The sequence below is a fragment of the Mesorhizobium sp. 113-3-9 genome (assembly GCF_016756515.1).
Classification (GTDB): domain Bacteria; phylum Pseudomonadota; class Alphaproteobacteria; order Rhizobiales; family Rhizobiaceae; genus Mesorhizobium.
Window position 1 is genome coordinate 5041673 of sequence record NZ_AP023246.1, and the last position, 111339, is coordinate 5153011.

Consider the following 111339-nt stretch of genomic DNA (forward strand, 5'->3'; position numbering starts at 1 on the left):
GCCCTTGCCGTGGCGTGGAAAGGCATAGGTCGGACCCCATGAGCGCTCGCCGAGCGGCGGATACTTCATCGCCGCGGCGAACAGCCTTGCATCGGCCACCGAATTCACCATCGGAGCGATGACCGCCTCGGCGCCGAAATCGAGCGCCCTGCTGGCCATGTCGAAACGGCCGACGGGAATACGCACCAGCCCGGGCTTGCCGGTGGCGAGCACCGGCGCCAGACCGCGCAGCACGCTGTCTTCATGATGGCCGCCATGCTGCATGTCGAGCGTGACGGCGTCGAAGCCCTGTTTGGCGAGGATCTCGACGGTCAGGGCATCCGGCACACCCGACCAGGCGGTGATCAGCGTTTCATCGGCGGCAAGGCGGGACTTAAGCGACATCTAATCTCTTTCCTCGTTAACGTCGCATCGGCCCGAAAATCGGTTCGATTTCGGAAAGCACGATGCGACAACGCTATCTGCGTCAGAGCGGACCTTGTGCGTCCAACAGGACGCACGTCGCTCTAATGCAGTTTCAGCCGGAAACTTCGGCAAAGGCAAAGAAAAACCGCCCGGTTTGGCCGGGCGGTCGATTGGTCCAGTCATTCTTGTTTTGTCGCAGGTTCGGTCGCAAAACCGTGGGACACTTTTGCGGAACCTGCTCAGCCCGGATCAGGTGTTTTTGATCTGCTCGATTGCCTGCGCCATCAGTTCGTCCATGGTGCGGCGGATCTGATGGTCCGATTGATCGACGCCGGCGGCATCGAAATCCTTGCGGATCTTGCGGAACACGTCGTGGTCGCCGGCTTCCTCGATATCGGAAACAACCACTTCCTTGGCGTAGGCGTCGGCGTCGGCACCCGACTTTCCGAGCTTTTCGGCGGCCCACAGGCCGAGCGCCTTGTTGCGGCGCGCCGAGGCCTTGAATCGAAGCTCCTCGTCGAATGCAAACTTGCGTTCGAAGCCCTCTTCGCGGTCTTTCATGCTGCTCATGGCGTCCCTCCGGGTTAAATCCGATTCGTTGGCAGGCGATATGTGTGTTGCCAAAGCACAAACCAAAAGGTCGCGAGCCGGTCAATACGCTTCGTCATATGCTGCGCTGCGGCATTTCAGTCCCGAAAGCGGTTGATTGGAAGGATTTGCCGATTGAGCAAACGATGTGATTGGGATAGACCCGGCATTGAACCCAACCGTCGCCGCACTAATTTAGGCAGACGGACAGGAACTGGTCGCTTGCCGCCTGCCCGCAAATCCAGAGAAAAATTCAGATGAAAAATCGCCGCCGCATTTATGAAGGCAAGGCCAAGATCCTCTATGAGGGACCCGAACCGGGCACGCTCATCCAGTTCTTCAAGGACGATGCAACCGCGTTCAACAAGAAGAAACACGAGGTCATCGACGGCAAGGGCGTGCTCAACAACCGCATTTCCGAATATATCTTCAACCACTTGAACCGCATGGGCATTCCGACCCACTTCATCCGCCGGCTCAACATGCGCGAGCAGTTGATCAAGGAAGTCGAGATCATTCCGCTCGAAGTGGTGGTGCGCAATGTCGCCGCCGGCTCGCTGTCGAAGCGCCTCGGCATCGAGGAAGGCACGGTCCTGCCGCGCTCGATCATCGAATTCTATTACAAGGCCGACGCGCTCGATGATCCGATGGTGTCGGAAGAGCATATCACCGCCTTCGGCTGGGCCAGCCCGCAGGAGATCGACGACGTCATGGCACTCGCCATCCGCGTCAATGACTTCCTCTCTGGTCTGTTCATGGGCGTAGGGATCCAGCTCGTCGACTTCAAGATCGAGTGCGGCCGCCTGTTCGAAGGCGACATGATGCGCATTGTCGTCGCCGACGAGATTTCGCCGGATTCGTGCCGCCTGTGGGACGTGGCGACGCAGGACAAGCTCGACAAGGATCGTTTCCGCCGCGACATGGGCGGCCTTGTAGAGGCCTATCAGGAAGTCGCCCGCCGCCTCGGCATCATGAACGAGAACGAGCCACCCCGCCCCACCGGTCCGGTGCTTGTCGCCTCGACCGACGGCCTCAAGGGCAAGCCGCACTGAGAGCGGCTTGCGACCCAATACTCAGAACAGGAGCATGTCCAGCGTGATCAAGGCCCGCATTACCGTCACTCTCAAGAACGGCGTTCTCGACCCGCAAGGCAAGGCGATCGAACACGCGCTGTCGGGGCTTGGCTTTGATGGCGTCGGCGCGGTGCGACAGGGCAAGGTGTTCGACGTCGAACTGGCGGAAAGCGACAAGGCCAAGGCCGAGGCCGATCTCAAGGCCATGTGCGACAAGCTGCTGGCGAACACGGTGATCGAGAATTACGCAGTGGAGATCGCCTAACGTGAAATCTGCCGTTGTCCTCCTGCCTGGCCTCAATCGCGACCGCGACATGATCGCGGCGCTGACCAAGATTTCCGGCAAGGCGCCAGCCACCGTCTGGCAGACCGACACCGAGATCCCCGATGTCGACCTGATCGCCATTCCTGGCGGCTTTTCCTTCGGCGACTACCTGCGCTGTGGCGCCATTGCCGCACGCATGCCGGTCATGCGGGCTGTCGCTGAAAAGGCGGCCAAGGGCGTGATGGTCATCGGCGTCTGCAACGGTTTTCAGATCTTGGTCGAGGCCGGCCTGCTGCCGGGCGCCTTGATGCGCAACAGTTCGCTGAAATTCGTTTGCCGGCAGGTAAAACTGCAGATCACCAACGCCAACACCATGTTCACCCGCCGCTATCAGCCGGGCCAGATCATCCGCTCGCCGGTGGCGCACCATGACGGCAACTATTTTGCCGACACCGAGACGCTCGCCCGCGTCGAAGGCGAAGGCCAGGTAGTGTTCCGCTATGCGGAAGGCACCAATCCCAACGGTTCGATCAACGACATTGCCGGCATCATCAACGAGCAAGGCAATGTGCTCGGCCTGATGCCTCATCCCGAAAACCTGATCGAAGCCGCCCATGGCGGCAGCGACGGCCGTGCACTCTTCGAAGGTGCGCTCGGTATCGCCGCTTGACGCGTTCAGCCGCGAATGCGGTAAGAATTACAAGGACATCAAGTCCATTGCTCTGGGGAGAGAGACGGTCATGAAACTCTATTCGCGGCCGTTGTCGCCCTACTCATCTATCGTGCGCGCGCTGGCCTATATCAAGGACGTACCGCTCAAGATCATCGCGCCGCCGCCGGGTTTTCCGATCCCCGAAGAGTTTCGCGCCATCTCGCCGATGAACCGGATTCCGGTGCTGATCACCGGCTCGGGCGAAACCATCGTCGAATCGGTGGTCATCGCCGAATACCTGGAGGAACGGTTTCCGGAACCGGCGCTGCTGCCGCCCGATTCCAAGGACCGCGCGCTGGTGCGCATGTTCGCCCGCATCACCGATCTCGACGTGCTGACGCCGACAATGAAGCTTTTCGAGCTGCATTCCGTGCCGAAGCGCAACAATGCCGAGATCGACGCCCAATTCGCGCGCCTGCACCACGGATTGGCGGCGATCGAGGCGCGCATGGCGCAAGGCCCCTTCGCCCTCGGCAACGACATCAGCTTCGCCGATGCCTGGCTGACGCCGACCCGGTTCATCTTCAACAATTTCCGCGCCATGACGGGCCACCACGACCTGCTCGACGCCTATCCCAAATTCGATGCCTATGAGCAGATCGCCTCGCAGCATCCGGCCTTGTCGCGCGTATGGGGCGAGATGACCGACGGCCTGAAAATCTTTCTGTCCGAACTCGAGATGGGTGCCGCTTGATCAAGAGCAAGACGATCGTCCTCGTCGCTGCCGCAGGCCTTGCCCTGGCATCGTGCCAATCGACCCCGAAAAGCACGCCTGTGCCCTCGGGCAAGAGTGCGTCGCTGTTGGCCATGGAACAGGTCGCAATCGCAGCCCACAAATGCTGGATCGCCAGCAAGGACCCGGCCTTCAAGCAATATCAGATGGCCAATGAGTTGAATTCCTTCAGCGGCACGCCGCGTTTCCTTTTGGTGCCGGCCAAGCACTATGGCGGAAAGCCATTGCTGGTCGTGCAGGCGCAAGGCAATTCGAGCCGCGTCGACGTGTTCGGACCGTTGATGAACGACCCGCTTGGCGCGCGCATCGGTTCGGATATTGCGCGCTGGCAAGCCGGTAATCCGGCCTGCGCCGCGACCGCCTGACGATGGGCCGCTTCCTGCAGGTAGCGGGTCTGGCCGTCGGTCTGGCCGGCCTTGTCCTGCAATTCTGCATCACCATTCCAGCGTCGATGGAAGCCGGCCGCAGCCTGCTCGGCTCGATCGTGTTCTATTTCAGTTTCTTCACCATCCTGACCAATATCGGCGCCGTGCTGGTCTACACCTCGCTGCTGTCATCCAGCGGCTACGCGTGGCTGCCCGCTTTCGCCGGGCCCCGGATGCGCGCGGGAGTCGCCGTGTCGATCGCCCTGGTCTTCATCGTCTATGCCACCGTTCTGGCGCGTCTGTGGCAGCCGCAGGGCCTGTTCCTGCTCTGCGATGTGCTGCTGCACTACGTGACGCCGGTTGTGTTCGTGCTGTGGTGGCTGATATCAGGCGCCGACGGCAGAACGAGATGGAGCGACATTTCCTGGTGGGTGCTCTATCCCATCGCCTACCTGGCCTATGCGCTGGCGAGGGCGCCGTTCGCCGGCGAGGTGCCTTACCCCTTCCTCGATGTCGCCAAGAACGGCGCAACCAGTGTCGCCATAGCGGCACTGGCCATCACCGCGCTGTTTCTGGTGATATGCTTCGTTGCCGTTCTGGCCGATCACGGCGTCGCGCGTCTCAGGACCAACAGCGTCCGGTAGGACCGGAGCTATTCCCAGAAACGCCTGATACCTTCACGGTGGGCGTCGCAGCGCGAGATGCCGATATCCTTGAGCTGATCATCGGTCATTTCCAGCAATGCCAGCCGGGTGCGCCGGCGTTCCAGCAAATGGTCTATCCATGTCGCCAGCGAGCCGACCACCCGCACCAGGCGGTTGACAAAGCCGCGACGACCCGACGGGCGGAGCGCCTGGCCTGGAAATACGGCTCTTGAAGGACGGACTGTCGCGATTGTATCCATTTTCTTTCTGCCAAAATTATCAATTGCACCCCTTTTGGTGCGCGATTGATATGTATTGACTCACATTTCGGTGCAATATAGAAAATTGTCACCATGACAAATTGGCTTCCAGATCTCACCGCCAGCACCGGGCCGCTCTATCAACGCCTTGCGGACTCCATCGAAGCGGGCATCGACCAGGGCGTGATCGGTGCCGGAACAAAACTGCCGCCACAGCGCGACCTCGCCTACGACATCGGCGCCACCGTCGGCACGGTCGGCCGGGCCTACCAATTGCTGCGCGAGCGCGGGCTGGTGAGCGGCGAAGTGGGCCGTGGCACCTATGTGCTTGGCCAGCACGCCGACGGCGTGAAGCCGGATGCGCCCGACGTCAGCGTGGAAGGCACCCGCTACGTCGATGCGCCACAGGACAAGCTGCGTTTCGACAGCACGGCGGCACCCGATGTCGGCCAGGGCATCATCGTTGCCGATGTGCTGTCGCGCACCGCGCAAGATCATCCTCACGAGATTTCAAGCTATACGCGCGATTTTCCAACCCGCTGGCACGAAGCCGGCGCCCGCTGGCTGTCGCGCAACTCCTTGCGCCCAGCCGTCGACAGCATCGTTCCGACGCTCGGCACTCACGCCGCGGTGATGGCGGCGATCGCCGCACTTACCACGCCCGGCGACTACGTCGCCTTCGAACACCTCACCTATTCGCAGATATCCCGCAGTGCCGGGTTGATCGGCCGGCGCACCGCGCTGGTGGCGTCGGACGACGAAGGTCTCGATCCCGAGGATTTCGAGCGCGTCTGCGCGCAAAAACATCCCAGGATGATCTTCCTGATGCCGACTGCCAAGAATCCGACGCTGGTGACACTGTCGGCGGCGCGCCGCGAGGCAATTGCGGGGATAGCGCGCGAATACAATGTCGTCCTCGTCGAGGACGACCTCTACGGCAACCTCACCGACGACACGACACCGCTGCTTGCCGAATTCGCACCCGAACGCACCATCGTCGCCAGCGGCCTGTCGAAATCGGTGGCGGCCGGCGTGCGCGGCGGCTGGCTCTCCTGCCCCCCCGCCTATCGCCACCGTATCCGTGTCGCCCACAAGATGATGACCGGCGGCATGCCCTTCCTGCTGGCGGAGGTGAATGCCCGTCTGGTGCTCTCAGGTCAGGCCAGCGAAATCCGCAAGCGCAGCATCGCCGAAATCGGCGCCCGCATCGCGATCGTGCGCGAGACGCTGGCCGGCTTCGCGTTCAAGTCACACGACAAGGTGCCCTTTGTCTGGCTGACTTTGCCCGATCCGTGGCTTTCCGGCACCTTCAAGAATGCCTGCCTCGAACATGGCGTGCTGATCGACGACGAGGACGAGTTCAAGGCAGGCCGCTCCGAACAGGTCTTTCACGGCGTCCGCTTCGGCGTTTCGCAGCCGAGACAGCGCGGTGATGTCGCCAACGGCGTTGCGGTCCTCCGTCGGCTTCTCGATGAGGGCCGTGCCGGCTACGACAGCTTCTCCTGAGAGCGCTGGGCCCGGATCAGCCTTCGGCCTTGAAGTTGCTGGCTTCCTTCCTGGCCTTGTCCTTGCCGTGCTTTTCGGCCAGTTCCTTGGCCTGCCCGGGCGAAACGTCAGTGGTCTCCGCGATATGCATGGCCTCCTTGTCCGAGAGGCGGTTGTCTTTCTTGCCTTGCTTGGTAGCCATGGTCCGATCTCCTGAATGGTTGGAGACGTAACGGCCGGGACATCATAGCGTTCCGCATTCGGCGGTCTCGCCACGACCGATGGTCCGAGGCGCCCGGAAAGACCTTGGGCGGTCCTGCCCTGGTCCTCACCTTGTTGCTTTCTGTCTTTTTCCTCGATCGACGGGTGTATCGGCCGCAAAGCTTGCGATAAGAGGAGACTCAAAATCCCCGCTTCCATGGACATTAATCGCCGCCCATGACCATTTCCAATTCCGTGCCGATCACCCCCGAGCTCATCGCCGCCCACGGGCTGAAGCCCGACGAGTATCAGCGCATCCTCGATCTCGTCGGACGCGAACCGAGCTTCACCGAACTCGGTATCTTCTCGGCGATGTGGAATGAGCACTGCTCCTACAAATCCTCGAAGAAGTGGCTGCGCACGCTGCCGACCACCGGCCCGCAGGTTATCCAAGGGCCGGGCGAGAATGCCGGCGTCGTCGATATCGGCGATGGCGACTGCGTCGTCTTCAAGATGGAGAGCCACAACCACCCTTCCTTCATCGAGCCCTACCAGGGCGCGGCGACCGGCGTCGGCGGCATTTTGCGCGACGTCTTCACCATGGGTGCGCGGCCGATCGCGGCGATGAACGCGCTGCGCTTTGGCGCCCCCGACCACCCCAAGACCAGGCATCTTGTCGCCGGCGTGGTGTCGGGCGTCGGCGGCTACGGCAATTCCTTCGGCGTGCCGACGGTCGGCGGCGAGGTCAATTTCGACGCCCGCTACAACGGCAACATCCTGGTCAACGCCTTTGCCGCCGGTCTCGCCAAGACCAACGCCATCTTCCTTTCGGAAGCCAAGGGCGTCGGCCTGCCGGTCGTCTATCTCGGCGCCAAGACCGGCCGCGACGGCGTCGGCGGCGCCACCATGGCGTCAGCCGAATTCGACGACAAGATCGACGAGAAGCGCCCGACCGTGCAGGTCGGCGATCCCTTCACCGAAAAATGCCTGCTGGAGGCCTGCCTCGAACTGATGGCATCGGGTGCCGTCATCGCCATCCAGGACATGGGCGCTGCCGGCCTCACCTGCTCGGCGGTCGAGATGGGCGCCAAGGGCGACCTGGGCATCGAGCTCGACCTCGACAAGGTGCCGGTGCGCGAAGAACGCATGAGCGCCTATGAGATGATGCTGTCGGAAAGCCAGGAGCGCATGCTGATGGTGCTGCGCCCCGAGAAGGAAAAGGAAGCCGAGGCAATCTTCCACAAATGGGGCCTCGACTTCGCCATCGTCGGCAAGACCACCGACGACCTGCGCTTCCGCGTTCTGCATCAAGGCGACCAGGTCGCCGACCTGCCGATCAAGGATCTCGGCGACAAGGCGCCAGAATATGACCGGCCATGGATAGAGCCGAAGAAGCCGGCGCCGCTTGCCGCCAGTGACGTTCCGCAGGCCGATGTCGCGGACGCGTTGCTGAAGCTGCTCGGCGGGCCGGACCTGTCCTCGCGCCGCTGGGTGTGGGAGCAGTACGACACGCTGATCCAGGGCAATTCGCTGCAGCTTCCGGGCGGCGATGCCGGCGTGGTGCGGGTGGAAGGCCATGCAACCAAGGCGCTTGCCTTCTCGTCCGACGTGACGCCGCGCTATTGCGAAGCCGATCCCTATGAGGGCGGCAAGCAGGCGGTGGCCGAATGCTGGCGAAACCTGACCGCCACCGGCGCGCTGCCACTGGCGGCCACCGACAACCTCAATTTCGGCAACCCGGAGCGACCCGAGATCATGGGCCAGTTGGTCGGCGCGGTGAAGGGCATCGGCGATGCCTGCCGCGCGCTCGGCTTTCCGATCGTGTCCGGCAATGTCTCGCTCTACAACGAGACCAACGGCCAAGGCATCCTGCCGACACCGACCATTGGCGGCGTCGGGCTGATATCAGACTGGTCGAAGATGGTGCGGATCGGCTTTGCCGCGCAAGGCCAGATGATCCTGCTGGTCGGCGCCCCCGCCGCCTGGGGAACGCATCTTGGCCAGTCGGCCTATCTCAGGGACATCCATGGCCGCACGGACGGTCCGCCGCCGCCGGTCGACCTCGCTCATGAGAAGCGTGTCGGCGACCATGTGCGTTCGTTGATCGCGTCCGGCATCGTCACGGCGGCGCATGACGTTTCCGATGGCGGCATCGCCGTGGCGCTAGCCGAAATGGCGATGGCGTCTGGCATCGGCGCGACCGTTCCCGGCCTTGTCGGAACGGATCCGATCCCGGTCTGGTTCGGCGAGGACCAGGGCCGCTATCTCCTGACGCTGTCGATCGACCCGCATGGCAAGGAATGGGACGCCATCCGCAAGCAGCAGGGCGAACTCGGCATCTTCGCGCCGTGGATCGGCTCGACCGGCGGCGATGCGCTGAAGCTTGGCGATGCCAGGGCAATCCCTGTCAGCGACCTGACCGCCGCCCACGAAGGCTGGTTCCCGCGCTTCATGGACCAGGCCAGTTGAGCAGAGCATGATCCCGAAAAGTGGAACCCGGTTTTCGGAAAAAGATCATGCTCAATCAGAGGAAACTGGCTGGCCGGGCGCTGCTCGCAGTCGTTTTCTGGCCGTCGCTGTTCTTCTTCTGGTTTCTCGGGCCGTTCGTCTTCTTCCTGCTGTCGACGACTTCGAGCGAAGTTTGCCCCAGGCTGGAAACGCGCGCCGAGTTCCTTGGCGCGGCCAACGGCACGCTTCCGATGCTGGCCCTGCAGACCCTGCTCTATGCGGTTCCGATCGCCTGCCTGATGCTCTGGAGCCGGCTCTTGCCGGATCCAGCCCGGACGAGGCACATTGTCACCTGCATCAAGCTTTTCGCCGTCGCGGCCGTCCTGGGAGCCCTGTGGGAGTATGGCTCTTCGCTGGTCTGCGATGGTTACGGCCAACCGTTCTTCTCGCCCGCCTGGCAAATGACCAGCTATCTGCCGATCGCCAATCTGGCGGTCAACCTCCCCCTCTACGTGCTGGTCTTCAGCCTCGGCCGCGCCTTCTCGATGCGCGAAGACGACCCTGCGGCCGACCCGAACCGTCCGGACGAGAATGCGACCTAGGCGACAATCGCGCCAGTGCCGGATGGAACGGCTTCAATCCCGGCAGGAAAGGCTTTAGGTTTACCCCGACTCTCATCGCACGGGCGCGTTGCCGCCCGCCCGAAACAGGAATTCTGCAATGGCAATGGACGCCCGCGACATCGAAAAACTGATCAAGGACGGCATACCGGATGCCCGCGTGACGATCCGCGACCTCGCCGGTGATGGCGACCACTACGCGGCGGAAGTCGTGGCTGAGAGCTTTCGGGGAAAAAGCCGCGTCCAGCAGCACCAGATGGTCTATGACGCGCTGAAGGGCAATATGGGCGGCGTGCTGCACGCGCTTGCCCTGCAGACCAGCGTCCCCGACTGAGGCAGTTCCAGCCCATACCCGCTTGGCCCAATACGGCCCATCCTTTGCGCCATTTCGGCCATGGCACGGCTAATGTCTTGTTTCGGGCAACCTATGGGTTTATTTGAAAGGCATGCTTCGAGCCTGACTCCCACAGGCGTGAAAGGATGTTCCATGAGCGGTATCAACGACTACATCGACAATGAAGTGAAGGGCAACGACGTCGTCCTTTTCATGAAGGGCACGCCCGGGTTTCCGCAATGCGGTTTCTCCGGCCAGGTTGTCCAGATCCTCGACTATATCGGCGCCGACTACAAAGGCGTGAATGTCCTGGACTCGGCTGAACTGCGCCAGGGCATCAAGGACTACTCCAACTGGCCGACGATCCCGCAGCTCTACGTCAAGGGCGAATTCGTCGGCGGCTGCGACATTATCCGCGAGATGTTCCAGGCCGGCGAGTTGCAGACCTTCCTGGTCGAAAAGGGCGTGAGCGTCAAAGGCGCCGCCTGATTTCGGTTTCAGGCCGGTCATAGCGACCGCGCTGAGTACCGGGGCAGCCCCACCTCGGCAATTTTATGTCCCGGTATCGGGACCAAGACGAGCCAATGCGCCGGCCCGCCGGCGCATTTTTGCTTTGGAGCGTTTCACCGTTTCATGGAAACGGCGAACCGCTCCGACTTCTGTTTTGACGCAATTCCCAAGGGGAAAGCGCTACGCGCTTTTCCCGGGAAGACCGCCCATACTTTTCCTGGAATTGCTCTAGAAGATCGGACTTGCCGTGGATCAGCAATCATCAGCGCCGCAATCGGCAAGCAAACTGCCTATTCCGCGCTGGGAGTTCATTGCGCTGTGCGCAGCGCTGATGGCGCTGAATTCCCTGGCCATCGACATCATGCTGCCGGCGCTGCAGCAGATCGGCGCCTCACTCGGCGTCGAGAATGAAAACCACCGGCAATATGTGGTCACCGCCTATATTCTGGGTTTTGGTGGCGGCCAGCTGTTCTTCGGACCGATATCGGATCGTTTCGGCCGCCGCTCACCGCTTGTCGCGGGCCTGATCATCTATGTGGCGGCAGCTGCGGCGGCAGCCATCGCGCCGAGCTTTGAAACCTTGCTGATATGTCGCGCCGTGCAAGGCATTGGCGCGGCCGCAACGCGCGTCATCGCGGTCTCGATCGTGCGCGATACATTCGACGGCCGGCGCATGGCCGAAGTCATGTCGCTGATCTTCATGGTGTTCATGGCGATACCGGTCATTGCGCCCGGCATCGGCCAGTTCATCATGCTGTTCGCGACCTGGCACTACATCTTTGTCACCATGGCCGTCGGCGCGCTGATCGTGTCGGCGTGGTCGCTGCTGCGCCTGCCGGAAACGCTGCACCCCGAATATCGCCGGTCCCTGACGGTCTCCTCCGTCGTCGGAGGATTCCGCATCGTGCTCACCAATCGCATCGCGCTCTGCTACGCCTTTGCCAGCACCTTCGTCTTCGCCGCCATGTTCGGCTTCATCGCCTCGGCGCAGCAGATCTATGTCGACATCTTCCATGTCGGCGAGATGTTCCCGGTCATCTTCGCCGGGGTCGCGGGCGTGCTCGCCTTCTCCAATTTTCTGAACTCACGCCTTGTCGGCCGTATCGGCATGCGCCGGCTGTCGCAGAGCGCTCTGCTTTTGTTTCTGGTCATCAGCCTGGCCTGGTTGGTCGTTTCGCTGGAAATCAAGATGCCGCTCTGGCTGTTCGTCGCCTTCTTTGCCAGCGCCATGCTTCCCTTCGGCGCACTTGGCGCCAATTTCAACGCATTGGCCATGGAGCCGCTCGGACAACTGGCCGGCACGGCGTCGTCCATCCTCGGCTTCATGCAAACGTTTCTCGGCGGCATTCTCGGCACGCTGATCGGCCAGGCGTTCAACGGCACGGTGACGCCGCTTGCCGCCGGCTTCTGCAGCGTCTCGGTCGCGGCGCTGCTGATGATCCTCATTGCCGAGCGCGGCAAGATGTTCCAGCCGCACAACCCACCCGTTTCAGGGCATATCACCGACCTGCACTAGATCTTGCCGTCTGCCGCAGGAATTAGTCCTACTCAGCCCACAGCTCCCGGCGCAGCTCCAGCCAGCTCTCCTTGTCGGGAGCGACCAGCAGGCCGCCTCCGACATGCGACGGCAGGTAAGGGCTGCCGTCGAAGCGCGCGGCATGGCCGCCGGCTTCGGCATGGATCAGCGCACCGGCGAGATGATCCCAGGGCATCAGCTTGTTGTAGACGACGAAATGGCCGTGGCCGCTGGCCAGCAAGCGGTATTCGTGGGCGGCGCAGCGGTAGTTGAACTGTGACAGCGTCTTGGTCTGGTTGCAGGCCAGCCGCGTGCGGTCCGGCTCGGCCATGTATTGCCACGAGACCGCGCCGGTCATCTCAGAGATCGGCACACTTGCGGCAACCCGCACCTGCTCCAGCGTGCGATGGGCATGGCGGATATGGCTGCCTGCTCCCTTGGCGCCGATCAGCCAATCCTTGCCGACCGGATCGTGGATGATGCCGGCGACCGTTTCACCCTTGACCACGACGGCAAGCATGACGCCAAACAGCGGAACACCGGAGGCGAAATTGAAGGTGCCGTCGACCGGGTCGATGACGAAGGCCAGATCGGCGTCACCCAAACCGTCGAGCAGTGCCGGGTCGTCGGAACAGGCTTCCTCGCCGACAACCATGGCCGAGGGATAGCGCTGGCGCAGCTTGGCGGTGATCAGCAGCTCGGCGTTGACGTCGGCTTCCGTCACCAGATCGGCGGCGGAGGTCTTCTGTCTGATGTCGCCATCGCCCAGCCGGCGAAAGCGGGGCATGATTTCGGTGTCGGCCGCCTCGGCCAGCAGGCTGGCCAACCAGTCGATCGCGTTGTCGTCAAATGTCATCGGAAGCGTCTTGTCCTGTGATGAGGGTCTGGTTCAGGGCGGCGAAGTCGAACAGTTTCCTATCGAGCAGATGTGACGGCCTGGTGTTGGACAGCGCACGGATCATCGTGTCCTTGCGGCCGGGCATGCGCTTTTCGATGTCTTCCAGCATCGCCTTCATGGCGTTGCGCTGGAGGCCTTCCTGGCTGCCGCACAGGTCGCAAGGGATGATCGGGAACCGCATCGCCGCGGCGAATTTTTCGAGATCGATTTCGGCGTTGTAGCTCAGCGGCCGCAGCACCATGACGTCGCCTTCGTCGTTGAGCAGTTTTGGCGGCATGGCGGCGAGACGGCCGCCATGGAACAGGTTCATGAAGAAGGTCTCGAGAATGTCCTCGCGATGATGGCCGAGAACCAGCGCCGAACAGCCCTCCTCCCGCGCGATGCGGTAGAGATGACCACGCCGCAGCCGCGAGCAGAGCGAGCAATAGGTGCTGCCCTGCGGCAGCTTGTCGGTGACGACCGAATAGGTGTCCTGGTACTCGATGCGGTGCGCAATGCCATTGGCGTTGAGGTAGTCCGGCAGGATGTGCTTGGGAAAATTCGGCTGGCCCTGGTCGAGATTACAGGCCAGCAACTCGACCGGCAGCAGCCCGCGCCATTTGAGATCGAGCAAGATGGCGAGCAGGCCGTAGGAATCCTTGCCGCCCGACAGCGCGACCAGCCAGCGCTGGCCCGGCTCCACCATCGAGAAATCCTCGATCGCCTGGCGGGTCAGACGCAGCAGCCGCTTGCGCAGTTTGTTGAACTCGACCGAGGACGGCACATCGGCGAACAGCGGATGGGAGCCGCCTTCGGCGACCGGTTCAAGCGCTTCGATGTCTGGCAGCATATTCATGGCGCAGCGGCCCCGGAGATGTGACGTCCGCCCGGATTAGCGCATCGGCCGGAAAATCGAAACGGCAAAGCGGGATGCCAGAAACAAAAAGGCCGCCTCGAGGGCGGCCCTTCCGATATCGCAGAAAAGCGTTCGCTTAGCGCGAATAGAATTCGACGACCAGGTTCGGCTCCATCTGGACGGCGAACGGAACGTCCGCCAAGCCGGGAATACGCGAGAAGGTCGCGACCATCTTGTTGTGATCGGCTTCGATGTAGTCCGGAACGTCGCGCTCGGCGAGGCCGACCGACTCCAGGACGATGACCAGCTGCTTCGACTTCTCGCGCACTTCGACGACGTCGCCCGGCTTGCAGCGGTACGAACCGATGTTGACGCGCTTGCCGTTGACGTTGATGTGGCCGTGGTTGACGAACTGACGGGCAGCAAAAATGGTCGGCACGAACTTGGCACGGTAAACGACCGCGTCGAGACGCGATTCGAGCAGGCCGATCAGGTTCTCCGAGGTGTCGCCCTTGCGGCGGTCGGCCTCTTCATAGACCTTGCGGAACTGCTTTTCCGAAACGTCGCCATAGTGACCCTTCAGCTTCTGCTTGGCGCGCAGCTGCAGGCCGAAGTCGGAAAGCTTGCCCTTGCGGCGCTGGCCATGCTGGCCGGGGCCGTATTCACGCTTGTTGACCGGGGACTTCGGGCGGCCCCAGATGTTTTCGCCAAGACGGCGGTCGATCTTGTATTTCGCGGATTCGCGCTTGCTCATCGCATTCCCTTTTCAAAACAACACACCCGGCACCTCATGGTCCGGGTGAAGGAAACGCGCCCTCCTCTGGCCTCCGTTTTCGAGACCTGACAGGGTTTTCCCACGCAACGCGGCGGAAAACCCACGGGACACGTCAGTTCAAACAAAACCAGAGACAACCAAGGCAACTGGTCTTGCGCATATAAAACAAACACCGGACATCGCTGCCCGGCGTTGGCGGCTGGTTAAACCGAGATTTAACCGGTGTCAAGCTTCCGTCTAGCTTGTCATTGGCGCAACCATACAACGTTGACGACGTTGAGCAATGCCGGATGTGGCGGGAGGTTTTACGCCAACGGCACCAGGAAGGGACTGGACCTAGAGGAGTTCAATTAGCATGAAGAAGTTCTTCCTTACCCTGGCCGGCGCCGCGGTACTGGCCGGATCAATGGCGGTTGCGCCGGAGCCGGCGATGGCCCGTCATTGGCACGGCCACAAACAGGTCTGCCGCGTCATCGTCAAGAAGAGGGTGGTGTGGCGGCACGGCCATCGCAAGGTAATCGTGCAGAAGGTGCGGCGTTGCCACCGCTGGTAAGGCGGACAAAGCAGCAATCCGAGAGGGCCAGCGAACTGTCGCTGGCCCTTTTCATTCAATGAGTGCCGGAGCCTGGCTTCAAGCCCTCAATCCTTGGATTTTTTCTCCGGCAGCCCTTTGCGCTTCGTCTCGGCGAATTCCTCGAGCTGTTGTTCGCTCATAGATTCGTACATTTCGCGAGAGGCGCCTTTGAGTTCGCTCTTCCTGGTCTCGCCGCGCTTGGCGGAGAGCGCGGCGCCGGCGGCTTTCTGCTGGGCTTTCGAGGTGGCAGGCATGACGGTTTCTCCTTTTCTGTCAGGACAAACGCCGTGCTTCGGCGGCAGTTCCAGCGCCGATGGCCCAGTTCCTCGTCCGGATCAGGCGACCGGCTTTGGCGATTTCGTTCGCAGCCTTCCCGTGTCCGGAACTCCAGTGTAGGACGGCTGAATGAAGTCTCTGACGGACCCCTCACAAGCTCTCTCCTCCGGCCTGACGAAAATCCGCACCGAATTCCACGTGCCGGATGGATTTCCGGCTGACGTAATGGCCGCGGCGGACGCAGCCGCCAGAAATGTGCCGAACCAGCATGCCGATCGGACTGACATGCCCTTCGTCACGCTCGATCCAGCAGCCTCCACCGATCTTGACCAGGCGTTCTCGATCGAGGCGAGCGGCAGCGATCTTCTGCTGCATTATGCCATTGCCGACGTGGCCTGGTTCGTCGAGGACGGTGACGCGATCGATCTCGAAGCCTGGACGCGGGGCGAGACGTTTTACTTGCCGGACGGCAAGGCCGGGCTCTACCCGCCGGCCCTTGCCGAGGGTGCGGCGAGCCTGTTGCCGGATGGACCGCGTCCTGCTGTCATCTTCACCGTCCGGGTCGCCGAAGACGGCGCGACGAAATTGGACGGCGCGGAGCGGGCAATCATTCGAAGCCGCGCGAAGCTCGCCTATGACAGCGTGAAGGCTTCCGACGTTCCGGCCGGCTTCGCTGAAATGGCGCGGCGCATGGCGATGAACGAAAAACGTCGTGGCGCGTCACGCGTCGACCCACCCGAGCAGGAGGTTGAAAGGCTCGCCGATGGCACATTCCGGCTGTCGTTCAGACCGCTCCTGCAATCCGAACAGGACAATGCCGCGCTTTCGCTGGCCGCCAACATAGCGATCGCCGACGCCATGCTTGCGCACAAGACCGGGCTGTTCCGCGTGATGTCCGGGCCGGACGCCTCCAAGGTGCAGAGACTTCGCAACGCGGCACAGGCGCTCGGCCTGTCCTGGCCGGCCTCAACCAGCCTGCGCGACTACCAGCGCACGCTCGATCCAGCTGACCCGAAACAGGCGGCGTTGATGCTGGAAATCCGCCGCGCAGGCAACGGCGCCTCCTACCAGCCCTACCAGGAAGGTGTCGTTCCCTGGCACGAGGCGATGGCCGCGACCTATGCCCACGCCACCGCGCCACTCAGACGATTGGCCGATCGCTATGTCGTGCGCTGCGCGCTGGCAATCGCCAACGGCCAGCCCGTGCCGCAACCTGTCACCGACGCGTTCGCCAAATTACCGAAGGTAATGGGACGTGCGGATAGCCGTGCTTCCCAGATCAACCATGCGGCCATCGACCTTGCAGAGGCGGTCATGCTCAGGGGACGCGAAGGGGAAACGTTCAAAGCCGTAGTCACCGACTTCGTCGACCATGGCGTACGCGTTCAGCTTGCCGACATGCCAGTCGTTGCCACGGTGAAGGCCACCGGGTTCAGGCAGGGTGACAGTCTGACGCTAAGGCTGGCCTCGGCCGATCCGGATCAACGCAGCATCGTCTTCGAACCTGTTTAAGCGGCGGACGTTTCCACCACCAACCCAAAGCCCTGCATCAGCCGGCTGACGGCGAAATCCGCCTTGCCCGAGGTGAAGACCGCGATATCGGGTTCGCCTTGCGGCAGCGCCCCATCGACGAGCGGCAGCAGTGAAAGCGCTCGCCTGGCGATCGCTTCGGCCGGATCGATCCAGTCGACCGGCCAGGGCGCGGTCTTGCGCATGCGATTGACCAGGAACGGATAATGCGTGCAGGCGAGCACGACGATGTCGGTCCGCATACCGTCACGCTCGATGAAGCAGGGCGCGATCTCGGCTCGCACGGCCTCCTCGTCGACAAAGCCCTCGCGCATATAGACTTCGGCAAGACCCGCCAGCCTGTCGCTGCCAACCAGGCGGACATGGCATTTCTGCGCCCACTTGCTGATCAGGTCGCGTGTGTATTGCCGTTTCACCGTGCCCGGCGTCGCCAGCACCGAGACCAGGCCCGAGCGGGTGCGCTCCGCCGCCGGCTTGACCGCCGGCACGGTGCCGACGAACGGATGGCCGGGAAAGGCATCGCGCAACGCGTCGATCACCAGCGTCGAGGCGGTGTTGCAGGCGATGACGGAAATCGCCGGCGTGAACCTGTCGAGCAGTTTGGCGAAGAGATCGAGTATGTGGGTGCGCAACGCCGGTTCTTCCCAGGCGCCGAAGGGAAAGGCGGCGTCGTCCGCGACATAGATGAAGCGCCGGTCCGGCATCAGCACGCGTGCCTCGCGCAACACGGTCAGCCCGCCGACGCCGGAATCGAACATCAGGATCGGCAGATCAGTCATTGTCGGTTCCCTTGCCGCCCAGCGGCGGTGCGTCCTCATCGTCGCCGGCAGGCCGGTGCGCCGGGCGATCGGCTTCCGCCTTGCCGGCGCGCGCGGCGGCCGGAAGCCGCCTGGGATCATCGCCCGGCGAACCATCGCCGCGCGGCATCGCCGGCGAGAACCTGTCGAGGGACGAGATGATGCCGCGCAGCACCTTGAGCTCCGGCTCGGCAAAGCCGGCACGCGTCAGCACGGCACGCAGATTGTCGACCATTTTCGGCTTCTTCGGCGCTGGCCGGAAATAGCCGCGCGCTTCCAATGCGCCTTCGAGATAGGCGAACAGGCCGTGCAATTCTTCCTTGCTTGCCGGTTTCATTTCCGGCCCGGTGAAATTGGTCCTGGTCTCGTCCTCCAGGCCCGACTTCATCCACTCATAGGACATCAGCAAGGCCGCCTGGGCGATGTTGAGCGAGGAGAAATCGGGATCGACGGGAAAGGTGACGATCTCGTCGGCAAGCCCGACTTCGTCATTGTAGAGGCCGAAGCGCTCGCGGCCGAACAGGATGCCTGTGCGCTGCCCCGTGCTGTGACGGGCGCGGAGCACCCTGCCCGCTTCCACGGGGCCGCGCACGGCCTTGAAGCCGTCGCGCTGCCTGGCGGTGGTGGCGAAAACGAAGTTCAAGTCGGCAAGCGCCGAGGCCAGATCGTCGAACACGTTCACGGCGTCTATGACATGGTCGGCGCGGCTGGCGGCGGCGCGCGCCTTCTCGCTCGGCCAGCCGTCACGCGGATTGACCAGGCGCAGTTCGACCAGGCCGAAATTGGCCATGGCGCGGGCGACCATGCCAATGTTCTCGCCAAGCTGCGGCTCGACCAGGATGATCGCCGGGCCGGCGGGTGGGATGTTATCGGGATCTTGGGTGACGGGCATGATTGTCAAAGAACTGCTGTTTGCGGCATTTCAGCGTCCCCTGTCATATTCGGCCGCGAAAATGAAGCATTCGCAAATGACAGCGGCCATCGCCTCGCATTCGTGACCGATCGCCGTTTGCGCGGCCAAAAACCCTTTGATATACGGGCGGCATCTCCCGGCCGAACGCCACGCGGGCAAGGCCGTCCCATATCCCAGCAACGAGGCATTCTTTCCATGGCGAAGATCAAGGTGGCGAACCCGGTCGTCGAACTCGACGGCGACGAGATGACCCGCATCATCTGGCAGTTCATCAAGGACAAGCTGATCCACCCTTATCTCGACCTGAAGCTGGAATATTACGACCTCGGCATCGAGCACCGCGACGCCACCAACGACCAGGTAACGATCGATTCGGCCAACGCCATCAAGAAGTACGGCGTCGGCGTGAAATGCGCGACGATCACCCCCGACGAACAGCGCGTCGAGGAATTCAAGCTGAAGAAGATGTGGAAGTCGCCGAACGGCACGATCCGCAACATCCTCGGCGGCACCATCTTCCGCGAGCCGATCATCATGAAGAACGTGCCGCGCCTGGTGCCCGGCTGGACCAAGCCGATCATCGTCGGCCGTCACGCCTTCGGCGACCAGTACCGCGCCACCGATTTCCGCTTCCCCGGCAAGGGCAAGCTGACGATCAAGTTCGTCGGCGAGGACGGCCAGGTGATCGAGCACGACGTGTTCGATGCGCCCGGCGCCGGTGTCGCCATGGCCATGTACAATCTCGACGAGTCGATCCGCGAATTCGCCCGTGCCTCGCTGAATTACGGCCTGCTGCGCAACTATCCGGTCTACCTCTCGACCAAGAACACCATCCTCAAGGCCTATGACGGCCGCTTCAAGGACATCTTCCAGGAAGTCTACGAGGCTGAATTCGAGGCCGAGTTCAAGTCGAAGAAGCTGTGGTACGAGCACCGGCTGATCGACGACATGGTGGCCTCCAGCCTGAAATGGTCGGGCGGCTATGTCTGGGCCTGCAAGAACTATGACGGCGACGTGCAGTCCGACACGGTGGCGCAAGGTTTTGGCTCACTCGGCCTGATGACCTCGGTGCTGATGACGCCGGACGGCAAGACGGTGGAAGCGGAAGCCGCGCACGGCACCGTCACCCGCCACTATCGCCAGCACCAGAAGGGCGAGGAAACCTCGACCAATTCGATCGCCTCGATCTTCGCGTGGACGCGCGGCCTCGCGCACCGCGCCAAGCTCGACGACAATGCCGAGCTGAAGCGCTTTGCCGAGACGCTGGAAAAGGTCTGCATCCAGACCGTCGAGAGCGGCTTCATGACCAAGGACCTGTCGCTCTTGATCGGCCCGGACCAGCCCTGGCTCTCGACCACCGGCTTCCTCGACAAGATCGACGAGAATTTGCAGAAGGCGATGGCGTAAGTACTCGCAGCTCTACACCCCGAAGGCTCCGAAAGGAGCCTTCGTTTTTTGGGCCGATGAAAGCGACGAAGGGCCGGCAGCATGACCAAGCCAATCCTCTACGGCGCGGACTACAGTGTCTATGTGCGCATCGCGCGGATGACGCTGGAGGAAAAAGGCGTCGCCTACGAACTCGTCCCGCTCGACATCTTCGCAGCCGAAGGCATCCCAGCCTGGTATCTGGAGCATCACCCGTTCGGCCGCATCCCAGCCTTCGAGCATAACGGGTTTCGGCTCTTCGAGACGAATGCGATCGCGCGCTATGTCGACGAGGCTTTCGACGGCCCGGCACTGCAGCCCGCCGATCCGCGCGGCCGCGCCAGGATGGGCCAGATGACAGGCATGCTCGACGCCTATGGCTATCGCGCCATGGTCTGGGACGTCGCCGTCGAGCGGCTGGAAAAGACGGAGCCGGATGAGAGCCTGATCGCTGGTGGGGTGAGCCAGGCTGAGACGGTGCTGAACGTGTTGACCGCGCTGAAGGCACAAGGACCTTGGCTGCTCGGCGATCAGCTGACTTTGGCCGACCTGCACGCCGCACCGATCATTGCCTATTTCCTCAAGGTTGCCGAAGGCCAAAAGCTGCTGGCGCAGTTCTCCGACATCCAAGGCTGGTACATGCGCATTGCCGCTCGTCCGAGCTTTGCTCGCACCGAAAAAATCGGCTGATAAGTATTGAGACGTCCGCGGGACAGCGCCCCCTCTGTCCTGCCGGACAGAGGGGGCGCTGTCCCGCCAACCGTTGCGATAAATTCAGCCGCTCGCCTACGCCGCTTCGAGTGCCGCCCTGACCGCCGCAATCGCATCATTGGCCTTGGAGGCGTCAGGGCCACCGGCCTGGGCCATGTCGGGCCGCCCGCCACCGCCCTGCCCGCCCAAGGCGGCGGAGGCCACGCGCACCAGGTCCACGGCGCTGAAGCGACCGACGAGGTCATCGGTCACCGCGACCACGACGCTTGCCTTGTTGTCCTCGCCGGCGCCGACGAAGACGACGACGCCGGAGCCGAGCGAGGTCTTGCCGGCATCCGCCAGCGGCTTCAGGTCCTTCGGCGAGACGCCGGAGACGGCCTTGCCGAGGAAGCCGACGCCCGCGACCGTCTCGTTCTCCGAAGGCGCGCCGGCCGCTGCACCGCCGCCGAGCGCCAGCTTCTTGCGGGCTTCGGTGAGTTCCTTCTCGAGCTTCTTGCGCTCCTCAAGCAAAGCCTCGACGCGCGCCGGCACGTCGGCGGGCGAGATTTTCAGCACGGCTGCCGCCGTCTTCAGCCGCCGATCCTGCTCATCGAGATGTTTTCTGGCCGCCTCGCCGGTCAGCGCCTCGATGCGGCGCACGCCGGCGGCAACCGCGCTGTCGGAGACGACACGCACCAGGCCGATATCTCCGGTCGCCCTGACATGGGTGCCGCCGCAGAGTTCGACCGAATAGGGCCGGTTGGCCTTGGCGCCATGCAGCCCGGTGCCCATCGACACGACGCGCACTTCATCGCCATACTTCTCGCCGAACAGCGCCATGGCGCCCTCGGCGATGGCGTCGTCGACCGACATCAGGCGCGTGGTCACCGGGCCGTTCTGCACGACGATTTCGTTGGCCATGCGCTCGACCTCTTCGAGTTCCTCGGCCGAAATCGGCTTGTTGTGCGAGATGTCGAAGCGCAGGCGCTCCGGCGCGACGAGCGAGCCCTTCTGTGCGACATGAGTGCCCAGCACCTCGCGCAGCGCCTCATGGATCAGGTGGGTGGCGGAGTGGTTCGCACGCAGCCTGGAGCGCCTGTTATGGTCGACCTTGAGCTCAACGGCGGCGCCCGTCTTGACCGTGCCGCTCGCCACCTTGCCCAGATGCACGAACAGCCCATCCGCCTTCTTCTGCGTATCGGAGATTTCGATCGAGAAGCCTTCGCCTGAAATGACGCCGGTATCGCCCATCTGGCCGCCGGATTCGCCATAGAATGGCGTCTGGTTGACGACCACCGCAACCGCGTCACCCTTGCCGGCGCTGTCGACGGTCTTGCCGTCCCGCACCAACGCCTGGATGAGGCCTTCCGCAGCTTCAGTCTCGTAGCCGAGGAATTCGGTGGCGCCGGTCTGTTCGCGCACCGAGAACCACACCGTCTCGGTCGCGGCCTCGCCAGACCCCGTCCAGTGCTTGCGCGCCTCGGCCTTCTGCTGCTCCATCGCATTGGTGAAGCCGGCAAGATCGACCGAGATGCTGCGCTGGCGCAGCGCGTCCTGCGTCAGGTCGAGCGGGAAGCCGTAGGTGTCGTAGAGTTTGAAGGCCGTCTCGCCATCCAGCATGTCGCCGGCATGCAGCGTTTCCGTCGCCTCGGAGAGCAGGCCGAGGCCGCGCACCAGCGTCTTGCGGAAGCGCGTCTCCTCGAGCTTCAGCGTTTCCGTGATCAACTGTTCGCCGCGCAGCAATTCGGGATAGGCCTGGCCCATCTCGCGCACCAGAGCCGGCACCAGCTTCCACATCAGAGGCTCGCTCGCCCCGAGCAACTGCGCGTGGCGCATGGCGCGGCGCATGATGCGGCGCAGCACGTAACCGCGGCCTTCGTTCGACGGCAGCACGCCGTCGGCGACCAGGAAGGAGGACGAGCGCAAATGATCGGCAATGACACGGTAGGACGCCACCGTTTCGGCATCCGGAGCGCGCCCAAGCGCGGAAGACGCCGCATCGATGAGGTGACGGAACAGATCGGTCTCGAAAACGCTTTCCACGCCTTGCAGGATGGACGCCATGCGCTCCAGGCCCATGCCGGTGTCGATCGACGGACGCGGCAGGTCGATGCGCTCCTCCTTCGTCACCTGTTCATATTGCATGAACACCAGGTTCCAGAATTCGAGGAATCGGTCGCCATCCTCTTCCGGGCTGCCGGGAGGGCCACCCCAGATGTGCTCGCCACGATCGATGAAGATTTCCGAGCAAGGCCCGCAAGGACCGGTGTCGCCCATCGCCCAGAAATTGTCCGAGGTCGGGATGCGGATGATGCGATCGTCCGAGAAACCGGCGATCTTCTTCCAGAAGCCCGCCGCCTCATCGTCGGTGTGGTAGACGGTGACCAGCAGCTTGTCCCTCTTCAGCCCGAACTCTTTGGTGATCAGGTTCCAGGCAAGCTCGATGGCGCGCTCCTTGAAATAGTCGCCAAAGGAGAAGTTGCCGAGCATCTCGAAGAAGGTCAGGTGACGCGCGGTGTAGCCGACATTGTCGAGGTCGTTGTGCTTGCCGCCGGCGCGAACGCTCTTCTGGGCGGTGGTGGCGCGCGAATAGGACCGCTTCTCCAAACCGGTGAAGACGTTCTTGAACTGCACCATGCCGGCATTGGTGAACATCAATGTCGGATCGTTGCGCGGCACGAGCGGGCTCGAGGCCACGACCTCGTGGCCCTCCTTGCGGAAATAGTCGAGAAATGTCGACCGAATCTCGTTCACGCCACTCATGACTGCTGCCTTTTCGCGAAAACCGCCGGCGCGGCCGGCGGAAACTGGTCTCTGCTTTTTAGAAGATTGACTTGGCCTTTTAGCGGGCACACCGCACCCTGTCCAGAAACACGGAATTAGGCCAATCCAATGCACGTCGCCCAAAACGACCTCGGTTTTGGCAGAGCGACATGCATGAGAATAAAGACCTGAAGCGCGTCGCGTGAATCCACTCAGGCGCGAAGCGCTTCAGGAGCTTATCAGGCCGGCTCCACACCGCCCAAAAACAAAAACCGCCGGCTCGAAGGCCAGCGGTTTTGAACGCGGTACTAAAGAACTCGATTACTTAAGCATCAGGTCATAAGCCGACTTTATGGCCGAACTCTGGCCGTTGCCTTACATCGCGCCGGCTTCGTCCTCAAAACCGTCGTCGCCGTTGCCTTCGGAGCCACCATTCTCGAGGAATTTCTCGGCGATCAGACCGGCATTCTGTCTCAGTGCCAGTTCGATCTCGCGCGCGGTATCGGGATTGTCGCGCAGGAACAGTTTTGCATTTTCGCGGCCCTGGCCGAGACGCTGCGAATTGTAGGAGAACCAGGCACCCGACTTCTCGACCACGCCGGCCTTGACGCCGAGATCGACCAGTTCGCCGGTCTTGGAGACGCCCTCGCCATACATGATGTCGAACTCGACCACCTTGAAGGGCGGTGCCAGCTTGTTCTTGACGACCTTGACGCGGGTCTGGTTGCCGACGACCTCGTCGCGATCCTTGACCGAGCCGATGCGGCGGATGTCGAGGCGCACCGATGCATAGAATTTCAGCGCGTTGCCGCCGGTGGTGGTCTCGGGCGAACCGAACATGACGCCGATCTTCATGCGGATCTGGTTGATGAAGATGACCATGGTGTTGGAGCGCGAGATCGAGGCGGTCAGCTTGCGCAACGCCTGGCTCATCAGGCGGGCCTGCAGGCCGGGCAGCGAATCGCCCATCTCGCCCTCGATTTCGGCGCGCGGCGTCAGCGCCGCGACCGAATCGACCACCAGCACGTCGATGGCACCGGAACGCACCAGCGTGTCGCAGATCTCCAGCGCCTGCTCGCCGGTGTCGGGCTGCGAGATCAGCAGGTTTTCCAGATCGACACCGAGCTTGCGGGCATAGACCGGATCGAGCGCATGCTCGGCATCGACGAAGGCGCAGATGCCGCCCTTCTTCTGGGCTTCGGCCACAGTATGCAGCGCCAGCGTCGTCTTGCCCGAGCTTTCGGGCCCGTAGATCTCGATGATGCGGCCGCGCGGCAGGCCACCAACGCCGAGCGCGATGTCGAGGCCGAGCGAACCGGTCGGCACCGTTTCGATCTCGACGACCTGCTCGTTGGCGCCGAGCCGCATGATCGAGCCCTTGCCGAAAGCCCGCTCGATTTGCGACAGAGCCGCATCCAGAGCCTTTGATTTGTCCACTGCCTTATCCTCTACAAGCCGCAAAGAATTCTGAGCCATGATACATCACCCCTTGGTCGTCAATGAAGGCCGGACAATCCGTAATCCCTGGCATTTTGTACCTTTTTTGTTCTCATTTGGCAAGAGGAAACAAGCATTTGAAAAACAAGCGATATCCGGATTTGTTCTTTTTTCGTCCCAGAAACGCGGGCAGCAACCCACCTCGCATTAGGCCAGCCGGCACCGCTGTCCCGGCCTGCCGAATCGCTGCCTTGCATGCGAAGCTCTGTCGCGCAGCCTAGCGCTTGTGCGGCTGCAACAACAAAGGTCATATCGCCGCCATGGTGAAATCCGCAGAGATACTGGCCGTGGGCGGGGCCCATATCGACCGGCGCGGCCAGGTGTCCGGCCTCTACGTGCCGGCCGCGTCCAACCCCGGCACGATGCGCGAAGATGTCGGCGGCGGCGTCTTCAACGCGCTGCGCAGCACAGTGCTGCGCGGCGTCTCCGCTTCGCTGCTTTCGATGCGGGGCGGCGATGCGGCGGGCGACACCGTTTCCCGCGCCATAGCCAAGGCAGGGATCGCCGATCTGTCGGCGGTGTTCCTTGACCGCACGACACCGAGCTATACCGCGTTGATCGATCGCGAAGGCGAGTTGATCGTCGGCTTTGCCGACATGGCGCTGTACGATCTGGCGTTTCCCAAGCAGATCCGCCGATCCAAGGTGCGGGAGGCGATCTTGGCCGCCGACGCCATCCTGTGTGACGCCAATCTGCCATCGGCGGCACTGGAGCGGCTGGTTTCGCTTGCCGCCGGCAAGCCCGTATTCGCCATTGCCATTTCGCCGGCCAAGATCGTGCGCCTGAAGCCGGTGCTCAGCAATCTGGCCGTCGTCTTCATGAACCAGCGCGAGGCCCTCGCGCTGGCAGGCCTGGACGGCGCGGCTTCCCAGCGGGGCATCGTTGACGGTTTGAAGCGCGCCGGCCTCACCAGCGCGGTGGTGACGGCGGGCAGCGGCCCGGTGCTGGGTTTTGATCGCGACGGCATGTTTGCCATCATGCCGCCCGCCCCGAGGAAAGTTGTGGACGTCACCGGCGCGGGAGATGCGCTGGCGGGGGCAACGGTCGCCGCCTTGCTGCGCGGCATGCCCTTGCGGGCGGCGTTGCGGGAAGGCGTCGCCGCGGCAACGCTGGCCATCGAGAGCGCCGACGCCGTTCCCGATTTCACCGCGGCCGCCTTCATGGAAGCGCTGGCCCTTGTGCCCGATGTGCAGGAAGTGGCATGAGACCGGCAAATTCATAGTGCCGGAGTGCCGCCGCGCACCTTGATGGATGCATGCACACCGGATTGGAGACCTGAGATGACCCCGGAAACCGCCCGCCCCTTCATCGATATCCACGCGCCGGTGGCGCAAGCCCTGGCCGCCGGCCGGCCGGTGGTGGCACTGGAAAGCACCATCATCACCCATGGCATGCCCTACCCCGACAATGGCGCCATGGCGGCGGACGTCGAGAAGATCATCAGCGACGGTGGTGCCGTGCCGGCAACGATCGCCGTGGTCGGCGGACGCATCAAGATCGGCCTTTCCGACGGCGAGCGCGAATCGCTGGCCATGACCGGCGACGCCATGAAGCTGTCGCGCGCCGACCTCGGCTTCGCCGTCGCGCAAGGGCGCACCGGGGGCACCACGGTCGCCGCGACGATGATCGCCGCCCATATGGTCGGGATAAAAGTGTTCGCCACCGGCGGCATTGGCGGCGTGCACAAGGGGGCGGAAAAGAGTTTCGATATTTCGGCCGACCTCGATGAACTGGCGCGCACACCGGTCATCGTCGTCTCGGCCGGCGCCAAAGCCATCCTCGACATCGAAAAGACGCTGGAAGTGCTGGAGACGCGCGGCGTGCCTGTCATCGGCCATGGCTGCGAGACCATGCCCGCCTTCTGGTCGCGGCAGTCGCCGTTCCGCGCGCCTCTCACCTTGTACAAGCCTGAAGACATCGCGCATTTCTACCAGACCCGGGCTGCGCTGGGGCTCGGCGGCGGCATGCTGATCGCCAACCCGGTGCCGCAGAACCACGAAATCCCCGCCGAAGAGATGGCGGGCTACATCGAAGCAGCGCAAAAGGCCGCCGAGGCTCTGCACGTGACCGGCAAGGCGGTGACGCCGTTCCTGCTATCGAAAATCCTGGAGCTCACCGGCGGCCGCAGCCTGAAGACCAACATCGCGCTGGTCGAAAACAATGCGAGGCTGGCGGCCGAGATAGCAAAAGCGCTGTAGGTTCGCGCGGCTATTTGCCGGCGCGCCTTCCGGCCTCATAGGCGCGGCGTGCCCACACCGTCATCTCGTCCGGATCGTCAAAGGCACTGTCGGGGATGCTCCAATAGGGCATGGCGACCAGCTTGCCGTGACGCGAGCCGGTGTAGGTCCATTGCTTGCAGCCCTCGGCTTCGAAGTGGGGCGCGCTTTGCTCGTCGGCCTTCAGCAGCAATTCGCCGCGCAGCACGATGGCGACGATGACGCCGTCGAAATAGATGCCCTTGCCGCCGAACAGCCTGCGGACGCTGACCGGGCCGAGGCCGGCGAACAGTTCGGCGATGCGTTCATTGTCCATGCCGCGATCATGTCACCGGCATTTGACATTGTCATCGCGCAACCAAGATCATGCTGACAGGTTGAGATCATTCCGTCGGAGTTTTTTGTCATGCCACTTCTGCTCAAGGGATCCTGCCGCTGCAACGCCGTGCGTTTCGAGGTGGAAAGCCACACGCCGGTGCCATTCATGCTTTGCTACTGCTCGATCTGCCGCAAGCAGCAGGGCGGCGGCGGTTTCGCCATCAATCTCGGCGCCGACTACGAAACGCTGAACATCAGGGGCAAGAGGAGCCTTGGCGTCTACCGTGCCGAGATCGAGGACGACGAACATCCCCATTGCGAGGTCTCGACCGGCGAACGCAATTTCTGCCGCAAATGCGGGTCGGCGCTCTGGCTCTACGATCCGACCTGGCCGGAACTGGTGCATCCCTTCGCCTCGGCGATCGACAGCGACCTGCCGACACCACCGGAAAAGGTGCACCTGATGCTGAAATACAAGGCGAACTGGGTCGAACCCGAGATCGGCAAGCGCGACAAGGTGTTCGACGTCTATCCGGAAGAATCGATCGCCGACTGGCACAAGCGGACGGCTATGTGGGTGGAGTAGTGTTCTTCGCCCCGTAAGCAGGACGAAGGAAGGATCAGGCCGAGGCGCGCGCCTCTGCCAGTGCCTTGAGATCCGCCGGCTTCAGTTCGACGGATTCGCCGCAGCCGCAAGCAGAACTCTGGTTCGGGTTGTGGAAGGTGAAGCCGGTGCGCAGCGTCGTCTGCTCGAAATCCATCTCGGTACCGAACAGGAAGAGCGCCGCCTCCGGCGCGACATAGACATGGGCGCCATCGCGCTCGATATGGTCGTCCTTGGTGTTGGGTTCGGTCACCAGGTCGACCGTGTATTCCATGCCGGCGCAGCCGCCCTTCTTGATGCCGAGGCGAATGCCATGCGCATTGTCGCGGGTCGCGACGATCTCGCGCACCCGCTCGGCGGCCTTTTCGGTCATCGTGATGACGGCGAAGCGTCCCATTCTCTTTCCTTCTCCATTCCATGCAGGTTCAAGGCCTGCCGAATGATTCCTCACCTAAAATGGTGAAGTTTTACCACTGGCGCAAGTGTACCAACCTCGACTTGCCTAAAGCGTGACGCGCTTTAGGTTTTTGTTTTTGCATGTCGTTGCCCAAAAACTGAGGTCACTTTTGGGCGGCATGCCTTAGTACCAGCCCACCGCCACCTGTGCCTCTTCCGACATGCGGTCGGGCGACCAGGGCGGGTCGAAGGTCATGTTGACCTCGACGCCGGACACGCCTTCGACGGCGCCGACGGCGTTTTCCACCCAGCCAGGCATCTCCCCGGCCACCGGGCAGCCCGGTGCGGTCAGCGTCATGTCGATCTTGACCGAGCGGTCGTCCTCGATGTCGATCTTGTAGACGAGGCCAAGCTCGTAGATGTCGGCCGGGATTTCCGGGTCATAGACCGTCTTCAGCGCCGAGACGATATCGTCGGTCAGCCGCGCCAGTTCGTCGGCGGGGATGGCCGAGGCCGATACGATGCCATTTGCAGCCGTTTCCGGCGCGGTCTCTGCGGTTGTGCTCACATCGTCCATGGTCGTCATCACCCAAAGAACTTTCGCGCTTTTTCAAGCGCCTCGGCCAAAGCGTCGACTTCGGCCCTGGTATTATACATGCCGAACGATGCCCTGCATGTGGAGGTTACGCCAAAGCGTTTCAACAGCGGCTGGGCGCAATGGGTGCCGGCCCGCACTGCAACGCCCTGCCTGTCTATCACCATCGACACGTCATGGGCATGAATGCCCTGCAGTTCGAAGGAGATGATCGCGCCCTTGCCCGGCGCATCGCCGAAGATGCGCAACGAGTTTATGGACCGCAGCCGCTCATGGGCATAGGTCTTGAGGTCTTCCTCGTGGGCGGCGATGCGCTCGCGGCCGATCTTTTCCATGTAGTCGAGCGCGGCACCCAGCCCGATCGCCTGGACGATCGGCGGCGTGCCGGCCTCGAAGCGATGCGGCGGCTCGTTGTAGGTGACGATGTCTTCCGTCACCTCCTCGATCATCTCGCCGCCGCCCATGAAGGGGCGCATGGCCTGGAGAATGTCCTTCTTGCCGTAGAGCACGCCGATGCCCGAGGGGCCGTAGACCTTGTGGCCGGTGAAGACGAAGAAGTCACAGTCGAGGTCCTGCACGTCGATCGGCATGTGCACGGCGCTCTGGCTGCCGTCGACGAGTACGGGAATGCCGCGCGCATGCGCGATGCGCACGATCTCCTTGATCGGCGTCACCGTGCCCAGCGCATTCGACATCTGGGTGATGGCGACGAGCTTGGTGCGGTCGGTCAGCCGCTTCTCGAATTCCTCGATATGGAAGACGCCGAGATCGTCGACCGGCACCCAGACGAGTTTCGCGCCCTGCCGCTCGCGGATGAAATGCCAGGGCACGATGTTGGAGTGGTGCTCCATGATCGACAGCACGATCTCGTCGCCCTCGCCGATATTGGGCATGCCATAACCATAGGCGACCGTGTTGATCGCCGAGGTCGTGTTCGAGGTGAAGACGATGTTGTCCGTGCTCGGCGCGTTGAGGAAGCGGCGCACCGTCTCACGCGCCTTTTCATAGGCGTCGGTCGCGGCATTCGACAGGAAATGCAGGCCGCGATGGACGTTGGCGTATTCCTGTGAATAGGCATGCTGGATCGTATCCAGCACCACCTGCGGCTTCTGCGCCGAGGCACCATTGTCGAGATAGACGAGCTTCTTGCCGTAGACTTCCCGCGACAGGATCGGGAAGTCGCGACGGATCGCCTCGACGTCGTAGAAATCTCCGATCTTGCCTGGAGCGTTCATCATTTCACCCGTGTGTCAAAAACCAATCGTCCAGCCGTGCTTCCAGCGCCTCGACGATCGTCTCGTCATCCAGTTCCTCGATCACCTCGGCGACGAACGCCTTGACCAGCAGGCCACGGGCCGACTTCTCGTCGACGCCGCGCGCCATCAGGTAGAACAAATGGTCGTGGTCGATCTCGGTGACGGTCGCGCCATGGCCGCAGACGACGTCGTCGGCGAAGATTTCAAGTTCAGGCTTGGTCGAGAACTCGCCATCGTCCGACAGGAGCAGCGTGTTGCAGGCCATCTTGGCGTTGGTTTTCTGCGCATATTGGTGGACGTTGATACGGCCCTGGAAGACGCCGCGCGCCTTGCCGGTCACCACGTTGCGGATGATCTCGGTCGAGGTCGTGTGCGGCACAGCGTGGTCGAGCACCATCGTCACGTCGCTATGGGTATCGCCGGCCAGCAGGTTGATGCCGCGCAGCTTGAAGTCGGCGCCTTCGCCCGTCGTCCTGACCATGACCTCCTGGCGCACAAGCTTGCCGCCGGCGTTCATCACGAACAGGGTCAGTTTCGCATTCTTGCCGATATGGGCCTTGAACTGCGCCAGATGAGTCGCCGTCTCCGGCTGTTCCTGGACGATCAGCCACGTCACCTCGGCACCCTCACCCAGCACAAGCTGGCTGACCGAACTGACCAGGGCGGCCCCGTCTCCCGCCTGACGCTCGACAATGACGGTCTTGGCGCCAGCGCCGACGCGAACGGCCAAGCGCACATGGCTCTGGCCACCGGCCTGCACATTCTGCAATTCGATCGGCTTTTCGAGTTCCGTGCCATCGGCGATATCGACAAAGTAGCCATCGGCGACGAAGGCGGTGTTCAGCGCGCCGATCGCATCATCGCTGCCATAGGGATCGAGGCCCGGCGCGATGCTGCCGTCGATCAGTTTTTCCGACAGGCGCTGCACGGTGACGCCTTCAAGGACCGGCACCTTCGCGTCGGACTTGCCGTTCAGGACCGGCAGAACGGCGGAGCCTTCGACGATCGGCGCAACGGCCTTGGCCATGGCGGCCGGGTCGAAGTCCGGCACCACGTTCAACAGCCGGCGCAGATCCGTGTAGTGCCAGGATTCGACGCGCCGCGTCGGCAGGCCGTGCTTGATCGCCTCGATCGCGTCGTCGCGCTTCAGCATCACCGCGCCATCGCCCGGCAGCAGTGACAGCCGGTCGCCAAACGCGTCGATCAACGCGGTTTCGGCCGGTGTCCGCTGCGGTTGTGTGTGCATGTTCATCAGTTTGACCTTGCCTTCTGGCATCTCACGCGGCTTCGCCGATCACGCCGGCATAGCCATTGGCCTCGAGGTCGAGCGCCAGCGACTTGTCGCCGGACTTGATGACCTGGCCCTTGTACAGCACGTGCACGCTGTCGGGCACGATATGTTCGAGCAGGCGCTGGTAGTGGGTGATGACCAGGAAAGCCCGGTCCGGCGCGCGCAGCGCGTTCACGCCGTCGGAGACGATCTTCAGCGCATCGATATCGAGGCCGGAATCGGTTTCGTCGAGCACGCAGAGTTTTGGCTCCAGCAGCTTCATCTGCAGGATCTCGGCGCGCTTCTTCTCGCCGCCGGAGAAGCCGACATTGAGCGGCCGCTTCAGCATGGCCATGTCCATGCTGAGCGAGGCGGCGGCTTCCTTAACGCGCTTCAGGAATTCCGGGATCTTCAGCGGCTCCTCGCCGCGCGCCTTGCGCTGCTCGTTCATGGCCACTTTCAGGAATTCCATGGTCGCAACGCCCGGTATCTCCATCGGATACTGGAAAGCGAGGAAGATGCCAGACGTCGCGCGCTCGGCCGGATCCATTTCGAGGATCGACTGGCCATTGTACAGGATGTCGCCTTCGGTCACCTCATAATCCTCGCGGCCGGCGAGGATGTAGGACAATGTCGATTTGCCCGAGCCGTTCGGGCCCATGATCGCGGCGACCTCGCCGGCTTTCACCGTCAGGTTCAGGCCGCGGATGATTTCGGTGCCGTCATCGACGATGCGGGCGTGCAGGTTCTTGATCTCAAGCATTCTTTTGTTTCCTGAATATCTGTCCGGTCAGCCGACCGATCCCTCAAGCGAGATGCCGATCAGCTTCTGCGCTTCGACGGCGAACTCCATCGGCAGTTGCTGGATGACGTCCTTGACGAAGCCGTTGACGATCAACGCGATGGCTTCCTCCTCGGGAATGCCGCGCTGCATGACGTAGAACTTCTGGTCCTCGGAAATCTTGGACGTCGTTGCTTCGTGCTCGAATTGCGCCGTCGAATTCTTGGCTTCCATGTAGGGCACGGTGTGCGCGCCGCACTGGTCGCCGATCAGCAGGCTATCGCAATTGGTGAAGTTCCGGGCGTTGGTCGCCTTGCGGTGCGCGGAAACCTGGCCACGATAGGTGTTCTGCGAGAAGCCGGCGGCGATGCCCTTGGAGATGATGCGGCTCGATGTGTTCTTGCCGAGATGGATCATCTTGGTACCGCTGTCGACCTGCTGGTAGCCGTTCGACACGGCGATCGAATAGAACTCGCCGGAGGAATCGTCGCCGCGCAGGATGCAGCTCGGGTACTTCCAGGTGATCGCCGAACCGGTCTCGACCTGCGTCCAGGAGATCTTCGAACGGTCGCCACGGCAATCGCCGCGCTTGGTGACGAAATTGTAGATACCGCCCTTGCCCTCGGCGTCGCCGGGGTACCAGTTCTGCACCGTCGAATATTTGATCTCGGCGTCGTCGAGCGCCACCAATTCGACGACCGCGGCATGAAGCTGGTTCTCGTCGCGCTGCGGCGCCGTGCAGCCTTCGAGATAGGAGACGTAAGCCCCCTCCTCGGCGATGATCAGCGTGCGCTCGAACTGGCCGGTATTCTTCTCGTTCATGCGGAAATAGGTCGACAGTTCCATCGGGCAGCGCACGCCCTTGGGCACGAAGACGAAGGAACCGTCGGTGAAGACAGCCGAGTTCAGCGTGGCGTAGAAATTGTCGGAGGTCGGCACGACCGAGCCGAGATATTTCTGGACCAGTTCCGGATGCTCGCGGATGGCTTCCGAGATCGAGCAGAAGATCACGCCGGCCTGCGCCAATTCCTTCTTGAAGGTAGTGACGACGGAGACGGAATCGAACACCGCGTCGACAGCGACACGGCCCGATTTGTAGACATTGTCGCTAGGCTCCTCGAGATCGGAGGCATCCGTCTTCTGAACGCCGGCAAGGATTTCCTGCTCGCGCAGCGGAATGCCGAGCTTCTCGTAAACCTTCAAGAGCTCGGGATCGACGTCGCTGAGCGAGGACGGGCCGGGCGTGCTCTTCGGCGCCGCGTAGTAGTAGATGTCCTGGAAATCGATCTTCGGATAGTGGACGCGCGCCCAGGTCGGCTCTTCCAGCGTCAGCCAGCGCCGATAGGCTTCCAGGCGCCATTCCAGCATCCAGGACGGCTCGTCCTTCTTGGCCGAAATGAAACGGATGATGTCTTCGCTCAGGCCCTTGGGGGCCTTGTCGACAGCGATCTCGGTCTGGAATCCGTATTTGTATTGGTCGACGTCGATCTTTCGGACCCGATCGATCGTGTCCTGCACAGCAGGCATATGCGTTCTCCATCCACGCCGGGGTCAAGGCCCGACAGTTTTCAAACTATGGCACCGCCGAAATGAGCGCCGAAGAAGCGCTCGCGGCAGCGTAAGTTCCATATAGTGCGCCTCGACCGGAAATTCACCCGGCCAGCATGAAACGCACGGCTCTACCAGGCCGAAAGGCCCAAAATCGTCCAACCGCTACGCGGCCCTTTCCTTATCCGCCCGACGAGCGGCAATGCCCGCCAGCGCGGTGCGGAACAGTTCGATGTCCTCGGCACCCGTCGCCCGGCCAATCGACACACGCAAGGCGCCGAGACTGTCGCCGTAGCCCATAGCCTTCAGCACGTGGCTCGGCCCGACCTTGCCCGACGAACAGGCGGAGCCGGCCGACAGCGCAACACCGGCGAGATCAAAGGCGATCTGCGCGGTTTCGGCCTTGACGCCCGCAATAGCGAAGAATGTCGTGTTGGCAAGCCTTGGCGCGCCGGTTCCAAAGATTTCCGCGTCCGGGACCAGCATTTTCACGATTGCCTCGATCTCGTCGCGACGCACGCGCACCGCATCGATCGCCGGCAGTCCGGCCAGCGCTTCGCGCGCGGCGGCGCCAAAGCCTGATATGGCGGCGAGGTTTTCCGTGCCGCCGCGATAACCCTTTTCCTGGCCGCCGCCGTTTATCAGGGGCTTCGGCATCATCAGGTCGGCTGCAGCGACGATGGCGCCGACGCCCTTGGGGCCGCCGATCTTGTGCGAAGACAGAATCAGATAATCGGCGTAACCCGCTGACATATCGATCGAAACGCGGCCCGCGGCCTGAACCGCATCGACGACAAGAATACCGCCGGCGGCCTTGACGATTTCGGCGATACGATCGATCGGCTGGATAACGCCGGTCTCGTTGTTGGCTGCATGGATCGCCACCAGCGGCAGGCCATCGGCCTTGTCATGACCTGCAAGCGCCGCCGCCAGGGCTGCAAGATCGGCAATGCCGTCGGCATCGACGCCGATGCGCGTGACTTGCACGGCCGGAAAGCGGCCGCCATTCAACAGACAGGGATGATCGGCCTCGCAGACGTAGAGCCGGCTCATGCGCACGCTGCCGCGCCCCATCTGCCAATCGGGGGAGAGCAGCGTCGAGGCGGCTTCGGTCGCACCGGAGGTGAACACGACATGTTCGGGCCTGGCATTCACCAGTGCCGCGACCTCGCGCCTTGCCGTCTCGATCAGGCGCCGCGCGGCGCGGCCCTCGGCATGGACCGATGACGGGTTGGCCGCCATGTCAAGCGCCGCGACCATAGCCTCGCGCGCCGCTGCAAGCAGCGGCGCACTGGCATTGTAGTCGAGATAGGCACGTTTTGCGGCCATTTTCGTCCAGTTGATCCCGTCAGAAGCCATTCGGTCGTCGTATGGCGTTATTTCCTTGAAATTCCAAGGCGAGCCGTCCTATTTACGCGGCTTGCGGCGCGGGTGGCCGGGCTCGACGTCTGGCCACTCAGTTTTGAATAGTTCTAAACTAGCTTCTAAGAAGACGCTCGCCCTGCGTCAAGGCCAGAGGAAGACACGTTCCGGGCGCCGCGCATTCGTATACCAAGTGGAGTATTTCATGCCTGAGGTCATTTTCACCGGTCCGGCCGGTCGCCTGGAGGGACGCTACCAGCCCTCCAAGGAAAAGAGCGCGCCGATCGCCATCGTCTTGCATCCGCACCCGCAATTCGGCGGCACGATGAACAACAAGATCGTCTACGACCTCTTCTACATGTTCCAGAAGCGTGATTTCACCACGCTGCGCTTCAACTTCCGCGGCATCGGCCGCAGCCAGGGCGAGTTCGACCACGGCACCGGCGAATTGTCGGACGCGGCGGCCGCACTCGACTGGGTCCAGTCGCTGCACCCGGATTCCAAGAGCTGCTGGGTCGCCGGTTATTCCTTCGGCTCGTGGATCGGCATGCAGCTTTTGATGCGCCGGCCGGAGATCGAAGGCTTCATCTCGATCGCGCCGCAGCCCAACACCTATGATTTCTCGTTCCTGGCGCCCTGCCCGTCATCGGGCCTGATCATCCATGGCGATGCCGACAAGGTGGCGCCGCCGAAGGACGTGCAAGGCCTGGTCGACAAGCTGCACACGCAGAAGGGCATCACCATCACGCAGAAGACGTTGCCCGGCGCCAACCACTTTTTCGCCAACGACGCCGACCTGCTGATCGAGGAATGCGCCGACTATCTCGATCGCCGGCTGGCGGGCGAGTTGTCCGATCCGCGGCCGAAGCGGCTGAGATAAACAGGGGAAGGCGCCAACGCCGATGTACGAGCCTCCCCATTTCCAGGAAACGCGCCCCGATGTCCTGCATGGACTGATCAGGGCGCATCCGCTCGGCATGTTGATCTCGAACGGGCCTGACGGCCCGGTCGCCAACGCCATTCCCTTCCTGCTCGACGCCGAAGCGGCGCCGAACGGCAGGCTGCGGGCTCACCTGGCCAAGGCCAACCCGCAATGGCGCCTTATTGCCGACAATCCGACATCGCCCTTGCTGATCGTCTTCCAGGGCACCGACGCTTATGTGACGCCCTCCTGGTATGAGACCAAGCGCGAGACCGGCAAGGTGGTGCCGACCTGGAACTACGCCATCGTGCAAGTGCGCGGCACCGCCAAGGTGATCGACGACCAGGAATGGCTCGCGCGCCAGATCGCCGACCTGACCGCCTCCCAGGAAGATATGCGCGAGGCACCCTGGGCGGTGACCGATGCGCCGCCGCCCTTCATCCAGTCGCAGATCAAGGGCATCATCGGACTGGAGATCGAAATCAGCGAGATCCACGGCAAGTGGAAGGTCAGCCAGAACCGTCCCGTCGCCGATCGCGCGGGCGTCGCGCAAGGGCTGGAAAGCGAAACCGCCAATTCGTCCGACATGGCTCGCCTGGTGAGATCCTACGGCGGACTGGACAGCAATTAGACCAATCCGCCCGGCGTCCTATCTTTCCGGGGCAATCAGCCGGAACGATGCTTTGCGGACCGGCAATCCCGACTGCATCGGCCGGAAGATGAACCCGAGGCGGGCAAACACCACCCCGCAGGCGAGCGCGAAGGCGCAGCCAAGGCCGAAGCCGGCGACCGTGTCACTCGGATAGTGGGCACCAACGAAGACCCGGGTCGAGGCGATGCAGGCCGTCACCGCCAGCGCGATATACCAGCGTCGCGGAAACAAGAGCAGAAGAACGCCGAACACAGCGCCCATTGTCGTGGCATGGCCGGACGGAAAGCCGGCGAAGCGTGCATCGAAAGCAAAGGGATGCAGGGCCAAGACACCAAAATCCTGGAAGTAGAGCGGGCGGGCCCGGCCGATCGCGTATTTCAGGACATTGACCGTCAGACCGGACAGGCCGACGGCGCTCAGCACCAGGAAAGCCAGGCAAGTCCAGTTGTAGGCGAGCATCAATGATCGTCTCGAGAGACTTCGCCAATCGATCAGATTGGCCGCGACGAGCAACAGCGCGGGCGGAATGAGATACCAGCCGCCTAGGCCGAACTGCGTGAAAAAGTCGGCCAAACGGACAAATCCCGGCGACCATTGATCTCGAAGCATCCCCGCCGGGGTGTCGAGACGCACAAACGCCGCCGCGGTCAGCAGAACCCAGCCCACGCCCCAGACCGACCATACTATATTCGGGTACCTGGCGGGACGGGCAGCAAAGCGCCCTCTCACGATCCGCATCGTGTCGAGAAAATTGTCGACCGACCGGCGCCCTGTCCCCAGGAGCCTGCCAGAAACGGGTGGACGCGATTTCACGAGCATTGGGAAGTCGACCTCATCGCCGAAGTCATTGCGCGATACGATAAAGGCCGAGCGACAATTTGTCTCCCGACGAATAGTTGATGCCGTCGACTTCGGCGACGCGGTTCACCGATTTGCCTCGCACCGACAGCATGCCATTCAGTTTCTGCTCATCCTCGATCGGCGCCAGCCCCAACGCGCAGGCCGGATCGGCAAGCAGATGCTCCGCCACCCCGCCGATATCGGTCAGCACCGTCTTGGTGCCGACCAGGAATACCAGGCTCGGTTCCTGATAGCGCGCCGAGGCCAGCACCGTCGTGTCGCAAGCCTTGTTGGCAAGCACCGCTTGCTTGATCGCCGGGCTCAGCCAGATCGGCGTCAGGGATGGGGCGATGACACCGAACAGCAAGGCATAGGTGATGCCGGCGCCGGCGGCGGTGGCCCCGATACGGGGCAGCGGCACCTGCAACTGCCGCGAAAAACCCAGGTAGCCAGTGCCGAGCGCGGCTGCGGCGGCCGGAATGCTCCACCAGGAAAATGTGTGGGTGAGGTAGATCGGCGCTCCGATACAGACCGCCGCCAGACCAAGGCTGACCACGACCAGACCGAATGCAGTCGCCCACCACAGCCATTGTTGCCAGCGCCTGAGCGGTGCGTTGGCATCCTGCGGCTGCAGGGTCAGCAGCCAGCCGATCAGCAGCGCCATGCCGGGATAGGCCGGCAGAACATAGTGCGGCAGCTTCGTCGGAATGAGCTCGAATACGAGCCAGAAAGGGATGTACCAGGCGAGGCAGAAGCGCAGCCTGACATCGTCGCGCAGACGGTTGAGGGCCTGGAGGCCGGCGCCGACGGCGATCAGGCCGAAAGGCCACATGAACAGCGAATAGGTCAGCATGTAGAAGCCGGGCGGCAGGCCATGCGATTCCTCGCCCGACGCGACCTTGCCAAGCATGTCCTTGCCGACAGCCTGCTGCAGGAAAGCACCATGGCTTTTCCAGGTGATCGCGGCGAGCCAGGGCAGTGTGATCAGCACGACGAGCAACAGGCCGCGCCCGACCTTGAGTTTCGACAGCCAGCGCCCGTCACGCTCGAAGGCAAACAGCGCGGCGATTGTCAGCGCCGACAGCAGCGGCGCAATCGGCCCCTTTATGAGGATCGCTGCCCCTTGCGCGATCCAGAATATCCACCAGAGATGGCCGGCGACAGGTTCGTTGCGGCGCGCTGCCAGGTAGATCTGCGCCAGTGCGCCTTGCGCCGCCACGCAGCAGGCGAGCAGCATCGCATCGGTCTTGGCGTCGCGGCCCTCGAAGGCCGTGGCGAAGATCGCCGCCATCACCAGGCCGGCGGCGAGGCCGGCATTGGCGCCGAAAAGATTGGTCCCTGTCCAGGCGATCGCCAGCACCGCAATGGCAATGCCAAGCGCGGAGACCATGCGGTAGACCCAGATCGGCGCTTCGGCCCCCTTGCCGCTCAAGGTCACGGCGGCAGATTGCAGCCAATAGATACCGATCGGCTTCTGGTAGCGCGAGGCGTCCTGGAAGCGGATGTCGACATAGTCGCCGCTCTCCGCCATCTGCTTGGTGGCCTGGACGAAGCGCGACTCGTCCCGGTCGATCGGCGGCAGGGACGCCAGCCCCGAAACCGTCATCACCAGGCTGAACAGGAAGAGAAGGATGTAGTTCCTGTTCAACGCCATGCTCGAGTCTCTCTGGTCATTTCTTGATGTGACAGGCCGCTCAATCGACCTTGGTCATCGCCGCCTTGCGCTCATTGGCGATCAACCAGAGATTCCTGATGTAGATGAACATACCCATGGCCTGGCCGGCGATGAACACCGGGTCCTGGCGCTGTATGGCATAGATCAGAAGCAGGCCGCCGCCGAACAGGGAGAAGAACCAGAAGGCCACCGGGACCACGCTGCGCTTGGCCTTTTCCGAGGCGAGCCATTGCACGACGAAGCGCATGGTGAAGAAGAACTGGGCGATGAAGCCGAGCAGGACCCACGCATCGAATTGCTTGATGAAAACCTGGTGAAGCCACGTCGCCAGTTCCTGAAGCACGTTAAACACGCTTGATTTCCTCTACTTTTGGCATTCTGCGGCGCCTGCGGCGCAGCCACCAGACACCGCCGAGATCGAGCGCACCCTGCAGGCCACGGTCGAAAATGCCGTAGTTCGACTTGCCGTGCCGGCGCGAGCGGTCGACGACGTCGCAATGCACGACGCGATAGCCCTCCTGGATGACCAGGGCCGGGACGAAGCGATGAGTGCCGTCGAAGAAGGGCAGCTTGCGCAGGATATCGGTATGGACGGCCTTGAGGCCGCAGCCGGTATCGCGCGTCTCATCATGCAGGATGGCGTTTCTGAGCCAGTTGGCGAAGCGCGACGCCAGTTGCTTGACCTTGCTGTCGCGGCGCTTGAGGCGCTGCCCCTGGGCGGCGCCGAAATCAGGGCCGGCCTGCCGCAAGGCGTCCACCAGCACGGGGATGTATTGCGGATCGTTCTGGCCGTCACCGTCGATCGTGGCAATGATGCTGCCGCGCGCCGCCCAGGCGCCCGAACGCACCGAGAGGCTCTGGCCAGCGGATTTCTGGTGCCGCAATTCCCGCACAGGAAAGGAGCGAAGCATCGCCTGCTCGGTCAGGACGGCAGCCGTCTCGTCGGTCGAGCCATCATTGACGATGATCAGTTCGAAGTCGCGCCCGGCCATCGCCGTCTCGATCTCGTCGATCAGCAGCGGCAGGTTTGCCGCCTCGTTCCTGCAAGGAATGACGATGGATATCAATGCGTCCGGCATGTCGCGTCGGGGCTCTGTCGTCGGATATGGCATTCCTGGATGCCGTGCGGTGCCGCTCGAGGTCGTGGGCTGCAAGAACCTTTGGCGCGGCGCCTCATTACGCCAGCCGAAACGATGAAGCAAGCATACCGGATGTCATCCGCACGTGCCGCAAAACCGGATTCCACTTTTGCTGATCGCGCTTGGATGCTAAACGCGCCCGTTCACATACGCCCGCGCCAGACCGGGCCGACGCTTTCGGGAAAGAAACCATGCCTGCCTTCAAATCCGATTTCCTGCGCACGATGAGCGAGCGCGGCTTCATCCACCAGATTTCGGATGAGACCGGCCTCGACCAACTTTTCGCCAAGGAAACCGTGAGTGCCTATATCGGCTTCGATCCGACGGCATCGAGCCTGCATGCCGGCGGGCTCATCCAGATCATGATGCTTTACTGGATGCAGCAGACCGGCCACAGGCCTGTCGCGCTGATGGGCGGCGGCACGGGAATGGTTGGCGACCCCTCCTTCAAGGACGAGGCGCGCAAACTGATGACACCCGAGGTCATCCAGACGAACATCGAAGGGATCAAGAAGGTCTTCTCGAACTACCTCACCTTCGGCGAAGGTCCGCGCGACGCGCTGATGGTCAACAATGCCGAGTGGCTCCTGCCGCTCAACTATCTCGAATTCCTGCGTGACGTGGGCCAGCATTTCTCCGTCAACCGCATGCTTAGCTTCGATTCGGTCAAGCAGCGCCTGGATCGCGAGCAATCGCTTTCCTTCCTAGAATTCAATTACATGATACTCCAGGCCTACGACTTCGTGGAACTGAGCAAACGCTATGGCCTGCGCCTCCAGATGGGCGGCTCCGACCAATGGGGCAACATCATCAACGGTATCGACCTAGGACATCGCCTTGGCACGCCGCAACTCTACGCGCTGACCACGCCCCTGCTCACCACCTCGTCGGGCGCCAAGATGGGCAAGTCAATGAACGGGGCAGTATGGCTCAATGCCGACATGCTGAGCCCCTATGAGTTCTGGCAGTACTGGCGCAACACCGAGGATGCCGACGTTGCCCGCTTCCTGAAGCTCTACACGACGCTGCCGCTGGACGAGGTCGCGCGGCTGGAGCGACTCGGCGGGTCGGAGATCAACGAGGCGAAAAAGATCCTGGCCACCGAGATCACCGCATTACTGCACGGCCGCGAGGCGGCAGAGCAAGCCAGCGAGACGGCGCGAAAGACATTCGAAGAAGGCGCTCTGGCGGAGACATTGCCGACCGTCGAGGCCGACAAGGCAGCGCTGGAGGCCGGCGTCGGCATCCTGTCGCTGCTGGTCACGGCCGGGCTGGCGTCGTCCAATGGCGAGGCGCGGCGGCACATCCAGGGCGGTGCGGTTCGCATCAACGACCAGTCGGTCAGCGATGATCGCCGCATGGTCACGCTTCAGGATCTGAGTCCGGAAAACGTCGTAAAGCTTTCACTCGGCAAGAAAAAACACGTTCTGGTGCGGCCGGCCTGAGGCCGCTTAGAGCCGTTCACCATTTCACGGAAACGGTGAACGGCTCTAACTATTTGTTTTGACGCAATTCCGGACGGAAAACCGCTTCACACTTTTCCTGGAATTGCTCAGCGATACTCGAAGATCGACCTGAATATTCCCGGCGCGATCACCGACAGCGGATTGACGTCGAGCACCGGCTTGTTGGCATTGCCCCTGAGCCGGTAGGTGACGCCGATCAGGCCGCGGTCGCGGCCGTTGCCGAGCAGCGCGCCGACGATGGGCAACTCGCCGAAGATGCGGTTGAGGCCATAGACCGGCATGAAGGTGCCCGTCATGTCCATATTGTTGTTCTGGTCGTAGAGGATGCCCTGGAACGTCGTGCCGATGCGGGGGCCGCGCAGCACGCCATTGGCAAGCTTCAGATAGCCGCTGCCTTTCTCGATCTCGGCGTAGCCGCGCTCGAACTTGACCCGCGACGTGTCGAGATTGCCCTTGACCGCCTGATTGAGACTGCGGTTGTCGCCGGCCGGCGTGGTCGAGACGATGGAGGCCAGTTTCGGTTCATTGACGATGAAGAAGTTGCTGGTATCGACTTTGCCCTTCATCGGCCCGTCGCCTGCCCCCGTCAGCGCCAAGGTGATCGACCCGCCTTCCATATGCTCGTAGATGTTGAGGAATCTCAGGATAGCGCCTGCATCCGCCGACTGCACGTTGAGCGAGCGCCGGCCGTCGCCGGCAGTGTTGCTGACTGCTATGGCCGCCCCCGAACTGGCCGTGGCGCTGACCTTCAAGCCGTTCACCCTTGAACCGGCCGCGCTGTAGTCCAGCTTCAGGTTGGACAGTTGTTCGTCGTGGAAACCGGTAAGCTGTTCGACGTCGGCGCTGACGGAGATGTTGTCTGTTCCGGTGGTCTTGGTTGCGGTGTCGACATCCGACATGAACTGCTTGATGAGCGATCGGGCGTCGAGCGCATTGCCATTGATGTCGACCGCGTAGCCCTTGCCCGACCGCTTCACCGAAATCGCGACATCGTCACCTCTGTTCAAGGTGACCTTGCTGAATTTTGCCGACGACAGGGCGCCGTTGACCAGCACGATGCTGCCGTCGATGGAGAATGTTTTGCCGTCGAGGTTGAAGTCGGACAGTGTCGTGGTGTCGCCGGACTTGGTCATGACGAAGGTGACACTGGCCGGGACCCCTGCCCCCTTGCTCCAGCCGGCCCAGGGAATGTCCAGCCTGGCATTGGTCAGGTCGGCCGAAACGTTCTGATTGCCGCCACCGCTCTTGTCGATCGCGACCTTCACCGTTCCGCCGAGCAGCGGCGTCAGGCCGGGCATGGCGGCGGCGCGGATCTTGTCGTCAAGCACCAGGGCCACCTTGCGGCTGCGCGGCGGCCCGTTATCCACCAGCGGCTCGACGAGGTCGAGTTCGGCCGGAATGTTGTTCAACGACGCCTTGGCGGAAATCACCGCCTTTTCCGGGTCGACCGTGATCGAGCCGTCGGCATCGGTGACGGTCTGTCCCTCGAACGGCTTGGCCAGCGACAGGCCGGTGTAGTCGAGAGACACCAGCCAGTCCAGTTTCGAGGTGTCGACACCGGACTGCAACGGAATGTCGGCCCTGACATGGCCGGTAACGCTGCCGGACAGATCCTCCGGCAGGAAGCCGACATGGCGCATGGCGTTGATCGGTTCGTAGGAGGCGAGTTCCGCGACAGCCGACGCCTCTCCCTCCACGTCAATGTCGAGTGCGCCGATGACCGGCGGGTGGTTCGCCGCCTTGACCGACAGTGTGCCGTTGCTGGCCGCCACGGTGCGGCCGCTGGGCATGAAGACGGTGCCCGAGGAGAGCGAAATGTCGACGTCGTTGCCGTGGAAGGCGACGACGCCGACCGCGTCGCGTATCGGCGGAATGCGCCCGGCCGTGTCGAAGCGCGACCCTTCGATCTGGAAGCGGCCGAACACTTCGTCTGCAGAAAGCGGAACACCATTGCCGAGGCGATCCGGCACGACCTGGAACTGAAGATTGGCATCGACGACGCGGCCGCCGAACAGATTATCGAGCACCCAAAGCCGTGCGTTGCGCGCCGAAAACCACGGCCACAGCTGCTTGACGTGCGAGACCAGCATGTCATGGACGTTGAGCGCCAGATTGATACCGGGAGCCTTGCCGTCAACGAATTCCACGGCCGCGGTGCCAAGCACCTCGCCGGAAGCGTCGGACCGAACCGCGATCTGCTCGGCCACCAGTTTATGGCTCTTGGTCTGATAGACGCCGGCAATGCGAGCGATGAACGCCAGCGCGGGCTCGGGCGATTCCGATGGCGCCAGGGTCGAACCGTCGCTGGTCAGGTCATAACGATAGGAAGGCTCCTCGCCCGCCGCCCCTGTCGCCGGCTTCGGCCCTATCGAGCCGCCGAAATTGAAAGAAGACCGACCGGTTTTCAGCAGGAGCCTGTCGACCTGGATCTTGTTGCTGCCATGGACAAGCGTGGCATCGACATCGAAATCGGCCGGCAGCAGTCCGCGCGTGCCAAGATCAAGAACGGACCCGGCGGACGAGATCGCGGCTGTCAGCCGCGATGCATTCGCGCCGGATCCTTCCGATCCTGTCAGCTTCAATGCGATCGCACCCAGCTTCCCGGCTCCGGCAGTGGTGTTGTCGGCAGGCGCCAGGTCGATGTTCGCTGTCAGCGCCGTCACGCGGTGCGCCGCGATATCGCGGGTGGCGGAAGCGGCAAGGGTAACCTTTCTGCCGTCGACATTCGCCTCGGAGAAAAACTCCATACCGCCCGGACCCGATTGTATGACGGTGGCGTCGGTGATCGTGATCAGCCTGACCGCCCCGGTTTCGGGCAATACGAATTCGACATTGCTGAGATCGATCCGGCGCAGCGAATCCTCCCGCACGGCGTCGAGCGCCTGATGGATGTTGCCGAACACCGCGTCGGACAGTTTCTCCGGGTCGACAAGGCCATCCTCATTGCGCAAGCCGGCTGTCCAGTCACCGCCTGACGGCATCGCGGCCGTGACGATGCGCGCGTCGGATATCCTGGCGCTGGTCAGCCGCACCTCCCCCCACAGCAGCGGTATCAGGCGCATGCCGAAGCGAACACGGCCGGCATCCGCCATCGGCTTGCCATCCGATGTCTTCAGGCTGACGTCGCTGACCTGAAGCGCGACGAAGCTCGAACTGTCGAGCGTGATGCGCGCCGGCCCGACAGCGACATGGACATCGACACCGGCAAGTCTCTCGATGGCGATCTCGGCTTCCGTCCGAAGCCGCTCGGAGCCGATGCCGGACGCTCCGACCAGATAGACGACGACTGCCGCCAGCAACACGAGGCTGACAACGCCGGCGAACACGCGCGAAAGGATGCGAAAGCCGCGGCCGATCGACGCCTGACCGAGCGGCGGGACGCGGCACGCGGACGGCAAAGCCCCCAGGTCGGTGATTTCATCCCGCCTGAACCTGATCTTCTCGTGCTGCGGTTGCTCCTGATCCACGCCATCTTCCGTTGTACGAATTCGCTCGTGGACGAATCCCCGCTCGACACTATATCGGTGTGGCTTCGCGCGTAACCTCAAACAAGGGCATCGATATGGCTGACCTCGACGTGGGCGATCTTGCGCCGCAATTCGACCTGCCGCGAGATGGCGGCGGTTCGCTCAGCCTGGCCGCGTCGGCCGGCAAACCCGTGGTGCTCTACTTCTATCCGCAGGACGACACCACAAGCTGCACGCAGGAGGCGATCAGCTTTTCACAGCTGAAGCCGGACTTCGAGAAGGCCGGTGCCGTCGTGATCGGCCTGTCGCCCGATCCCGTCAAGAAGCATGACAAGTTCAAGTCGAAATACAATCTCACCATCGATCTCGCCGCCGACGAGGAACGCAAGGTGATCGAAGCCTACCATCTCTGGGTCGAGAAATCGATGTATGGCCGCAAATACATGGGCGTCGAGCGCGCGACATTCCTGATCGGCCGCGACGGGCGGATCGCCAGGATCTGGCGCAAGGTCCGGGTCAAGGGCCATGCCGAGGAAGTGCTGGAAGCCGTTCGCGCGCTTTGAGCGCGCGATGCCACGTTCACATGAGCCGGCCTTACTCGTCGGGTGTTTCCGCCTTCGGCTGCCGCCGCTCCCGCCAGGATTTCGCAACATGGTTCGCATGATCGGCCAGCGCGGCGAGATGGCCGCGCAGACCGCGCGCGCCCATCATCGACCACAGCGTTACTGATTCCGTGGCAAAGCGGCGCTTGAAGTCCTCGCCGCCGCAGAGAAAATCAACCTTGGCCAAGCCGCGGTCGAGCGACCACTGGATATAGTCCATCATCAACACCATGCCCGGCGAGGCGCGCTCGTATTCGGGATCGTAGGTGGTGACGAAAGCCATCATCGTGCCGTGCTGCTCGAAATTGATGGAGACGGCGATAGTCGTGCCGTCAAGCTCCAGCACGAAGATGCGCAACAGCCCGAGTTCGGCCAGCACGGAAACAAGCGCGGCGAGAACGGGCGAGCCCTCGTCGAACAGGTCCGAGACGCGGCCATGCCGGGCGAGCCAGAGGCGCTTCAGCGCCGCAACCCGCGCGAGCACAGGCTCGCGCGGCTCGTCCGCATCCAGCAGGCGGAAACGCAATTCCCCGCCTTCCTCCATGAACTTGCGGCCGCGACGGTAGTTCTGCCGGGCCTTCTTGGACAGCGTCTCGAACCATTTCGCCCCACCCTGCCAGGAACCGGCGACACGGTAGCTGATTTCACTGCGGTGGTTGGGCCGTAGTGCCTTGCAGTGGCGCGAGGCCGGGTCCAGCAGAGCACCAACACCGGCATCCGGCAGCAGACGGTTGAGATAGATCAGGTCGAAGCCACCCTGATCAAGAACATACTGCCAGAGCCGGGAGAGCACCTGCGGATCACAGTCGGGGGCCAGCAGCGCGTCGCCATAGTCGCTGTGATCCTTCGCCGCCCATTCGAGCATACGGATGCCGGAGCGCTTGAAAGTGGCGAGCGCAATCACGCCATCGAGCCGGTCGCCGTTCCAGGCCAGTCCGATCCTGAGCGTGCGCAGTTCCTGCTGCGGCGTCGTGCGCCACCAGGCCGCGATCCATTCCGGGTGCTGGAAGACCAGCCCGCCGACGCGCCGCCAAAGTGCGCTCCAGGCCGGCGTGATCTCGGCCAGCCGCTCCGCCGATGTCACGACTTCGAAGGTGCGTGTCCGCGGGATGGCGAGCACGAAAGGAGCGTTCATGGCCGTGTCCCTTCAGATGATCGTGAGGTCCTTGGTTTTCCAGGTCGCATGCGCCTGGCGATGTGTCTCCACATCCGCTTCAGCGGCATGACATAGAGGCCGGCGAGCGACTGATAATCGCGCACATCGCGGTCAATCAGTCCGAACTTGAAGTCCTCGTCGGGCTTCGGCACGCACAATGTTCCGAACAGCCGATCCCAGAACGAGAACAGCAGGCCGAAATTCTTGTCGTAGTGGCGTGGATCGGTGCTGTGATGCAACTGGTGCCAATGAGGACACAGGATCACATTGTTGAGCGGGCCGAATGAGATCTTGAAATGCGTGTGCCTGACGAAATCCATCATCAGGATGTTGCGCATGACATAGACGTTCACGCCAAAGACGGTCAGTTCGACAAGGTTCAGCGAAATCAGCGACCAGATGCCGAAGCAGATGCCGACGATGAGGCCGTCCCAGGCCCGATTCATCAGTTCGTCGAGCGGGTGGACCCGATCCTTGGTGATCCCGACCATCACCTCGGCCGAGTGATGCACCTTGTGCAACTCCCAAAGCAGCGGATAGCGATGCTGGGCGACGTGATAGAGATAATAGGAAATGTCGTAGGCAAGCAGCATGGTGATGGTGAAGACCAGCACCGTCACCGGCCCGGCCGGCCCCTCGATCAGAGGCGGCTGGAACTGGAAGAGTGTCGAAAACAGCCAATTGGTCGCGTAGCCAACCGCGGTGACGAAGACAATGCCGGCAGGCAGCATCAGGAAGGGCATCAGGGCCTTCTTCGTCACCCAGAACAGCAGATCGGCCTTCGCCGAGGGATGGGTGATGACCTCGTGCGGGATGGCGAACTCGAAAAACTCCTTCCAGCTCTTATTCTCGACCGTGCGCCAATAGGCCACGAGCGCGCTGACAAAGGCAGTCAGCAGCAAAAGCCCCATCGCCAGCAGACCAGTGCCCGAAATCTTGTCGAGGATCTTGCCAACCAGATCGCTCAGCATTCCCATAACCATAATGAATCCCAAATCCCGGCACGCTTTTACTCGAAAACCGTCAACTAAAAGCAATCGAAGACGGTTAAGAAACTAACCTCTAACGCGCGAGCGACAATCGCTTGTCCTGCCAGCACATTGGTGACGATTGCCAGGGATTTCGCGACACCGGGGCCTCAACTTGGCGGCTTTCATGCAACCTCCCGCCCGCTCCGCGTGCATTCGTCGCCGCACATTCAATCCCGCAAAGCTTTGTTAACCTTAATAATGTGTAGTCAGGGCGTCGTGATGTCGTAAACGAAAGCTTGGTCCCGTGAACGCAACCGGTCAGTCCGCAGTCTTCGGCAGGCGCAAGGAACCTCACACGATAATCATCGCGCGCGGCAACGAGATCAGGCATTTCACGATCCGGCCCTGGCTCGCGGCATTCATCGGTTCAGCATTCGCCGCCATTGCCATCGGCTACCTGCTGGCCACCTCCTATCTCGTGCTGCGCGACGACCTGATCGGCGCCACCACCGCGCGCCAGGCGCGCATGCAGCAGGCCTATGAAGACCGCATCTCGGCGCTTCGCGCCCAGGTCGACCGCATCACCAGCCGCCAGTTGCTCGACCAGCAGCTGATGGAAACCAAGGTCAGCGAACTGCTTGAACGCCAGACACAGCTCAGCCAGCGGCACGGCCGTCTCGGCCCGCTGCTCGAACGCGCTGAGAATGAGGTCGGAACGGAGCCCGCCGAGGATCCCGCAGCAGCTGCCAAGCCCGACAAGCACGCCGAAGTGACTGGCAGCATCAACCAGCCGGCGCCGAGCTACGTGGTCGCCAGCCTGGGCGTGGACCTGGGTGCCGCCGACACCAGGCCGTTCTCCCTGTGGTCGACCCGTACCGATCCACTGCCCAGCGATTCCGCAGCAGATCGCGCGGACAAGCTGTTCGTTTCGATCAACCAGTCGCTGAAATCCATCGAGAACGAACAACTCACGCGCATCAGCACGCTCGCCGACAATGCCTACAAGAGCGCGGATGCCATCCAGCAGGCGCTGGCGGCGGCCGGGCTGCCGGTCGACAGCGATTTCGGCAAGAACGAGAGTGATGTCGGCGGCCCGCTGATCCCGCTCGACAGTTCGATGATCTTCGACAGCAAGGTCAAGGAACTGGACGAAGCCCTGGATACGCTTGATCAATTAAAGAAGGAAGCGCGCCGGCTGCCGCTTGCCAACCCCGCCCCTGGCCACTCCGTCACCAGTCCGTTCGGCGTGCGCACCGATCCTATCCTCGGCACTGCCGCGCTGCATTCGGGAATGGACTTCCGGGCTCCCATCGGCATGGCGGCCAAGGTCACGGCGCCCGGCATTGTCACGAAGGCCGGCTGGAACGGAGGCTATGGCCGCATGGTGGAAGTCGACCACGGCAATGGTTTTGCCACCCGCTACGGACATCTGAGCGAAATCGACGTGACCGTGGGCGAGAAGCTGGACGCCGGCGCCATCGTCGGCAAGACCGGCAGCAGCGGCCGCTCGACCGGCCCGCATCTGCACTACGAGGTGCGCCACAATGGCGAAGCGATCGATCCCCTGCGCTTCCTCACCGTCGGCAAGAAGGTTGCCCAGTATCTCTGAGGCGCGCCAGCCCGGGCTGGATCAGCAATATTGAACATGCATTTCAAGGGCCCTCATGCAAACCATGCATGAACCGCCCTTGGATCGCCTGATCAGTCTGTGCATCCCGGCTGCGTGGACAGAAACCTGGTACACGCCGCAACCAGCGTGGCCGCACCAATCTTCAAGGCGGCCTCGTCAACGCGAAATTTGGGATGGTGAAGCGGAAAGACCGACCCGACCTGCTCGTTACGGATTCCGAGCCGGAAATAGACCGATGGGCGCTTCTCGCTGTAGTAGCCAAAATCGTCGGCAATGGTCCATCCGGGCGTGTTGAGGACATTGTCGACGCCGATGCAAGCCCTGCCGCTGGCGGCAATCAGTTCGGCCATCTCGCCGTCGTTGACGACCCCCGGTTCGCCCTTGTGGATGGCAAGCTCTACACTGGCGCCGTGGCTGGCCGCCATGCCCTCCAGTATTTCGCGAACACGCCGCCAGGCCCGTTCGCGGGTTGCATCGCTGCCGCTGCGGATGGTCCCTTTCAAAGTGACCTTGCCGGCGATCACATTGTAGGCGCTGCCGCCATTGATACCGGTGACTGAAATGACCAGCGGATCGTAGGGATCAATCTCGCGCGAGACGATCTTCTGCAATTCGCTCACCATGGAGCAGGCAACGGCGACCGCATCGATGCCCTCATAGGGCTTTGCCGCATGGGCCGCCTCGCCGATCACGACGGCGTCGAACGTATCGCAGGCCAGCGTGTAGGGGCCCGAGCGGACCGCGATCTTGCCTGATGGCGTATACGGATCGACGTGAAGGCAGATCGCGGCGTCGATATCGTCGAGCAGCCCCTCCTCCACCACACGTTTGCCGCCCGAGGGCGAGTCCTCCTCGGCCGGCTGGAAGATGAGACGCACGGTGCCGCCAAAATCGGCCCTTGATTTATGGAGGTGCGCGGCAACCGTGAAACCCATCGATGCGTGGGCGTCGTGGCCGCACGCATGCATCACACCGGGATTGGTCGAGGCATAATCGACGCCGGACTCTTCTTCGATCGGCAAGGCATCGATATCGGCGCGAATGGCGATCTTTCGATTTGACGGCTTGCCGGTGCCGACAATATCGACGGCCAGGCCGAAGCCCGCGACATCGCGAATATCTGACATTCCCTCGCCGGCCAGCATCTGCCTGAGATAACGCTGCGTGTTGGCCTCGCGGTTCGACAGTTCGGGATTGCGGTGCAAATGGCGCCGTATCTCGATCATGCGATCGAGAAGCCCGGCGTCGATATCGACTGCGCCGGGACCGGCAACATCGCCTGCCATGGCCGAACCCTCAGGATCTGACATGGATCTCTCGCGGGAACTTCGTCAGGGTCTCATGGCCGGTTTCGGTCACCAGGATGGTCTCGGAGACCTCGATGCCCCAGCCATCCATCCACATGCCGAGGATGGAATGAAGGACGTTGCCGGGTTGAAGTATCGTCTTGTCGCCGGGCCTGAGGCTGATCGTGTGCTCGCCCCAATCCGGCGGATAGGCAACGCCGATCGAATAGCCGATGCGCGATTCCTTCTTCAATCCGTAGCGCTGGATGACCTTGCGCCACGCATCCTCGACCGCTTCGGCCGACGTTCCCGGCCTGACCGCATCGAGAACCGCGTCCATGCCCTCGATCACCGCCTTCGCCGTGTCCGAGACACGCGTCGGCGTCTTGCCGAGCTGCATCGTTCTTGCCAGCCCGGCCGCATAGCGGCGGCAGACACCGGCAAGTTCCAGCGCAATCGTCTCGTTGTCTCCAAACCGCCGGTCGCTCCACATGATGTGCGGGGCCGAGGCATTCTCGCCGCCGAGGATGGTCGGCGGAAGAGCGGTGATGTCGCCCGCGAAATCCGGGCTGCCGGCGATCTGCGCCGCCTGGATGGAAGCGATGGCATCGCACTCGCGCACACCAGGCGCGATCACCTCGAAGGCCCGTGCCACCGCCGCTTCGGCCAGGGTCGATGCCTTGCGCAGATAGGCGATCTCGGATGCCGATTTGACCGCGCGGATCCAGTTCACCAGAAGGTCGGCATCGTGCCATTTGGCGTTGGGAAGGCCGGCGACGAGCCTGGCATGTGCCTTTGGCGAAAAATAATAGGCTTCGAGCTCGATGCCGATATGTCTGACACCCCATCCCTTGGCGGCGATCCAGTTCGCGATCCAGTCCATGGGATGGCGATCGGCCCGCTGAACATGATCTTCCGGGAAGCCAACCACGTTCTCGGGCTTCATCCATGCCGTCAGAAGACCACCGGCCGCATCCATGGCGCGCCCGATCCAGACCGGCTCGACCTCTTCCAAGGGAACCAGCACCACCTGCGGCGTGTAGAATGACCAGCCATCATAGCCGGTGATGTAATGCTGGTTGGCAACGTCGTTGACGACAAGAAGCTCGAGACCGCGCCTCGCCATCTCGGTGCGGATCTTGCGAAGCCGCTGCTGGTATTCGTCGCGGGCAAACGGCAGTTCGATCATCTTTGCTCCATGCTCTCTTCAACGGTTGCGAGGCTCACCATTGAAGCGTTTTGCCGTGACGGCAATCGGCCAAGGGCGACAGGTGAACAGGTCCTAGGCCGGATACGACCTACACCCACCGGGAGCTTGGGATGCCGCTTTAATTTATTTTTGAATTCCATTTGACTGAATAAATCTTTGGTGCCAACCTCGTGTCAACCGAGGGCGCAAGGCATGGCATTGCGGGGGACCAATCAGGAGTTCGGGCGGCCGTACAACCGGCGCATCGTGCTTGAGTCCATCCGCCTTCATGGACCGATCGCCCGTGGCGAGATCGCCAACCGCGTCGGCCTTACCGTCCAAACGGTCTCGACCATCGTTCGTGAATTGGAAGAACAGGGCTACATCCTCTCGGTGCGCGAAGAGCCGAAGGGGCGCGGCCTGCCCCCTGCGACGCTGCGGATCAATCCCGAGGGCGGCTATGCCGTCGGCATCCACATCACCCCGCTCGGCATCAATGCCGCCTTGATCAATCTGAGCGGCGACGTGATCGAGAGCGCCTATCGCGAGGCCCCGAACGCGACACCGGACCATGCCTTCGACCTGATCGGCGCGATGGTGATTGAATTGACCAGGTTGCGGGCCGGAGGACGGGTGCTTGGGGTCGGCCTGGCCCTGCCCGGACCATTCGGCGTCGAATCCATGAGTTTTGTCGGCCCGACCACCATGACCGGCTGGAAGGATGTGGCGCTGCGCGAGCGGCTGGCGGCCTCGACCGGGCTGCCGGCCTTCTTCGAAACCGACATGGCGGCGGCAGCCATGGGCGAGCGGCTCTACGGCCTCGGCGCTCAATTCTCTGAATATTACTACCTCTATTTCGGCGTCGGCCTTGGCGGCGTCATGGTTCATGACGGCAGCCCGCTGCGTGGCGCCTGGGGAAATGCCGGCGAGGTCGGGCACATCCCTGTCGTTCCCGGCGGCGAGGCCTGTCCCTGCGGTAACCGGGGTTGTCTCGAAAGATACCTCTCGCTCGAGGCGCTCCGGCGCTGGAATGGCACCGAGGCCGATTGGGTCGCGGAAGTCGCACCGATCTTTCACAATGCCATTGCCGTCATCGAGAATCTCTTCGACCCCGAAACGGTCATCCTCGGCGGGCTGGCATCCACCGACCTGCTCGAACGGCTGGCTGGCTCGACCGACGGTCTCCACAACTCCGTTTCCGCGCGCAAGGACCGCACGACGCCCCGGGTCATGGTCGCACGCGGCGGGCAACATTCGGTATTGCGCGGTGCCGCCGCCCTCGCGGTTTCCGGGGTTTTGTCGCCCCGCTTCGGCCAGATGTTCACGGCCGAGCGCGAACGCGGCCGCGATCTCCTCGCGGCCAAGGAGATCGCCGCATGAGCGAACCGCTGCTGGTACTCGACAACGTCACCAAGAACTACGGCGCGATCGAAGCGCTCAAGGGGATCAGTTTCTCCATCGGCAAGGGTGAGGTCGTGGCGCTGCTCGGCGATAATGGCGCCGGCAAATCGACACTGGTCAAGATCATCGCCGGCGGGCTGGAGCCGACCTCCGGCCGCATGCTGTTCGAGGGCAAGGAGTTTCTTGCCAGATCGCCGGCCGAGGCGAAGGCGGCGGGCATTGAAACCGTCTACCAGGACCTGTCGCTGTGCACCAATGTCGACGTGGTGGCGAATTTCTTCATGGGCCGTGAGATCACCAGGAAGGTCCTCGGCATTCCCGTGCTCGACGAGCGCGCCATGGAGGCCGTCGTCGGCAAGGCTCTGGCAAGTGCGGGCACCCGCATTCCATCACTGCGCACCAATGTAGAGCATCTGTCGGGCGGCCAAAGGCAAGCGATCGAACTCAACCGCTTCGTGCATTGGGGCGGCAAGCTGGTGCTTCTCGACGAGCCGTTCGCGGCGCTGGGCGTCGAACAGACGCGGCGCGGTCTCGACATGATCCGCCAGGTGGCGAGCCAGGGCATCGGCGTCGTCATCATCACCCATATCATGCAGCAGGCTTTTCAGGTCGCCGACCGGATCGTGGTGATCCGGCAAGGGGTCGTGGCCGGCGATGTCGCCAGAAACAAAACAAGTCCCGATGCGGTGATCAACATGATCACCGGCGAGACGCTTGCCGGTGCCGGACCGGCTGGCTGAGGGACAAAAAGAGGGGTCCGGCTCAACAGGAGCGAACGACATGAAGCGAATACTTCTTGCTGTCTTCGGTATCCTGGCACTGGCCTTTGCCACGCTCACGCCGGCATTCGCCCAGTCCAAGGGAACCGTCTACTATATGGTGCCGACATTGCTGGACGAGTTCCAGACCGGCTCGGTGACCGCGCTGGAGCTGTTCCTGAAACAGGTCGGCTACGAGATAAAGACGCTGAACGCCGACAACAAGACCGACGCCCAGCAATCGCAGATGAACGACGTCATCGCGCTGAAGCCAAAGGCGATCATCCTGGCGGCTGTCGATTTCAACGCACTGAAGCCGTCCATCGAGGCCGCACGCGCCGCCGGCATCCCGGTGGTCGAGTTCGACCGCCAGATCACGTCGACGCCTTCCGACTTCACCTCGGTGGCGGGTACCGTCGAGATCGGCCATATCGCCGCCGACCAGGCGGAGAAGCTGCTTAAGGCGAAGAACGGATCGGTGAAGGGCAAGGTGCTGCAGGTGCTCGGCGATCCCGGCGATCCCTACACGCTCGACATCCAGAAGGGTTTCGAGGAGAAGATGAAGGCGTTCCCGGACGTCAAGATCATCTCGCTGCCTGCCATGCAGTGGGAAGCCAGCAACGCCGGCACCATCGTCGCCGACCAGATGCTGGCCAACCCCGACATCGACCTGATCTTCAGCCATGCCGCGCATCTCTCGGTCGCCGCCGTCGCCTCGCTCGAGGCCGCCGGCAAAAAGCCGGGCGACGTCATGCTGATGAGCTCGAATGGCGCGCCGGTCGGCCTCGACCTGATACGCAAGGGTTGGCTCAACGTCGAAGTCGAGCAGCCGCTCTACGCGCAGGCCGCGGCCGTCGCCATGTTCATGGACAAGGTCGCCAACAAGCAGGAGATCAAGCCCGGTGAATATGACGTGCTGGGCCTGAAATCGACAGTGACCAAAGAGGCGTGGGGGCCGAACATCAAGATCCCGGGTGCCGCCATCACCAAGGAAAACGTCGACAATCCGGCCTTCTGGGGCAACCAGAAGGCGCCGACGGATACCGTCAAACCGGTCGAATAGGCCGGTCGCCTAAGCGCTCCGGACCAATTGGTCCGGAGCCGCCTCTCCGCAACATCAATCCGCGCAAGATCGCCGCCGAAATCGAGTTTTCGGGGTTCATGCGCCAGCCGGATCAGCTCATGAACCCCCGCACCCGCCAAGCCCTGGAGTTCGTCCTCGACAACCTTGTCTGGTTCATGCTGGTCTTCGTGCTGGTGGTCTTCTCCATCTTCATCCCGAACTATTTCCAGCTCGGCATCTTCGCCAACATCATCGAGGCCTCGAGCGTGCTCGGCGTCATGTCGATCGGCCTGGCGCTGGTCATCATCGCCGGCCACATGGATCTGTCGGTCGAATCCGTCGCGGCGCTCAGTGCCATGGCGGTGGGCATCCTGTTCTGCTCGTCCGGCATCGGCCTTGGCATCCAATTGCACCCGGAATGGCTGATGGTTCCGGTGTCGCTGCTGCTGGCTCTGGCCGTCGGCGGTCTCATCGGCGCCTTCAACGGGTTTCTGGTCGTCAAGGTCAAGATGAGCGCCTTCATCATAACGCTGGCGTCCTACATCTGGGTGCGCGGCCTGGTGCTGGTCATTTCGGGCGGCCGCTCGGCTCAGGATTTGGCACCCGCCATCCGCTGGTTCGGCATCCAGCGGCTGATCGGCCTGCCGCTGACCGCTTGGATCGCAATCGCCTGTTTCGTCGTCTTCTCGCTGATCATGGCCAAGACGCCGTTCGGCAGGCACCTCGTGATGATCGGCGGCAACGAGACGGCGACCTTCCGCGCCGGCATCCGGGTCAACCGCAACCTCATCATCGCCTTCGTGCTTGCCGGCGCCATCGCCGGCCTCGCCGGTTGGCTGCTGGCGATCCGCACCTCGGGCGCCACGGCAAATCTCGGCGTCGGGCTGCTGTTCAACGCCTTTGCCGCGGTCGTCATCGGCGGCGTCAGCCTGAAGGGCGGCGTCGGCACCTTGCCCGGCGTCTATGCCGGCGTGCTCCTGCTCTCGGCCATCAACACGGCGATCAACCTGATGGGACTGCCGGCCAACTTCACCCAGGTCATCCATGGCCTGCTGGTGCTGGCCGCGGTGCTGCTCGACGCATTCAAGCAAACCATTCGCCAGAGACTCGCATGACAGGACGACTCGCATGACCGGAAGATTGAAGGACAAGGTGGCGCTGATCGTCGGCAGCGCGCGCGGCATCGGCAAGGGAATCGCGCTACGCTTCGCCGCAGAAGGCGCAAGTCTGGTACTCGCCGACACCGAGGCCGAGGCCGGGCAAGCGACAGCCGACGAACTGGGCGTGCCCTTCATCCGCACCGACATCTCGCAAATGGCCGACGCGGAGGCCGCGGTGGCACTGGCACTGAAGCATCACGGCCGCCTCGACATCATCGTGCAGAATGCCGGCATCTATCCCTGGCAGCTGATCGAAAACACCAGCGCCGACGACTGGGACCGCGTGATGGCCGTCAATCTGCGCGGCACGTTCAACGCCAGCCGCGCGGCACTGGTGCCAATGAAGGCGCAGCGCTCCGGGCGCATGCTCTACACCTCGTCCATCACCGGCCCGCACGTGACCAGTCCCGGCCATGGCCATTATTCGGCCAGCAAGGCCGGCATCAACGGCTTCATCCGGGCAGCGGCGCTGGAATTCTCCGGCTACGGCATCACCGTCAACGGCGTCGAGCCCGGCAATATCCTCACAGAGGCCATCCAGCAGCATCGCGGCGCCGCCTATATCAAGAACATGGAGGATTCCATCCCGCTCGGCCGCCTCGGCAGTCCGCGCGACGTCGCCAATGCCTTCCTGTTCCTGGCCTCGGACGATGCCAGCTACATCACCGGCACGACCATCGTCGTCGACGGCGGGCAGTTGCTGCCCGAGGGCAAGGATTTCCGGATGGCGCCGCCGTGATCCGTAAACCTTAGACGGAAAGTCGCCGCTCTTTCCGTCGCCGTTCCGCGGCTTCCTGCAAAGGCTTACCGAAACCAGTTGAACAGTTGTTCGAGCATTCCGGGCGGCTCCAGCGAGAACACGGCGCGAAATGTCGTCGGCCGATCACTGGAAAATGCCGATGCAAGCGGTCGAGAATAGGATGCCGTGCGTCCGTCATCCGATATCGTGCCGCTTGTCTCGATGATGCGCGGAGCCGTCACCGTCCATGCGATATGCCTGCCTGACATCTTCGCCAATATGAGGGTCTGCAGCCCTTGCGCCATCGGATCGTCGTCATACTTGTCGGTTGGCTTGAGACTGGGGAAATTGACGACGAATTCGTAATTGTCCCCTACTCGATTGAGCTGCACGCCTTGCTTCTTGTCTCCTCCGACACTGGCGTTCGAAAGAGCCGCGACGAGATCGTCCGTCTTGCCGGAGAAAAACAGCGAGCAGACCTCATCGCGGCCCTCGGTTTTCTGCTCGGCGGTTCCGGTTATGCCCGGCGACGACAACAGCTTGTCGGTCCTGCACCATTTGCCGGTCGCGTTCTTGGCCATCGCCAGTAGTGAGGAATCCACCGCTATCCGGATATTGGCCGTCGCGGTCCCATCGCGCCGGAATGCCAGATCCTGCTTCACGTCGAAGCAGCCCGCCACCAACAGACATCCGACCAGCGACACCACGATGTTGAGACGAACAGGGAATATCCAAAAACGCATCACATCTACGTTCAAATCTTGGCTCGGTGTCTCTTTTCGCGGCACCCTTCGCAAAAAGCGGCCAGCCGACGATGCGAAATAACCTATAAAAACCATAAGGCTATTTGGTGGGCGATGACGGACTCGAACCGCCGACATCTTCGGTGTAAACGAAGCGCTCTACCAACTGAGCTAATCGCCCGCTCCGGCGGGACCTTTAAGCGGTCGGGACCGGGTTCGCAAGGCCAAATGAACAGCCGACGCCCTGTTCGCACGCCGGATTTGTCCACAGAATGGCGGCTGTCAAAAAACCTTCTCCAGTTTGTGTTTATGATGGTTTGGTGCGCTTGACACCCGGAGGCGAACCCCTTATCCACCGCCCCAACGACGAACACGGCTGACACGTGCTCGTCAATGCGCGGGTGTAGCTCAGTTGGTTAGAGTGCCGGCCTGTCACGCCGGAGGTCGCGGGTTCGAGCCCCGTCACTCGCGCCAAGTCTTTTCAAGGACTTGGCCTTTGTCGCGCATAAGAAGTTTCAACTTTTCCTGCCGCCGGGCGCCCTGCTTTAGAGCCGGGGCCGAAGGTTCTAGAGCGGAAGGTTAAAGCCTCGTCGAGAGGCTCAACCGCAAAGCGGACCGAGGCACCCGAAGTCGATTGTCATTCGCAGCGGTGCGGCTCAAACCGTCTCCCCAATTCGAAAAACTCCCGTCGTGCCAGATAAGTATCGGGCTGATGGCCTGGACTCCAATTCACCCTTCCAAGACGCCCGGCGCCGTTCCCTAAATTGCAGAGATTTACATTAGCGATCTCTCAACTAAGTGGGACGACCATACTCCGCGTTGGGTCGACAGTTGGGTGTTGCGATGCAAAGTGACTTTGCAGCGGCGCGCGAGCTGCTCGAATGCGCGCAAAACCGCCTATCCGGAAACGACGAGACAAGCCGGAGTGTCCGCGCGAAGCTCGATGTCCTGATTGAAGAGATCGCAGCCGCGGAATTTCAGAAGGCGCCCTTGACGATCGTTCCATTTCCGCGAACGCGACCGCCGCGGTAGTCGGGAGCCCAGCCCCCTTCCCTTCAAGCGGCGGACTGGCGGAGCTTTTTCATCTCCTTCGGGCCTCGAGGCCGCGCGGACATTATCGGACCGCCAAGACCTTCATACCCGCACCCTGACCTGCTCCAGGGACTGCACCTGGCGTCCATCGACAAAATTGTCGGGATGCAGCCAAATCAAGAAGGCGGCGTTGGCAGCCACCCATTCCCGCGCCAGGAGGGAATACATGCAGATGTCGCATGGGCGCCCTTTCAAGGTGAGACCTTCACGCAATATGCCCTCGAAGAGGAAACCCAGCCGATCGGCTGCTCGCCTGGATTTCGCGTTGGCCGTCGTGCAGGTCCATTCCAGGCGGCGATAACCCAGATCGTCGAACACGTGTCGCATGATGAGGAACAGCGACTCGCTGGCCGCGACAGTCCTTTGTAGAGCCGGTGCGAAGAGGATATAGCCCAGTTCGATCACCCTGTGTGCCGGCCTTGCCTCCATCAGGCAAAGCCAGCCAACAGGCCCTGCGGCGGTTCGTAGTGTCAGAAATGTGCGCGATTGGTCGCCAAGCAGGTCGCCGACATGCGCCCGGAAAGATTCGACCCCGTCGAACGGTCCCACTTTCATATCGGCCCAGATCTCGTCGCGTTCGCCGGCATGGGTTAGCCGGAAGATATCATCGGCATCTTCGCGACAGAGCGGAACCAGACTTATGTGATCTCCGGTCAAAGTTACCGGCCGGGGAACGCTCGCACTGCCGGCTGCTTTCGACAGTTCCTTCCATCTCTCTTGCTCAGCCATGCTCCGTCACCGCTGATTGGCGCCCTTAGGGAGGGAATCTGGTTCGGACGGTACCCCAATGGGGCATTCGGCCTCAACCTTTTCGGAAAGGCCAGAATAAGAGGGGGCTTGTGGGGTCAACAGCCGGCCGTGCCTCCGAGGTTTTCTCCGATCGCCTGGAAATCAGGCGAATGACCAGGCAGACGTAGCCGACCTGCAAGACGACCAACGTCAGTACCGCCCAACCAAGCGACGCCCAGATCGACCCGGACTCCAAGTAAACCCAGATCGAAATGCCGATTGTCGTTGCAAGCATTCCGACCAGAAATTGCGGAAAGTACATCTCGATTGCCCCGCCCACCCCCAACCTTTCGGTTCGAGATCGATATCCACGTGCCCCGCATCTGTTATTTAAGTTGCCACTAAATTAGCAATTACGCAATTTGTTAATCATGAACTTGCGGGCGGTTGTGGTTGGCATCATGAGCAGCGAGAACAGATGGTATTGGCCGGCGCTTCTCTCGCGCACGGCCGCTGGCGGCAACGACAACAGTCGATCGGCGACACCGATCCTAGTTCCGGGCCAGCAGCGCCTCGACCTCGCGCAGTGTCGGCATCGACGGCGCTGTGCCCGGTCGCGTCACCGAAATGCCGGCGACCGCGCAGGCGAAGCGCACCGCTTGCAGCGGCTCCACGCCTCGCGAAAGCGCGGCGGCGAAGCCGCCGTTGAAGGCATCTCCGGCTCCCGTGGTTTCGACCACCGGCCCGGCGCTGATGGCGGGAACATGCTCGGAGCGGTCCCTGGTGTGCAGCAGTGCGCCCTTGTCACCGAGCGTGACGATGACGGCGCCGACGCCCTTTTCCAGCAGCTTGCCGGCAGCGGCCCGGGCGTCATCGACCGAGGAGACTTTCAGCCCCGTCAATTCCTCAGTCTCGGTCTCGTTCGGCGTGAGATAGTCGCAGAGCGTAAAGATGCGGTCGGGGAGCCTGGCCGCGGGAGCGGGGTTGAGGATAGTCGTCACCCCTGCCCCGCGCGCGATCTCCAGCGCCCTCAGCGCCGCGTCGATCGGCTGTTCGAGCTGCGTGACAAAGACCCCGGCACCGCCGATCAGATCGGCATTGACCTCGATATCGGCCGGCGAAATCAGCATGGCCGCACCAGGGCTGACGATGATGGCGTTGTTGCCGCTTCCCTCCTCGACAAAGATGTAGGCGGCGCCCGTGTAGCTATCCGGCGTATCGATGACGGCGCTTTTCACGCCGGCATCCTTCCAGGTCCGCTTGGCCATGTCGGCGAATGCATCGACGCCAAGCCGAGTCAGGAAAGTGATATCGGCACCGAGCTTGCCGGCGGCCACCGCCTGGTTCGAACCCTTGCCGCCCGGCCCGAGCTTGAACGAATTGCCGAGGATCGTTTCGCCCATGCGCGGCTGGCGGTCGGCGCGATAGGCGGTATCGGCGACGAAGACGCCCAGGACGACGACAGGTTTCATGACAACTGGCTTGCTGGAGGCCATGCTGCTACGCCGCGTCCGGCGGCACGACGCCCTTGCGGAAGGCGAAGCAGCCGTAAAAGCGGCGCTCGCCGGTCTGGATCACGCAATAGGCCCGTTTGGCGCGCTCATAGAAGGCGTAGCGCTCGACCGGGAGCATCGGCCAGGACTTGCCCTCGGCCGCGTCGATTTCCTTTTGCACTTCCTTCTGCACGGGCGGAATCTCGTCCGGCTTGCCGACGATCTCCATGCGCGCCGCGGAGTCGTCGACGAACGTATCCAGCGGGTAGAGCGACAGCACCGCCTTCACCACTTGCGCCGCCGGGGCATCGATGCGCAACAGGCGGCCGAGCGCCGTCTGGCGCGCCACCGAATCGGACGGGAAATTGGTGTCGGCTATGATCAGGTCGTCGCCATGTCCCATCGCCCGCAATGCCTGCAGCACGTCGGCATTGAGCAACGGATGGATCCCTTTGAGCATGATGGTCCTCGTGAAGTCCGTTTGAGATCAGAGACGCTTGCCGGTCTCGGCGTCGAACAGGTGGATATGGTCGAGCCTGGGCCGGAGCTTGAGCGTATCGCCCGGCTTGAAGTCGTGGCGCTCGCGAAACAAGGCCACCATCTCGCCGTCGCCGAAACGCAGGAATACCAGCGTTTCGGACCCGGTCGGCTCGACCACCGAAATCTTCGCCGGGACGCCATCAGGATGGATCTCGAGATGCTCCGGGCGCACGCCATAGACGACGGCCTGCACGTCCTGCGCGGCATTGTCGCCAATCGGGAACAATGTACCTGATATGTCGACGCCGGGCTTGTCGCCCTTGCGCAGAACACCCTTGAGCAAGTTCATCGAAGGTGAGCCGATAAAACCGGCGACGAACAAATTGGCCGGCCGGTCGAACAGCTCCAGCGGCGCGCCGACCTGCTCGATGCGGCCGTCGCGCATGACGACGATCTTGTCGGCCATCGTCATCGCCTCGATCTGGTCGTGGGTGACATAGATGGTGGTGGTTTTCAGCCGCTGGTGGAGTTCCTTGATCTCGGTTCGCATCTGCACGCGCAGCTTGGCATCGAGGTTCGAGAGCGGCTCATCGAAGAGGAACACTTGCGGATTGCGCACGATGGCACGCCCCATCGCCACGCGTTGACGCTGGCCGCCCGAAAGCTGCCGGGGATAGCGCTTGAGATAGGGATTGAGATCGAGAATGTCGGCGGCGCGCTTGACCCGCTCGGCGACCACGGCCGGATCGGTTTTCCGCAGCTTGAGGGCAAAGGCCATGTTCTGCTCCACCGTCTTGTGCGGATAGAGAGCGTAGTTCTGGAACACCATGGCGATGTCGCGTTTTGCCGGCGGCAGATGATTGACGACACGGTCGCCGATGGCGATCGTGCCGCCGGAAACGGTCTCCAGCCCGGCCACCATTCTGAGCAGCGTGGACTTGCCGCAACCTGAAGGACCGACCAGCACGACGAACTGTCCGTCAGCGATGTCGACGCTGACTTCGTGCAGAACCTTGACGGTTCCAAAAGCCTTGGCCACCTTGCTGATCGCGACTTGAGCCATATCTCCCCCATCGGCCCCACTGGCCGTAGGCGCAGAAGCTAACCAACGTGACCTGCCAGGGCAAGTCGGTCTCTTATAGATAAAAACCTGTTCTCGTTGACACGGCGTTTGGTTGTGAGAATAGTGGCGGGCGCTGGTCCAAATGTCGGTAACGATCCGCAGGGAACTTCAATCGACGCAGGGTGGGGTCCTGCCTAATTCAATGCCCAGCCTGGAGCACAATTGCGCTCCAACGTCCGACAGGTGGCCACATCCATTCACACTGATATTCTGGGAGGAATAGTCGATGAGAACAGGTCTTTACGATAAACTGGTCCGCGCCGGCGCCACAAGGCGCGACATCTTGAAGGGCGCGGCCAGCATGGCCGCGATCGCGGCGGCATCCGGCGCGGGGCTCGGTGCACTGACGCGTCCTGCCTCCGCGGCAAGCGAGCTTCGCTCGAAGATCCTGCAGATTCCCGGCGTTGGCAAAGGCCAGCCGACCGATGCCGATTTCCAGAAGGTCGGCGAACTCTGCCTCGACGCGACCAAGGCCAATGTCAAGGAAGGCGAATTCGCCGGCGTTGAGCTGACCTTCATGGGCCTCAACAACCAGAACCTGCACAATGTGCTGTTCCGCGGCTTCCTGAAGCCATGGGAGGCCTATACCGGCGCCAAGATCAGCTGGATCGACCTGGCGCAGGCCGACTACAACGCCCGCCTGCAGCAGTCGATCGCCACCGGGACCGTCGACTTCGACATTATCGAGATGGGCGCGCCCTTCGAGGGCGATGTCTGCGGCAAGGGCCTGACCTCGGAAATGCCCGACTGGGTCAAGAAGCAGATCGATTTCGACGATCTGGTCAATTATCTGAAGCCGCCGGTCGGCACCTGGGATGGCAAGCAGTATCGCGTGACCATCGACGGCGACACGCACAATTTCAACTACCGCACCGACGTGTTCGCCGATGCCGACCTCGCCAAGCAGTGGAAGGACGGCGGTGGTGAAGGCGAATGGGGCGTGCCGAAGACCTGGCAGCAGGTGCAGGCCGTGACCAAGTTCCTCAAGGGCAAGAAATTCAAGGGCCAGGACGTCTACGGCTATCTCGATGCGCCCAAGCCCTGGGGCGGTTTCGGCTTCTACTTCCTCGGCAGCCGCGCCACCGCCTATGCCAAGCATCCCGACGACAAGGCCTGGCTGTTCGACGCCGACACGATGAAGCCGCGCGTCAACAATCCGGCCTGGGTGCGCGCCATCCAGGACGTGATCGACGCGCTGCCGTCCGAACCCGCCGACCAGATCAACGCCGATCCGAACACCACCGCCTTCCAGCAATTCCTGGCCGGCACCGGCTCGATGATCCCGTGGTGGGGTGACGTCGGCTCGAACGTCAAGACCAATGATTCCTCTGTCATCGGCGACGTCACCGGCTTCTCGATCCTGCCGGGTTCGGACGACGTCTACAACTCCAAGACCGGCGCCTGGGAAAAGCTCGCCAGCGGCCCGAACTACTCGCCGAACTGCGCCTATCTCGGCTGGGGCGTTTACGTGATGGCCCGCGTCGACAGCGACGAGAAGAAGAAGAAAGCGGCATGGTCCGCCGCCGCCCATCTCGGCGGCAAGGACCTGTCGATCTGGACGGCGATGTATCCGTCCGGCTTCCAGCCCTACCGCAATTCCCATTTCGACATTCCGGAATGGGTGGCGGCCGGCTACGACGAGGCCTTCATCACCTCGTACCTCAAGTCGGAAGGCGACAGCTACAACCATCCGAATGCGGCGATCGAGCCACGCATCCCCGGCATCTTCCAGTATTATTCCGCCGCCGAGGACATTCTGGCCAATACCTTCGCCGGCAAGATGAAGGCGCAGGAAGGCGCCGACGCCATTGCCGCGGCCTGGGAGAAGCTGACCGACCAGATCGGCCGCGAAAAGCAGATCAAGCTCTACAAGGCCTCGCTCGGCCTGGCCTGATCAGAGCCTGAACCTGGGTCCGGCGACGAGAGCCGCCGGACCCTGTCTTGACCGGTACGCCGGTCGCGAAGTGCCTTCTGCAACCGGACGAGACGCGTGGCTGACCAGATTTTGCCCACCAATGATTGGCCGGCAAACGCCGTCCCATCCGACCTGATCCCGCCAGGCCGCAAACGCCTTGGCTGGGCGCTGATGGCGCTGGCCACGTTCGGCCTCCTGGCAACGATCCTGGTACAGATCCTCTACAAGAGCGAAGTCGACACGATCGGCTTCGAGACATGGCGTCCCGTCGTCTACGCCTATGTGCTATGGGGCGTGGCGCTCGGCATCGGCCAGGTGCTGACGCGCGGCGAGGACGGGCAGCGCGCGCTGTTCCTGTTGCCGGCGCTGCTGTTCACCATCGCCATGGTGATCTTCCCGACGCTGTTCGGCTTCTACATCGCGCTCACCGACTGGAACCTCTCCTCCTTCAGTGGCCGCAGGTTCAACGGGCTCGACAATTTCTGGCAGATGCTTGGTGACCCCTACTACCGCAATGCACTGTTCAACATGGTGCTCTATGTGCTGGCGGTGCTGGTCGAATATGTCATCGCCTTCGGCTTGGCGCTGTTGCTCAACGCACAGATCCGGGCGCGAAAATTCTTCCGCGTCGTCTTCCTGATGCCGCTGATGCTGTCGCCGGTCGCGGTATCCTGGATGATCGGCAAATCGCTGATGGAATACCGGTTCGGGCCGGCGGCGACGCTGGCGCGCCATCTTGGCTGGGATAATCCCGCCTTTTTCTCCGATCCGATCACAGCGCGCATCTCGATCATGCTGCTCGACGCCTGGACCTTCATTCCCTTCATGATGATCATGCTGCTGGCCGGCCTGCAGGCCATGTCGCGCGAGGTGCTGGAGGCGGCGCGCGTTGACGGCGCGACCGCATGGCAGACCTTCTGGCAGGTCACCTTCCCGCTGATGCTGCCGGTTTCGGTGACGGCGGTGATCCTGCGCATCATCTTCAAGCTGAAGCTTGCCGACATCATCATCACGGTGACATCGGGCGGCCCGGGCGGCGCGACCGATTCCGTGTCGAGCTTCATCTACCGCGAATACCGCGACCGTTCGAATGTCGGCTACGGCACCATGCTGGCAATGGCCTATCTCGTCATCATCGTCGTGTTCGTGACCTGGCTGCTGAAGCTCGCCAACCGCTTCGTGCGCAACGTCAACTGAGTGGCCGGATCATGAGCGTTCAGACCACCGACTATACCGTCTCCGAAATCCGCTCTCCGGCGAGCTTCATCACCAGCCGCGTCTTCATCTATGGGGCGCTCGTCTTCTGGGCCTTCATCTGCCTGTTCCCGATCTACTGGACGATAACGACCTCGTTCAAATCGGCGGTCGACGTCACGCAAGGCCATCTCATCCCCTTCGTCGACTTCTGGCCGGACTGGAAGGGCTGGCGTTCGCTCGGCCTGTCGCCGGATTCGATCTTCCAGACCTCCACGGTGCGCGATGAGTTCTTCAAGCGCTTCATGAACTCGGTCATCACCTCGGTCGGCGCATCGAGCCTCGCCATCGTCATCGGCAGCCTCGCCGCCTACGGCCTGACGCGCTACCGCTACAAATTCGCCTGGTTCAGGAACGAGGACATCTCCTTCTTCTTCCTGTCGCAGCTGATCCTGCCGCCCGTGGTGCTCGCCCTGCCCTTCCTGGTGCTCTATCGGGAAGTCGGCCTGCTCGACACGCGCGTCGGGCTGATCCTGCTCTATACGCTGATGGTGCTGCCGATCGTCATCTGGATCATGCGCGACCAGTTCAACTCCATCCCCGTCGAGCTGGAGGAAGCAGCCCTCGTCGATGGCCTGTCGATCTGGGGCGCGTTTTTCCGCATCGTCATGCCGATCGCGCTGCCAGGCATGGTCGCCGCCTTCATCCTGGCGATGGTGCTATGCTGGAACGAGTATTTCTTCGCCGCGCTGCTGACCTCGACCGACGCCAAGACCATTCCCGTCATGGTGGCGAGCCAGACCGGCTCGCAAGGCATCAACTGGTGGTCGATGGCGGCGCTCGCCACCGCGGCGATTGCGCCGCTGGCGGTCATCGGCATCGCGCTGGAGCGCTATCTGATCATGGGCATGACTGCGGGCGCGGTGAAATAGGCTCGAGGCGCAATATCCGCGTTGGCCACAAAGGCCATGACCGCTAGGCAAGGGTGTCATGCCGATCGCCTGGCAGGGTCGGACCTACCGGGCGGAACGGCTGAAAACCCGTGATTAGGCCTTCAGGATGGACCGCAGGTGATCCATGATCATGGCGACGCCCTTTTGGCCGAGTTCCGCCGAGGCGTCCTTGGCACCAGCCGTATACCAGCCGGTATTGTCGGCGAAGCGGGCGGCATCGACAGCTTCAAGGCATAGCGCCAGCATCAGCGATGTCTCGCCGATGCCCGCATGGTCGAACGGGTACCTGCCGTTCATGGCGGCCGGCATCAACGGATGCACCTGCACCCAGTTGAAGAAGTTTTCCCCCTCGGCATGTCCGGCATAATAGTCGGCCATCGTCTCGGAACCCCACCAGCCCTCGCCGCGCTGCTTCTCCAGAAAACGGAAGATCGCCTGACGGCCGGCGGTCTTGAAGGCGAGATCGGTCGGCATGCCAGCGGCAAAATTCTCGGTCTGGTGATGGACGATGGCGTGGATGTTGCGGAAGCCGATGCGCAGCAGGCTGTAGAACAGCTCCTCGCCGAATGGGGCCAGTTGATTGCCGCCGACCTGCACCGAACCAGTGCCTTCCGGCGGCGCCACCGCGTAACTCGCCGCGCCGTAGTAGAAGGGCGGCAGGATGACGACGTCCCTCTCCTTCTCGAACAGCTCCAGCGTCTTGATGACGGCCAGCGTGTCCATGCCGACAGCCATGTGCTCGCCATGGTATTCGAGCACGCCAAGCGGCAGCGCGACCGGCCAATTCTGCGCGATCGCCTTGCGGATCTGGTGTGGCAGCATCAGTTCATAACGCATGGTCTATTCCATGTTGGTGTGGCGCGCGCGCATGGCTTGCGGCGACGCACCGGTCAGGGATTTGAGTTTCAGCACCATCACCTCGAACAGCAGGAACAGGGCGCCTTCGAACACCGAGCCCATCGGCAGGACCGAAGTCTTTTGCGGACCCTGGTCATCGGCCATGGTCTGGGCCGGGATGAGCAGCGTGGTGTCGGCCAGTCCCGCGGCACTGCCGCCGGCCTGGGCGGTCAGCAGCAGATTGGTCGCGCCGGCGTTGCGCGCAACCTGCATCAAGGTCAGCACTGTCGAGGTTTCTCCCGGCCCGGAACTGGACAGGAAAACATCGCCTGGACCCAGCGGCGGCGTGGTCATGTCGCCGACCACCGAGACAGGCAGGCCGAGATGGTAGAGCCGCATGGCGAAACCCTTGACCTGCAAGGCCTCGCGGCCGCAGCCATAGACGACGATTTGCCCTGCATCGGCCAGCAGCTTGCAGGCGGCGTCGATGCTGCCTTCATCCACACGTGCCAGCACGCCGCCGAGCTCATCGAGCGCGGTCTTGAACAGGTTTTCGTTCCGGCCGCTCACGGCAAATCCACCCTCGAAATCGTCCGGGAATTTTTTCACGAACAGCTTGATCTGGTTCATGCTAGCAACCGCGAAAATGCGTGTCCAACGCCGCGCAACGCTTTTGCCTGATCACAGGCGTGATAGTGTCATGTCAGACAAATCAACCCGGGAAACTGCAGGACATGAAGACACGGCATTTCGACCGCACCGGCAATGGCGGCATCACCTTCACCGAGCTCGGCTTCGGCACGGCACCGCTCGGCAATCTCTACCGCACCGTTTCGGACGAGGATGCCAATGCCACGCTGGATGCCGCCTGGGCGACCGGCTGCCGCTACTACGACACCGCGCCGCTCTATGGGCTCGGCCTGTCTGAAACGCGCCTCAATCCCTTCCTGCGCGGCAAGAAGCGCGACGACTATGTGCTGTCGAGCAAGGTCGGCCGGCTGATGCGCGCCTGCCCGCCCGAGCAGCGCACGGGCATCGGCAAGTTCTTCGACACGCCGTCGCGCCGCGAGGTGTACGATTACAGCTATGACGGCGTGATGCGCTCATTCGAGGCCTCGCTCGAGCGGCTTGGCGTCGACCGGATAGACATACTGTTCGTGCACGATGTTGACATCTTCACCCATGGCAGCAAGGAGGCGTCCGACCAGCGCATCGAGGAATTCATGCGCTCGGGCTATTACGGGCTGCTGTCGCTGCGCGACCAGGGCGTCATCAAGGCGTTCGGCGGCGGCATCAACGAATGGCAGGTTGCCCAGACGCTGGCCGAGCGCGGCGATTTCGACCTGTTCCTGCTTGCCGGGCGCTACACGCTGCTCGAACAGGAAGCGCTGACATCCTTCCTGCCGCTCTGCCAGAAACGCGGCATCGGCATCGTTCTCGGCGGACCCTACAATTCCGGCATCCTGGCGACGGGACCGAAACCCGGCGCCTACTACAATTACTCCGAAGCGCCGAAGGACATTCTCGAGCGGGTCGCCGGCATCGAGGCTGTCTGCAAACGCCATGGCGTCAGGCTGATCGAGGCGGCGCTGCAGTTTCCGTTGCTGCATCCCTCGGTCGTCTCGGTGATCCCCGGCGGCCAGCGGCCGAGCGAAGTCGAAAGCAACCGGACGCTGCTCGACGCGAAACTGCCAGCAGCCCTTTGGGCCGACCTCAAGAAGGAAGGCCTGATGAGCGCCGATGCGCCGACCGCATAAGCGGGGGCCATTCGCGTCGGCGTCGGGCACAAAAAAGAAAAGCCGAGGCAAGCCCGGCTTTTCTGGTCTCTGAAAAAGAAAAACGCGTTTAGTTGACGGCGTCCTTGAGGCCTTTGCCGGCCGAAAACTTCGGCACGGTGCGTGCCGGGATCTTCACTTCGGCGCCGGTCTGGGGGTTGCGGCCAGTCGAGGCCGCACGCTTTGACACGGTGAAATTGCCAAAGCCGACAAGCCGGACATCGCCGCCCTTCTTCAGTTCGCCGGTGATTACGGAAAACACCGCATCGACCGCCGACTGCGCGTCACCCTTCGAAATGCTCGCGGCGTCGGCGACAGCGGACACCAGTTCGTTCTTGTTCATAAAAATTCCCTTCCATGAGAACACCGGAACTAACGACTCATCCGGCAGGAAACGGACTTTAGAAAGAAGCGTTCCCGCAACCAAGTCGAAAAGGCAGGAAAAAGTGGGAAAAAGCCCGGAAATCCGGGGTTTTTCACATGAAAAAGCCGGGCGCGAGGCCCGGCTTTCTGTTTGTGCGCTGCAACCTTAGAAATTTCTAACGCATGGCCCCGAAAACCGTAGCCGGTTTTCGGAAAGACCATGCGCAAGTCTGCAGTGTTAGAGCGTCCTTTACGCGTCCAATCGGACGCGCGGCGCTCTAATGTGCAAGCGACTTTCCAGCATCATCGGCACTGTCCGTCGAGGCCGGAGGATTGACCGGTTCGACCCATTCGATCGGCTCCGGCATACGCACCAGCGCGTGGCGCAACACCTCACCGACGCGTGAGACCGGAATGATCTCCATGCCGTTCTTCACGTTGTCCGGAATCTCCGCCAGATCCTTGGCGTTGTCTTCCGGGATCAGCACCTTCTTGATGCCGCCGCGCAGAGCGGCGAGCAGCTTCTCCTTGAGGCCGCCGATCGGCAAGATGCGGCCGCGAAGCGTTATCTCGCCAGTCATCGCCACATCGGCCCGGACCGGAATGCCCGTCAGCACCGACACGATGGCTGTCGCCATGGCAGCACCGGCGGACGGACCGTCCTTGGGCGTGGCGCCTTCCGGCAAGTGCACGTGGATGTCGCGCTTGTCGAACAGCGGCGGCTCGATGCCGAAATCGATGGCCCGCGAGCGGACATAGGAGGCCGCCGCCGAAATCGATTCCTTCATCACGTCGCGCAGGTTGCCCGTCACCGTCATGCGACCCTTGCCGGGCATCATGACGCCTTCGATCGTCAGCAGTTCGCCGCCGACTTCCGTCCAGGCAAGCCCGGTAACGACGCCGACCTGATCGTCAGCCTCGACCTGGCCGAAGCGGAAGCGCTGGACACCAAGGTAGTCGGCGAGGTTCGCCGCCGTGATGTTCACCGTCTTCTTCTTCGTCTTCAGGATCTCGGTCACCGCCTTGCGCCCGAGCTTCATCAGCTCGCGCTCCAGGCTCCGGACGCCCGCTTCGCGGGTGTAGGTCTGGATGATGGCGCGGATCGCATCCTCGCCGACGGAGAACTCCTTCGGCTGCAGCGCGTGATCGCGGATCACCTTCGGCATCAGGTGCCGCTTGGCGATCTCGATCTTCTCGTCCTCGGTGTAGCCGGCGATACGGATGATCTCCATGCGGTCCATCAAGGGCGCAGGGATGTTCAGCGTGTTCGCCGTCGTCACGAACATCACGCTCGACAGGTCGTATTCGACCTCGAGGTAATGGTCCATGAACGTCGAGTTCTGTTCGGGGTCGAGCACCTCGAGCAGCGCCGACGACGGATCGCCACGGAAGTCCTGGCCCATCTTGTCGATCTCATCGAGCAGGAAGAGCGGGTTGGACTTCTTCGCCTTCTTCATCGACTGGATGACCTTGCCGGGCATCGAGCCGATATAGGTGCGCCGGTGGCCACGGATCTCGGCTTCGTCACGCACGCCGCCGAGCGCCATGCGGATGAATTCGCGACCGGTCGCCTTGGCGATCGACTTGCCGAGCGAGGTCTTGCCGACGCCGGGAGGGCCGACGAGGCACAGGATCGGCCCCTTCAGCTTCTTCTGACGGCTCTGCACGGCCAGGTACTCGACGATGCGGTCCTTGACCTTGTCGAGGCCGAAGTGATCGGTATCGAGCACGTTCTGGGCATAGGCCAGATCCTGCTTGACCTTGGAGTTCTTGCCCCACGGGATCGACAGCAGCCAATCGAGGTAGTTGCGCACGACGGTCGATTCCGCCGACATCGGCGACATCGTCCTCAGCTTCTTCAACTCGGCTTCCGCCTTTTCGCGGGCTTCCTTGGAGAGCTTGGTCTTCTTGATGCGCGCCTCGATCTCGGCGGCCTCGTCGCGGCCGTCCTCGCCTTCGCCGAGCTCCTTCTGGATCGCCTTCATCTGCTCGTTGAGGTAGTATTCGCGCTGCGTCTTCTCCATCTGGCGCTTGACACGCGAGCGGATGCGCTTCTCCACCTGCAAGACGGAGATTTCGGCTTCCATGAAGCCCATCGCCTTTTCCAGCCGCTCCTTGACCGAGAGCGTGGCCAGCATTTCCTGCTTTTCGGGGATCTTGATGGCGAGATGCGAGGCAACAGTATCGGCGAGCTTGGAATAGTCGTCGATCTGGCTGGCGGCACCCACCACTTCAGGCGAGATCTTCTTGTTCAGCTTGACGTAGTTCTCGAAGTCGGTGACGACCGAGCGGGCCAGCGCCTCGACCTCGACCTCTTCCTCCTCCGGCTCGACCAGCGCCGCGGCGCGGGCCTCGTGGAAGTCGGGACGGTCGGTGAAGGAGACGATTTTCGCACGCGAGGCGCCCTCGACCAGAACCTTGACGGTGCCGTCGGGCAGCTTCAGCAATTGCAGCACATTGGCGAGCGTGCCGATGTCGAAGATCGCATCGGGCTCGGGATCGTCATCGGCGGCATTCATCTGGGTGGCAAGCAGGATCTGCTTCTCCTGACCCATCACCTCTTCCAGCGCCTTGATCGACTTTTCGCGTCCGACAAAGAGCGGAACGATCATGTGCGGGAACACCACGATGTCGCGCAGCGGGAGGACTGCGTAGACGCCGTCGCTGGGAGCCTTGGATATTTTGGCCATTGTCCAACCTTTCATGTCGCGGTCGCCATCAGGCCAACCGCGAATCTTATATTAACGACCGGGGATCGTTCCGCCTACCACCGTTTGTGACGGGAGTTTTACAGCACAGAAATCGGGCACCTCGGCCTTCTGGTGTTAGGTGGATGCAGGCGGGGCAAAGATCAAGAGTTAACATCGTCCGCAATCCACTCCATCGCCGAAGTCGCGTGCCCTTCACAGCAAAACGGCGCCGCAACGGCGCCGTTCCATAAAAATATAGGGTGAAGTGCCATGTCAGGCACTGACGTTGCCCTTCTTTTCCTTCTGTTCGGAATAGATATAGAGCGGCCGGGCGCTGCCGGTCACCACTTCCTCCGAAATCACCACTTCGCGCACGCCTTCGAGCGCGGGCAGTTCGAACATGGTGTCGAGCAGGATCGCTTCCATGATCGAACGCAAGCCGCGCGCGCCGGTCTTGCGCTCGATGGCGCGCTTGGCGATCGCCGACAGGGCGTTCTCGTGGAAGGTCAGGTCGACATTTTCCATCTCGAACAGCCGCTGATACTGCTTGACCAGCGCGTTCTTCGGCTCGGTCAGGATCTGGATCAGCGCCGGCTCGTCGAGATCCTCCAGCGTCGCCAGAACCGGCAGACGGCCGACGAACTCCGGAATGAGGCCGAACTTCAGCAGATCCTCGGGCTCGACCAGGCGGAAGACATCGCCGGTGCGGCGATCCTCGGGCGAGGCAACAATAGCGCCGAAGCCGATCGAGGTCTTGCGGCCGCGATCCGAGATGATCTTGTCCAGCCCGGCGAAGGCACCGCCGCAGATGAACAGGATGTTGGCGGTGTCGACCTGCAGGAATTCCTGCTGCGGATGCTTCCTGCCGCCCTGCGGCGGCACGGAGGCGACCGTGCCTTCCATGATCTTCAACAGTGCCTGCTGCACGCCCTCGCCCGACACGTCGCGGGTGATCGAGGGATTATCGGACTTGCGCGAAATCTTGTCGATCTCGTCGATGTAGACGATACCGCGCTGGGCGCGCTCGACATTGTAGTCGGCCGACTGCAACAGCTTCAGGATGATGTTCTCGACGTCCTCGCCGACATAACCGGCTTCGGTCAGCGTCGTGGCATCCGCCATGGTGAAGGGCACGTCGATGATGCGGGCCAGCGTCTGCGCAAGCAGCGTCTTGCCGCAACCGGTCGGACCGATCAGCAGGATGTTGGACTTGGCCAGCTCGACATCGTTGTTCTTGCCGGCATGGGCGAGGCGCTTGTAGTGGTTGTGGACCGCCACCGACAGCACGCGCTTGGCGTAGGGCTGGCCGATGACATAGTCGTCGAGAACCTTGAGGATCTCCTGCGGTGTCGGCACGCCCTCGCGCGACTTCACCATCGAGGTCTTGTTCTCCTCACGGATGATGTCCATGCAGAGCTCGACGCATTCGTCGCAGATGAAGACCGTCGGACCGGCGATCAGCTTGCGCACCTCATGCTGGCTTTTGCCGCAAAACGAGCAATAAAGCGTGTTCTTCGAGTCACCGCTGTTGTTGCCGACCTTGCTCATTTTCCTGTCCTTTCATGGCCGCCCGCCGATGGTCTGGCTGAAAGGGCGCATACCCTATTTATCGCGGGAATCCGCCGCCGCCAGTATCCCGGCTCCCGCAACGTATTCCGTACGAAACACAAATCAGAAAACGTGGCAATGATTCGCAGCAACCCCACACAAAGCTAAGCCGTCGAAAATCAACATAGCCTTAACGTAGGCAATCCCGACCGTCGAGGGAACAGCCAATTGTGGCCGAAATGCCGCAAGAGGCACCAAAAGCGCGTGATGGTGCCATCCAACTGCCACCAAGCCCTTATGCCACGGCGCCTTCGGCCGGTTCGCGCGACGAAATGACCTTGTCGATGAGGCCGAAATCCTTGGCTTCGTCGGCGGTCATGAAATGATCGCGGTCTAGCGTGCGTTCAATCTCTTCGTAGCTCTTGCCGGTGTGCTTGACGTAGACCTCGTTGAGACGGCGCTTCAGCTTGACGATATCCATGGCATGGCGCTCGATGTCGGAGGCCTGACCCTGGAAGCCGCCGGACGGCTGGTGAACCATGATGCGGGCATTCGGCGTGGCGAAGCGCATGTCCTTGTGGCCGGCGGTCAAAAGCAGCGAGCCCATCGAGGCCGCCTGGCCGATGCAGAGCGTCGACACGGCCGGCTTGATGAACTGCATGGTGTCGTAGATCGCCATGCCAGAGGTGACGACGCCGCCTGGCGAATTGATGTAAAGGTTGATTTCCTTCTTCGGATTCTCGGCTTCGAGGAACAGGAGCTGCGCGCAAACCAGCGTCGCCATGCCGTCCTCGACCGGACCGGTGATGAAAATAATGCGCTCCTTGAGGAGGCGCGAGAAGATGTCGTAGGCCCGCTCGCCGCGATTGGTCTGTTCGACCACCATCGGAACGAGGTTCATGTAGGTTTCGACGGGGTTCTTCATCTGATATCTCTTATCTCGCGGTGGGATTCCGGCGCCGGGAATGCCGGCAGATCGGGCAGAATCGGTTCTGGATCGTTGTTCCGTAGATAGGATGCCGGCTCATCCTTGTGCAAGGCCGACCCGTCCTAGCCATCTGGGTAAGTCGAATCAAGCTTTACGGCCAAGGATTCGTCACGGTGACGGCCTCCAACGCACCATGCCGCACAGCCAAGCCGCCGGTGCGTAGCAATTTCTTAACCGCGTCACTTAACGAAATGCGGCGAAACCGCTTTTCTCCGGGACCGCTTACCCTACAATTCAACGTTGAACTTGTGGCTGCGGTTCAAACAGGGGGAGTGTCATGTTCAGGAGAAGCGTATCCTTCGCCATTGCCGGGCTGGCCATGCTCGGCACGACTTCGCAGACGGCGGCAGGCGGCCGCGCGGTGGAATGCTACGAACCGGTCCGCACGCCTGATGTCTACGACACTGTCTATGAAGACGCGATGGTCAGCCCACCCGGCCAGGTGGTCGACTATACCCCACCCATCTACGGCACGCGTGAACGCGTGGTGATGACCGCTCCGGCACAGGTGACCTACGAGGTCGTGCCCGCCGTCACCCGCACCGTCTATCACACGGTGAGGGTCGATGGCGGCGGCTATTCCTGGGAATGGCGCGTCATCCATGGCCGCAAGGTGCTGTGCAAGATCTGGCACAAGGCACGCTACGAACGCGTCGCCGAGACGGTGGTGATCCAGCCTGAACGCACGCGGCGGGTCGTCATTCCGGCGCAATACGACCAGATCGCCGAGGAAGTGCTGGTGCGGCCGGAGCAAAGGCGCATCATCGACGTCCCCGCTTCCTACCAGACCGTGGCGCGGCGCGTGCTGATCCGCGAAGGATCGTCAGGCTGGCGGCGCGTGCATATTCCCAGGCATTGCCAGGATTAGCGGGGATAGCATAGCCTGCGCCACAGCGGATCTCCGTTGGGCCGAGGACATGCGCGACCTGGAAATTTCCAATCAAGAACTATCGGATCTTGCGGAAGAAGCCCTGGATCTGGCCAAAAGCTATTGGGCGTCCCTCGAGGAACGTCGGGCGTATCCCTCGACCAGCGGCAAGAATACGACTGAACTCTTCTCGCGGCCTTGGGCGGAGAATGCGCGTGGCCGGGACGTCCTCCAGGACTTCAAGTCGATTACTGAGCATGCGCGGCCTGCAACCGGCAGATTCTTTGGTTACGTCCTCGGCTCAGGCGAACCAATCGGCGCCCTCGGCGAATTGCTGGCCGCGGTGCTCAATCAGAATGTGACGTCGTGGCGGTCGGCGCCGGCGGCGACGTCGATCGAACGCACCGTTGTTGGATGGCTGGCGGAAGCCGTCGGCTGCGCGGGATTTACCGGCAGCCTGTGCGGTGGCGGCTCGATGGCCAACCTCATGGCGTTGGCGATGGCGCGGGAAGCGAAGCTGCCAGCCAACGAGACAGGCGCACGAGCCTGCGTAATCTATGCTTCCGAACAAGTGCACATGTCGATTCCAAAGGCCGTCGCGCTGTTGGGCATAGGCAGAAGAAATCTTCGCCTGATCCCTGTCGACGATAAATTCAGGATGCGCCCGGATGCCCTCCGGGCGGCAATAGCTGCCGACCGCGAGGCCGGCAACACGCCAATCGCCATCGTGGCCACGGTCGGCACCATCGTCTCCGGCGCGATCGATCCCCTCCCCGAAATTGCCGACATCGCCCGAAGAGAGGCCCTGTGGATGCACGTCGATGGTGCCTATGGGGGACTGGCGGCTCTGGCGGTTCCGGAAAAATTCCAGGGATTGTCTTTGGCGGATTCGCTGTCGCTCGACGCACACAAATGGCTCTATCAACCACTCGATTGCGGCTGCCTGCTCAATCGCCATCCAGACATTGCGCGCACGACGTTCTCGCACAGCGACGATTACGTCAGGATACTGAGCGAAGACCCCACGGAAGCATTTGCCTTCTTTGAGGAATCGATCGAGCTCTCGCGACGCTTCCGCGCGCTGAAGCTCTGGATGTCACTGCAATATCACGGACGCAGTGCCTATCGCGAAGCCATTGCGCGCGATCTCCACCATGCGCAAATGCTGGCTCAGGCAATCGCAACGAGGCCTGAACTGGAACAGCTTGCGCCGGTATCGCTGAGCGCGGTCTGCTTTCGCCACCGCTCGAAGGACAATGAAGCGATCCTGCGCCGCGTGATTGCGCGCGGCCAGGTATATCTGTCAAATGCCTCGATCAACGGCCAGTTCGTGCTGCGGGCGTGTTTCGTCAATCACCGAACGACGCCAGATGACGTACGGGCGATTGTTTCCGAAGTCATTGCCGCCGCTGACGAGCTCAATCACTGAGCCGTCGCACGTCCTCGCCCTGGCTTGCACTCAAGCCACCTCCGCCCGCAACCATTGCTTCAGCCCCGCGATGTCGCCATTGCCGACCGCAGCCGCAACGCGCCGACCAACCGCCGCCCCGAACTTGTAGCCGTGACCTGAGCAGGCCGAGACGACAAGGCACCTGCCCTTCTCATGGGCAAGAAATTTCTCGTCCTCGGTGAAAGTGTAGGCGCAGGTGACCACTTCAATCACCTCATACTCCTCGATGCGGGCGATCGGCGGTGAAAACAGGTTGCGGATCGCCTCGCCCTCGCCCGGCACCGGCTCACGGTTCCAGTCGGCATCGCTGGTCGGCACCTTGTGCAGGCCCGAGCCGAACTTCATGCCAGTGCCGCGCGAAAGCGGGACAATGTAGCCGTCGGTCTTACCACCGACATCGAGAATGACGGGAGCGGCCTGCCAGGCCGCCTTCAGGTCGGCCGGCGGTTCGACATAGGCAAGGGCTGTTCGATAGGTCTTCAACTCACCGTCCAGTTCCGGAAACAGCTTCAGCACCCAGGCGCCGGCAGCGACGACGATGCGGTCGGCCTGCATGGTTTCGCCGCTTTCGAGCGCGACATGGCCGGCCTCGGTATCGACCTCCGTCACCTTGCTGTGCTCGTAAACATTGGCGCCGTTGGCTCGGAGCCAGGCGGCAAGGCCGGAAGCGATCTTGCGGCAGTGGAGCGCGCCGCCTTCCGGCGAATAATAGGCATAACGGAACGAGCCTGGCTCAAGGAAAGGCCAACGCTTGACCGCGGCGTCGGGCTCGAACAACTCGAAGGGAAAATTCCCTTCTTCCAGGCCCTCGCGGTATTCCTCGGCCTCGTCGCCCGGTTCGCGTGAAATGCAGACGAAGCCGCGCGCATCGAGATGGTTTTCGCCGAGATCGGCCCACATCTCGTCCCAGGCTTCATAGGCTTCGGTGATCAGCCGGCCGTAACCGGTTCCGGCCCGATAGGCGCGACGGATGATGCGGTGATGGTCGCCCGACGCGGCCAGCGGATTGGGGATCGGTCCCTGCTCGACGATCGACACGCTGTGGCCGGCCTTGACCAACGACCACGCCGTGGAGAGACCGGCAATACCCGCACCGACGACAATCACATTCATCCGCTCAGACCTTCCGCAGCCGCTTCGGCTGGCTCAATTCATGGGTTGTCGCGCGCCAACATACGGTCTGGAATGAGGCTGGCAAGCCGCGCTATGGGTCTGGCATGACCAAATTGACGCTCCCCTACATCGCCTTTGATCCAGCCACACGACAGCTGAGGCTCGACCCGCACGAGCCGGCTTTCTTCCTGAATCCGTATGAAGCGTATGCCTTCCTGCACGGCGCATCGAATGCGTTCTACTGGGAAGAGTTCGGCTTCTGGTGCTTCGGCGGCTTCGACGATGTCAACCGGCTGCTGCGCGATCGCCGTTTCGGCCGCCAGAACCCGGCCGGCATTCCCGACAGCCGCGGCGTCGGCCAGGACCGAAGCCATCTCACGGCATTCGACGGCATCGAAGCCAATTCGATGCTGGAGCTGGAGCCGCCGGTGCACACGCGGCTGAGGACGCTGGTCAACCGGGCCTTTGTCTCGCGCCAGGTCGAACGGCTGCGACCGCGGGTCGAGGCACTCGCCAATGAGCTGATCGACCGTTTTGATCCGGCTGGTCCAGTCGACCTTTTGCCCGCCTTCGCTTCGCCCCTTCCGATCACCATCATCGCCGAAATGCTCGGCGTGCCGGTCGAGATGGGACCGCAACTGCTCGACTGGTCCCATCAAATGGTCGCCATGTACATCCATGGCCGCACCCGCGAAACCGAGGAGACGGCCAACCGCGCGGCGGGCGAATTCGCCGATTTCCTGCGCGGCTACGTCACTGAACGACACAAGAATCCCGGCGACGACCTGCTTTCGCTGCTGATTTCGGCGCAGGAAGACGGCCAGAGGCTGTCGGAAGACGAGATGGTGTCCTCGGCGATCCTGCTGCTCAATGCCGGCCATGAGGCGACCGTGCACCAGACCGGCAATGCGGTGCGCTCGATCCTGGCGCAAGGCGGTGATCCCGGCCGCTTCTTCACCTCACCCGAAGCGACCGCCGCCACTGTCGAGGAATGCCTCCGCTTCGATGCGCCGCTGCACATGTTCACGCGCTATGCCTATCAGGAGATCGAAGTGGCGCCCGGCATCGTCGTACAGCCGGGCCAGACTATCGGGCTCTTGCTGGGCATGGCCAATTATGATCCGCGCGCCTTTGCCGAACCGCAGGCCTTCCGGCCGGCTCGTGCGGACCAGAAGAACGTGTCCTTCGGCGCCGGCATTCATTTCTGCATCGGTGCGCCGCTGGCCCGGCTTGAACTGCAGGTGTCGCTGAAGACTTTGTTCGAACGGCACCCGCGACTGCATCTTGCCGAACAGCCCCGCTTCCGCGACACTTACCACTTCCATGGGTTGGAAACGCTCGCCGTCGGCTTCTGACGATCGCGGGCCTGGGGCTGCGCGATGAGACTGTTTTGGAGACCGGCGACGGCGTTCGCATTGGCGTTTCTATGCGCCTGCATGGGAGCGGCACGCGCCCAGCAACAGCCGGAAAACATTCCCTGGGAAAACAGCATGGCCATCGCGCAGAAGATGGCGATGAGCCTGCTGGAGCGGCAGACCGGGTCGAAGGGCCTGCCGCTGGCATCCTTCGCCATCGAGGTCGATCTCAATCTCGACGGCTTGCCTGAAATCTTCGCCTACCGCTACGCACCGGATTGCGACGGCGTCAATTGCGGCAACTTCCTGTTCGTCCTGGAAGGCGACAGCTATCAGGAGGTTCTCGGCGGCATTCCCGGCGCGCGGCTGGTGCCGCAAGACAAGATCGCGCTCAGCCCCTTCAAACGAAACGGGTTTTTCGACATCCAGTCCGACAAGACGACGATCGGCTGGGATGGAACGCACTATGTCGATGCAGCCACCTTTCCTGCTTCGTCGTTGAATGGCACCGCCTTTGTCTCGGCTTGCCAAGAAAACAAGCTGAGCCAACAGTCGTTAAAGGGTGAAACAGAGCAAGTGAGTGCCGCTTGCCAGTGCCAAATCAACCGATTTCAGACGCTCGGTTTCACACAGGCCGACCTTGATGCATATACGGCCTCGATGGTTGGCCAGGATTTCGAGTACCCCAAAGGGGACAAGGAGAATGCCTGGCTCACCCTCACGAGAAATGCCCAGGACATCGCCACGGGCTGCGATGTCGCGAGCGGCAAGAGCCAATGGCCGCCGGCCTATTTCAACCATGGCGACCAGCCACAGCAAAAGCTGGACTTCAACGGCTTTCTCGACGCCTGCCCGACGCAGGATTTCATCCTGACCAACCACAAGACCGGCTCGCCCGATCGTGCGCTCGGCCTTTGCGGCTGCCTTGCCCGCGAGATCCCGACCTATGGCGTCAGCCAGGAAGGGCTCGACCTCCTGGCGCAATATTATCGCGACGAGATATCGGATTCCGATCTCGAAGCGCAGGACGCCGATCTGCTGACGGCGCACGACAAGGCGTCGGAAGCCTGCCTCAGCCAGTTTCCGGCGAAGTGATCACAGCTTGATCACATACTCCTTGCGGGTCGTTTCAAGCACTTCCCAGCTGCCCTTGAAGCCCGGCCTCAGCACGAAACTGTCGCCGGACTTGACGGTGCGCGCTTCGCCACCGTCTTCCGCGATCACCGAAACGCCGGACAGGATGTGGCAGAACTCCCATTCGTCATAGGCGATGCGCCATTTGCCTGGGGTCGACTCCCATATGCCGGCATAGAGGCCGTCGTCACGCTCCTCGGCATTCCAGGTGCGGAATTTCGGGTCGCCCGAGATCAGACGATCCGGCGCCGGCGCGCCAGATTCGGGTTCGACGCCGTCGATTGATATTGTCAGGTAATGCGCGGACAGAATTTGCCTCCATGAAAGAGCCGGCGTCACGCCGGCTCACCCCCACCCCGGCGCTATGCGCCGACCCTCCCCGCAAGGGGGAGGTAAAAGAATCAGACCTTTGCGAGCGCCTGTTCGAGGTCGGCGACGATGTCGGTGACGTCCTCGATGCCGATGGAAAGCCGCACCGTGTCCGGGCCGGCGCCGGCCTTGACCTTCTGCTCGTCGGAAAGCTGGCGGTGCGTGGTCGACGCCGGATGGATGACCAGCGACTTGGTGTCGCCGACGTTGGCCAGATGCGAGAACAGTTCGAGCGCCTCGACGAATTTGACGCCGGCCTCATAACCGCCCTTGAGGCCGAAGGTGAACACGGCGCCGGCGCCAAGGGGCGAGTATTTCTTCTGCAGCGCATTGTTCTTGTCGCTGGGCAAGCCGGGGTAATTCACCCAGGCGACCTTGGGGTGGTTGGACAGCCAGCCCGCGACCGTGACGGCATTGTCGCAGTGGCGCTGCATGCGCAGCGGCAAGGTTTCGAGGCCGGTCAGGATGAGGAAGGCGTTGAAGGGCGAGATCGCCGGGCCGAGGTCGCGCAGGCCGAGCACGCGCGCGGCTATGGCGAAAGCGAAATTGCCGAAGGTCTCATGCAGGACGAGGCCGCCATATTCGGGGCGCGGTTCCGAAAGCATCGGGTACTTGCCCGACTTCGACCAGTCGAAGGTGCCGCCGTCGACAATGACGCCGCCGATCGAATTGCCATGGCCGCCGATGAACTTGGTCAGCGAGTGGACGACGATGTCGGCGCCGTGCTCGATCGGCCGGATCAAATAGGGCGAGGCCAGCGTGTTGTCGACGATCAGCGGCAGGCCGTGCCTGCGGGCGATGTCGCCGATCTTTTCGATATCGACGAAAGTGCCGCCCGGATTGGCAAGGCTCTCGATGAAGATCGCCTTGGTCCTGCCGTCGATCTGGCTTTCGAAGGTCGAGATGTCGTTGGTGTCGGCCCAGCGCACTTCCCAGCCATAATTCTTGAAGGCGTGGCCAAACTGGTTGATCGAGCCGCCATAGAGCTTGTTGGCGGCGACGAAATTGTCGCCCGGCTGCATCAGATTGTGGAACACGATGACCTGCGCGGCGTGACCGGACGCGACCGCAAGCGCAGCCGTGCCGCCCTCGAGTGCCGCGACGCGCTCTTCGAGCACCGCCTGCGTCGGGTTCATGATGCGGGTGTAGATGTTGCCGAACGCCTTCAGGCCGAACAGCGAGGCGGCGTGGTCGGCGTCATCGAAGACGAAGGAGGTCGTCTGGTATATCGGCGTGGCGCGCGCGCCGGTGGCCGGATCGGGCTTGGCGCCGGCATGGACGGCGAGCGTGTTGAAACCGGGCGTACGGGTCACTTAAACCTCCCTTTGAACTTCTCGAATTGGCCGCGCATTCTTGGCGAAGGCCGCGCATGAATGCAAAGAAGAAAATACCTTTTGGCAAACGATCTGCGATGAACGCGCCAGAAAATACCTTTCTTCCCGGAATAATTTTGCGCCTAAGGTACGTCGCGTTTGAAGGAATCCATGCGACGCGCCTTAGGCATCCTTTTTGTGCATGTCGTTATCCCAAAACCGCCGCGCACTTTTGGGCGACATGCATCATTTCTGGCGCACGCCAAAGCTCTGGAAGCCCTGGCGCATCAGCGGCTTCTTTGATGACAACACCCCGGAATTGACACCGGTCCAGCCGATCTCGCCGGACAGCTTGCCGTACTCGATCTTGGGGCAACGGTTCATCACAACCTTGATGCCGGCGGCTTCGGCGCGGGCGGCCGCCTCGTCATGGCGCACGCCAAGCTGCATCCAGACGACCTTCGGCAAGGGGTCGAGGCGCAAGGCCTCGTCGACGATGCCGGGCACAGCCGCCGGGGCGCGAAAGATATCGACCATATCGATTGGCCCGGGAACATCGGCGAGGCTGGCATAGGTCATGCGGCCGAGGATTTCCTTGCCGGCCTGGCCAGGATTGATCGGGAACACCGAAAAGCCCTTGGCCAGCAAGTACTTGAGGACGAAATAGCTTGGCCTCACGTCGTTGGCGGACGCGCCGACCATGGCGATGGTCTTCACCGAATTGAGGATGCCGGCAATGTAGGTGTTGTCGTAGCTATCGTGGTTCATACGGCTTCCTGCGGTAGTGATATGGATAGAGTTCGCGATTGAACCCCAGCGAGGCATAGAGCGCGCGGCCCGGCACATTGTCGGCCACAACCTGGAGGCATGCCGCCGAGGCACCCGCCTGTCGCGCCCAGTCGATCAGGCCGCCAACGGTCTTGCGCCCCAGGCCTTGCTGCCTGAAGCGGCCATCCGTTTCAACCGATTCCACCACAAGCAGCCCATTGCGAATGACGCCATAGGCCAAGGCGGCAATTTCGCTGTCGTGTTCGCAGGATACGAACGCCCGGTCACCAACGATCAGCCCAGTCATCTCGCGAAAGACGCGGCTGTCGGTGTCGTCATAGGCGCCCATGCGGAACCGCGCGGCAAACCAGTCCTCACTTGGCATTGGCGAAACCGTGACGTGTTCGTCGCGAACCTCCGCCAAATCGTCGATCCCCGCATGGAGATGGATGGTTCCGCCTTCCAACTCGTAGCCGCGACCGTCGAGCGCCGCTACCAGTTCGTCGGCGATATCAGGCACGCGGAAGAGAGGCGTCTGGCCATGGCCAACATAAAACGCCTCGGCAGCGTCGAGCACTGCTTCAGGCGCTCCCCGCCTGCCTCGCAAAGGATTGGCTGAGTTCGCGCGCCGGGTCCTGCCACCCGAGCGCCTCAGGACCCAGCCATCGACGACCGTCTCGGTCACCGCCGGCCAGGCCTCCCTGCACGCCTCTTCCATGCGCCAATTGAGATCGTCGTCTGTCATGCGCCCGTCACGCGTCGTCTTCCCGCAGCGCTTCCTCCATAAACATGTCGGGGTCGCTACAGAAGTCGCGCATCATGCGAAAATGATCGGTGTCGGTGAAATCTGTCGGGTCGAGGCCGAACCGGCTGATGCGGAACAATTGCGCTCCGGGGCAAGCCATCAGCAGCGGTGAGTGCGTCGCCATGATCACCTGCGCGGTGCCGGACTGGTCCATGCGCCGCAGCATCTTGAGCAGTTCGATCTGGCGCGATGGCGAAAGCGCGCTCTCCGGCTCGTCGAGGATGTAGATGCCTTGCCTGCGGCAGCGCTCCTCGAAAAAGCGGATGAACCCCTCGCCGTGCGACCAGGACAGGAAATCCGGCGGCGGTGGCTTGAATGGATCTTCCAGTGCCGCTTGGTCGAGGTAGCGGGCCACCGAATAGAAGGATTCGGCGCGAAAGAACCAGCCGGCGGTGACCTTTGGCAGCCAGTGGCCACGGAATGTGTTTGCCAATGCAGCGCCGCTCTTGTCGATGGCGCTGGAGTGGTCGACCGGTCGATAGCCCTTGCCGCCGCCAGCCTCGTCGTAGCCCGCCAGAGCGCCGATCGCCTCGAGAAGCGTGGATTTGCCGGTGCCGTTCTCGCCGACGATGATGGTGATCGGGGTGGTGAATTCGAGTTCGAATTCGCGGCCGCGAAACAGCGGCAGGTTCCAGGGATATTTTTCCCAGTCGGACACCCGCTCCGGATCGAGCAGGATACGCTTGAGATAGGGCGCCTTGAGCCGTGTCAGCTGTTTGCGGTAGGCCATCAATCAGGCAGCGAAATCGTGCCGTCTTCGGCGATTGGAAAGGCCGGATTGTGCGCCACTTCCCAGACATGCCCGTCGGCATCGGCGAAATAACCGTACCAGCCGCCCCAGAAGGCGCGGCCGGCCGGCTTGAGGATGCGGCCGCCGGCTTTCTCAGCCATCGCCAGCACCTCGTCGACTTCAGCGTCGGAGCGGGTGTTGTAGGCAAGATAGACGGCGGAGGGTGCCTTTGCGAAGGTGATGCCCGAATCCGCCTCGGCGCTGGCGCGCGGGAACAGGCCGAGGATGACGCCGCCCATCTGGAAGAAGGCGACGCCATCGGTGATGCCGGCATGCCGTCTCAGGCCCATCGCCTCGTAGAACCGCACCGCACGGTCGAGATCGTCCGTGGCGATGGTGACGATGGAGATGCGCGGTTCCACGGTTACTCGTCAGTCCATTCCGGCTTGCGCTTGCCGATGAAGGCGCCGATGCCCTCCTCCGCGTCGCGCGCCAGCATGTTTTCGACCATGACGCGGCCGGTGTAGGCATAGGCATCCGCCAGACCCATCTCGGCCTGCGCGTAAAAGGCCTCCTTGCCGGTCTTCACCACCAAAGATGATTTGGAAGCAATGGTTTGCGCGTATTTGGTGACGATCTGATTCAGGTATTCGCGCGGCACGACGCGGTTGACCAGGCCGAATTCCTTGGCGGTCGCCGCGTCGATCGTCTCGCCGGTCAGGAGCATCTCCATCGCCTGTTTGCGCGAGACGTTGCGCGACAGCGCCACCATCGGCGTGGAACAGAACAGCCCGATGTTGACGCCCGGCGTGCAGAAGGTCGCCTCATGGGAGGCGATTGCCAGATCGCAGCTGGCGACAAGTTGCAGCCCGGCGGCGGTCGCCAGGCCGTCGACTTCGGCGATGACAGGCAGGGGATGGCGCACGATCGCCTGCATCAATTGAGCGCAAGCGGCAAACGTCTCTTCGAAGAAGGCCTTGCCGCGATCGGCGTCGGCACGGCGCGCCGTCATTTCCTTGAGATCATGGCCGGCGCAGAACACTTTTCCGGCTGCCGACAGCACGATGACGCGAACGGCCTTGTCATCCTTGGCGCGGTCGAATTCGGCGGTCAGTGCCGCCATCACCCCAAGCGACAGGGCGTTGGCGGGAGGATTGGCGAGCGTCAGGCGCAGCACGCCCTTGTCCAGTCTGGTCGTCACCGGCCCCTCGACAGCGACAGGCTTGATGGCAAGGATGTCGGCCATGGCTAAGGTCTCCGCGATTCCGAACGGGCTGGCAGACTATCTAATATCGGATCGGGTTTCATCCAACACCCATCGCTTGCGCCAGAAGACCGAAGGTGTTGCCAGCAACGCCCGGCTGCGCCCATACAGGCCTGCGCAGAACGAGAGACCGACATGCCCGCCCAGACCAATCTCAAACCGGTGCTGACCGCAGCGCAGATCAATACGCTGATGGAGACCGTCTTTCCGCAACTCAACGAGAATTCCGCCGCCTACGAGGCGGTCGAGGTGTTTCCCGGCGGCTGCATCGTGCGGCTCAACGCCGGCGAGCGGCATCTGCGTCCCGGCGGCACGGTGTCCGGCCCTGCCCTTTTCACGCTGGCCGACATTGGCGGTTATGTGTGCGTGCTCAGCCATGCCGGGCCGGATGCGCTCTCGGTCACGACCAACCTCAATATCAACTTCGTGCGCAAGGCCGAGGCCGGACCGATCGACGGCCATTGCCGCATCCTGAAGCTGGGAAAGAGCTTGATGGTGTTCGACATCGACATCGTCGCCGGCCCGGAAGGACACACGATCGCGCATGCCACGGGCACCTATTCGATCCCGCCGAAGCGCATCAGCGATGTGGTAAAATAATACCTTTTTCCTAGACTATTGTTTTTGCTATCATTTCTCCGCTTGAGAGCCTTTTGATCGGCTTGACGCGCAATTCCCCCTCGCCTATAAGCCCTCACGAAGCAGCGGCCCGCAAAGGCCGCCGTTTTGTTATTGGCGGCGGGCAAGCGCCCATCGCCAATCCAAGCAACAAGAAACGCCTTCCTCGTGAAGGTCAGAACCGAGAGCAGAAAACATGACAACCTTTTCGCAGAAGCCTGCGGATGTGGTGAAGAAGTGGATCCTGATCGACGCCGAAGGTCTCGTCGTTGGTCGTCTGGCCACTGTCATCGCCAATCATCTTCGCGGCAAGCACAAGCCGACCTTCACCCCGCATGTCGACGACGGCGACAATGTCATCGTCATCAATGCCGACAAGGTGGTGTTCACCGGCAAGAAGTTCACCGACAAGGTCTATTACTGGCACACCGGCCACCCCGGCGGCATCAAGGAGCGCACCGCGCGCCAGCTGCTCGAGGGCCGTTTCCCCGAGCGTGTCGTCGAGAAGGCCGTTGAGCGCATGGTGCCGCGTGGCCCGCTCGGCCGTCGCCAGATGAAGAACCTGCGCGTCTATGCAGGCGCAGAGCATCCGCATGTCGCCCAGCAGCCAGAAGTCCTCGACGTGGCCAAGCTGAATTCCAAGAACAAGAAGGTCGCATAAGATGGCTGAGCTTTCCTCGCTCGCAGAACTGGGCGCCGCCACCGGCAACACCAACACCCAGGCCGCGGCTCCGGTCCACGTCCAGAAGCTCGACAAGTCGGGCCGCGCTTATGCCACCGGCAAGCGCAAGAACGCCATTGCGCGCGTCTGGGTGAAGCCGGGTTCCGGCAAGATCGTCGTCAACGACAAGGAATTCGCGACCTATTTCGCGCGTCCGGTCCTGCAGATGATCCTCAATCAGCCGATCATCGCCTCCAACCGCGCGGGCCAGTACGACATCGTCGCCACCGTCGTCGGCGGCGGTCTCTCCGGCCAGGCCGGTGCGGTTCGTCATGGCATCTCCAAGGCGCTGACCTACTACGAGCCGGCGCTGCGCGCCGTGCTCAAGAAGGGCGGCTTCCTGACCCGCGACAGCCGCGTCGTCGAGCGCAAGAAGTACGGCAAGGCGAAGGCCCGTCGTTCCTTCCAGTTCTCGAAGCGCTAAGCGTCTCGAACGTTCCGAATACCGAAAGGCCGCCTCCGGGCGGCCTTTTTGCATTGTGCGCTCTCAACCGGCGGAATGATCGGCGTCGCGGATGAACAGGAACGCGCAGAGCGCCGCACCGGCCACGGCGAGCGCAGAGCCGAGGAACGCCAGTTGCATGCCATGTGCAAATTTGCTGCGGTCCGTCGCGCGCGGCGCGGCACCATGCTACGAAACAGGGACCGGCCTTTTCGGTCCAAAGGATATCTGGATAGGTAATTCTTAGGGGAGATCTCAGATGTCGTCACCCGAACCGATCAAATTCACCGACGGCGCGGCTTACGAGCGCTTCATGGCTCCCTGGAGCCGATCCGCCGGGGCTTTGTTCCTCGACTGGCTGGCGCCGGACTCCGGACGGGCCTGGGTTGATGTCGGTGCCGGCAACGGCGCGTTCACAGAGCTCATTCTAGCGAAGTCCGCCCCTTCGTCCGTTTGCGCGATCGATCCCTCCGACGCGCAGATTGCGACTGCTCGGCAAAAAATCTCGGCAAAGCAGGTCGAGCTGTCGATTGGCGATGCGATGGCCCTTCCCTACGACGCCAACCGCTTCGACGTCGCGGTGATGGCGCTGGTGCTGTTCTTCGTCCCCGACCCGCGCAAGGGCGCCTCGGAAATGCTCCGCGTGACGAAGCCCGGCGGCATCGTCGCGTCCTACACCTGGGACGTTATGCGCGGCGGCACCCCTACGCAGCATTTGTGGGAGGAGATGGACGCGATGGGCAAATCGGCTGCACGTCCGCCGAGCGCGGAGGTCTCGCGTTTCGCGGCGCTGAAGGCGCTTTGGGCGGAGCTCGGCATCCGCGATGTCGAAACGCGCGAGCTTGTCGTCGAACGCACCTTCGCTGACTTCGACGATTATTGGCTATCCATGGTCGTGAGCAGCCCGAGCGGAATCGCCGGAAAGCTGTCGGATGCGGAGAGCGCGGAGCTGAAACGCCGACTAAAGGACAGACTGCCGGCAAGCGCCACGGGAGCGATCACGGTTCACGCCTGGTCGACGGCGATCAAGGGGCGAAAGGCCGCTTAATGCGTGCGGCGCCTTACGTCGCCGCTTTCTTCTTCGCCTTAGGCTCGGCCGGGTTCGGTGCAAGTGCGTCCGGATCGTCACTGTTGAACAGCAGCACCATGCGCTCGTGGCTCTGGCTCAATTGATGCTGGCGGTCGCGGCAGGTTCGAGGCGTTCGCCCGTCCCGGCATAAGGCACGCGATAGCCGTTCGCCGCCAGCCAGTCGATGGCCGCTTTCGGCTCGTCGGTCTGGATGATGGTGGCGCCGCGATCGGCCCAGAAACCCCATGCCTCACGCGGCAGGCTGGCCTGCACGGCCAGTTCGTCGCCACGGCCGCCGGCGAGAAAACCGCCGGGCTTGTTGACGATGGCGTAGGTGTCGGCCCAGATGTGCCAGTTGCCGCGTGCCGCGGCGGCGCGCATGCGCGTGCTGAACAGCGGCCCGCCGGTTTGCGTCAGCGTTTCGGCGCCCGCCCGCCAGTTGATCAACTCGATCGCGCGCGGCGCAAAAGCGTGGTCGACGGTCTCAGCGAAACCGGCATCATGCACAGCGTCATCGGCGATGATCGGCATGAACTGGACACCGCCGCCGATGGCAGCCATCGCGGCTTTGACCGTGGTGATCCGGTTCTGGTTCCAGAGGTTCTCCTTGACGATGACCTGGTCGGCCATGCCGAGATCACGCGCCACCGCGATCACGCCCGGGAGATCGCCGACTTCGAGCTTGTTGTCGAGATTGATGAGGATCCTATCCCTGGTCGCCAGCAGCATCTCGCGCAGCGTCGAGACCGTCTCATTGGTGACGGTGCGGGTGCCCTCCACCACCAGCCGGCAATCCTTCAGGTCGGCCAGCGTATAGTTCACCACCTCGCCCTTGCAGGTCGTGGTGCGGTCGAGCCAGCTGTCATGCATGACGACGAATTCGCCGTCCTTCGAGCGCCTGATGTCGACCTCGACGATCTCGGCGCCCATGGCGATCGAGCCTTCGACGGCGGCAATCGAGTTTTCCGCATAGAGCGTCTTGCCGGCCTGCATGCTCCCGGCGCGGTGCGCGGCCACCATGACGTGGTCGCGCCACTGGTTGGCATGTTCGAAGCGGTCGAGGATCTGCCTGGCGCGGCTTTCGCCAGCCAGGGCCTGGCCGGAGGTGGCCGCAAATGCCGTGGAAAGCAGAAGGCTCAGCCAGATTGTCCGCATCGAGAATCGCTCCTTGCCGGATCGAAACCGGGATAGGCGATGCCCGTGACAGGCGGGTGAATGAAGCCGGCTAGCAGATGGTGCGTCAGATGCGCCTGGACACCCGGCGAAACCATGCCATGGCCGGCATCTCGACCAGGCGCCAGGTCATCCAGGAGGCGGCGATGGTGGCGACAAGCATGACGACGATTGCCACGGTCCCGGCCCAGCCTGCGCCGAAGCCGGTCGCGGGTTGGCCGCGCAGGACGAAGTCGCCGATCAGGCCGAGGCCGAGCTTGCGTTCGACGAGCCCGGCAAGATTGATCAGACGCGCCTGGACGAAGATGTGGACCATGTAGATCGAGTAGGACAGCGCGCCGAGCGTCAGCATGAACGGCGCCCTCAGCAAGGCGGAGATCCAGCCGCCTTCATGGGCGAAGAGAAACAGCGCCAGTACGAACACCACAGGTGCGGCGATGCCGAAATCATTGCTGCCCGCCAGCGAGACGAAAAGGACGATGACCGCCACCATGACGATTTCGGCAAGGGTCCAATCCATCCGCGGGCCGCGCCTGGCGAGAAGCTGTCGCGCCCCTGCAATGGAATCATGCTGAAACCAGGCCAGCAGGGCGCCAAGCGAGAAGCCGTAGAGACAGCGGATGAAGCCGAAATCGTAGGACACGTCCATATGATGCGTGGAGAAGCCGAGCAGGAACAGCGGCGCAGTGACGGCGGCGGCGACAAACCATATCCAGGCACGCGCGCCGGCGACGAAGACCACGCCCGCGAACAGGAGATAGGCGAAGAACTCGGCCGAAATGCTCCAGCTTGGTGCATTCCAGGTCAGCCGGTCCTCGAAGCCCATCCCTTGCAGCAGGAACAGATTGACAAGCAGGCTATTCAAATCGAAACCGCCGGTGAAAGGGGCTGCGCCGGTGCCATGCAGTTGCGGCAGCATCAGCCGCAGCAACTCGAACCCCGCAAAGGCCGCAAGCATCAGCAGATGCAGCGGGTAGATGCGGCCGAAACGCACCAGCGCGAAGCCGGCGACCTCTTCCGGCCGGCTCAGCCGATTGGCATAGCTGCTGGCGATGACGAAACCGGAAAGAACGAAGAAGAAGTCGACGAAAAGGTAGGACGAACCCACAAAGGCGCTTTGCGAGATCGACGAGGCGGTCGGGAAATGAAACAGCGCCACCAGAAGCGCGCAGATGCCGCGCCACGAATCGAGAACCTGGAAGCGTTCTCCCGCTACCGTACCGGCATGGGTCGACACCACGGCATGGGACGGATTAAGAAACGCGGTCTGCGTCATGATGATACAAATCCTGTCTTGCCGTGGTACCCGGGCGGCACCGTTTCGTCTCCCCAAGCTGTGACTGGCATCTTCCGTGCCGGTTCTGTAGTTGTTGCACCCCGATGAAAACGAGGACCAGTAATGGCGACCAAGAACATCGACCATGCCTTCACCGCCCGCTCCAAAACCGGCGGCGCCCTTGAGCCGACCTATTCCGGCGCGCTGTCGTTCATGCGGCGCAAATACACCAAGGACGTGAAGGGCGCGGACGCGGTGGTGTGGGGCATTCCCTTCGACGCAGCCGTTACCAACCGGCCTGGCGCCCGCTTCGGGCCGCAGGCGATTCGCCGTGCCTCTGCGATCCTCGATAATGACCCGCAATACCCGTTCTCGCGCGATCTGTTCGAGCATCTGGCTGTGGTCGACTATGGCGACTGCCTGCTCGACTCCGGCAACCACCAGAAGACGCCCGGCACGATCGAGCGCGAAGCGACGAAAATCCTGAAGTCGGGCGCCTTTCTGCTGACGCTTGGCGGTGACCATTTCGTCACCTGGCCGCTGCTCAAGGCACACGCCGCGATCCACGGGCCGCTCGCCCTGGTGCAGTTCGACGCGCACCAGGATACGTGGGAAGATGACGGCAAGCGCATCGACCACGGATCCTTCGTCGGCCGTGCGGTCAAGGAAGGCATCATCGACCCCGACCGGTCGATCCAGATCGGCATCCGGACGCACGCGCCCGACACGTTCGGCATCAAGATCCTCTACGGCCATGAGATCGAGGAGATGCGTGCATCCGATATCGCCTATGCCATCGTCGACCGCACGGGCGGCAAGAAGACTTATCTGACCTTCGACATCGACTGCCTCGACCCGGCCTATGCGCCCGGCACAGGCACGCCAGTGGCCGGCGGGCCTTCGTCGGCGAAGATCCTGTCGACGCTGCGTCAGCTCAACCAAATCGATATTGTCGGAGCCGACGTCGTGGAGGTTGCGCCGGCCTACGATCACGCCGATATAACGGCGATCGCCGGCTCGATGGTCGCCATGCAATATCTCGGCCTGCTGGCTGAACGAAAGGCACGACAGGTAGAGATGAACAACGGCAATCATAATGGTGCCGCGGTGAATCAAGGTCACGGCATATAGTGTTGAAATATCAGGGAATTTGATCAGGTTATGAAACCGAAAATCTTCATCGACGGCGAGCACGGCACCACCGGCCTCCAGATCCTAGCGCTGCTTGCCGAGCGTGGCGACCTGGAGATCATTTCCATTCCCGCCGAGCGCCGCAAGGAGACGGCGGCGCGCGCCGAATTCCTCAATGCCGCCGATATCGCGATCCTGTGCCTGCCGGACGATGCGGCGAAGGAGAGCGTCTCGCTGATCGCCAACGACACCACCAAAGTCATCGATGCGTCGACCGCGCATCGCGTCGCCGAAGGCTGGGCATATGGCTTCGCCGAGATGGACAAGGATCAGGCCAAGGTGATCGCCACGGCCAAGCGCGTCGCCAATCCCGGCTGCTGGCCGCAGGGGCCGATCGCGACATTGCGGCCACTGGTTGCCGCAGGCCTGCTGCCAACCGATTTCCCCATCACCGTCAACGGCATTTCGGGCTATTCGGGCGGCGGTCGGCCGATGATCGAGGACTATGTCGCCAAGGGCGAGGACGCCTCGGAGTTCCTGCCCTATGGCCTGACCCTGCAGCACAAGCACGTGCCGGAGCTGAGGGCCTATGCGAAGCTGTCGCATGATCCGATCATGCAGCCGGCGGTCGGCAATTTCGCCCAAGGCATGATCACCGTGGTGCCGTTGCAGCTTGGTGGCCTGGACCATGTGCCGACGGGCGCGGAACTCCATGCGGCCATTGCCGACCATTTCGCCGCGATCAAGGGCGGCGTGGTGGAAGTGGCGCCTTACGCCCATCTGGAGCGTGTGCCGGAGATCGATCCCGAGATCTACAACGGCACCAACCGCATGAAGGTCTATGTCTTTGCCAACGACAACAGAGCGCAAGCGCTGCTGCTGGCGGTCTATGACAATCTCGGCAAGGGTGCCTCGGGCGCGGCCGTCCAGAACATGGACCTGATGCTCGGCCTTTGATGGACGCACCGGACTTTCCGGCGCGCTGGAAGGTCAGCGCGCCAGAACTCATTGCCGAGACCTTTTCGAGCCGCATCTGGAAGGTTGTTCGCGAGGACGGCTCGCCGGCCGTCGTCAAGGCGCTCAAGCCATTCGACGATGTAGCCGACGAGTTGCGCGGCGAGCATTTTCTTGCCTGGCGGCGGGGCGAAGGCGCGGTGCGCCTGCTTGCCCGCGACGGCCACAGCATGCTGCTTGAATATGTCGGCGACACGCTGCTCTCGCGGGTTCTCGATGAACACGGCGACAACGCCGCAACAGAGATAGCGGCGGATGTAATGGCGAAATTGTTTTCGCCATCGAAGCACCCCTTCCCGCCCGAACTTCAGCCGCTCAGGGAACGGTTCGCCAGCCTGTTCAAGAAAGCCGCAACAGACCGCGGCGCCCGCCATGACAGCCTCTATGTCGAGGCCGCCGCCATCGCAGAACGGCTGCTGGATGATCCGCATGACGTCAGGCCGCTGCATGGTGACCTGCATCACGAAAACATCCTGCAGGGCCCGCGCGGCTGGCTGGCGATCGACCCGAAGGGCGTGCTTGGCGATCCCGGCTTCGACGCCGCCAACATGTTCTACAACCCGCTCGACCGCGACGCGCTCTGCCTCGATCCCCTGCGGATCGCGCACATGGCCGAAGTCTTTGCCAGGACGCTGGGGCAGTCGCCGGCCGCGATACTGGACCATGCCATCGCCTATGGCTGCCTGTCCGCGGCATGGCATCACGAGGACGACAATGCGGACGAGGAGAACCGCGAGCTGTCGATCGCCAGGGCGATCCGGGCCGTGCGGACGAATTTCTGACCCGGGAACGGCCGAAGTAATCGATTGTTCACCATGATCGGCTAGTGACCATGTCCTGGCTTCACAAGGATTTGCCATGGTCAGCGCGATCTCGGGTTCTTCCTCGGCAACCCAGTATTCCTCGTCCAGTTCCTCGAGCAATGCAGCCCAGGAGGCAGCGCTCGAAAAGCAGATCCAGGACCTGGAGGATCAGGCCAAGGCGATCACGGATGAAGTCAAGGCCGCCCAGATCCGGCAGGATATGGCGGTGGCCCAGGCCAAGCTTGATGCGCTCCGGGCCGCCGACGCCGACAAGGCTGCCAAGGCCGCTCAGAGCCAGTCAACGCCGTCCGCCGCTGCTTTGCGCCAGGCGGAGTTCGACGGCGAGAAAACCACGCAGTCCAACGAATTCTGGATGTGACGAGCTGATCGGCTCGAGCGATTCACCGTTTCAAGGAACCGGTGAATCGCTCTAACTGTTTGTTTTGACGCAATTCCGGACGGAAAACCGCTCACATTTTTCCTGGAATTGCTCTCAACTCCTTGGCGCGATCTCTTGCGGCAAGGGGTAAGCTGCCTTGGTGCCGCGCCAATGAGCGGCGGCAAAGCCCAGCACGATCAGTGCGAAACCCTGATGGGTGAGCGCCATATGCAGCGGCACCTGCATCAGCAGCGTGCCGATGCCGATCGACGCCTGCACCAGCACCAGCACGAACAATAGCGTTGCGCGACGGGCATGGGTTGAGCCCGGCAGGCGGATCCGTGTCGCGATCATGTGCCAGAGCGCGACGGCGAAGACCGTATAAGCGCCGAGCCGATGGACGAACTGCACCGTCTTCGGGCTTTCGAAGAAGTTGCGCCATGCCGGCTCGAGGATCAGCAGGTCGCCGGGGATGATCTTGCCGTCCATCAGCGGCCAGGTGTTGTAGCTCAAACCGGCATTGAGACCGGCGACAAGACCGCCGAGATAGATCTGGATCAACGCCAGAAGCACGATGAAGCCGGCCATGCGCTGCGTAGAGCGATCGGCCGCAGGCTCCGAATGCGGGGCCAGCCCACGCGCCACGACCATGGTGGCGGTGAAGATCAGCGCCGCCAGCGTCAGATGCGTCGCCAGCCTGTACTGGCTCACCGACACACGGTCGACAAGGCCGGAAGCGACCATCCACCATCCGATGGCGCCCTGCAGGCCGCCGAGGAGAAGAATGCCGACGAGTTTCGGCCCCAGGCCGCGCTCGATGCGGCGTGTCACCCAGAACACCAGCAGCGGCAAGGCAAAGACCAGGCCGACGCTGCGCGCCAGCAGACGGTGCGCCCACTCCCACCAGAAGATCGACTTGAACGCCTCGATGCTCATGCCCTTGTTGAGCTCGGTGTATTGCGGGATCTGCTGGTAGCGCTGGAACTCCTCTTGCCACTCGGCGTCGTTGAGCGGCGGGATGACGCCATGGATCGGCTGCCATTCGGTGATCGACAGACCCGACTCGGTAAGCCGCGTGGCGCCGCCTACCAGCACCAGTGCAAACAGCACCAGAAGCACGACATAAAGCCAGCCCCGAACCAGCGCCCGGTTGTGCAGGTCGCGGTCGCGGGCAGCGTATGGCGCAGCGGCGGCTGATATGGCAGCCATGATCTTGTCCCGGCAGGTTGAAGTCGCGGATAGGTGAACCATCGCACCCCTGCTGGCAAGGCCATCCGGCGCGGCACGCCGTCGCGCCGCCCGCGGCGGGTTGCACGCATCCTGCGTTCGGCTTAAGCGATAGCGATCAACGAGGCCAAGCCATGCCCATTCGCCTGAAGAAGCTGATCGGAATGTTCCTGCTAGTGGCGCTGGTGATCATCTATGCGCTCGTCGCATCGATCTTCGCGGTCGCCCGTTTGTCGGAATCGAGCGCGTTGGTGCAATTCCTGTTCTTCCTGCTCAGCGGACTGCTGTGGGTGCTGCCGGCGATGGGCATCATCAAGTGGCTGATGCTGGATCCGCGCTCGAAAGGCTGAAACAGGCCCGCGTCGGTTTACAAGGTCACGCGTCAAGAACGCGAATGTGATTCATCGACCCACGAACAAGGGACTATCCTGACCGCTCTCACCTGGGGAGGCCGGCATGCTGAAAGCGATGTTCGCAGGGCTGGCCTTGCTGTTCACCTCACTGGCCGTGTCGGCCGCGGCAGCCGAAACCATCAACGTCTCGGACGACCATGGCGGCAGCGTCGCCGCCTACAGCCAGCGGTGGAAAGCGTTGGCGGCGCGCGGCGTCAATGTGCGCATTGTCGGCAAATGCCAGTCCGCCTGCACGGTGCTGCTCGGCTATGTCCCCCGCAGCCGCATATGCGTGATGCCGGCGGCGAGCTTTGGCTTCCACCTCGCGCACCGCACCGACATGACCGGCGTGTTGTGGAACGCTTATGCCTCCGACATCCGCGGCTGGATCAACGCGCATGGCGGATTGACAGCCGACTTCAAATGGATGAGCGCACCGGACACCTACCGCTATTTCCACAAATGCTGACACGTTGCGGATGTTCGCCGGCTCGATCGCCTTGCCCGACAAGGCAGCCCGTCAGACGGTGACAACCATCTTGCCGGCATTGGCGAGCGGCGTGGTCACGCCCGACAGCATGGTGCGGATGTGGGCGAGGCTCTGGTAGCGGCCATTGATCGAAATGCGCGGCAAGGCATGCAGGAAGCCGGCATGTTCGGCGCGCAGCACGCCATGGCGGGTCGTCACGGCGGAGACATAGCCGGCGTCACGGGCAAAGCCCACTTCGCGGCAGCCGACGGCGCTCGCGTAGCCATAGGGATAGGCGAAATGGCGGGGCTCCCTGCCGAGCTCGGCGCGCAACTTATCCTTTACCGCGCCGATCTCATGCCGCGCATCGGCTTCGGACAGCCGCTTCAGATTGCTGTGGTTGATCGTATGGGCGCCAATCGTCACCAATGGATGCGCCGCGACAGTGCGAATCTCATCCCAGTTCATCAGTGTCCGCAGGCGCGGAGCGTCCGCGTCGACGCCATTTGAACTGGCCAGATCGCGCAGCACGGTCCGCAAATCCTCCTCGCGAACCTCGGTGGCGAGATAGGCATGCAGCCGGGCTATCGCCTGGGTTTTCCTGGCAGGGGTCGCGCAATCGATCACCGCCGGACCGTTCGGGGTCGCGAGCGTCAGGCGCTCGCACGCATTGACGATGTCCTCGGCTACGTCCCACCACAGATCGGCGGTGCCGTCGATCAGGCCGGGCGCGACATAGATGGTTATCGGCGCGCCGTGCTTTTCCAGCACCGGCAGGGCCTCGGTCATGTTGTCACGATAGGCATCGTCTGCGGTGATGGTGGCGAACCGACCGCCCTTGCCGCCTGCCTTGATGCGCTCCACGGCTTCGTCCATCGAGACGAAGGCATAGCCATCCGCCTTCATGTCACCGATCACCGCGTCGAGGAAGCTCGGCGCTATGTTGAGATGCCGGTTGACGCTGTCGGGCTTTTCCGGTGTCGCCGTCACGCGGTGCAGCATCAGGATGGCGCCGATGCCGCCGACAAATGGCCTGGCCAGCGGTGCAAGGCCGGTATAACGGGCGACGTTGAGCGCCAGTTTCCGGATTGCCTCCCCACCGTCGATCATTCATTCACCTTTTGCGCCTAGGCTGATCCAAGCACGGAATACGCCTGAGCGCCCCCCAAATCGGGATCAATACGCCTTAAGGATTGAGGTATGGTTGACGCAATGGCGTCATTTGACGGCAATCGGCTCGCGGCGACCGAGGCGTCGCCACGCGCCCTGCCGAAGGATGCCGAGGGGCTGTCGGTTTCCGTTGTGGGTACGGACGGGCTAGCGGCCTATGCGGAGTTCTGCCGGTCGGCGCTTAGCGCGCCGGCACAGGGCGCGACATGGATCCTGAACTGGGCCGCCCAGGTCAAGCCGGATCTGCTCGTGGCGACGCTCACTCTCGAAGGCAAGCCGGTCTTCGCGCTGGCGCTGGAGATTGTCAGCCGCGGCCCGTTCCGGGTCGCCCGTTTCATGGGCGACCGCCACGCCAATGGAAATTTCGCGGCAGCCGACACCCAATGGCTGACCAGGGCGGATCGCGCGACCGTCCGCGCGATGTTCGCAGCCATCGCCAAGGCTCGTCCCGACATCGATCTCATCGCGCTGGAACGGTTGCTGCCCGATCTCGACGGCATCGCCAATCCGCTTGCGTCGCTCGACCATTTTGCCAGCCCCAATCTTTCACTGGCCGTGAACCTTGCCGGTGGGTTCGATGCATTGCTGCTGCGCGCCAGCGGCAAGCGCAAACGCAAGAAGCATCGTTCGCAGACGCGCAAATTCGAGGCCGTCGGCAGCCACCGGCGCATCGAGGCGCGAACTTCGGACGAGGTGGACAGGCTGCTCGACGCCTTCTTCGAGATGAAGGAACATCGCTTCCGCAAGATGGGCATTGCCAACGTCTTCGGCGACGCCCGGACACGGGCCTTCTTCCGGGGGCTGTTCACGCAAGCCCTGGCCGAGGACAAGCCGTCCTTCGTGCTCCATGGCTTGGAGGTCGCCGGCAAGCTGCGCGCCGTCACTGGGTCGAGCCGTTCGGGCAAGCGCCTGATCTGCGAATTCGGCGCGATCGCGGAGGACGATCTCGCGAACAGCAGTCCCGGCGACTTCCTGTTCTTCGACAACATACAGGAAGCCTGCGACACCGGTTTTGCCGTCTATGATTTCTCCGTCGGCGACGAGGCCTACAAACGGCAGTGGTGCGATATCGAAACGCGGCATTTCGAGGTGCTGGCCCCGCTGACACTGAAGGGCCGCGCCCTGGCGCAGACGCTACGGCAGGGCGCGCGGCTGAAGGACTTCATCAAGAACAGCCCGACGATCTGGAAGCTGACCAAGATGCTGCGCCGCAAGGCAGCCGGACAGCCGGCGCCCGCGGCTGTCGAGGACGACAGTTAAGCTCGCTTCGAAATGAGCGCCATGAAGCCGACCATCCGCACGCTAACCCTCCGGGAACTGACCGACCTGATCGACTGGGCAGCCGCCGAGGGCTGGAACCCGGGCCTTGAAGACGCGGCGATGTTCCAGGCCGCGGATCCGGAGGGATTCATCGGGGCTTTTGTCGGCGACGAGATGGTCGCCGCGATTTCGGCGGTGGCCTATGGGCGCGATTTTGGTTTCATCGGCCTCTACATCAGCCGTCCGGACATGCGCGGTAAGGGCTATGGCAAGGCGGTGTGGACCGCCGGCATGGCCAGGTTGGCCGGGCGCACCATCGGACTGGATGGCGTCGAAGAGCAGCGGGCCAACTACCAGAGCAAAGGGTTCAGGCCGGTCTACGAGACCATCCGCTACAGCGGGCGCCTTGCGGGCTCGCCCGTCGGCGCCGGGCGGCCTCGCATGGTGAGTGCGCAACCGGTGCCCGACATCATCGGCTATGACGCGCTTTGCTTTCCCGCGCCCCGGCACTCTTTCCTGCAGCAATGGCTGCAGCCGCCTCACCGTGCCTTGGCGGCGATCCAATCGTGGGGGGTGGCCGGCTACGCGGTGGCCCGTTCCTGCCGCAGCGGCTTCAAGGTCGGCCCGCTCTTCGCCGACGACACGCAGACGGCGCTCGAATTGCTCGCAGAGTTGGCAAGTGCGTGCGAAGGCGGCGAACTGAACATCGACGTCCCGGCCACCCAAGTCGATTTCATCGCAGCGCTCGATGCGGCGGGCCTCTCACCGACCTTCAGCACCACCCGCATGTATCAAGGCCCACCCCCGAAGCTTGATGCCAACAGGGTATTCGGCGTGACGACGCTGGAACTGGGATAGGCCAGGCGGTCTGCGAACAGCGGCTGTTCAGGCCGCCGAACGCCGGCCCGGGGTGCCGGGCGGTTCGTGGCCAAGCGGCGTCACCAGCGTCAGGTCGGGGTAACCGCTCTCGATCAGCTTGACCGCGGCCCGCGTCACCTCGTCGTCCGGCTCGAGCATGGACAGGAACACTTCGGTCGCGTCGCCACCCAGGCGGCTGATGCCTTGCGCATCGGCCGGCCCGCACTCGACCACCACCAGATCATAGGCCGTGGTCAGCGACTGCATGATGATCGGCAACCTGTCGGCGGCGCGCATGGCGCGGACGGGATCGGCGGTGCCGACCGGAATGACGTGGCAGTCGGAATAGAGATCGGCATGGATCACGTCGCTGAACTGCGCCTGCGAAGCGAGCAGATCGGTGATGCCCGGGAAAAGCCCGCTGTCCAGCATCGGTCGCGAAGCAGCACCCGAGGCGGTAAGATCGAGCAGCAGGACGCGCAGGCCGGCGTCGGACACCTCGCGCGCCACCAGGACCGCCGATGCGGCTGCCTCATCGCCTTCGGGCGAAACGAATATGGCGCGTGCGGCCCCGCTGGCGATCAGCTTTTCCGCGGCCTTCTCGATGTCGATTTCACCGAGCACGGAGCGCGGCCGCTGGACCTCCACGACGGGTTCCGGCTCGGCAGCTGATACGGCCTCGGCGACAGGCTCCGCCTGGGCGGCAGGCTCAGGCTCAGTAGCAGGCTCAGGCTCGGCAATGGGCTGGGCTCGCACCGTCATCTCAGATTCCGCGACCGTTTCGGGCCATGACGCCCCAGCATCACCATTGGCGAACTCGCTGGCGACAGCTGGCTCCAGCCGGACAGCTGGTTCCAGGGGCGCGGCCGGCTCCTGGCGGGCAGTTGTCGGCATCGCCACTTCGTCGATCGGCGCAAAACGGGCGCCCGTAGCCGGGCGCATGGCGCGGCCTGAGAAGAGTTCCCGCAGCAGCGTGAAGACCGCCGCCAGCAGAAGCGAAGCCGCGGCGGCGGCGCCGACGATCGGCCCGACCTTGGGGAAGTATGGCTCGGAGGGCACCGAAGCCGGCGAGGAGACACGAGCGTCGACCGGCACATAGTTGCGGTCCTGGCGCGAAGCTGCCTCGCGGTAGTTGGTCAGATAGAGTTCGAGCTGTTGGCGCTTGGCCGCCGCATCGCGCTGCAGCGCGTCGAGACCGACCTGCTGTTCGCCAGCCTGTGCCGAGGCCGCCTTCAGCGTGTTGACGTCGGCAACGAGTTGGTTTTCACGCGCCTTGGCGGCATCGGCCTGCATAACCAGGCCCTTCATGACCTTCTGCGCTTCGCTACGGATCTGCGCATCGAGATCGGCCAGCTGTGATTTCGCCGCGCGAACGCGCGGATGATTGTCGAGCATCGTCGTCGACAGATCGGCGATGTTGGCGCGCAGCTCGACCTGACGCTCCCGCAAACGCTGGATCAGGTCGGACGACAGCACTTCCGGCAGCGAATCCAGCGAGCCGCCATTCTGCAGCGCCTTGCGTACGCTGTCGGCGGTGCCTTCGGCCGCGGCGCGGTTGGCCCGCACCCGCGACAATTCGGTCGACAGCTCGGCCAGTTGCTGTGTGGCCAGGGTGGAATTGTTGCCGCCCATCAGGAGGTCCGACTGGCCGCGGTACGCCGCGACCTTGGCCTCGGCATCCCTGACCTGCTTCGACAGGTCGGCGATCTCAGGCGCCAGAAAATCCGCGGCGGCGGTGTTCGATTCGCTCTTGGCCGCACCCTGCCCCGCAATATAGGCAGCGGCAATGGCGTCGGGGATGGCTGCGGCGAGCTTGGGATCCTCGGAGGAGAACTCGATGGCAATGATGCGCGTCTTCTCAACACCAAAGACGTTGAGCTTCTCGCGCATCTTCTTCAACACGCGTTCGTCGGCCGGAATATCCATCGGATCGTTCTTCAGCCCAAGCAGGATCAGCATACGGCTAAGCGACGACATGTTGATCGTTTCGTCGAACTCGGGCAGCCGCGCCAAGCCGAGTTTCTGCGCCACCTGCTTGAGGATTTCGTTGGACGAAATGATCTGGACCTGGGTGGCGACGCCTTGCTCGTCGAGGATCGGCTTGTCGCCGTCATTGTTGCTGCCGGCCGGGCGGGTATAAACGGATTCGCGCGGGGCGATTTCCACCTGCGTCTGCGCCTTGTAGTGCCGTGTCGCGAGAGAAGCGAAAGCAAACGCCAAGCCTGTCACCACGAGAACAAAGAGCAATATGCGCAGCCAGTTCCTCGCCAGGCTGGCGAAAAGCTGCCTGAGGTCGACATCGACATCTGCGGCCGCGGACTGAACGGACATGCATCCCTACTCCGAAACTGGGTCAGGATGCACCGTAAACAACTATGGTAACTCAGCAGTTAAGATCGCGGTAATACTCCATTAGGGATTACTGGCGAGCGGCTAGAAAAAACGACAAAATGGCAAAATCCCTGCCGGCGCGAGATCTAACGGCCGTCGCCTTTACCGGCCATTAACCCTAACAGGATGATAACGAACCCGATCCCAGATGTTTGCTGCGACGCCGCAGCGGCCAGTCGAAGGTACGTATCCGGTCATGAAAAGCACTGCTTCCCTTGTTCGCGCGCTGCTTGCCGTATCGATGCTCGCCGGCTGCTCCAGCTACCGCCCGCCGCCGGCGGCCTTCCACGAGGTCCTCGACCAGCCTTATCGTCTCGGCGCCGGCGACCGCGTCCGCGTCACCGTGTTCGAACAGGACGGCCTGACCAACACCTACAGTGTCGACCAGTCCGGCTATCTCTCCTTCCCGCTTGTCGGCGCCGTGCCCGCGCGTGGTCACACCGCGCAGCAGATGGAAAAGGAGATCGCCGACAAATTGCGGCAAGGCTATCTGCGCGATCCGGACGTTTCGGTCGAGATCGACCGCTACCGGCCGATCTTCGTCATGGGCGAAGTGGGTGCTGCCGGCCAGTATTCCTACGTGCCCGGCCTGACGGTGCAGAAGGCCATCGCCATTGCCGGAGGCTTCACGCCACGCGCCAACCAGGAAAGCGTCGACATCACCCGCGATATCAACGGCAAGGTGATGACCGGGCGCGTGGTCACCTCCGACCCGCTGCTGCCCGGAGATACCGTCTTCGTCCGCGAACGCCTGTTCTGACAGATACCACGTGGCGGACAAGCTCAGGATCGTCCACTGCTTTCGTTCACCCGTCGGAGGAATTTTCCGGCATGTGCGCGACCTGACGGAAGCTCAGGTCGCGGCCGGTCATGTGGTCGGGATCGTCTGCGATTCGACCACCGGCGGCGAATTCGAGGAACGCCTGTTCGAGCAGATGAAGGACACGCTGGCGCTCGGTATCCATCGCACGCCAATGCAGCGCCATGTCGGCCCGGGCGATCTCGCCTCGGCCCGGCGCACCTACAGGATCATCAAGGAATTGCAGCCGGACGTCCTGCACGGGCACGGCGCCAAGGGTGGCGCCTATGCCCGTCTGTTCGGCTCATTGTTGCGGGTATCAAGGTCTCGCGTAGCCCGCCTTTATTCGCCGCATGGCGGCTCCCTCCACTATGACGAAACAACAGCCACGGGGAGGCTGTTCTTCGCTCTGGAGCGCTCCATGGCGCGCTTCACCGATTGCCTGCTCTTCGTCTCGGATTATGAGCGGCGAACCTATCGCCGGAAGGTGGGCGAGCCACCGATCCCGAACACGCTGGTCTACAACGGACTGCGCGCCACGGAATTCGAACCGGTGGCCGTCGGCCCCGATGCGGCGGATCTGCTCTATATCGGCATGATGCGGGACCTGAAGGGCCCCGACATCTTCATCGATGCGCTGGCCGCCGCCGGTCCCCGGCTTGGCCGTGCGCTGAGCGCGGTGATGGTCGGCGACGGCGACGACCTGCCGCGCTACCACGCGCAGGTGAAGCGCCTTGGGCTTCAGGACCATGTCCGCTTCCTGCCGCCAATGCCGGCCAGGGAAGCCTTCGCGCTGGCGGCGCTCGTCGTCGTTCCCTCACGCGCCGAAGCCATGCCCTATATCGTGCTTGAGACACTTGCAGCGGCAAGACCCATGATCGCAACCTCGGTCGGCGGCATACCAGAGATTTTCGCCGCCGGCTCCCCTGCCCTGATCAGGCCTGATCCCGTCGAACTCACCGACAAGATGAGTGAAGCGCTGGCCGATCTCGCAGCCTTTAGCAAGCTGATGCCCGACGGCGCCGGCCTCAAGGCGCGCTTCGGCGCCGACGTCATGGCCGCCGAAATCGAAAAGGCCTATTTCGCCGCGCTCGGCAGGTGACACCCCAAGCCTTTCCAAAGCCACGCGTTGTTTCAAGGGTTTCTTAGCTCTCTTTTGCTAATCACCCAGGGGAAGCTTGCGGACTGTCCCATGAACGAGATTGACCCCGCGCGCCGCTTTTCAGCAGAAGCTGTGCGTAAATTCGACGGCCCGGCCGATGGCGATGCGCCCGGGGGCATGAACGATGTTGCCCGACAGGTCGCGTCGCAATACCGGCGCGATACGATGTCGCCGATCATGGTCAGCGGCGTCCTGCGCATGATCGAGTTCGCGATCCTGTTCCTTTCGGGGCTCTGCGTCTATTTCTACTATGTCGGGTTCTTCAACTATCTTGCCTGGCAATATCCGGTGACGATCGCCGCCGCGTCGTTCCTCGCCGTGGTTCTGCTCGATGTCACCGACTGCTACCAGGTCGTTTCCCTGATGCGGCCGATCGCCAATTTCAGCCGCATCCTGCTGGTCTGGGCCGGTACCTTCGCGCTGATGGCGTTGACGGCTTTCACCATGAAGATGTCGGAAGACTATTCGCGACTGCTGTTCGGCACCTGGTTCGTGGTCGGCTTCGTCTTCCTCTTCGGCCTCAGGCTGGTGATGTCGAAGCTGATCCGGCGCTGGGCCCGCGACGGACGCATGGAGCGGCGCGCCGTCATCGTCGGCGGCGGCAAGGCGGCGGAAATCCTGATCCGTTCGGTCGAAAAACAGCCCTATAACGACATCCGCATCTGCGGCATATTCGATGACCGCAGCGACAAGCGCTCGCCGCCCATCGTTGCCGGCTATCCCAAGCTCGGCACCATTTCGGAACTGATCGAGTTCGCTCGCATCGCCCGCATCGACATGCTGATCGTGTCGCTGCCGCTGACCGCCGAAACGCGTGTGCTGCAGCTGTTGAAGAAGCTGTGGGTGCTGCCGGTGGACATTCGGCTTTCGGCGCATTCCAACGCACTGCAGTTTCGCCCACGCGCCTATTCCTTCATCGGCTCGGTGCCGATGCTCGACATCTTCGACAAGCCGATCAACGACTGGGATTCCGTCGCCAAGCGCGCCTTCGACATCATTTTCTCACTGATCGGCATCATCGTCTTCTCGCCGGTGATGCTGGCGACCGCGATCGCCATAAAACTCGACAGCAAGGGACCGGTGCTGTTCAAGCAAAAGCGACACGGCTTCAACAATGAGATCATCGAGGTCTACAAGTTCCGCTCGATGTACACCGACCGGTCGGATCCGACCGCCAAGCAGACAGTGACCAAGAACGATCCGCGCGTCACCCGCGTGGGCCGCTTCATCCGCAAGACGTCGATCGACGAACTGCCGCAGTTCGTCAATTCGCTGCTGGGATCGCTGTCGCTGATCGGCCCGCGCCCGCATGCGATCGCGGCGCAATCGCACAACCTTCTCTACAACGAGGTAGTCGACGGCTATTTCGCCCGCCACAAGGTCAAGCCGGGCGTCACCGGCTGGGCGCAGATCAACGGCTGGCGCGGCGAGATGGACACCAACGAGAAGATCCGCATGCGGACGGAATACGACCTCTACTACATCGAGAACTGGTCGCTGCTGTTCGATCTGCGGATCCTGTTCCTGACACCGATCCGGCTGCTCAACACGGAAAACGCCTATTGAGCGCGATTTCCCATGAGTTGCCGCCGGCCGCGGTCAACGCCAAGCTGATCGCGCTGATTTCTTCCAGTGCGGTGGTGTTCGGCATCCTCCTGTCCGGCTTCGTCATCAGCGAGCCGGCGCCTTACGAAATCTACATGGCCGGGCTGATCGCCATCTGGGCGCTCTTCGGCTTGCGGATTTCCCGCGCTGCGATGCCGCTGCTGGTGCTGCTGGTAACAATGAACATCGGTGGCATGATCTCGATGACGCAGATGGCGGACCTCGCCTTCACGCCCCTCTATCTCTCCGTGTCGCTGTTCCTGGCCTTCAGCGCGGTGTTCTTCGCCTCGGTCACCGCCACGCAACCAGGTCTCTACCGGCTGATCTTCAATGCCTATGTCGTCTCGGCCGTGGCGACGTCGCTGCTCGGCATAGCAGGCTATTTCCATGCCTTTCCCGGCGCCGAGATCTTCACCAAATACGACCGCGCCGCCGGCGCCTTCCAGGATCCGAACGTCTTCGGGCCGTTCCTGGTGCTGCCCGGCATCTATCTGCTCTATCTGCTCCTGACCGGTCCGGTCTCGCGCATGCCGCTGCTGGCGGTGCCGCTGCTGATCATCGCATCGGGCATTTTCTTCTCCTTCTCGCGCGGCGCCTGGGGCATGTTCGCCGTTTCGGCGATCCTGCTCACCGGCTGCCTGTTCCTGCAGAGCAACAGCGGCAAGTTCCGGTTGCGCGTGGTGATCATGACCATCGCCGCGCTGTCGTTGCTGACGATCGCCGTCATCGTCATCCTGCAATTGCCCGGCGTGTCGGAGATGTTCTCCAACCGTGCGCATCTCGAGCAAAGCTATGACACCGCCCGCCTCGGCCGTTTCGCCCGCTACGGAATCGGCTTCCAGATGGCGATGGAGCGTCCATTCGGCATCGGGCCGCTGGTCTTCGGCAAGATGTTCGGCGAGGACACCCACGACATCTGGCTGAAGATGCTGATGGATTATGGCTGGCTCGGCTTCGTGTCGTTCCTGACGCTTGTACTGTGGACCATAGCCTCCGGGTTCCGCATACTGCTGCGCGACCGGCCGTGGCAGCCTTACCTCTTGTGCGCCTATGTCGCCTTCATCGGCAATATCGGGCTCGGCACCTTCATCGATATCGATCACTGGCGCCACGTCTACCTGCTGCTCGGCCTGATCTGGGGCGCCATCGCCTTGGAGTACCGCCATCAGCGGCTGTTGCGGCCGGCTCTGGCTCAAGCAGGACGCTGAAGGCGCGATCTGCCCAGGGTTCAGCCAAGACGAACCGGAAGAAGTGCCATTTCCAAATGGCCAGGTTTCACCGTTCGGGCCATTGATGGCGGCAAAGCCTACCGCTCGCCAGACTTCGGCGGGATCGTCTCAACGCGCACCTTGTCACCAATCCCCTTTGCCATCGCGAACGCTTGGGCCCTGTCTTTCGTCGTCAACACCGTGCGCCAATGTGGCTTCTCAAAAACGGAAACGACGAAGGTCGTTTCCGGCTTTTCGTTCATCGCGCGGCTCCTTCATTTGCATGCTTCGGCCATATTAGTATCAGTGCATAGATTTGCCAGCCGGCGGTTCGGTCCCTAAACAGTCCGCCGGTCAGGCCCGGTGTCCCAATTCATCCCAACGCAGGCACCGGGCCGCCTTGAGCTTCGGAGATCCCGGGATTTGGTCTCGACCCAAGCGTCGACGAGATATCCTAAGCCGGCTTTGTTCCATGCCTGCCACTTGCGGTCGAGCTTGCGCTGCGCAATACTACCTCTTGGGGTAAAGGGTTGCAGGGGAGTAGCATGCCAATCTACGATGTCGCAGAAATGCGCTACGATCGGGTAATCAGATGCAAGGCAGTCGAAGCGACTAGTCCTGCCGTGGCCGCATCGGAAATGAATACCTGCGAGGCAGCCTCGCAAAGGTGGGCGCGGGACTGGATTCGCGTAACTGATGAGGCTCGTGGGGAAGTATTCGCCTACACGGTCGCTCGCCGAATGAATTCGGCTCAACCACCATCATGAAAATACAAATGTTGGTTCGCAGTGGGCACCAGCCCGCTGCTGGGACTTCTTTGGGGGTGCAGCGGGCTGCGGGTGTGGGCACCCAAGGAACAGCGAAGGGCTGAATCAGTTCGCTGTTCGCGGTCAACATATGAGACATCGGCTCAAGGGCGCGACTTACGGATTCGTAAGGAGCCCACCTCTCTCGCTTAACGGTGCTACACGTGCGAGGGGATTTGCCGACGAATTTCAGAATCGCCGACGCAGGAACATTCGCTGTCTGTTGGGGACTTCTTCGGAACGCCGTGTCCGAAACGGGCGACTGGAGCGCCTTTCGCTTCAAAAACGAGAAAAGGCGCCCAAGGCGCCTTCGGTAAAACCAGGGATTTCAAGGAACTAATGGTCGGAGTGGCCGGATTCGAACCGACGACCCCTTGACCCCCAGTCAAGTGCGCTACCGGGCTGCGCTACACTCCGGACCGGTCGCGATGTATCGTGATAACCCCGCTCGGGTCAACCGAATTCCGCGACTATCTTGCAGGTAGATTGTGAGACAATGGCAGCCGGCTGCGTCAGTACCTTACCTTAACCCTGGCACACATCGACCCATTCCGCACCGACAAGATCGACCATGCGCTGCGGGGCGATCCGCACCGCGGCGTTGGTGGCCCCGGCGGCCGGCACGACCTCTTCAAATTCGCGCAGCGACACGTCGCAGTAGACCGGCAGAGGCGCCGGCAAGCCGAACGGGCAAACACCGCCAACCGGATGGCTCGTGGCAGCGACAACTTCCTCCGCATCCAGCATGCGCGGCTTGCCGCCGAACCTGTCCTTGAACTTGCGGTTGTCCAGTCTGGCGATGCCGCTGGTCACGACCAGCATGGTGCGGTCGCCGACGCGCAGGCAGATCGTCTTGGCGATCTGCGCCGGAAGGACGCCATGCGCTTCCGCCGCCAGCGTCACCGTTGCCGAACTCGCTTGCGTGACGATGACTTCGACATCAGGCGCATGGGCGGCAAAGAACGCACGAACGGATTCCAGGCTCATATCGAAAAACTCACGGTTCAAAATCCGACGTACAAGGCGCCCGACACACAGGGCGCCCGACCCACAGGAGCGATTGGCGCAAATCTGGATGCGGCACGTATAAACACGTGCGATTCATGAATCGGCAAGCCCGGCCGCCGGGGAACGCCGATGCATCAACAAGAAACCCGCCAAGCTGGCCTTGACGGGTTCCGCGGCATTGCTGGTTGCCGATTTTATGCCAGGGGGCGACCTTGTGCGGCCGGTGTCGGTGCAGCGAAAGCGATGAGAGCATCCTGCGGCAGCCGAAGCGCGGCCGCGATACGACGCAGCTTCGCCGGATCGGCAGCCCTGCCGTTCTCGATGTCCTCAATTTCGCCGACCGCGAGACCGCAGGTCAGGGAAAGCTCTTCCAAGCTGTATCCGCGGGTCTCCCGCATTGCTCTGAGGCTACTGGAATCTGGCCCGATCTCACTGACTAACGGTTCGGAGAGGGCATTGATTTTTGCATTTTGGGGCATTGGCAACTCCGGTGGCTGAAAGAGTTTGATCAAAATGGAGTGTTGCCTGAGACGAGCAGGAAGATGCCCGCTCGCCAGTGATTTGCCAAGAGCCAAACGGACCGTCACGCTATCGTGAACCGGACGCCTTCGCGCCAGCTTACGCACATCGGTGCCATCAAGTTCTTTTGAACGACCGGCACCTTTTTGCCCGAAGGTTTGGGCCCACCTGTTCGTTGTTCTGATGCACTGGCGTGAAAACCATCCGGTTCCAGCCAGGCCATTCCCAGAAGGATATCTGCAATGAACGTCAAGGCATCCCTCCTCGTGCTCGGCACGGTCTCCAGTCTTTTCATCGCCGGTGCGGCGACCGCTCAGGCGGCGGACGCGTTGCGCGTTCGTGGTACTGTGATCAGCTTCGAGCCCTCCCTGCTCACCGTCAAAACCCGCCAGGGCGACACCTCCGCGATCAAGCTCAATACCGGCTGGAAGATCTCGGGCGTCGCCAGTGCCTCCGAAAAGGACATCAAGCAAGGCGACTTCCTCGGCATCGCTTCCGTTTCAAAGGCGGATGGCGGCAGCGGGGCGCTGGAAGTCGTGATTTTCCCCGCTGCCTTGAAAGGCACCGGCGAGGGTGACCGCCCGTGGGACCTGCAGCCGAACAGCCGCATGACCAACGGCACGGTGGCGGACGTCACCGACATAAGCGGGCGAGCCGTGACACTGACCTACGACAATGGGCAGACCAAGAAGATTTCGATCCCCGACAGCACGCCCGTCGTGACCTTTGCCCCGGCCACGCCGACCGATCTCAAGCCGGGCGCAACGGTTTTCGTGACCGCCCAGCGTGAGGCCGACGGGACGCTGAGCTCCAGCCGCGTCGTGGTGGGAAACAATGGCGTGGTCCCGCCGATGTAGCCAAACAGCCGGAAAGAGCGCGGCTTTTCGGCCTTGGTGATGATGGTTGGAAAGCCGGCTTCTTCGGAAACAGTCCAGAAACAAAATTCTACAATCGGGAAATACTGACGAAAAAATTCGGGAGCGTAATCCCATGTGCGGCGGTCGGGCTATCGACCCGATTTAATATCTGCCTGCGAAAAAAGGAAACGATCCATGAAGAAGTCCCTCCTCTCGGCTCTCGGGCTTGCGGTTGCAGTTGCTTTCACGGTGCCGGCTATCGGCGTGACGAGCGCGGATGCGGCCCCGATGGCGAA

112 protein-coding genes and 3 tRNA genes (2 of these 115 only partly in view) are annotated in these 111339 nt (G+C 62.5%); 55 read left to right on the forward strand and 60 right to left on the reverse strand.

Translation table 11 applies throughout. The annotated features are described in order from the left end of the window. Both MesoLj_RS24740 and MesoLj_RS24745 read right to left on the reverse strand, forming a co-directional pair. Window positions 1-384: the start of an HpcH/HpaI aldolase family protein gene (locus tag MesoLj_RS24740; RefSeq protein WP_202322888.1), read on the reverse strand. 390 nt of this gene lie to the left of the window's left edge; only the first 384 of its 774 coding nucleotides appear in the window; its start codon is at window positions 382-384; its stop codon lies beyond the left edge, outside the window. Between the two features lie 270 nt (window positions 385-654). Then, window positions 655-975, reverse strand: a complete 321-nt coding sequence (locus MesoLj_RS24745; RefSeq protein WP_056562205.1) for a DUF1476 domain-containing protein — start codon at window positions 973-975, stop codon at window positions 655-657. Window positions 976-1250: 275 nt separating this feature from the next. Here MesoLj_RS24745 and purC point away from each other — a divergent pair, with 275 nt between their 5' ends. The 6 genes from purC (at window position 1251) to MesoLj_RS24775 (ending at window position 4785) form a co-directional block, all read left to right on the forward strand. Beyond that, window positions 1251-2045, forward strand: coding sequence for a phosphoribosylaminoimidazolesuccinocarboxamide synthase (gene purC, locus MesoLj_RS24750; RefSeq protein ID WP_013532127.1), 795 nt, complete (start codon window positions 1251-1253; stop codon window positions 2043-2045). A 43-nt stretch (window positions 2046-2088) separates the two neighbouring features. Then, window positions 2089-2331 carry a phosphoribosylformylglycinamidine synthase subunit PurS gene (gene purS, locus MesoLj_RS24755; protein WP_027051636.1) on the forward strand — a complete coding sequence of 81 codons (243 nt, stop codon included), beginning with the start codon at window positions 2089-2091 and terminating at the stop codon, window positions 2329-2331. 1 nt (window position 2332) lies between these two features. Next, window positions 2333-3001: a phosphoribosylformylglycinamidine synthase subunit PurQ gene (gene purQ, locus MesoLj_RS24760; protein WP_140767820.1), complete on the forward strand. Its 669-nt coding sequence runs from the start codon at window positions 2333-2335 to the stop codon at window positions 2999-3001. Between the two features lie 70 nt (window positions 3002-3071). Further along, window positions 3072-3737, forward strand: a complete 666-nt coding sequence (locus MesoLj_RS24765; protein WP_202322889.1) for a glutathione S-transferase family protein — start codon at window positions 3072-3074, stop codon at window positions 3735-3737. Beyond that, window positions 3734-4141 carry a hypothetical protein gene (locus MesoLj_RS24770; RefSeq protein WP_140767822.1) on the forward strand — a complete coding sequence of 136 codons (408 nt, stop codon included), beginning with the start codon at window positions 3734-3736 and terminating at the stop codon, window positions 4139-4141. The genes MesoLj_RS24765 and MesoLj_RS24770 overlap by 4 nt, the downstream gene beginning before the upstream one ends. A 2-nt stretch (window positions 4142-4143) precedes the next feature. Continuing rightward, window positions 4144-4785: a Pr6Pr family membrane protein gene (locus MesoLj_RS24775; RefSeq protein WP_202322890.1), complete on the forward strand. Its 642-nt coding sequence runs from the start codon at window positions 4144-4146 to the stop codon at window positions 4783-4785. Window positions 4786-4793: 8 nt separating this feature from the next. On the opposite strand, the gene MesoLj_RS24780 is transcribed toward MesoLj_RS24775, so the two are convergent. Beyond that, window positions 4794-5045, reverse strand: coding sequence for a DUF1127 domain-containing protein (locus MesoLj_RS24780; protein WP_202322891.1), 252 nt, complete (start codon window positions 5043-5045; stop codon window positions 4794-4796). A 93-nt stretch (window positions 5046-5138) separates the two neighbouring features. On the opposite strand from MesoLj_RS24780, the gene MesoLj_RS24785 reads away from it, so the two are divergent. Next, entirely contained in the window at window positions 5139-6551 is a 1413-nt protein-coding gene (locus MesoLj_RS24785; protein ID WP_202322892.1) for an aminotransferase-like domain-containing protein, read from the forward strand. Between the two features lie 16 nt (window positions 6552-6567). Here the strand turns inward: MesoLj_RS24785 and MesoLj_RS24790 are convergent, their stop codons facing one another. Further along, entirely contained in the window at window positions 6568-6732 is a 165-nt protein-coding gene (locus MesoLj_RS24790) for a hypothetical protein (RefSeq protein WP_181179463.1), read from the reverse strand. Window positions 6733-6968: 236 nt separating this feature from the next. Here MesoLj_RS24790 and purL point away from each other — a divergent pair, with 236 nt between their 5' ends. The 5 genes from purL to MesoLj_RS24815 all read left to right on the forward strand — a co-directional run bounded on the left by purL (window position 6969) and on the right by MesoLj_RS24815 (window position 12159). Further along, window positions 6969-9200 (forward strand): phosphoribosylformylglycinamidine synthase subunit PurL, encoded by a 2232-nt coding sequence (gene purL / locus MesoLj_RS24795; RefSeq protein WP_202322893.1) that lies wholly within the window; start codon window positions 6969-6971, stop codon window positions 9198-9200. 47 nt (window positions 9201-9247) lie between these two features. After that, window positions 9248-9781: a hypothetical protein gene (locus tag MesoLj_RS24800; RefSeq protein ID WP_202322894.1), complete on the forward strand. Its 534-nt coding sequence runs from the start codon at window positions 9248-9250 to the stop codon at window positions 9779-9781. A 118-nt stretch (window positions 9782-9899) separates the two neighbouring features. Then, window positions 9900-10133, forward strand: a complete 234-nt coding sequence (locus MesoLj_RS24805; protein ID WP_056562227.1) for a BolA/IbaG family iron-sulfur metabolism protein — start codon at window positions 9900-9902, stop codon at window positions 10131-10133. A 153-nt stretch (window positions 10134-10286) separates the two neighbouring features. Further along, entirely contained in the window at window positions 10287-10622 is a 336-nt protein-coding gene (grxD, locus tag MesoLj_RS24810; RefSeq protein ID WP_013895877.1) for a Grx4 family monothiol glutaredoxin, read from the forward strand. 268 nt (window positions 10623-10890) lie between these two features. After that, window positions 10891-12159 (forward strand): multidrug effflux MFS transporter, encoded by a 1269-nt coding sequence (locus tag MesoLj_RS24815; RefSeq protein ID WP_244735157.1) that lies wholly within the window; start codon window positions 10891-10893, stop codon window positions 12157-12159. 28 nt (window positions 12160-12187) lie between these two features. Here the strand turns inward: MesoLj_RS24815 and MesoLj_RS24820 are convergent, their stop codons facing one another. The 3 genes from MesoLj_RS24820 to rpsD form a co-directional block, all read right to left on the reverse strand. Next, window positions 12188-13015, reverse strand: coding sequence for an inositol monophosphatase family protein (locus MesoLj_RS24820; protein WP_202322895.1), 828 nt, complete (start codon window positions 13013-13015; stop codon window positions 12188-12190). Continuing rightward, entirely contained in the window at window positions 13005-13892 is an 888-nt protein-coding gene (gene ttcA / locus MesoLj_RS24825; protein ID WP_202322896.1) for a tRNA 2-thiocytidine(32) synthetase TtcA, read from the reverse strand. The genes MesoLj_RS24820 and ttcA overlap by 11 nt, the downstream gene beginning before the upstream one ends. Before the next feature lie 136 nt (window positions 13893-14028). Beyond that, window positions 14029-14646, reverse strand: a complete 618-nt coding sequence (gene rpsD, locus MesoLj_RS24830) for a 30S ribosomal protein S4 (protein ID WP_056562236.1) — start codon at window positions 14644-14646, stop codon at window positions 14029-14031. 376 nt (window positions 14647-15022) lie between these two features. On the opposite strand from rpsD, the gene MesoLj_RS24835 reads away from it, so the two are divergent. Next, window positions 15023-15220, forward strand: a complete 198-nt coding sequence (locus tag MesoLj_RS24835) for a hypothetical protein (RefSeq protein WP_140767832.1) — start codon at window positions 15023-15025, stop codon at window positions 15218-15220. Between the two features lie 86 nt (window positions 15221-15306). Here MesoLj_RS24835 and MesoLj_RS24840 read toward each other — a convergent pair whose 3' ends face one another. Then, complete coding sequence (locus MesoLj_RS24840; RefSeq protein WP_140767833.1) at window positions 15307-15495, reverse strand: DUF3008 family protein; 189 nt, start codon at window positions 15493-15495, stop codon at window positions 15307-15309. Between the two features lie 151 nt (window positions 15496-15646). Here MesoLj_RS24840 and MesoLj_RS24845 point away from each other — a divergent pair, with 151 nt between their 5' ends. Continuing rightward, window positions 15647-17029, forward strand: a complete 1383-nt coding sequence (locus MesoLj_RS24845) for an RNB domain-containing ribonuclease (RefSeq protein ID WP_202322897.1) — start codon at window positions 15647-15649, stop codon at window positions 17027-17029. On the opposite strand, the gene murI is transcribed toward MesoLj_RS24845, so the two are convergent. Beyond that, window positions 17026-17826: a glutamate racemase gene (gene murI / locus MesoLj_RS24850; RefSeq protein WP_140767835.1), complete on the reverse strand. Its 801-nt coding sequence runs from the start codon at window positions 17824-17826 to the stop codon at window positions 17026-17028. The genes MesoLj_RS24845 and murI overlap by 4 nt on opposite strands. Further along, window positions 17819-18736 carry an RNA methyltransferase gene (locus MesoLj_RS24855; RefSeq protein ID WP_202322898.1) on the reverse strand — a complete coding sequence of 306 codons (918 nt, stop codon included), beginning with the start codon at window positions 18734-18736 and terminating at the stop codon, window positions 17819-17821. Before MesoLj_RS24855 ends, murI begins: the two co-directional genes overlap by 8 nt. 216 nt (window positions 18737-18952) lie before the next feature. Between MesoLj_RS24855 and MesoLj_RS24860 the strand changes: the two genes are divergently transcribed. Together MesoLj_RS24860 and MesoLj_RS24865 are read left to right on the forward strand one after the other, a co-directional pair. Next, window positions 18953-20164 (forward strand): NADP-dependent isocitrate dehydrogenase, encoded by a 1212-nt coding sequence (locus MesoLj_RS24860; protein ID WP_172350807.1) that lies wholly within the window; start codon window positions 18953-18955, stop codon window positions 20162-20164. A gap of 81 nt (window positions 20165-20245) precedes the next feature. Then, window positions 20246-20872 (forward strand): glutathione S-transferase family protein, encoded by a 627-nt coding sequence (locus tag MesoLj_RS24865; protein WP_202322899.1) that lies wholly within the window; start codon window positions 20246-20248, stop codon window positions 20870-20872. A 96-nt stretch (window positions 20873-20968) separates the two neighbouring features. Here MesoLj_RS24865 and alaS read toward each other — a convergent pair whose 3' ends face one another. Continuing rightward, entirely contained in the window at window positions 20969-23635 is a 2667-nt protein-coding gene (gene alaS / locus MesoLj_RS24870) for an alanine--tRNA ligase (protein ID WP_202322900.1), read from the reverse strand. 375 nt (window positions 23636-24010) lie between these two features. Further along, the gene (gene recA, locus MesoLj_RS24875; RefSeq protein WP_013895892.1) at window positions 24011-25111 is read right to left on the reverse strand and encodes a recombinase RecA; all 1101 of its coding nucleotides are present in this window, start codon (window positions 25109-25111) and stop codon (window positions 24011-24013) included. A gap of 281 nt (window positions 25112-25392) precedes the next feature. Between recA and MesoLj_RS24880 the strand changes: the two genes are divergently transcribed. After that, window positions 25393-26337, forward strand: coding sequence for a carbohydrate kinase family protein (locus tag MesoLj_RS24880; RefSeq protein ID WP_202322901.1), 945 nt, complete (start codon window positions 25393-25395; stop codon window positions 26335-26337). A 75-nt stretch (window positions 26338-26412) separates the two neighbouring features. Further along, window positions 26413-27330, forward strand: coding sequence for a pseudouridine-5'-phosphate glycosidase (locus tag MesoLj_RS24885; protein WP_202322902.1), 918 nt, complete (start codon window positions 26413-26415; stop codon window positions 27328-27330). A 10-nt stretch (window positions 27331-27340) separates the two neighbouring features. Here the strand turns inward: MesoLj_RS24885 and MesoLj_RS24890 are convergent, their stop codons facing one another. After that, window positions 27341-27664, reverse strand: a complete 324-nt coding sequence (locus tag MesoLj_RS24890; RefSeq protein WP_202322903.1) for a TfoX/Sxy family protein — start codon at window positions 27662-27664, stop codon at window positions 27341-27343. Between the two features lie 90 nt (window positions 27665-27754). On the opposite strand from MesoLj_RS24890, the gene MesoLj_RS24895 reads away from it, so the two are divergent. Next, window positions 27755-28252, forward strand: a complete 498-nt coding sequence (locus MesoLj_RS24895) for a GFA family protein (protein WP_202322904.1) — start codon at window positions 27755-27757, stop codon at window positions 28250-28252. A 34-nt stretch (window positions 28253-28286) separates the two neighbouring features. Here MesoLj_RS24895 and sufA read toward each other — a convergent pair whose 3' ends face one another. The 7 genes from sufA to MesoLj_RS24930 all read right to left on the reverse strand — a co-directional run bounded on the left by sufA (window position 28287) and on the right by MesoLj_RS24930 (window position 35445). Then, window positions 28287-28667, reverse strand: a complete 381-nt coding sequence (sufA, locus tag MesoLj_RS24900; RefSeq protein ID WP_140767843.1) for a Fe-S cluster assembly scaffold SufA — start codon at window positions 28665-28667, stop codon at window positions 28287-28289. Window positions 28668-28850: 183 nt separating this feature from the next. Beyond that, the gene (locus MesoLj_RS24905) at window positions 28851-29243 is read right to left on the reverse strand and encodes an SUF system Fe-S cluster assembly protein (RefSeq protein WP_080680448.1); all 393 of its coding nucleotides are present in this window, start codon (window positions 29241-29243) and stop codon (window positions 28851-28853) included. Window positions 29244-29251: 8 nt separating this feature from the next. Continuing rightward, window positions 29252-30496 carry a cysteine desulfurase gene (locus tag MesoLj_RS24910; RefSeq protein WP_202322905.1) on the reverse strand — a complete coding sequence of 415 codons (1245 nt, stop codon included), beginning with the start codon at window positions 30494-30496 and terminating at the stop codon, window positions 29252-29254. A gap of 4 nt (window positions 30497-30500) precedes the next feature. Further along, complete coding sequence (gene sufD, locus MesoLj_RS24915; protein ID WP_140767845.1) at window positions 30501-31769, reverse strand: Fe-S cluster assembly protein SufD; 1269 nt, start codon at window positions 31767-31769, stop codon at window positions 30501-30503. Between the two features lie 25 nt (window positions 31770-31794). Then, window positions 31795-32550 carry a Fe-S cluster assembly ATPase SufC gene (gene sufC, locus MesoLj_RS24920; protein WP_015318168.1) on the reverse strand — a complete coding sequence of 252 codons (756 nt, stop codon included), beginning with the start codon at window positions 32548-32550 and terminating at the stop codon, window positions 31795-31797. A gap of 27 nt (window positions 32551-32577) precedes the next feature. Continuing rightward, window positions 32578-34095, reverse strand: coding sequence for a Fe-S cluster assembly protein SufB (gene sufB / locus MesoLj_RS24925; RefSeq protein WP_096445255.1), 1518 nt, complete (start codon window positions 34093-34095; stop codon window positions 32578-32580). 186 nt (window positions 34096-34281) lie between these two features. After that, on the reverse strand, window positions 34282-35445 hold the full coding sequence (locus MesoLj_RS24930; protein WP_202322906.1) for a cysteine desulfurase family protein: 1164 nt from the start codon (window positions 35443-35445) through the stop codon (window positions 34282-34284). Between the two features lie 238 nt (window positions 35446-35683). Between MesoLj_RS24930 and MesoLj_RS24935 the strand changes: the two genes are divergently transcribed. Both MesoLj_RS24935 and MesoLj_RS24940 read left to right on the forward strand, forming a co-directional pair. Beyond that, entirely contained in the window at window positions 35684-36358 is a 675-nt protein-coding gene (locus tag MesoLj_RS24935; RefSeq protein WP_027042409.1) for an alpha/beta hydrolase, read from the forward strand. A gap of 22 nt (window positions 36359-36380) precedes the next feature. Next, window positions 36381-37031: an FMN-binding negative transcriptional regulator gene (locus tag MesoLj_RS24940; RefSeq protein ID WP_202322907.1), complete on the forward strand. Its 651-nt coding sequence runs from the start codon at window positions 36381-36383 to the stop codon at window positions 37029-37031. Window positions 37032-37049: 18 nt separating this feature from the next. On the opposite strand, the gene MesoLj_RS24945 is transcribed toward MesoLj_RS24940, so the two are convergent. From MesoLj_RS24945 to MesoLj_RS24960, 4 genes are read right to left on the reverse strand one after another with little or no spacing between them, the layout of a single operon-like run. After that, window positions 37050-37871: a phosphatase PAP2 family protein gene (locus MesoLj_RS24945; RefSeq protein ID WP_202322908.1), complete on the reverse strand. Its 822-nt coding sequence runs from the start codon at window positions 37869-37871 to the stop codon at window positions 37050-37052. Between the two features lie 25 nt (window positions 37872-37896). Next, on the reverse strand, window positions 37897-39546 hold the full coding sequence (locus tag MesoLj_RS24950; protein ID WP_202322909.1) for an ArnT family glycosyltransferase: 1650 nt from the start codon (window positions 39544-39546) through the stop codon (window positions 37897-37899). Between the two features lie 40 nt (window positions 39547-39586). Further along, on the reverse strand, window positions 39587-39919 hold the full coding sequence (locus MesoLj_RS24955) for a lipid-A-disaccharide synthase N-terminal domain-containing protein (protein ID WP_056562293.1): 333 nt from the start codon (window positions 39917-39919) through the stop codon (window positions 39587-39589). Next, on the reverse strand, window positions 39912-40646 hold the full coding sequence (locus MesoLj_RS24960; protein ID WP_202322910.1) for a glycosyltransferase family 2 protein: 735 nt from the start codon (window positions 40644-40646) through the stop codon (window positions 39912-39914). The genes MesoLj_RS24955 and MesoLj_RS24960 overlap by 8 nt, the downstream gene beginning before the upstream one ends. Before the next feature lie 251 nt (window positions 40647-40897). Here MesoLj_RS24960 and tyrS point away from each other — a divergent pair, with 251 nt between their 5' ends. Then, window positions 40898-42151: a tyrosine--tRNA ligase gene (gene tyrS / locus MesoLj_RS24965; RefSeq protein WP_202322911.1), complete on the forward strand. Its 1254-nt coding sequence runs from the start codon at window positions 40898-40900 to the stop codon at window positions 42149-42151. 107 nt (window positions 42152-42258) lie between these two features. Here the strand turns inward: tyrS and MesoLj_RS24970 are convergent, their stop codons facing one another. Next, window positions 42259-45639: a YhdP family protein gene (locus MesoLj_RS24970; RefSeq protein ID WP_202322912.1), complete on the reverse strand. Its 3381-nt coding sequence runs from the start codon at window positions 45637-45639 to the stop codon at window positions 42259-42261. 95 nt (window positions 45640-45734) lie between these two features. Here MesoLj_RS24970 and MesoLj_RS24975 point away from each other — a divergent pair, with 95 nt between their 5' ends. Then, window positions 45735-46202, forward strand: coding sequence for a peroxiredoxin (locus MesoLj_RS24975; RefSeq protein WP_140767855.1), 468 nt, complete (start codon window positions 45735-45737; stop codon window positions 46200-46202). Window positions 46203-46233: 31 nt separating this feature from the next. Here MesoLj_RS24975 and MesoLj_RS24980 read toward each other — a convergent pair whose 3' ends face one another. Both MesoLj_RS24980 and MesoLj_RS24985 read right to left on the reverse strand, forming a co-directional pair. Then, window positions 46234-47376, reverse strand: coding sequence for a GNAT family N-acetyltransferase (locus MesoLj_RS24980; protein ID WP_202322913.1), 1143 nt, complete (start codon window positions 47374-47376; stop codon window positions 46234-46236). After that, window positions 47373-48368, reverse strand: a complete 996-nt coding sequence (locus tag MesoLj_RS24985; RefSeq protein ID WP_202322914.1) for a sterol desaturase family protein — start codon at window positions 48366-48368, stop codon at window positions 47373-47375. The genes MesoLj_RS24980 and MesoLj_RS24985 overlap by 4 nt, the downstream gene beginning before the upstream one ends. 304 nt (window positions 48369-48672) lie before the next feature. Between MesoLj_RS24985 and MesoLj_RS24990 the strand changes: the two genes are divergently transcribed. Further along, a complete protein-coding gene (locus MesoLj_RS24990; protein WP_202322915.1) occupies window positions 48673-49977 on the forward strand; it encodes a M23 family metallopeptidase in 1305 nt (434 codons plus the stop codon). Between the two features lie 92 nt (window positions 49978-50069). Here the strand turns inward: MesoLj_RS24990 and MesoLj_RS24995 are convergent, their stop codons facing one another. Together MesoLj_RS24995 and MesoLj_RS25000 are read right to left on the reverse strand one after the other, a co-directional pair. Beyond that, the gene (locus tag MesoLj_RS24995) at window positions 50070-51308 is read right to left on the reverse strand and encodes a M20 metallopeptidase family protein (protein ID WP_202322916.1); all 1239 of its coding nucleotides are present in this window, start codon (window positions 51306-51308) and stop codon (window positions 50070-50072) included. Continuing rightward, entirely contained in the window at window positions 51295-52473 is a 1179-nt protein-coding gene (locus MesoLj_RS25000) for a M24 family metallopeptidase (RefSeq protein ID WP_202322917.1), read from the reverse strand. The genes MesoLj_RS24995 and MesoLj_RS25000 overlap by 14 nt, the downstream gene beginning before the upstream one ends. A 213-nt stretch (window positions 52474-52686) precedes the next feature. Here MesoLj_RS25000 and MesoLj_RS25005 point away from each other — a divergent pair, with 213 nt between their 5' ends. From MesoLj_RS25005 to MesoLj_RS25025, 5 genes are all read left to right on the forward strand, one after another. After that, complete coding sequence (locus tag MesoLj_RS25005; protein ID WP_202322918.1) at window positions 52687-53853, forward strand: ROK family transcriptional regulator; 1167 nt, start codon at window positions 52687-52689, stop codon at window positions 53851-53853. Further along, entirely contained in the window at window positions 53850-54614 is a 765-nt protein-coding gene (locus tag MesoLj_RS25010) for an ATP-binding cassette domain-containing protein (protein ID WP_135864119.1), read from the forward strand. The genes MesoLj_RS25005 and MesoLj_RS25010 overlap by 4 nt, the downstream gene beginning before the upstream one ends. 40 nt (window positions 54615-54654) lie before the next feature. Then, window positions 54655-55695 (forward strand): sugar ABC transporter substrate-binding protein, encoded by a 1041-nt coding sequence (locus MesoLj_RS25015; RefSeq protein ID WP_140767861.1) that lies wholly within the window; start codon window positions 54655-54657, stop codon window positions 55693-55695. A 119-nt stretch (window positions 55696-55814) separates the two neighbouring features. Further along, window positions 55815-56810 carry an ABC transporter permease gene (locus tag MesoLj_RS25020; protein WP_065005129.1) on the forward strand — a complete coding sequence of 332 codons (996 nt, stop codon included), beginning with the start codon at window positions 55815-55817 and terminating at the stop codon, window positions 56808-56810. A 13-nt stretch (window positions 56811-56823) separates the two neighbouring features. Further along, window positions 56824-57594 carry an SDR family oxidoreductase gene (locus MesoLj_RS25025; RefSeq protein ID WP_202322919.1) on the forward strand — a complete coding sequence of 257 codons (771 nt, stop codon included), beginning with the start codon at window positions 56824-56826 and terminating at the stop codon, window positions 57592-57594. A 65-nt stretch (window positions 57595-57659) separates the two neighbouring features. On the opposite strand, the gene MesoLj_RS25030 is transcribed toward MesoLj_RS25025, so the two are convergent. Beyond that, a complete protein-coding gene (locus tag MesoLj_RS25030; RefSeq protein WP_202322920.1) occupies window positions 57660-58475 on the reverse strand; it encodes a hypothetical protein in 816 nt (271 codons plus the stop codon). After that, window positions 58443-58518: transfer RNA gene (locus tag MesoLj_RS25035), tRNA-Val, on the reverse strand. Before MesoLj_RS25035 ends, MesoLj_RS25030 begins: the two co-directional genes overlap by 33 nt. 216 nt (window positions 58519-58734) lie before the next feature. Between MesoLj_RS25035 and MesoLj_RS25040 the strand changes: the two genes are divergently transcribed. Continuing rightward, window positions 58735-58811 (forward strand) — tRNA-Asp (locus MesoLj_RS25040). A gap of 660 nt (window positions 58812-59471) precedes the next feature. Here MesoLj_RS25040 and MesoLj_RS25045 read toward each other — a convergent pair. From MesoLj_RS25045 to MesoLj_RS25065, 4 genes are all read right to left on the reverse strand, one after another. Further along, complete coding sequence (locus MesoLj_RS25045; protein ID WP_202322921.1) at window positions 59472-60158, reverse strand: GNAT family N-acetyltransferase; 687 nt, start codon at window positions 60156-60158, stop codon at window positions 59472-59474. Between the two features lie 551 nt (window positions 60159-60709). Next, window positions 60710-61630: a ribokinase gene (gene rbsK / locus MesoLj_RS25055; RefSeq protein ID WP_244735158.1), complete on the reverse strand. Its 921-nt coding sequence runs from the start codon at window positions 61628-61630 to the stop codon at window positions 60710-60712. Between the two features lie 28 nt (window positions 61631-61658). Continuing rightward, window positions 61659-62111: an RbsD/FucU family protein gene (locus MesoLj_RS25060; RefSeq protein WP_140767867.1), complete on the reverse strand. Its 453-nt coding sequence runs from the start codon at window positions 62109-62111 to the stop codon at window positions 61659-61661. A gap of 27 nt (window positions 62112-62138) precedes the next feature. Then, the gene (locus MesoLj_RS25065) at window positions 62139-63194 is read right to left on the reverse strand and encodes an ABC transporter ATP-binding protein (RefSeq protein ID WP_202322923.1); all 1056 of its coding nucleotides are present in this window, start codon (window positions 63192-63194) and stop codon (window positions 62139-62141) included. A 286-nt stretch (window positions 63195-63480) separates the two neighbouring features. Between MesoLj_RS25065 and MesoLj_RS25070 the strand changes: the two genes are divergently transcribed. The 3 genes from MesoLj_RS25070 to MesoLj_RS25080 all read left to right on the forward strand — a co-directional run bounded on the left by MesoLj_RS25070 (window position 63481) and on the right by MesoLj_RS25080 (window position 67295). Continuing rightward, a complete protein-coding gene (locus MesoLj_RS25070; protein ID WP_140767869.1) occupies window positions 63481-65148 on the forward strand; it encodes an ABC transporter substrate-binding protein in 1668 nt (555 codons plus the stop codon). A gap of 96 nt (window positions 65149-65244) precedes the next feature. After that, on the forward strand, window positions 65245-66366 hold the full coding sequence (locus MesoLj_RS25075; protein ID WP_140767870.1) for a carbohydrate ABC transporter permease: 1122 nt from the start codon (window positions 65245-65247) through the stop codon (window positions 66364-66366). 11 nt (window positions 66367-66377) lie between these two features. Further along, window positions 66378-67295, forward strand: a complete 918-nt coding sequence (locus MesoLj_RS25080; protein ID WP_056562348.1) for a carbohydrate ABC transporter permease — start codon at window positions 66378-66380, stop codon at window positions 67293-67295. A 114-nt stretch (window positions 67296-67409) separates the two neighbouring features. Here the strand turns inward: MesoLj_RS25080 and MesoLj_RS25085 are convergent, their stop codons facing one another. Together MesoLj_RS25085 and MesoLj_RS25090 are read right to left on the reverse strand one after the other, a co-directional pair. After that, window positions 67410-68153, reverse strand: a complete 744-nt coding sequence (locus MesoLj_RS25085; RefSeq protein ID WP_202322924.1) for a creatininase family protein — start codon at window positions 68151-68153, stop codon at window positions 67410-67412. Between the two features lie 3 nt (window positions 68154-68156). Continuing rightward, complete coding sequence (locus MesoLj_RS25090) at window positions 68157-68783, reverse strand: SIS domain-containing protein (protein ID WP_202322925.1); 627 nt, start codon at window positions 68781-68783, stop codon at window positions 68157-68159. Between the two features lie 104 nt (window positions 68784-68887). Between MesoLj_RS25090 and MesoLj_RS25095 the strand changes: the two genes are divergently transcribed. After that, window positions 68888-69910, forward strand: a complete 1023-nt coding sequence (locus MesoLj_RS25095) for an aldo/keto reductase (RefSeq protein ID WP_202322926.1) — start codon at window positions 68888-68890, stop codon at window positions 69908-69910. An 88-nt stretch (window positions 69911-69998) separates the two neighbouring features. Here MesoLj_RS25095 and MesoLj_RS25100 read toward each other — a convergent pair whose 3' ends face one another. The 4 genes from MesoLj_RS25100 to clpP form a co-directional block, all read right to left on the reverse strand. After that, window positions 69999-70271 (reverse strand): HU family DNA-binding protein, encoded by a 273-nt coding sequence (locus MesoLj_RS25100; RefSeq protein ID WP_006201846.1) that lies wholly within the window; start codon window positions 70269-70271, stop codon window positions 69999-70001. Between the two features lie 298 nt (window positions 70272-70569). Further along, on the reverse strand, window positions 70570-72981 hold the full coding sequence (gene lon / locus MesoLj_RS25105; protein WP_140767873.1) for an endopeptidase La: 2412 nt from the start codon (window positions 72979-72981) through the stop codon (window positions 70570-70572). A gap of 273 nt (window positions 72982-73254) precedes the next feature. Next, window positions 73255-74529 (reverse strand): ATP-dependent Clp protease ATP-binding subunit ClpX, encoded by a 1275-nt coding sequence (clpX, locus tag MesoLj_RS25110; protein ID WP_023759839.1) that lies wholly within the window; start codon window positions 74527-74529, stop codon window positions 73255-73257. 295 nt (window positions 74530-74824) lie between these two features. Further along, entirely contained in the window at window positions 74825-75454 is a 630-nt protein-coding gene (gene clpP / locus MesoLj_RS25115; protein ID WP_056562366.1) for an ATP-dependent Clp endopeptidase proteolytic subunit ClpP, read from the reverse strand. A 340-nt stretch (window positions 75455-75794) separates the two neighbouring features. Here clpP and MesoLj_RS25120 point away from each other — a divergent pair, with 340 nt between their 5' ends. Together MesoLj_RS25120 and MesoLj_RS25125 are read left to right on the forward strand one after the other, a co-directional pair. Next, window positions 75795-76385, forward strand: coding sequence for a hypothetical protein (locus MesoLj_RS25120; protein ID WP_202322927.1), 591 nt, complete (start codon window positions 75795-75797; stop codon window positions 76383-76385). Between the two features lie 49 nt (window positions 76386-76434). After that, window positions 76435-77814 carry a pyridoxal phosphate-dependent decarboxylase family protein gene (locus tag MesoLj_RS25125; protein ID WP_202322928.1) on the forward strand — a complete coding sequence of 460 codons (1380 nt, stop codon included), beginning with the start codon at window positions 76435-76437 and terminating at the stop codon, window positions 77812-77814. Window positions 77815-77844: 30 nt separating this feature from the next. On the opposite strand, the gene MesoLj_RS25130 is transcribed toward MesoLj_RS25125, so the two are convergent. Beyond that, window positions 77845-78948: an NAD(P)/FAD-dependent oxidoreductase gene (locus tag MesoLj_RS25130; protein WP_202322929.1), complete on the reverse strand. Its 1104-nt coding sequence runs from the start codon at window positions 78946-78948 to the stop codon at window positions 77845-77847. A gap of 104 nt (window positions 78949-79052) precedes the next feature. Here MesoLj_RS25130 and MesoLj_RS25135 point away from each other — a divergent pair, with 104 nt between their 5' ends. After that, window positions 79053-80303: a cytochrome P450 gene (locus tag MesoLj_RS25135; RefSeq protein ID WP_202322930.1), complete on the forward strand. Its 1251-nt coding sequence runs from the start codon at window positions 79053-79055 to the stop codon at window positions 80301-80303. Window positions 80304-80438: 135 nt separating this feature from the next. After that, complete coding sequence (locus MesoLj_RS25140) at window positions 80439-81398, forward strand: hypothetical protein (protein ID WP_202322931.1); 960 nt, start codon at window positions 80439-80441, stop codon at window positions 81396-81398. Here MesoLj_RS25140 and MesoLj_RS25145 read toward each other — a convergent pair whose 3' ends face one another. The 7 genes from MesoLj_RS25145 to MesoLj_RS25175 all read right to left on the reverse strand — a co-directional run bounded on the left by MesoLj_RS25145 (window position 81399) and on the right by MesoLj_RS25175 (window position 86668). After that, window positions 81399-81746, reverse strand: coding sequence for a cupin domain-containing protein (locus MesoLj_RS25145; RefSeq protein ID WP_446720339.1), 348 nt, complete (start codon window positions 81744-81746; stop codon window positions 81399-81401). A gap of 92 nt (window positions 81747-81838) precedes the next feature. Next, window positions 81839-83119, reverse strand: a complete 1281-nt coding sequence (locus tag MesoLj_RS25150) for an O-acetylhomoserine aminocarboxypropyltransferase (protein WP_202322932.1) — start codon at window positions 83117-83119, stop codon at window positions 81839-81841. A 246-nt stretch (window positions 83120-83365) separates the two neighbouring features. After that, window positions 83366-83887, reverse strand: coding sequence for a CoA-binding protein (locus tag MesoLj_RS25155; protein ID WP_140767880.1), 522 nt, complete (start codon window positions 83885-83887; stop codon window positions 83366-83368). Then, window positions 83874-84632, reverse strand: coding sequence for a GNAT family N-acetyltransferase (locus tag MesoLj_RS25160; RefSeq protein ID WP_202322933.1), 759 nt, complete (start codon window positions 84630-84632; stop codon window positions 83874-83876). Before MesoLj_RS25160 ends, MesoLj_RS25155 begins: the two co-directional genes overlap by 14 nt. 7 nt (window positions 84633-84639) lie before the next feature. Further along, the gene (locus tag MesoLj_RS25165) at window positions 84640-85422 is read right to left on the reverse strand and encodes an AAA family ATPase (protein ID WP_202322934.1); all 783 of its coding nucleotides are present in this window, start codon (window positions 85420-85422) and stop codon (window positions 84640-84642) included. Continuing rightward, window positions 85422-85844, reverse strand: a complete 423-nt coding sequence (locus MesoLj_RS25170) for a VOC family protein (RefSeq protein ID WP_202322935.1) — start codon at window positions 85842-85844, stop codon at window positions 85422-85424. Before MesoLj_RS25170 ends, MesoLj_RS25165 begins: the two co-directional genes overlap by 1 nt. Before the next feature lie 2 nt (window positions 85845-85846). Next, the gene (locus MesoLj_RS25175) at window positions 85847-86668 is read right to left on the reverse strand and encodes an enoyl-CoA hydratase (protein ID WP_202322936.1); all 822 of its coding nucleotides are present in this window, start codon (window positions 86666-86668) and stop codon (window positions 85847-85849) included. Window positions 86669-86821: 153 nt separating this feature from the next. On the opposite strand from MesoLj_RS25175, the gene MesoLj_RS25180 reads away from it, so the two are divergent. The 4 genes from MesoLj_RS25180 to MesoLj_RS25195 all read left to right on the forward strand — a co-directional run bounded on the left by MesoLj_RS25180 (window position 86822) and on the right by MesoLj_RS25195 (window position 89515). Beyond that, the gene (locus tag MesoLj_RS25180; protein WP_202322937.1) at window positions 86822-87286 is read left to right on the forward strand and encodes a PaaI family thioesterase; all 465 of its coding nucleotides are present in this window, start codon (window positions 86822-86824) and stop codon (window positions 87284-87286) included. Between the two features lie 214 nt (window positions 87287-87500). Further along, window positions 87501-87965 carry a 50S ribosomal protein L13 gene (gene rplM, locus MesoLj_RS25185; protein WP_010915638.1) on the forward strand — a complete coding sequence of 155 codons (465 nt, stop codon included), beginning with the start codon at window positions 87501-87503 and terminating at the stop codon, window positions 87963-87965. A 1-nt stretch (window position 87966) separates the two neighbouring features. Further along, window positions 87967-88449: a 30S ribosomal protein S9 gene (rpsI, locus tag MesoLj_RS25190; RefSeq protein WP_013895952.1), complete on the forward strand. Its 483-nt coding sequence runs from the start codon at window positions 87967-87969 to the stop codon at window positions 88447-88449. 277 nt (window positions 88450-88726) lie between these two features. Continuing rightward, window positions 88727-89515: a class I SAM-dependent methyltransferase gene (locus MesoLj_RS25195; RefSeq protein WP_202322938.1), complete on the forward strand. Its 789-nt coding sequence runs from the start codon at window positions 88727-88729 to the stop codon at window positions 89513-89515. Between the two features lie 117 nt (window positions 89516-89632). Here the strand turns inward: MesoLj_RS25195 and MesoLj_RS25200 are convergent, their stop codons facing one another. Both MesoLj_RS25200 and MesoLj_RS25205 read right to left on the reverse strand, forming a co-directional pair. Beyond that, window positions 89633-90691: a glycerophosphodiester phosphodiesterase family protein gene (locus MesoLj_RS25200; protein WP_202322939.1), complete on the reverse strand. Its 1059-nt coding sequence runs from the start codon at window positions 90689-90691 to the stop codon at window positions 89633-89635. A gap of 85 nt (window positions 90692-90776) precedes the next feature. Then, complete coding sequence (locus MesoLj_RS25205; RefSeq protein WP_202322940.1) at window positions 90777-91985, reverse strand: acyltransferase family protein; 1209 nt, start codon at window positions 91983-91985, stop codon at window positions 90777-90779. A 123-nt stretch (window positions 91986-92108) separates the two neighbouring features. Between MesoLj_RS25205 and speB the strand changes: the two genes are divergently transcribed. The 4 genes from speB to MesoLj_RS25225 all read left to right on the forward strand — a co-directional run bounded on the left by speB (window position 92109) and on the right by MesoLj_RS25225 (window position 95312). Further along, window positions 92109-93116, forward strand: a complete 1008-nt coding sequence (gene speB, locus MesoLj_RS25210; protein WP_202322941.1) for an agmatinase — start codon at window positions 92109-92111, stop codon at window positions 93114-93116. 30 nt (window positions 93117-93146) lie between these two features. Then, window positions 93147-94073, forward strand: coding sequence for an N-acetyl-gamma-glutamyl-phosphate reductase (gene argC / locus MesoLj_RS25215; protein ID WP_202322942.1), 927 nt, complete (start codon window positions 93147-93149; stop codon window positions 94071-94073). After that, entirely contained in the window at window positions 94073-94912 is an 840-nt protein-coding gene (locus tag MesoLj_RS25220) for an aminoglycoside phosphotransferase family protein (RefSeq protein WP_446720258.1), read from the forward strand. Before argC ends, MesoLj_RS25220 begins: the two co-directional genes overlap by 1 nt. Window positions 94913-94988: 76 nt before the next feature. Next, complete coding sequence (locus MesoLj_RS25225) at window positions 94989-95312, forward strand: hypothetical protein (protein ID WP_140767891.1); 324 nt, start codon at window positions 94989-94991, stop codon at window positions 95310-95312. 114 nt (window positions 95313-95426) lie between these two features. On the opposite strand, the gene MesoLj_RS25230 is transcribed toward MesoLj_RS25225, so the two are convergent. After that, a complete protein-coding gene (locus MesoLj_RS25230) occupies window positions 95427-96521 on the reverse strand; it encodes a COX15/CtaA family protein (RefSeq protein ID WP_202322944.1) in 1095 nt (364 codons plus the stop codon). A 152-nt stretch (window positions 96522-96673) separates the two neighbouring features. Here MesoLj_RS25230 and MesoLj_RS25235 point away from each other — a divergent pair, with 152 nt between their 5' ends. Together MesoLj_RS25235 and MesoLj_RS25240 are read left to right on the forward strand one after the other, a co-directional pair. Then, window positions 96674-96889: a DUF2842 domain-containing protein gene (locus MesoLj_RS25235; protein ID WP_140767893.1), complete on the forward strand. Its 216-nt coding sequence runs from the start codon at window positions 96674-96676 to the stop codon at window positions 96887-96889. A 106-nt stretch (window positions 96890-96995) separates the two neighbouring features. Beyond that, entirely contained in the window at window positions 96996-97400 is a 405-nt protein-coding gene (locus MesoLj_RS25240) for a hypothetical protein (RefSeq protein ID WP_202322945.1), read from the forward strand. A 51-nt stretch (window positions 97401-97451) separates the two neighbouring features. Here MesoLj_RS25240 and MesoLj_RS25245 read toward each other — a convergent pair whose 3' ends face one another. Beyond that, window positions 97452-98510 (reverse strand): polysaccharide deacetylase family protein, encoded by a 1059-nt coding sequence (locus tag MesoLj_RS25245; protein WP_202322946.1) that lies wholly within the window; start codon window positions 98508-98510, stop codon window positions 97452-97454. 90 nt (window positions 98511-98600) lie between these two features. Here MesoLj_RS25245 and MesoLj_RS25250 point away from each other — a divergent pair, with 90 nt between their 5' ends. Then, window positions 98601-99830 (forward strand): GNAT family N-acetyltransferase, encoded by a 1230-nt coding sequence (locus MesoLj_RS25250; RefSeq protein WP_202322947.1) that lies wholly within the window; start codon window positions 98601-98603, stop codon window positions 99828-99830. Window positions 99831-99851: 21 nt separating this feature from the next. Then, entirely contained in the window at window positions 99852-100688 is an 837-nt protein-coding gene (locus tag MesoLj_RS25255; RefSeq protein WP_202322948.1) for a GNAT family N-acetyltransferase, read from the forward strand. Between the two features lie 27 nt (window positions 100689-100715). Here MesoLj_RS25255 and MesoLj_RS25260 read toward each other — a convergent pair whose 3' ends face one another. Continuing rightward, entirely contained in the window at window positions 100716-103019 is a 2304-nt protein-coding gene (locus MesoLj_RS25260; protein ID WP_202322949.1) for a GumC family protein, read from the reverse strand. Window positions 103020-103275: 256 nt separating this feature from the next. Here MesoLj_RS25260 and MesoLj_RS25265 point away from each other — a divergent pair, with 256 nt between their 5' ends. The 4 genes from MesoLj_RS25265 to MesoLj_RS25280 all read left to right on the forward strand — a co-directional run bounded on the left by MesoLj_RS25265 (window position 103276) and on the right by MesoLj_RS25280 (window position 107853). Next, window positions 103276-103839, forward strand: coding sequence for a polysaccharide biosynthesis/export family protein (locus tag MesoLj_RS25265; protein WP_056565427.1), 564 nt, complete (start codon window positions 103276-103278; stop codon window positions 103837-103839). 10 nt (window positions 103840-103849) lie between these two features. Further along, window positions 103850-104980 carry a glycosyltransferase gene (locus tag MesoLj_RS25270; protein WP_202322950.1) on the forward strand — a complete coding sequence of 377 codons (1131 nt, stop codon included), beginning with the start codon at window positions 103850-103852 and terminating at the stop codon, window positions 104978-104980. A 90-nt stretch (window positions 104981-105070) separates the two neighbouring features. Then, window positions 105071-106606 carry an undecaprenyl-phosphate glucose phosphotransferase gene (locus MesoLj_RS25275; RefSeq protein ID WP_140767900.1) on the forward strand — a complete coding sequence of 512 codons (1536 nt, stop codon included), beginning with the start codon at window positions 105071-105073 and terminating at the stop codon, window positions 106604-106606. Continuing rightward, the gene (locus MesoLj_RS25280) at window positions 106603-107853 is read left to right on the forward strand and encodes an O-antigen ligase family protein (protein ID WP_202322951.1); all 1251 of its coding nucleotides are present in this window, start codon (window positions 106603-106605) and stop codon (window positions 107851-107853) included. The genes MesoLj_RS25275 and MesoLj_RS25280 overlap by 4 nt, the downstream gene beginning before the upstream one ends. Before the next feature lie 98 nt (window positions 107854-107951). Here the strand turns inward: MesoLj_RS25280 and MesoLj_RS25285 are convergent, their stop codons facing one another. The 5 genes from MesoLj_RS25285 to MesoLj_RS25305 form a co-directional block, all read right to left on the reverse strand. Further along, window positions 107952-108116 carry a hypothetical protein gene (locus MesoLj_RS25285; RefSeq protein WP_181179476.1) on the reverse strand — a complete coding sequence of 55 codons (165 nt, stop codon included), beginning with the start codon at window positions 108114-108116 and terminating at the stop codon, window positions 107952-107954. An 883-nt stretch (window positions 108117-108999) separates the two neighbouring features. Continuing rightward, window positions 109000-109076, reverse strand: a tRNA-Pro gene (locus tag MesoLj_RS25290). 108 nt (window positions 109077-109184) lie between these two features. Further along, window positions 109185-109646, reverse strand: coding sequence for a YbaK/EbsC family protein (locus tag MesoLj_RS25295; protein ID WP_202322952.1), 462 nt, complete (start codon window positions 109644-109646; stop codon window positions 109185-109187). A 215-nt stretch (window positions 109647-109861) separates the two neighbouring features. Continuing rightward, window positions 109862-110146, reverse strand: coding sequence for a helix-turn-helix domain-containing protein (locus tag MesoLj_RS25300; protein ID WP_202322953.1), 285 nt, complete (start codon window positions 110144-110146; stop codon window positions 109862-109864). A 104-nt stretch (window positions 110147-110250) separates the two neighbouring features. Then, window positions 110251-110439 (reverse strand): hypothetical protein, encoded by a 189-nt coding sequence (locus MesoLj_RS25305; protein ID WP_202322954.1) that lies wholly within the window; start codon window positions 110437-110439, stop codon window positions 110251-110253. Here MesoLj_RS25305 and MesoLj_RS25310 point away from each other — a divergent pair. Continuing rightward, the gene (locus tag MesoLj_RS25310; protein WP_202322955.1) at window positions 110429-111043 is read left to right on the forward strand and encodes a hypothetical protein; all 615 of its coding nucleotides are present in this window, start codon (window positions 110429-110431) and stop codon (window positions 111041-111043) included. The two genes, MesoLj_RS25305 and MesoLj_RS25310, sit on opposite strands and share 11 nt — an antisense overlap. Window positions 111044-111205: 162 nt before the next feature. Here MesoLj_RS25310 and MesoLj_RS25315 read toward each other — a convergent pair whose 3' ends face one another. After that, window positions 111206-111339: the 3' portion of a hypothetical protein gene (locus MesoLj_RS25315; RefSeq protein WP_202322956.1), read on the reverse strand. Its footprint extends 286 nt past the window's final position; the window shows 134 of its 420 coding nt (coding positions 287-420); its start codon lies beyond the right edge, outside the window; its stop codon occupies window positions 111206-111208.

Bases quoted from the DNA above. Each gene is read 5' to 3' on its own strand.
- MesoLj_RS25100 (WP_006201846.1), bottom strand. From the start codon at position 70,271: ATGAACAAGAACGAACTGGTGTCCGCTGTCGCCGACGCCGCGAGCATT.
- MesoLj_RS24885 (WP_202322902.1), top strand. From the start codon at position 26,413: ATGACCCCGGAAACCGCCCGCCCCTTCATCGATATCCACGCGCCGGTG.
- MesoLj_RS25010 (WP_135864119.1), top strand. From the start codon at position 53,850: ATGAGCGAACCGCTGCTGGTACTCGACAACGTCACCAAGAACTACGGC.
- MesoLj_RS24775 (WP_202322890.1), top strand. From the start codon at position 4,144: ATGGGCCGCTTCCTGCAGGTAGCGGGTCTGGCCGTCGGTCTGGCCGGC.
- MesoLj_RS25195 (WP_202322938.1), top strand. From the start codon at position 88,727: ATGTCGTCACCCGAACCGATCAAATTCACCGACGGCGCGGCTTACGAG.
- MesoLj_RS24930 (WP_202322906.1), bottom strand. From the start codon at position 35,445: ATGGCCGCAAAACGTGCCTATCTCGACTACAATGCCAGTGCGCCGCTG.
- tyrS (WP_202322911.1), top strand. From the start codon at position 40,898: ATGCCTGCCTTCAAATCCGATTTCCTGCGCACGATGAGCGAGCGCGGC.
- clpX (WP_023759839.1), bottom strand. From the start codon at position 74,529: ATGAGCAAGGTCGGCAACAACAGCGGTGACTCGAAGAACACGCTTTAT.
- speB (WP_202322941.1), top strand. From the start codon at position 92,109: ATGGCGACCAAGAACATCGACCATGCCTTCACCGCCCGCTCCAAAACC.
- MesoLj_RS25245 (WP_202322946.1), bottom strand. From the start codon at position 98,510: ATGATCGACGGTGGGGAGGCAATCCGGAAACTGGCGCTCAACGTCGCC.
- MesoLj_RS25135 (WP_202322930.1), top strand. From the start codon at position 79,053: ATGACCAAATTGACGCTCCCCTACATCGCCTTTGATCCAGCCACACGA.
- MesoLj_RS25220 (WP_446720258.1), top strand. From the start codon at position 94,073: ATGGACGCACCGGACTTTCCGGCGCGCTGGAAGGTCAGCGCGCCAGAA.
- MesoLj_RS24820 (WP_202322895.1), bottom strand. From the start codon at position 13,015: ATGACATTTGACGACAACGCGATCGACTGGTTGGCCAGCCTGCTGGCC.
- MesoLj_RS25155 (WP_140767880.1), bottom strand. From the start codon at position 83,887: ATGAACCACGATAGCTACGACAACACCTACATTGCCGGCATCCTCAAT.
- MesoLj_RS24800 (WP_202322894.1), top strand. From the start codon at position 9,248: ATGCTCAATCAGAGGAAACTGGCTGGCCGGGCGCTGCTCGCAGTCGTT.
- MesoLj_RS24895 (WP_202322904.1), top strand. From the start codon at position 27,755: ATGCCACTTCTGCTCAAGGGATCCTGCCGCTGCAACGCCGTGCGTTTC.
- sufD (WP_140767845.1), bottom strand. From the start codon at position 31,769: ATGAACATGCACACACAACCGCAGCGGACACCGGCCGAAACCGCGTTG.
- MesoLj_RS24790 (WP_181179463.1), bottom strand. From the start codon at position 6,732: ATGGCTACCAAGCAAGGCAAGAAAGACAACCGCCTCTCGGACAAGGAG.
- MesoLj_RS25130 (WP_202322929.1), bottom strand. From the start codon at position 78,948: ATGAATGTGATTGTCGTCGGTGCGGGTATTGCCGGTCTCTCCACGGCG.
- MesoLj_RS25275 (WP_140767900.1), top strand. From the start codon at position 105,071: ATGAACGAGATTGACCCCGCGCGCCGCTTTTCAGCAGAAGCTGTGCGT.
- MesoLj_RS24975 (WP_140767855.1), top strand. From the start codon at position 45,735: ATGGCTGACCTCGACGTGGGCGATCTTGCGCCGCAATTCGACCTGCCG.
- MesoLj_RS25060 (WP_140767867.1), bottom strand. From the start codon at position 62,111: ATGCTCAAAGGGATCCATCCGTTGCTCAATGCCGACGTGCTGCAGGCA.
- MesoLj_RS24890 (WP_202322903.1), bottom strand. From the start codon at position 27,664: ATGGACAATGAACGCATCGCCGAACTGTTCGCCGGCCTCGGCCCGGTC.
- MesoLj_RS24985 (WP_202322914.1), bottom strand. From the start codon at position 48,368: ATGCTGAGCGATCTGGTTGGCAAGATCCTCGACAAGATTTCGGGCACT.
- MesoLj_RS25200 (WP_202322939.1), bottom strand. From the start codon at position 90,691: ATGCGGACAATCTGGCTGAGCCTTCTGCTTTCCACGGCATTTGCGGCC.
- MesoLj_RS24855 (WP_202322898.1), bottom strand. From the start codon at position 18,736: ATGCCCGTCACCCAAGATCCCGATAACATCCCACCCGCCGGCCCGGCG.
- MesoLj_RS25205 (WP_202322940.1), bottom strand. From the start codon at position 91,985: ATGACGCAGACCGCGTTTCTTAATCCGTCCCATGCCGTGGTGTCGACC.
- rpsI (WP_013895952.1), top strand. From the start codon at position 87,967: ATGGCTGAGCTTTCCTCGCTCGCAGAACTGGGCGCCGCCACCGGCAAC.
- MesoLj_RS24960 (WP_202322910.1), bottom strand. From the start codon at position 40,646: ATGCCGGACGCATTGATATCCATCGTCATTCCTTGCAGGAACGAGGCG.
- rpsD (WP_056562236.1), bottom strand. From the start codon at position 14,646: ATGAGCAAGCGCGAATCCGCGAAATACAAGATCGACCGCCGTCTTGGC.
- MesoLj_RS25015 (WP_140767861.1), top strand. From the start codon at position 54,655: ATGAAGCGAATACTTCTTGCTGTCTTCGGTATCCTGGCACTGGCCTTT.
- MesoLj_RS25285 (WP_181179476.1), bottom strand. From the start codon at position 108,116: ATGAACGAAAAGCCGGAAACGACCTTCGTCGTTTCCGTTTTTGAGAAG.
- MesoLj_RS25260 (WP_202322949.1), bottom strand. From the start codon at position 103,019: ATGTCCGTTCAGTCCGCGGCCGCAGATGTCGATGTCGACCTCAGGCAG.
- MesoLj_RS25310 (WP_202322955.1), top strand. From the start codon at position 110,429: ATGAACGTCAAGGCATCCCTCCTCGTGCTCGGCACGGTCTCCAGTCTT.
- grxD (WP_013895877.1), top strand. From the start codon at position 10,287: ATGAGCGGTATCAACGACTACATCGACAATGAAGTGAAGGGCAACGAC.
- MesoLj_RS24840 (WP_140767833.1), bottom strand. From the start codon at position 15,495: ATGCCTGCCACCTCGAAAGCCCAGCAGAAAGCCGCCGGCGCCGCGCTC.
- MesoLj_RS25125 (WP_202322928.1), top strand. From the start codon at position 76,435: ATGCGCGACCTGGAAATTTCCAATCAAGAACTATCGGATCTTGCGGAA.
- MesoLj_RS25225 (WP_140767891.1), top strand. From the start codon at position 94,989: ATGGTCAGCGCGATCTCGGGTTCTTCCTCGGCAACCCAGTATTCCTCG.
- MesoLj_RS24780 (WP_202322891.1), bottom strand. From the start codon at position 5,045: ATGGATACAATCGCGACAGTCCGTCCTTCAAGAGCCGTATTTCCAGGC.
- MesoLj_RS24785 (WP_202322892.1), top strand. From the start codon at position 5,139: ATGACAAATTGGCTTCCAGATCTCACCGCCAGCACCGGGCCGCTCTAT.
- MesoLj_RS25160 (WP_202322933.1), bottom strand. From the start codon at position 84,632: ATGACAGACGACGATCTCAATTGGCGCATGGAAGAGGCGTGCAGGGAG.
- sufA (WP_140767843.1), bottom strand. From the start codon at position 28,667: ATGGGACGCTTCGCCGTCATCACGATGACCGAAAAGGCCGCCGAGCGG.
- lon (WP_140767873.1), bottom strand. From the start codon at position 72,981: ATGGCCAAAATATCCAAGGCTCCCAGCGACGGCGTCTACGCAGTCCTC.
- MesoLj_RS25080 (WP_056562348.1), top strand. From the start codon at position 66,378: ATGAGCGTTCAGACCACCGACTATACCGTCTCCGAAATCCGCTCTCCG.
- MesoLj_RS25120 (WP_202322927.1), top strand. From the start codon at position 75,795: ATGTTCAGGAGAAGCGTATCCTTCGCCATTGCCGGGCTGGCCATGCTC.
- MesoLj_RS24805 (WP_056562227.1), top strand. From the start codon at position 9,900: ATGGCAATGGACGCCCGCGACATCGAAAAACTGATCAAGGACGGCATA.
- MesoLj_RS24765 (WP_202322889.1), top strand. From the start codon at position 3,072: ATGAAACTCTATTCGCGGCCGTTGTCGCCCTACTCATCTATCGTGCGC.
- MesoLj_RS24835 (WP_140767832.1), top strand. From the start codon at position 15,023: ATGAAGAAGTTCTTCCTTACCCTGGCCGGCGCCGCGGTACTGGCCGGA.
- MesoLj_RS25090 (WP_202322925.1), bottom strand. From the start codon at position 68,783: ATGAACCAGATCAAGCTGTTCGTGAAAAAATTCCCGGACGATTTCGAG.
- recA (WP_013895892.1), bottom strand. From the start codon at position 25,111: ATGGCTCAGAATTCTTTGCGGCTTGTAGAGGATAAGGCAGTGGACAAA.
- clpP (WP_056562366.1), bottom strand. From the start codon at position 75,454: ATGAAGAACCCCGTCGAAACCTACATGAACCTCGTTCCGATGGTGGTC.
- MesoLj_RS25175 (WP_202322936.1), bottom strand. From the start codon at position 86,668: ATGGCCGACATCCTTGCCATCAAGCCTGTCGCTGTCGAGGGGCCGGTG.
- MesoLj_RS24865 (WP_202322899.1), top strand. From the start codon at position 20,246: ATGACCAAGCCAATCCTCTACGGCGCGGACTACAGTGTCTATGTGCGC.
- MesoLj_RS25240 (WP_202322945.1), top strand. From the start codon at position 96,996: ATGCTGAAAGCGATGTTCGCAGGGCTGGCCTTGCTGTTCACCTCACTG.
- MesoLj_RS25165 (WP_202322934.1), bottom strand. From the start codon at position 85,422: ATGGCCTACCGCAAACAGCTGACACGGCTCAAGGCGCCCTATCTCAAG.
- MesoLj_RS24845 (WP_202322897.1), top strand. From the start codon at position 15,647: ATGAAGTCTCTGACGGACCCCTCACAAGCTCTCTCCTCCGGCCTGACG.
- MesoLj_RS24995 (WP_202322916.1), bottom strand. From the start codon at position 51,308: ATGTCAGATCCTGAGGGTTCGGCCATGGCAGGCGATGTTGCCGGTCCC.
- MesoLj_RS25265 (WP_056565427.1), top strand. From the start codon at position 103,276: ATGAAAAGCACTGCTTCCCTTGTTCGCGCGCTGCTTGCCGTATCGATG.
- MesoLj_RS25230 (WP_202322944.1), bottom strand. From the start codon at position 96,521: ATGGCTGCCATATCAGCCGCCGCTGCGCCATACGCTGCCCGCGACCGC.
- MesoLj_RS25300 (WP_202322953.1), bottom strand. From the start codon at position 110,146: ATGCCCCAAAATGCAAAAATCAATGCCCTCTCCGAACCGTTAGTCAGT.
- rbsK (WP_244735158.1), bottom strand. From the start codon at position 61,630: ATGAAACCTGTCGTCGTCCTGGGCGTCTTCGTCGCCGATACCGCCTAT.
- MesoLj_RS24980 (WP_202322913.1), bottom strand. From the start codon at position 47,376: ATGAACGCTCCTTTCGTGCTCGCCATCCCGCGGACACGCACCTTCGAA.
- MesoLj_RS25295 (WP_202322952.1), bottom strand. From the start codon at position 109,646: ATGAGCCTGGAATCCGTTCGTGCGTTCTTTGCCGCCCATGCGCCTGAT.
- MesoLj_RS25180 (WP_202322937.1), top strand. From the start codon at position 86,822: ATGCCCGCCCAGACCAATCTCAAACCGGTGCTGACCGCAGCGCAGATC.
- MesoLj_RS24945 (WP_202322908.1), bottom strand. From the start codon at position 37,871: ATGCTCGTGAAATCGCGTCCACCCGTTTCTGGCAGGCTCCTGGGGACA.
- murI (WP_140767835.1), bottom strand. From the start codon at position 17,826: ATGACTGATCTGCCGATCCTGATGTTCGATTCCGGCGTCGGCGGGCTG.
- MesoLj_RS25030 (WP_202322920.1), bottom strand. From the start codon at position 58,475: ATGTCGGCGGTTCGAGTCCGTCATCGCCCACCAAATAGCCTTATGGTT.
- MesoLj_RS24910 (WP_202322905.1), bottom strand. From the start codon at position 30,496: ATGAACGCTCCAGGCAAGATCGGAGATTTCTACGACGTCGAGGCGATC.
- MesoLj_RS25020 (WP_065005129.1), top strand. From the start codon at position 55,815: ATGAACCCCCGCACCCGCCAAGCCCTGGAGTTCGTCCTCGACAACCTT.
- MesoLj_RS24940 (WP_202322907.1), top strand. From the start codon at position 36,381: ATGTACGAGCCTCCCCATTTCCAGGAAACGCGCCCCGATGTCCTGCAT.
- alaS (WP_202322900.1), bottom strand. From the start codon at position 23,635: ATGAGTGGCGTGAACGAGATTCGGTCGACATTTCTCGACTATTTCCGC.
- MesoLj_RS25250 (WP_202322947.1), top strand. From the start codon at position 98,601: ATGGTTGACGCAATGGCGTCATTTGACGGCAATCGGCTCGCGGCGACC.
- purC (WP_013532127.1), top strand. From the start codon at position 1,251: ATGAAAAATCGCCGCCGCATTTATGAAGGCAAGGCCAAGATCCTCTAT.
- MesoLj_RS25235 (WP_140767893.1), top strand. From the start codon at position 96,674: ATGCCCATTCGCCTGAAGAAGCTGATCGGAATGTTCCTGCTAGTGGCG.
- MesoLj_RS24860 (WP_172350807.1), top strand. From the start codon at position 18,953: ATGGCGAAGATCAAGGTGGCGAACCCGGTCGTCGAACTCGACGGCGAC.
- MesoLj_RS25025 (WP_202322919.1), top strand. From the start codon at position 56,824: ATGACCGGAAGATTGAAGGACAAGGTGGCGCTGATCGTCGGCAGCGCG.
- MesoLj_RS25255 (WP_202322948.1), top strand. From the start codon at position 99,852: ATGAAGCCGACCATCCGCACGCTAACCCTCCGGGAACTGACCGACCTG.
- argC (WP_202322942.1), top strand. From the start codon at position 93,147: ATGAAACCGAAAATCTTCATCGACGGCGAGCACGGCACCACCGGCCTC.
- MesoLj_RS25070 (WP_140767869.1), top strand. From the start codon at position 63,481: ATGAGAACAGGTCTTTACGATAAACTGGTCCGCGCCGGCGCCACAAGG.
- MesoLj_RS25005 (WP_202322918.1), top strand. From the start codon at position 52,687: ATGGCATTGCGGGGGACCAATCAGGAGTTCGGGCGGCCGTACAACCGG.
- MesoLj_RS25045 (WP_202322921.1), bottom strand. From the start codon at position 60,158: ATGGCTGAGCAAGAGAGATGGAAGGAACTGTCGAAAGCAGCCGGCAGT.
- ttcA (WP_202322896.1), bottom strand. From the start codon at position 13,892: ATGAATATGCTGCCAGACATCGAAGCGCTTGAACCGGTCGCCGAAGGC.
- MesoLj_RS25095 (WP_202322926.1), top strand. From the start codon at position 68,888: ATGAAGACACGGCATTTCGACCGCACCGGCAATGGCGGCATCACCTTC.
- sufB (WP_096445255.1), bottom strand. From the start codon at position 34,095: ATGCCTGCTGTGCAGGACACGATCGATCGGGTCCGAAAGATCGACGTC.
- rplM (WP_010915638.1), top strand. From the start codon at position 87,501: ATGACAACCTTTTCGCAGAAGCCTGCGGATGTGGTGAAGAAGTGGATC.
- MesoLj_RS25140 (WP_202322931.1), top strand. From the start codon at position 80,439: ATGGCCATCGCGCAGAAGATGGCGATGAGCCTGCTGGAGCGGCAGACC.
- purL (WP_202322893.1), top strand. From the start codon at position 6,969: ATGACCATTTCCAATTCCGTGCCGATCACCCCCGAGCTCATCGCCGCC.
- MesoLj_RS24905 (WP_080680448.1), bottom strand. From the start codon at position 29,243: ATGGACGATGTGAGCACAACCGCAGAGACCGCGCCGGAAACGGCTGCA.
- MesoLj_RS24935 (WP_027042409.1), top strand. From the start codon at position 35,684: ATGCCTGAGGTCATTTTCACCGGTCCGGCCGGTCGCCTGGAGGGACGC.
- MesoLj_RS24950 (WP_202322909.1), bottom strand. From the start codon at position 39,546: ATGGCGTTGAACAGGAACTACATCCTTCTCTTCCTGTTCAGCCTGGTG.
- MesoLj_RS24745 (WP_056562205.1), bottom strand. From the start codon at position 975: ATGAGCAGCATGAAAGACCGCGAAGAGGGCTTCGAACGCAAGTTTGCA.
- sufC (WP_015318168.1), bottom strand. From the start codon at position 32,550: ATGCTTGAGATCAAGAACCTGCACGCCCGCATCGTCGATGACGGCACC.
- MesoLj_RS24880 (WP_202322901.1), top strand. From the start codon at position 25,393: ATGGTGAAATCCGCAGAGATACTGGCCGTGGGCGGGGCCCATATCGAC.
- MesoLj_RS25085 (WP_202322924.1), bottom strand. From the start codon at position 68,153: ATGCGTTATGAACTGATGCTGCCACACCAGATCCGCAAGGCGATCGCG.
- MesoLj_RS25000 (WP_202322917.1), bottom strand. From the start codon at position 52,473: ATGATCGAACTGCCGTTTGCCCGCGACGAATACCAGCAGCGGCTTCGC.
- MesoLj_RS25065 (WP_202322923.1), bottom strand. From the start codon at position 63,194: ATGGCTCAAGTCGCGATCAGCAAGGTGGCCAAGGCTTTTGGAACCGTC.